General features: G+C 48.7%; 90 protein-coding genes and 1 tRNA gene (1 of these 91 running past the window's edge). 56 read left to right on the forward strand and 35 right to left on the reverse strand.

Features of this window, described 5'->3' with window-relative positions; translation table 11 throughout:
• Positions 1–137 precede the first annotated feature (137 nt).
• From HB364_RS10315 to HB364_RS10345, 7 genes are all read left to right on the forward strand, one after another.
• A complete protein-coding gene (locus HB364_RS10315; RefSeq protein ID WP_167287907.1) occupies positions 138–3,470 on the forward strand; it encodes a DUF5107 domain-containing protein in 3,333 nt (1,110 codons plus the stop codon).
• Between the two features lie 181 nt (positions 3,471–3,651).
• Positions 3,652–4,740, forward strand: coding sequence for a hypothetical protein (locus HB364_RS10320; RefSeq protein ID WP_167287908.1), 1,089 nt, complete (start codon positions 3,652–3,654; stop codon positions 4,738–4,740).
• A 19-nt stretch (positions 4,741–4,759) separates the two neighbouring features.
• Entirely contained in the window at positions 4,760–5,848 is a 1,089-nt protein-coding gene (locus tag HB364_RS10325; protein WP_167287909.1) for a hypothetical protein, read from the forward strand.
• A gap of 17 nt (positions 5,849–5,865) precedes the next feature.
• Positions 5,866–9,030, forward strand: a complete 3,165-nt coding sequence (locus HB364_RS10330; protein ID WP_167287910.1) for a SusC/RagA family TonB-linked outer membrane protein — start codon at positions 5,866–5,868, stop codon at positions 9,028–9,030.
• A 96-nt stretch (positions 9,031–9,126) separates the two neighbouring features.
• Positions 9,127–10,716 carry a RagB/SusD family nutrient uptake outer membrane protein gene (locus HB364_RS10335; RefSeq protein ID WP_167287911.1) on the forward strand — a complete coding sequence of 530 codons (1,590 nt, stop codon included), beginning with the start codon at positions 9,127–9,129 and terminating at the stop codon, positions 10,714–10,716.
• Positions 10,717–10,848: 132 nt separating this feature from the next.
• The gene (locus tag HB364_RS10340) at positions 10,849–12,528 is read left to right on the forward strand and encodes a glycoside hydrolase (protein ID WP_208419929.1); all 1,680 of its coding nucleotides are present in this window, start codon (positions 10,849–10,851) and stop codon (positions 12,526–12,528) included.
• Positions 12,529–12,537: 9 nt separating this feature from the next.
• On the forward strand, positions 12,538–15,357 hold the full coding sequence (locus HB364_RS10345) for a sugar-binding domain-containing protein (protein WP_167287912.1): 2,820 nt from the start codon (positions 12,538–12,540) through the stop codon (positions 15,355–15,357).
• Between the two features lie 83 nt (positions 15,358–15,440).
• Here HB364_RS10345 and HB364_RS10350 read toward each other — a convergent pair whose 3' ends face one another.
• The 5 genes from HB364_RS10350 to HB364_RS10370 form a co-directional block, all read right to left on the reverse strand.
• Positions 15,441–17,294, reverse strand: a complete 1,854-nt coding sequence (locus HB364_RS10350; RefSeq protein WP_167287913.1) for a glycoside hydrolase family 35 protein — start codon at positions 17,292–17,294, stop codon at positions 15,441–15,443.
• Between the two features lie 30 nt (positions 17,295–17,324).
• Positions 17,325–18,803, reverse strand: a complete 1,479-nt coding sequence (locus HB364_RS10355; RefSeq protein ID WP_167287914.1) for an RICIN domain-containing protein — start codon at positions 18,801–18,803, stop codon at positions 17,325–17,327.
• Between the two features lie 46 nt (positions 18,804–18,849).
• Complete coding sequence (locus HB364_RS10360; protein WP_167287915.1) at positions 18,850–20,547, reverse strand: RagB/SusD family nutrient uptake outer membrane protein; 1,698 nt, start codon at positions 20,545–20,547, stop codon at positions 18,850–18,852.
• Positions 20,548–20,564: 17 nt separating this feature from the next.
• Positions 20,565–23,687 carry a SusC/RagA family TonB-linked outer membrane protein gene (locus tag HB364_RS10365; protein ID WP_167287916.1) on the reverse strand — a complete coding sequence of 1,041 codons (3,123 nt, stop codon included), beginning with the start codon at positions 23,685–23,687 and terminating at the stop codon, positions 20,565–20,567.
• Positions 23,688–23,884: 197 nt separating this feature from the next.
• Positions 23,885–27,961 (reverse strand): hybrid sensor histidine kinase/response regulator transcription factor, encoded by a 4,077-nt coding sequence (locus tag HB364_RS10370; RefSeq protein ID WP_167287917.1) that lies wholly within the window; start codon positions 27,959–27,961, stop codon positions 23,885–23,887.
• Positions 27,962–28,267: 306 nt separating this feature from the next.
• On the opposite strand from HB364_RS10370, the gene HB364_RS10375 reads away from it, so the two are divergent.
• Positions 28,268–30,433 carry a hypothetical protein gene (locus HB364_RS10375; RefSeq protein ID WP_167287918.1) on the forward strand — a complete coding sequence of 722 codons (2,166 nt, stop codon included), beginning with the start codon at positions 28,268–28,270 and terminating at the stop codon, positions 30,431–30,433.
• A 60-nt stretch (positions 30,434–30,493) separates the two neighbouring features.
• Here the strand turns inward: HB364_RS10375 and HB364_RS10380 are convergent, their stop codons facing one another.
• The gene (locus tag HB364_RS10380; RefSeq protein WP_167287919.1) at positions 30,494–31,402 is read right to left on the reverse strand and encodes an AraC family transcriptional regulator; all 909 of its coding nucleotides are present in this window, start codon (positions 31,400–31,402) and stop codon (positions 30,494–30,496) included.
• 154 nt (positions 31,403–31,556) lie between these two features.
• Between HB364_RS10380 and HB364_RS10385 the strand changes: the two genes are divergently transcribed.
• The 5 genes from HB364_RS10385 (at position 31,557) to HB364_RS10405 (ending at position 42,861) form a co-directional block, all read left to right on the forward strand.
• A complete protein-coding gene (locus tag HB364_RS10385; RefSeq protein WP_167287920.1) occupies positions 31,557–34,568 on the forward strand; it encodes a SusC/RagA family TonB-linked outer membrane protein in 3,012 nt (1,003 codons plus the stop codon).
• 19 nt (positions 34,569–34,587) lie between these two features.
• Entirely contained in the window at positions 34,588–36,102 is a 1,515-nt protein-coding gene (locus HB364_RS10390) for a RagB/SusD family nutrient uptake outer membrane protein (RefSeq protein WP_167287921.1), read from the forward strand.
• Between the two features lie 95 nt (positions 36,103–36,197).
• Positions 36,198–38,411, forward strand: a complete 2,214-nt coding sequence (locus tag HB364_RS10395; RefSeq protein ID WP_208419930.1) for an alpha-amylase family protein — start codon at positions 36,198–36,200, stop codon at positions 38,409–38,411.
• A gap of 12 nt (positions 38,412–38,423) precedes the next feature.
• The gene (locus HB364_RS10400; RefSeq protein ID WP_167287922.1) at positions 38,424–41,771 is read left to right on the forward strand and encodes a DUF5107 domain-containing protein; all 3,348 of its coding nucleotides are present in this window, start codon (positions 38,424–38,426) and stop codon (positions 41,769–41,771) included.
• Positions 41,772–41,781: 10 nt separating this feature from the next.
• Positions 41,782–42,861 (forward strand): aldose epimerase family protein, encoded by a 1,080-nt coding sequence (locus HB364_RS10405; protein WP_167287923.1) that lies wholly within the window; start codon positions 41,782–41,784, stop codon positions 42,859–42,861.
• Positions 42,862–42,933: 72 nt separating this feature from the next.
• Here HB364_RS10405 and HB364_RS10410 read toward each other — a convergent pair whose 3' ends face one another.
• The gene (locus tag HB364_RS10410; RefSeq protein WP_167287924.1) at positions 42,934–43,851 is read right to left on the reverse strand and encodes a VOC family protein; all 918 of its coding nucleotides are present in this window, start codon (positions 43,849–43,851) and stop codon (positions 42,934–42,936) included.
• A 189-nt stretch (positions 43,852–44,040) separates the two neighbouring features.
• Here HB364_RS10410 and HB364_RS10415 point away from each other — a divergent pair, with 189 nt between their 5' ends.
• Entirely contained in the window at positions 44,041–46,317 is a 2,277-nt protein-coding gene (locus HB364_RS10415; protein ID WP_167287925.1) for a heavy metal translocating P-type ATPase, read from the forward strand.
• Positions 46,318–46,324: 7 nt separating this feature from the next.
• Here HB364_RS10415 and HB364_RS10420 read toward each other — a convergent pair whose 3' ends face one another.
• Complete coding sequence (locus tag HB364_RS10420) at positions 46,325–46,735, reverse strand: hypothetical protein (RefSeq protein WP_167287926.1); 411 nt, start codon at positions 46,733–46,735, stop codon at positions 46,325–46,327.
• 7 nt (positions 46,736–46,742) lie between these two features.
• The gene (locus HB364_RS10425) at positions 46,743–48,209 is read right to left on the reverse strand and encodes a formylglycine-generating enzyme family protein (RefSeq protein WP_167287927.1); all 1,467 of its coding nucleotides are present in this window, start codon (positions 48,207–48,209) and stop codon (positions 46,743–46,745) included.
• Positions 48,210–48,629: 420 nt separating this feature from the next.
• Here HB364_RS10425 and HB364_RS10430 point away from each other — a divergent pair, with 420 nt between their 5' ends.
• A complete protein-coding gene (locus HB364_RS10430) occupies positions 48,630–49,124 on the forward strand; it encodes a hypothetical protein (RefSeq protein WP_167287928.1) in 495 nt (164 codons plus the stop codon).
• 119 nt (positions 49,125–49,243) lie between these two features.
• On the opposite strand, the gene HB364_RS10435 is transcribed toward HB364_RS10430, so the two are convergent.
• Genes HB364_RS10435 through HB364_RS10445 form a run of 3 tightly spaced genes read right to left on the reverse strand, consistent with a single transcriptional unit; the run spans position 49,244 to position 53,538 of the window.
• Entirely contained in the window at positions 49,244–50,401 is a 1,158-nt protein-coding gene (locus HB364_RS10435) for a trypsin-like serine peptidase (protein ID WP_167287929.1), read from the reverse strand.
• A 6-nt stretch (positions 50,402–50,407) separates the two neighbouring features.
• Positions 50,408–51,094: a collagen binding domain-containing protein gene (locus tag HB364_RS10440; protein ID WP_167287930.1), complete on the reverse strand. Its 687-nt coding sequence runs from the start codon at positions 51,092–51,094 to the stop codon at positions 50,408–50,410.
• A gap of 11 nt (positions 51,095–51,105) precedes the next feature.
• Positions 51,106–53,538, reverse strand: a complete 2,433-nt coding sequence (locus HB364_RS10445) for a hypothetical protein (protein ID WP_167287931.1) — start codon at positions 53,536–53,538, stop codon at positions 51,106–51,108.
• A gap of 110 nt (positions 53,539–53,648) precedes the next feature.
• Between HB364_RS10445 and HB364_RS10450 the strand changes: the two genes are divergently transcribed.
• The gene (locus HB364_RS10450; RefSeq protein WP_167287932.1) at positions 53,649–53,828 is read left to right on the forward strand and encodes a hypothetical protein; all 180 of its coding nucleotides are present in this window, start codon (positions 53,649–53,651) and stop codon (positions 53,826–53,828) included.
• 19 nt (positions 53,829–53,847) lie between these two features.
• Here HB364_RS10450 and HB364_RS10455 read toward each other — a convergent pair whose 3' ends face one another.
• The 3 genes from HB364_RS10455 to HB364_RS10465 all read right to left on the reverse strand — a co-directional run bounded on the left by HB364_RS10455 (position 53,848) and on the right by HB364_RS10465 (position 58,007).
• On the reverse strand, positions 53,848–56,220 hold the full coding sequence (locus tag HB364_RS10455) for an ABC transporter permease (RefSeq protein ID WP_167287933.1): 2,373 nt from the start codon (positions 56,218–56,220) through the stop codon (positions 53,848–53,850).
• Positions 56,221–56,350: 130 nt separating this feature from the next.
• Positions 56,351–57,571, reverse strand: a complete 1,221-nt coding sequence (locus tag HB364_RS10460; RefSeq protein WP_167287934.1) for a hypothetical protein — start codon at positions 57,569–57,571, stop codon at positions 56,351–56,353.
• A gap of 16 nt (positions 57,572–57,587) precedes the next feature.
• The gene (locus HB364_RS10465) at positions 57,588–58,007 is read right to left on the reverse strand and encodes a hypothetical protein (protein ID WP_167287935.1); all 420 of its coding nucleotides are present in this window, start codon (positions 58,005–58,007) and stop codon (positions 57,588–57,590) included.
• 192 nt (positions 58,008–58,199) lie between these two features.
• Here HB364_RS10465 and HB364_RS10470 point away from each other — a divergent pair, with 192 nt between their 5' ends.
• The 5 genes from HB364_RS10470 to HB364_RS10490 all read left to right on the forward strand — a co-directional run bounded on the left by HB364_RS10470 (position 58,200) and on the right by HB364_RS10490 (position 60,783).
• Positions 58,200–58,463, forward strand: a complete 264-nt coding sequence (locus tag HB364_RS10470; protein ID WP_167287936.1) for a hypothetical protein — start codon at positions 58,200–58,202, stop codon at positions 58,461–58,463.
• Positions 58,464–58,508: 45 nt separating this feature from the next.
• Positions 58,509–59,084: a Crp/Fnr family transcriptional regulator gene (locus HB364_RS10475; RefSeq protein WP_167287937.1), complete on the forward strand. Its 576-nt coding sequence runs from the start codon at positions 58,509–58,511 to the stop codon at positions 59,082–59,084.
• 64 nt (positions 59,085–59,148) lie between these two features.
• Complete coding sequence (locus HB364_RS10480) at positions 59,149–59,562, forward strand: SRPBCC family protein (RefSeq protein WP_167287938.1); 414 nt, start codon at positions 59,149–59,151, stop codon at positions 59,560–59,562.
• A gap of 34 nt (positions 59,563–59,596) precedes the next feature.
• Positions 59,597–59,980 carry a nuclear transport factor 2 family protein gene (locus HB364_RS10485; protein WP_167287939.1) on the forward strand — a complete coding sequence of 128 codons (384 nt, stop codon included), beginning with the start codon at positions 59,597–59,599 and terminating at the stop codon, positions 59,978–59,980.
• On the forward strand, positions 59,977–60,783 hold the full coding sequence (locus tag HB364_RS10490; RefSeq protein ID WP_262889774.1) for an NADPH-dependent F420 reductase: 807 nt from the start codon (positions 59,977–59,979) through the stop codon (positions 60,781–60,783). The genes HB364_RS10485 and HB364_RS10490 overlap by 4 nt, the downstream gene beginning before the upstream one ends.
• Positions 60,784–60,864: 81 nt before the next feature.
• Here the strand turns inward: HB364_RS10490 and HB364_RS10495 are convergent.
• The 3 genes from HB364_RS10495 to HB364_RS10505 form a co-directional block, all read right to left on the reverse strand.
• Positions 60,865–60,948, reverse strand: a tRNA-Leu gene (locus HB364_RS10495).
• Positions 60,949–61,027: 79 nt separating this feature from the next.
• Positions 61,028–61,957 (reverse strand): DMT family transporter, encoded by a 930-nt coding sequence (locus tag HB364_RS10500; RefSeq protein WP_167287941.1) that lies wholly within the window; start codon positions 61,955–61,957, stop codon positions 61,028–61,030.
• A gap of 78 nt (positions 61,958–62,035) precedes the next feature.
• Positions 62,036–62,848, reverse strand: a complete 813-nt coding sequence (locus tag HB364_RS10505; protein ID WP_167287942.1) for a 2,3,4,5-tetrahydropyridine-2,6-dicarboxylate N-succinyltransferase — start codon at positions 62,846–62,848, stop codon at positions 62,036–62,038.
• Between the two features lie 102 nt (positions 62,849–62,950).
• Here HB364_RS10505 and HB364_RS10510 point away from each other — a divergent pair, with 102 nt between their 5' ends.
• From HB364_RS10510 to miaA, 5 genes are all read left to right on the forward strand, one after another.
• On the forward strand, positions 62,951–63,517 hold the full coding sequence (locus tag HB364_RS10510) for an L-threonylcarbamoyladenylate synthase (protein WP_167287943.1): 567 nt from the start codon (positions 62,951–62,953) through the stop codon (positions 63,515–63,517).
• Between the two features lie 28 nt (positions 63,518–63,545).
• Positions 63,546–64,538: a glycosyltransferase family 9 protein gene (locus HB364_RS10515; protein ID WP_167287944.1), complete on the forward strand. Its 993-nt coding sequence runs from the start codon at positions 63,546–63,548 to the stop codon at positions 64,536–64,538.
• A 162-nt stretch (positions 64,539–64,700) separates the two neighbouring features.
• Complete coding sequence (locus tag HB364_RS10520) at positions 64,701–66,269, forward strand: CCA tRNA nucleotidyltransferase (protein WP_167287945.1); 1,569 nt, start codon at positions 64,701–64,703, stop codon at positions 66,267–66,269.
• Positions 66,270–66,457: 188 nt separating this feature from the next.
• Positions 66,458–67,030: a plasmid pRiA4b ORF-3 family protein gene (locus tag HB364_RS10525; protein WP_167287946.1), complete on the forward strand. Its 573-nt coding sequence runs from the start codon at positions 66,458–66,460 to the stop codon at positions 67,028–67,030.
• 76 nt (positions 67,031–67,106) lie between these two features.
• Positions 67,107–68,015 carry a tRNA (adenosine(37)-N6)-dimethylallyltransferase MiaA gene (gene miaA, locus HB364_RS10530; RefSeq protein ID WP_167287947.1) on the forward strand — a complete coding sequence of 303 codons (909 nt, stop codon included), beginning with the start codon at positions 67,107–67,109 and terminating at the stop codon, positions 68,013–68,015.
• Between the two features lie 369 nt (positions 68,016–68,384).
• Here miaA and HB364_RS10535 read toward each other — a convergent pair whose 3' ends face one another.
• Both HB364_RS10535 and HB364_RS10540 read right to left on the reverse strand, forming a co-directional pair.
• The gene (locus HB364_RS10535; protein WP_167287948.1) at positions 68,385–69,968 is read right to left on the reverse strand and encodes an OmpP1/FadL family transporter; all 1,584 of its coding nucleotides are present in this window, start codon (positions 69,966–69,968) and stop codon (positions 68,385–68,387) included.
• 96 nt (positions 69,969–70,064) lie between these two features.
• Positions 70,065–70,850 (reverse strand): hypothetical protein, encoded by a 786-nt coding sequence (locus HB364_RS10540; protein ID WP_167287790.1) that lies wholly within the window; start codon positions 70,848–70,850, stop codon positions 70,065–70,067.
• Positions 70,851–71,277: 427 nt separating this feature from the next.
• On the opposite strand from HB364_RS10540, the gene HB364_RS10545 reads away from it, so the two are divergent.
• The 6 genes from HB364_RS10545 to HB364_RS10570 all read left to right on the forward strand — a co-directional run bounded on the left by HB364_RS10545 (position 71,278) and on the right by HB364_RS10570 (position 77,389).
• On the forward strand, positions 71,278–72,387 hold the full coding sequence (locus HB364_RS10545; protein ID WP_167287949.1) for a Re/Si-specific NAD(P)(+) transhydrogenase subunit alpha: 1,110 nt from the start codon (positions 71,278–71,280) through the stop codon (positions 72,385–72,387).
• Positions 72,388–72,409: 22 nt separating this feature from the next.
• Entirely contained in the window at positions 72,410–72,721 is a 312-nt protein-coding gene (locus HB364_RS10550) for an NAD(P) transhydrogenase subunit alpha (protein ID WP_167287950.1), read from the forward strand.
• 9 nt (positions 72,722–72,730) lie between these two features.
• Positions 72,731–74,248 (forward strand): NAD(P)(+) transhydrogenase (Re/Si-specific) subunit beta, encoded by a 1,518-nt coding sequence (locus HB364_RS10555; protein ID WP_167287951.1) that lies wholly within the window; start codon positions 72,731–72,733, stop codon positions 74,246–74,248.
• A 39-nt stretch (positions 74,249–74,287) separates the two neighbouring features.
• Positions 74,288–74,818, forward strand: a complete 531-nt coding sequence (locus HB364_RS10560; RefSeq protein WP_167287952.1) for a hypothetical protein — start codon at positions 74,288–74,290, stop codon at positions 74,816–74,818.
• A gap of 71 nt (positions 74,819–74,889) precedes the next feature.
• Positions 74,890–76,260, forward strand: a complete 1,371-nt coding sequence (locus tag HB364_RS10565) for a methyltransferase RsmF C-terminal domain-like protein (RefSeq protein ID WP_167287953.1) — start codon at positions 74,890–74,892, stop codon at positions 76,258–76,260.
• A gap of 40 nt (positions 76,261–76,300) precedes the next feature.
• Positions 76,301–77,389: a LysM peptidoglycan-binding domain-containing protein gene (locus HB364_RS10570; RefSeq protein WP_167287954.1), complete on the forward strand. Its 1,089-nt coding sequence runs from the start codon at positions 76,301–76,303 to the stop codon at positions 77,387–77,389.
• A gap of 1 nt (position 77,390) precedes the next feature.
• Here HB364_RS10570 and HB364_RS10575 read toward each other — a convergent pair whose 3' ends face one another.
• Entirely contained in the window at positions 77,391–78,392 is a 1,002-nt protein-coding gene (locus HB364_RS10575; RefSeq protein WP_246228466.1) for a methionyl-tRNA formyltransferase, read from the reverse strand.
• Between the two features lie 256 nt (positions 78,393–78,648).
• Entirely contained in the window at positions 78,649–79,965 is a 1,317-nt protein-coding gene (locus HB364_RS10580) for an exo-beta-N-acetylmuramidase NamZ family protein (protein ID WP_167287955.1), read from the reverse strand.
• A 301-nt stretch (positions 79,966–80,266) separates the two neighbouring features.
• On the opposite strand from HB364_RS10580, the gene HB364_RS10585 reads away from it, so the two are divergent.
• Positions 80,267–80,722: an FKBP-type peptidyl-prolyl cis-trans isomerase gene (locus HB364_RS10585; protein ID WP_167287956.1), complete on the forward strand. Its 456-nt coding sequence runs from the start codon at positions 80,267–80,269 to the stop codon at positions 80,720–80,722.
• Between the two features lie 92 nt (positions 80,723–80,814).
• Positions 80,815–81,417, forward strand: a complete 603-nt coding sequence (locus HB364_RS10590; protein WP_167287957.1) for a hypothetical protein — start codon at positions 80,815–80,817, stop codon at positions 81,415–81,417.
• A gap of 57 nt (positions 81,418–81,474) precedes the next feature.
• On the opposite strand, the gene HB364_RS10595 is transcribed toward HB364_RS10590, so the two are convergent.
• Positions 81,475–82,341, reverse strand: a complete 867-nt coding sequence (locus tag HB364_RS10595; RefSeq protein ID WP_167287958.1) for a CPBP family intramembrane glutamic endopeptidase — start codon at positions 82,339–82,341, stop codon at positions 81,475–81,477.
• Positions 82,342–82,371: 30 nt separating this feature from the next.
• Here HB364_RS10595 and pepT point away from each other — a divergent pair, with 30 nt between their 5' ends.
• The 3 genes from pepT (at position 82,372) to HB364_RS10610 (ending at position 86,936) form a co-directional block, all read left to right on the forward strand.
• Complete coding sequence (pepT, locus tag HB364_RS10600) at positions 82,372–83,619, forward strand: peptidase T (protein ID WP_167287959.1); 1,248 nt, start codon at positions 82,372–82,374, stop codon at positions 83,617–83,619.
• 221 nt (positions 83,620–83,840) lie between these two features.
• Complete coding sequence (locus HB364_RS10605; protein ID WP_167287960.1) at positions 83,841–84,980, forward strand: OmpA family protein; 1,140 nt, start codon at positions 83,841–83,843, stop codon at positions 84,978–84,980.
• A gap of 102 nt (positions 84,981–85,082) precedes the next feature.
• On the forward strand, positions 85,083–86,936 hold the full coding sequence (locus HB364_RS10610) for a metallophosphoesterase family protein (protein WP_167287961.1): 1,854 nt from the start codon (positions 85,083–85,085) through the stop codon (positions 86,934–86,936).
• A gap of 59 nt (positions 86,937–86,995) precedes the next feature.
• Here HB364_RS10610 and HB364_RS10615 read toward each other — a convergent pair whose 3' ends face one another.
• The gene (locus HB364_RS10615; RefSeq protein WP_167287962.1) at positions 86,996–87,973 is read right to left on the reverse strand and encodes a YpdA family putative bacillithiol disulfide reductase; all 978 of its coding nucleotides are present in this window, start codon (positions 87,971–87,973) and stop codon (positions 86,996–86,998) included.
• Positions 87,974–88,121: 148 nt separating this feature from the next.
• On the opposite strand from HB364_RS10615, the gene HB364_RS10620 reads away from it, so the two are divergent.
• The 3 genes from HB364_RS10620 to HB364_RS10630 all read left to right on the forward strand — a co-directional run bounded on the left by HB364_RS10620 (position 88,122) and on the right by HB364_RS10630 (position 90,432).
• Positions 88,122–89,048: an SPFH domain-containing protein gene (locus tag HB364_RS10620; RefSeq protein ID WP_167287963.1), complete on the forward strand. Its 927-nt coding sequence runs from the start codon at positions 88,122–88,124 to the stop codon at positions 89,046–89,048.
• A gap of 167 nt (positions 89,049–89,215) precedes the next feature.
• Complete coding sequence (locus HB364_RS10625) at positions 89,216–89,926, forward strand: MotA/TolQ/ExbB proton channel family protein (RefSeq protein WP_167287964.1); 711 nt, start codon at positions 89,216–89,218, stop codon at positions 89,924–89,926.
• Between the two features lie 107 nt (positions 89,927–90,033).
• Positions 90,034–90,432, forward strand: a complete 399-nt coding sequence (locus HB364_RS10630; protein WP_167287965.1) for an ExbD/TolR family protein — start codon at positions 90,034–90,036, stop codon at positions 90,430–90,432.
• Positions 90,433–90,577: 145 nt separating this feature from the next.
• On the opposite strand, the gene HB364_RS10635 is transcribed toward HB364_RS10630, so the two are convergent.
• Positions 90,578–91,942: an FAD-binding oxidoreductase gene (locus HB364_RS10635; RefSeq protein WP_167287966.1), complete on the reverse strand. Its 1,365-nt coding sequence runs from the start codon at positions 91,940–91,942 to the stop codon at positions 90,578–90,580.
• 232 nt (positions 91,943–92,174) lie between these two features.
• A complete protein-coding gene (gene prmC, locus HB364_RS10640) occupies positions 92,175–93,077 on the reverse strand; it encodes a peptide chain release factor N(5)-glutamine methyltransferase (RefSeq protein ID WP_167287967.1) in 903 nt (300 codons plus the stop codon).
• Between the two features lie 188 nt (positions 93,078–93,265).
• On the opposite strand from prmC, the gene ribD reads away from it, so the two are divergent.
• Complete coding sequence (gene ribD / locus HB364_RS10645) at positions 93,266–94,309, forward strand: bifunctional diaminohydroxyphosphoribosylaminopyrimidine deaminase/5-amino-6-(5-phosphoribosylamino)uracil reductase RibD (protein ID WP_246228467.1); 1,044 nt, start codon at positions 93,266–93,268, stop codon at positions 94,307–94,309.
• A gap of 112 nt (positions 94,310–94,421) precedes the next feature.
• Positions 94,422–95,036, forward strand: a complete 615-nt coding sequence (locus HB364_RS10650) for an IMPACT family protein (protein ID WP_246228468.1) — start codon at positions 94,422–94,424, stop codon at positions 95,034–95,036.
• 102 nt (positions 95,037–95,138) lie between these two features.
• Here HB364_RS10650 and HB364_RS10655 read toward each other — a convergent pair whose 3' ends face one another.
• The gene (locus HB364_RS10655; protein WP_167287968.1) at positions 95,139–96,032 is read right to left on the reverse strand and encodes a 3-hydroxyacyl-CoA dehydrogenase family protein; all 894 of its coding nucleotides are present in this window, start codon (positions 96,030–96,032) and stop codon (positions 95,139–95,141) included.
• 201 nt (positions 96,033–96,233) lie between these two features.
• Between HB364_RS10655 and HB364_RS10660 the strand changes: the two genes are divergently transcribed.
• The 3 genes from HB364_RS10660 (at position 96,234) to HB364_RS10670 (ending at position 97,704) form a co-directional block, all read left to right on the forward strand.
• Complete coding sequence (locus HB364_RS10660) at positions 96,234–96,590, forward strand: hypothetical protein (protein WP_167287969.1); 357 nt, start codon at positions 96,234–96,236, stop codon at positions 96,588–96,590.
• A 139-nt stretch (positions 96,591–96,729) separates the two neighbouring features.
• Positions 96,730–97,065 (forward strand): bacillithiol system redox-active protein YtxJ, encoded by a 336-nt coding sequence (ytxJ, locus tag HB364_RS10665; RefSeq protein WP_167287970.1) that lies wholly within the window; start codon positions 96,730–96,732, stop codon positions 97,063–97,065.
• A gap of 126 nt (positions 97,066–97,191) precedes the next feature.
• Positions 97,192–97,704 (forward strand): metallophosphoesterase, encoded by a 513-nt coding sequence (locus tag HB364_RS10670; RefSeq protein WP_167287971.1) that lies wholly within the window; start codon positions 97,192–97,194, stop codon positions 97,702–97,704.
• A gap of 4 nt (positions 97,705–97,708) precedes the next feature.
• On the opposite strand, the gene HB364_RS10675 is transcribed toward HB364_RS10670, so the two are convergent.
• The 3 genes from HB364_RS10675 to HB364_RS10685 all read right to left on the reverse strand — a co-directional run bounded on the left by HB364_RS10675 (position 97,709) and on the right by HB364_RS10685 (position 101,489).
• Positions 97,709–98,710, reverse strand: a complete 1,002-nt coding sequence (locus HB364_RS10675) for a virulence RhuM family protein (RefSeq protein WP_208419931.1) — start codon at positions 98,708–98,710, stop codon at positions 97,709–97,711.
• A gap of 489 nt (positions 98,711–99,199) precedes the next feature.
• Entirely contained in the window at positions 99,200–100,342 is a 1,143-nt protein-coding gene (locus HB364_RS10680) for a serine hydrolase domain-containing protein (RefSeq protein WP_167287972.1), read from the reverse strand.
• A gap of 505 nt (positions 100,343–100,847) precedes the next feature.
• Positions 100,848–101,489 carry a carboxypeptidase-like regulatory domain-containing protein gene (locus HB364_RS10685; protein WP_167287973.1) on the reverse strand — a complete coding sequence of 214 codons (642 nt, stop codon included), beginning with the start codon at positions 101,487–101,489 and terminating at the stop codon, positions 100,848–100,850.
• Between the two features lie 103 nt (positions 101,490–101,592).
• Between HB364_RS10685 and HB364_RS10690 the strand changes: the two genes are divergently transcribed.
• The 7 genes from HB364_RS10690 (at position 101,593) to pyrF (ending at position 107,744) form a co-directional block, all read left to right on the forward strand.
• A complete protein-coding gene (locus HB364_RS10690; protein ID WP_167287974.1) occupies positions 101,593–102,693 on the forward strand; it encodes an Mrp/NBP35 family ATP-binding protein in 1,101 nt (366 codons plus the stop codon).
• 139 nt (positions 102,694–102,832) lie between these two features.
• Entirely contained in the window at positions 102,833–103,012 is a 180-nt protein-coding gene (locus HB364_RS10695; RefSeq protein WP_167287791.1) for a hypothetical protein, read from the forward strand.
• A gap of 103 nt (positions 103,013–103,115) precedes the next feature.
• Positions 103,116–103,751: an FMN-binding negative transcriptional regulator gene (locus HB364_RS10700; protein WP_167287975.1), complete on the forward strand. Its 636-nt coding sequence runs from the start codon at positions 103,116–103,118 to the stop codon at positions 103,749–103,751.
• Between the two features lie 36 nt (positions 103,752–103,787).
• Positions 103,788–104,729, forward strand: coding sequence for a glycerophosphodiester phosphodiesterase (locus HB364_RS10705; RefSeq protein ID WP_167287976.1), 942 nt, complete (start codon positions 103,788–103,790; stop codon positions 104,727–104,729).
• Between the two features lie 48 nt (positions 104,730–104,777).
• On the forward strand, positions 104,778–105,563 hold the full coding sequence (locus tag HB364_RS10710; protein WP_167287977.1) for an SDR family oxidoreductase: 786 nt from the start codon (positions 104,778–104,780) through the stop codon (positions 105,561–105,563).
• A gap of 27 nt (positions 105,564–105,590) precedes the next feature.
• A complete protein-coding gene (gene kynU, locus HB364_RS10715) occupies positions 105,591–106,874 on the forward strand; it encodes a kynureninase (RefSeq protein ID WP_167287978.1) in 1,284 nt (427 codons plus the stop codon).
• A 66-nt stretch (positions 106,875–106,940) separates the two neighbouring features.
• Entirely contained in the window at positions 106,941–107,744 is an 804-nt protein-coding gene (gene pyrF, locus HB364_RS10720) for an orotidine-5'-phosphate decarboxylase (RefSeq protein ID WP_167287979.1), read from the forward strand.
• A gap of 6 nt (positions 107,745–107,750) precedes the next feature.
• Here the strand turns inward: pyrF and HB364_RS10725 are convergent, their stop codons facing one another.
• The 4 genes from HB364_RS10725 to HB364_RS10740 form a co-directional block, all read right to left on the reverse strand.
• Positions 107,751–108,098, reverse strand: a complete 348-nt coding sequence (locus tag HB364_RS10725; protein WP_167287980.1) for an MmcQ/YjbR family DNA-binding protein — start codon at positions 108,096–108,098, stop codon at positions 107,751–107,753.
• A 280-nt stretch (positions 108,099–108,378) separates the two neighbouring features.
• Positions 108,379–109,365: a DUF4097 family beta strand repeat-containing protein gene (locus HB364_RS10730; RefSeq protein ID WP_167287981.1), complete on the reverse strand. Its 987-nt coding sequence runs from the start codon at positions 109,363–109,365 to the stop codon at positions 108,379–108,381.
• Positions 109,340–109,948 carry a hypothetical protein gene (locus HB364_RS10735; protein WP_167287982.1) on the reverse strand — a complete coding sequence of 203 codons (609 nt, stop codon included), beginning with the start codon at positions 109,946–109,948 and terminating at the stop codon, positions 109,340–109,342. The genes HB364_RS10730 and HB364_RS10735 overlap by 26 nt, the downstream gene beginning before the upstream one ends.
• Positions 109,945–110,511 (reverse strand): RNA polymerase sigma factor, encoded by a 567-nt coding sequence (locus HB364_RS10740; RefSeq protein ID WP_167287983.1) that lies wholly within the window; start codon positions 110,509–110,511, stop codon positions 109,945–109,947. Before HB364_RS10740 ends, HB364_RS10735 begins: the two co-directional genes overlap by 4 nt.
• A gap of 243 nt (positions 110,512–110,754) precedes the next feature.
• Here HB364_RS10740 and HB364_RS10745 point away from each other — a divergent pair, with 243 nt between their 5' ends.
• The 3 genes from HB364_RS10745 (at position 110,755) to HB364_RS10755 (ending at position 112,887) form a co-directional block, all read left to right on the forward strand.
• Positions 110,755–111,936 carry an acyl-CoA dehydrogenase family protein gene (locus HB364_RS10745; protein ID WP_167287984.1) on the forward strand — a complete coding sequence of 394 codons (1,182 nt, stop codon included), beginning with the start codon at positions 110,755–110,757 and terminating at the stop codon, positions 111,934–111,936.
• 62 nt (positions 111,937–111,998) lie between these two features.
• On the forward strand, positions 111,999–112,508 hold the full coding sequence (locus HB364_RS10750) for a shikimate kinase (RefSeq protein ID WP_167287985.1): 510 nt from the start codon (positions 111,999–112,001) through the stop codon (positions 112,506–112,508).
• Entirely contained in the window at positions 112,501–112,887 is a 387-nt protein-coding gene (locus HB364_RS10755; RefSeq protein ID WP_167287986.1) for a DUF423 domain-containing protein, read from the forward strand. The genes HB364_RS10750 and HB364_RS10755 overlap by 8 nt, the downstream gene beginning before the upstream one ends.
• A 29-nt stretch (positions 112,888–112,916) precedes the next feature.
• Here the strand turns inward: HB364_RS10755 and HB364_RS10760 are convergent, their stop codons facing one another.
• Positions 112,917–114,824 carry a sensor histidine kinase gene (locus HB364_RS10760; RefSeq protein ID WP_167287987.1) on the reverse strand — a complete coding sequence of 636 codons (1,908 nt, stop codon included), beginning with the start codon at positions 114,822–114,824 and terminating at the stop codon, positions 112,917–112,919.
• A 157-nt stretch (positions 114,825–114,981) separates the two neighbouring features.
• On the opposite strand from HB364_RS10760, the gene HB364_RS10765 reads away from it, so the two are divergent.
• A protein-coding gene (locus tag HB364_RS10765; RefSeq protein WP_167287988.1) for an FtsK/SpoIIIE family DNA translocase crosses the window boundary here: on the forward strand, positions 114,982–115,343 show its 5' portion. Its footprint extends 2,185 nt past the window's final position; 362 of the gene's 2,547 nt are visible here — the first part of the coding sequence; the start codon lies at positions 114,982–114,984; its stop codon lies off the right edge, out of view.

The raw sequence follows: 115,343 nt of genomic DNA on the forward strand, positions 1-115,343 counted from the left end.
GGGCTAAGCAGCAGGGTATTCCCTGCTCCGTAGGAGCAAAAGCTTTGTAGAAACGATCGTTGTATCGTAATGGGCGGACCCGTCAGGGGACGCACCAAAAGATTTCGACAAACATTCAATAAGCAAATCAGCATATAATGGAGGTTAAAGCGTGGAAGGAATTGGTTACCATTCCCACTTACAAGATTGGTGATCCCGATAAGAATCCTATGTTCCTGGAAAAAAGAGTGTACCAGGGTAGCAGCGGTGTGGTGTACCCCCATCCGGTTATTGATAAGGTATTTGATGAAAAAGAAGAAAAAGAATGGACAGCCCTGTATATCGAAAATGAATACCTGAAGGTGATGATCCTGCCGGAACTGGGCGGACGTATTCAAATGGCTTATGATAAAACCAACGATTACCATTTTATTTATTATAACAGTGTGATCAAACCGGCACTGGTAGGATTGACCGGCCCCTGGATCAGTGGCGGTATTGAATTTAACTGGCCACAGCACCACCGCCCCTCCACTTTTGATGCTACGGATTATACCATTGAAGAAAATGCAGATGGTAGTAAAACGGTATGGGTGAATGAATACGAGATCATGTTCCGCACTAAATGTGCTTTAGGTTTCACACTGTATCCGGGTAGGGCTTATATTGAACTGCATGCGAAGCTATATAACCGTACGCCTTTCCCGCAAACGTTTTTGTGGTGGGCCAATCCTGCAGTAGCGGTGGATGAGCATTACCAAAGCGTTTTCCCGCCCGATGTGCAGGCGGTGTATGACCATGGCAAAAGGGATGTGAGCGCTTTCCCCATCGCCACCGGCACTTATTATAAAGTAGATTATTCGCCCGGCACCGATATATCGAGGTATAGCAATATTCCCGTACCTACTTCCTATATGGCGGTGAACAGCGCTTTCAATTTTGTAGGAGGGTATCATCACCGGAAGAAAGCCGGTATGATGCACGTGGCCGATCATACTATTAGTCCGGGTAAGAAACAATGGACCTGGGGATCGGGTGATTTTGGTAAAGCATGGGACCGGCAGTTAACAGATAACGACGGACCTTATATTGAGCTGATGTGTGGCGTGTATACTGATAATCAGCCCGACTTTAGCTGGATCATGGCCAATGAGGCCCGGGAGTTCAGGCAATACTTCATGCCTTACAAGGAAATTGGCTATGTAAAGAATGCTTCCATGGAGGCGATGGTGAACCTGGAGATCAATGATGATAAGGCAGAGATAGGTGTATATGTTACCCAACAACGCGCAGTTACCATCGTATTGCTGAAGCAGCAGGAGATCATCTACAGGAAGGCCCTGCAGTTGTCGCCGGCAATAACTTTTTCAGAAAGCGTACAGTTGTCATCACCGGTACATCGCCCGGAAGATTATAGTATTGAAATACTGGACGCGCAGGGTAATATACTGGTGAGCTACCGGCCTGTGACCAAGAAAGGAGATGCGGTACCCGAACCTGCGAAACCCATGCTGATGCCGGGCGAGCTGGCTACTGCTGAAGAACTGTACCTGGCAGGACTTCACCTGGAGCAATACCGTCATGCTACTTATGTGGCCGAAGATTATTATACAGAAGCCATCCGCAGAGACCCTTCTGATATCCGGAATAACAATGCACTGGGGCTTTTATACCTGCGGAGGGGTGAATACAAAAAGTGTGAACTGTTCTTCAGGAAAGCCGTTGAAAAACTCAACAAGTATAATCCCAATCCCTATGAGGCAGAACCGTTGTACAACCTGGGCCTTTCTTTAAAGTACCAGGGGCGCTATGATGAAGCCAGTGTGGCCTTCCATAAAAGCGCCTGGAGCGCTGCCATGCAGGACAATGCGTACCTGCAACTGGCCTATATTGAATGCAGGCGGCTCAACTGGCATAATGCGCTGTTGCTGGTGGAAAAATCCCTGGTACGCAATAGCCATAGCGGAAAAGCCAGGAACCTGAAGACAATTATTCTCCGCCAACTGAAAGATTATGAGGGGGCGGCTCAATGGATCAATGCGTCGCTGCAGATAGATCATTTTGATTTTGGCAGCCGGTATGAACTGCACAGGATATGGCTGGAAAAAGGAGATGCCAGTGAAGCAACCAGGGTATTGAATACACTCAAAACATTGATGCGCGATTCAGGCCATAACTATATTGAAATAGCTATTGATTATGCCAATGCCGGCGCGTATGCAGATGCTTACCAATTGTTGTTGCCTGCCGGTGCCGCCAAAAAAGACCCGCTGGTATTTTATTACCTGAGCTGCTATGCTGCCCAGCATGGCAATCATACAGCAGCCAAAGACTGGTTATTCGATGCTTTTGAATGCTCGCCCGATAAGGTGTTTCCCAACAGGCTGGAAGATATTGAAGTGCTGGAAAAAGCAGTGGCCATGAATCCCGGCGATTATAAGGCACTGTATTACCTGGGCAATTTTTATTACGCTAAGCGCCGGTATGCGGATGCGGGCGACTGCTGGAAAAAGTCAATCGCTGTGTATGATGGTTTTGCTACCACGCACAGGAATATGGGTGTTGCTTATTACAATAAGTTTAATAAGATAGAAAAAGCGCTTGCTTCCTACGAGAGGGCTTTTGCCTGCGACCCGACCGATGCGCGGGTGCTGTTTGAACTGGACCAATTGTACAAGCGGTTCAACAGAGCGCCACAGGACCGGTTGGCATTTTTGAAGTCCTATGAATCACTGATTGAAGAGCGGGATGACCTGTATACTGAATATGTGCTGTTGCATGTGATCACAGGTCAATATGAACCCGCCAGGCAATTACTGGCTGCCAGGAATTTCCATCCCTGGGAGGGTGGGGAAGGCAAAACATCCGGATTGCACCTGCATATACAGGTGGAGCTGGCCAGGCAGGCTATGCAGCAAAACCGGTTTAAAGAGGCGCTTGCTTTATTACAGGAAGCAAAACATTATCCCGACCGGTTAGGGGAGGGGAAGTTATATGGTGCCCAGGAAAATGATATCCACTATTGGATGGGGTGTAGCTATGAAAAACTGAATGAGCCCGGGCTGGCCCGGGAATACTGGACAAAAGCTTCCGTTGGGTTAGCGGTACCTGCCCAGGCCATTTTCTATAATGACCAGCAGCCGGATAAGATATTTTACCAGGGACTGGCCTTATTGAAACTGGGTAAAAAAGAAGAAGCGCATACAAGGTTTCAAAACCTAATCCGCTATGGCGCGGAGAACACCGGTAAGGATATCAGGATGGACTATTTTGCCGTATCCCTTCCTGATCTTACCATTTTTGATGATGACCTGAGCAGGCGCAATAACATTCACTGTCATTTTCTGCAGGGCCTGGGCTACCTCGGTTTGCAGGAGTGGGATCAGGCTGATCATCATTTTACAAAAGCCGCTGAGCTTGATGTTGCGCACCTGGGTATTACGCTACACCGGGCTATGCTGGAGGCGCAACGGAAAGAAATTGCTGTATAACGGATTGCTTCGCTAACGATTGCCTTATCCGCTGAAATAGTTCACTCGCTCGCCTCTGGCGAGTGAGGGTATTTGCAAGCCTCCGGCTTGTTGTAGCAAGCCGGAGGCTTGCAAATACCCGTCCCCAGCGGGACGCTGGCGACTGTGATTTACAACGATTGCTCACATTTATAATGCCGATATGAAAAAGTTAACAAAACAACTGATCCCCGTATTATGCTTTTCCCTGCTTTGGGTACAGTGCAAAAAGGATGAAGAGGGGGCTCCGGTCTATACCCCGCCGGCCCAATCCATCACCTTCAGTGAGGTAGCTGATTTCGTAATTGACAGTACCGGAAAGACCATCACCGCCAGCGCGAAGATCACGGCTGCCAATGACCTGCAAAAAGTAGAGGTCACTTACCAGCCCTGGAACATTGCGAAAACCATTACCAGTTTTAGTAATCCCAAAGCCTACACGCTGAGCGAGCCCATCGCTATACCTGCCAATGCCGGGCTGAAGATCCATTCCATTGTTATTAAAGCGACCGACAAGAGCGGGGCTTCCAACTTCACGGAAATAAAGGTGGGACTGCAGGACCTGAATTATAACAAACTGTATATGGCGGATGTAACAGAGGCCGCTTCGCTGGATGCCGACCTGTTTGGTGTACCCATGGTGATGGATAAAACAGGGTCGCATACTTACCAGTTGGTATACTATGCCAGGACCGATAATGTAAAGGTGCGGTTCATTCCCAATAAAACAACTTTTACACCGGTAGCCATTGGTATGGATCCCAACAATGCGCAGAAGCTCATTACCACCAGCAGCCAGTCATTACCTATTCAACTGGGCGCAAAAGGATATTACAGGATTACGGTCAATACCCTGCTGTTAACGTACAAGGTGGAGAATGTCAGTCCATCGGCTACTGCCACCAGCCAGGTAGCGATTGTAGGGCGGGGATTTTATGATTACCCGGCTATGAATTGGCAGAATACATTGCCTGATATTATCCTGATGGACAAAGATCCGGCCAACAAGTACCTCTTCACCAAACTGGTAAAACTGGGAACGCCGCCGGGACAAACTTATACCACCGCACAATTCATCCTGACCACCAATAATGGCTGGACCAATTTCTGGCGCTTTGATGATGGTCTAAGCCCGGAGCTGGCTGTTTATAATGGCGGTGTGAATACGGATATCCCCATTACCACTAACCCGGTTACCTACCTGCTGGTATTTGATACCTATACCAACAGGGTTCAGGCCATCAAACAATAACGATTCAAATACTGCACATATGAAAAATAGCCTACTTTCTCTTTTTATAGCCGGCCTGCTGCTGATAGTGATTGGCTGCAGGAAAGACGGTGAAAAATTGCCCGATGCGCCCAACCCGCCCAATATCACACTGGCCAATGATATTGTGATCACCTCCCTGGGCGAAGAGTTTTACCTGGAGGCTGATCTGGCCGATTCTGTAGGTCTCAAATCTTTCACGTTACGGTATGACGACTGGTACCTGTATAATACAGTTCCTTTGAAGGACAGCATTTACCCTAAAAAATACCATGTGCGGTACAAGTTCCGCATGCCGGATACCGCCGCCAATAAAATACACAGCATTGTACTCACGGCTACCAATGTGGGGAGCAAGGAAACATCTGCCCAGTTTAAAATACTATTGAATGCCGATTTCCCAAAGATGTACCTCATAGATGATCCCAACCCTTCCAAACTCACCAACGACCTCTTTGGCGTACCCCTGCTGATCAAGAAAACAGCTTCTTATACTTATGAAGCTACCTATTATGCCAGTGCGCCCAACGCGAAAGTATGGTTCATCCCGGGCAAGACGGCCCTCAAGCCGATCATGTATGGTATTGATCCTGCCAACAACACAAAACTTACCGGTGATTATGCCAAAGCACAACCTATTGTTTTACCCGGTACCGGTTACTATAAGATCAACCTGCACACATTAAACCTTACCTATTCAGTAACGCCATTGCCTGCACCTAACCCGGCGAACGCTTTTGCTGAGGTAGCCATTGCGGGACAAGGGTTTTATGACCATCCCGATATGCTGTGGCAAAATGTGATGCCCAACCTTATCCTGCTGGATAAAGATCCTGTTAACCCTTACCTGTTTACCAAAACAGTAAAACTGGGTGTGCCTCCCGGTCAAACCTATACCGAGGCCTCGTTCATTTTCACCACCAATAACGGCTGGACCAATTTCTGGCGTTTCGACATTGGCAAAGAACCGGAAGCTACTGTGCCCAACGGTGGAAACAACGGAGGCGGCTTTCCTATTTCAGGTACGCCTGTTACGTACAAAGTAACCTTTGATACGTATTTGAACAGGGCAAAGTTTGAAAGGCAATAACATTCAAAAAGTCAATTATGAAAATTACAATAAGGTTTGCTGTTTGTGTAGGGGTGCTGTTGCTGGCGTTTGCGGCGCCTTGCTTTTCACAAATCACCAGCAAGGGTATTGTGAAAGCAGCAGATGGAACGGCACTGTCGGGCGCTACGGTTGCTGAAAAGAACGGGAAGGCGGTCACCACTACCAACCAGGATGGCTATTTCTCGTTCAAAGTGGCCAGTGGCGCCATACTGGTGGTATCCAATATAGGTTATGAAACCAAAGAAGTAGCTGCTGCTGCGAATGTGGAGGTAATGCTTACGCCGCAGTCTACCAACCTGGCCGATGTGGAAGTGATCGTTGATAAAGGATATGGTAAAAGCAAGCGCATAGCCGTTTCCTCTTCCATCGCTTCGGTGCGTGGCAAGGATATTCAAAACCAGCCTGCCTATAACCTGGGTACCCTGCTGCAGGGCAAGGCCACGGGTGTGCAGGTGACCAATACCAGCAATGGATATCCTAAAATACTAGTGCGTGGATTTACTACCCTCAATACCAATACCGATCCGTTGGTGATCATGGACGGGATCAACCTGGGCCGGGCCAATTTAAACCTGGTGAATGTAAATGATATTGAAACCATTGATATCTTAAAGGATGGCGCCGCTGCGGCCATCTATGGAAGCGACGCTTCGGGCGGTGTAATTGTGATCACGACCAAAAGAGGGAAGGCCGGCAGAACCCAAACGGATATGAATGTGAACTACGGAACAGAGTTCTACGACAACCCGGGTATGGCCGATGCCCATGAATACATCGAGATACAAAAAAGACGTTTCACCAATTATACGGTACCGGCCTGGGCGCAAAATACCAACTGGTGGAAAACGGTTGTAAAGCCTACTAACATTATCAATGCCAACGTGAGCATGAGTGGCGGCAGTGAAAAATTAACTTCTTATGGTAGTGTAGGCTATTACAGAACAGAAGGTCCTTATTATTATGGTTTTTCACAAAGGGCCACGGCCAGGGTGAATATTGATTTTAAGCCCAACAGGTTTATTAAAGCAGGCACCAGTCTGTACCCACGATGGGAGAACTGGCAAAACTCAGGCCTCGGCGACCTTATGGCGGCTATGCGCACCGAGCCTACCTTGCCCATCTTTGTAAGCAGGCCCGGACAAAATGAGTACAGTCAGTATTCCGCTTCCTTTATTGAAAGGAATGCCAATCCTGTGGCAGTGCTTGCCAGGTCCAGGCACAACTGGAATTATTTTATTGGCCTCATAGGAGATGTGCATGTTGATATTTCTCCTGTTAAAAACCTCACCTTGCGCAGCCAGGTGGGCGTGAATACCGGCAATACCTTCTCCCGGTCTTACTCACCGCCATTTTATAACAATGCCAATGGCGCGCGCGACCAGAATTATGACAGCGTAACTTCCAAGCCCGATCAAACGAAGGACAATTATATGTATGCCTCACGGGCTTATTCATCGGGCAGGTACAATGTTGACTGGCGGCTCACCAACTCGGCCAACTATTTTTACAGCATAGGCGCTGAGCACAAGTTTAATTTGTTGGTGGGCATGGAGTCGAGGAAAGAAAGCGGCGCCAATAATGGAACGGGCAGGGCTTATATCCCTGTTGACCAGCCGGGCCTATGGAATCCCAGCAATGCCGGTACACCCATTTTGTCTACTTCTCCCAACAATTTTATCAGTGGCGATGGCAGCCGGTACCGGGAAACATGGCTGTCTTATTTTGGCAGGCTTAACTATGAATACGACAGCAAGTACTTTATTGAATTGTCGGTAAGAAGGGATGGCTCATCCAGGTTCCCGGTTAATAACAAGTATGGCACTTTCCCTTCTGTTTCGGGATCGTGGATCGTGTCCAATGAAAAATTTGCACAAGGGCTGAAAGGGCTTTCATTCCTGAAAATACGGGGTGGTTTTGGTTCAGTGGGTAATGCTTCTTTCAATGATCCTTCCGTGGGCCTCGATCTGTTAAGCACAAGAATTGTAAGTTATGGCGGGCCCAATAACTATTATGTTATTGGCGGAGCGCCTTCCAGCATATTAGCGCTGGCAAGGCCTGGTAATCCCAACCTGATCTGGGAAACCACACAGGATATTAACGGGGCTATTGAATCTTATTGGTTAAAGAACAGGCTGTATGTAAACCTCGAAGTATATAACCGCAAATCAAAGGACGTATTGTTCTTTGACGATGCAGGCCGTCCCGACCTCGGCATCCGCAGTGGTTCCTGGTACAACCTCGGTACGATGGAAGTGCGAGGCATAGAGTCCACCATCGGTTACAAAGAAAAATTAAGGAACGGACTTACCTATGATGTGAGCGTAGGCCTTTCCAGGAACCGCGTATACCTGAATGAACTGGGTACCAACAAAGTGCCGATACTTGCTACGTCGCAAGGCGCTTACCGCGTAGGTGAGGACCTTGGTGGCACGCTTATCAAAGTAGAAAAGAATGGCGGCCTGCTGGGCAACTTCTATGGTTATGATGTACTGGGTGTGTTCCAGAACTGGTTTGAGATCAATGCACATACGGATAAGAATGGAAACAAGATCCAGCCCAATGCCATACCCGGCGACTTTAAGTTTGCCGACCTGAATAAAGATGGTATGATCAATGAAAAAGATAAAACCATCATGGGCAATGCCTATCCCAAACTTGAATTAAGTGTGAACCTGCGGGTAGAGTATAAAGGCTTCGACCTGGCTGTTACCGGTTACGGACGTTTTGGGCACAAGGTATTTTGGGTGGCCAAGAAATGGTTTGAAATGGGTGCGCTTGGTTCCAATGTGTTCAAAGGGTCTTTGAATAAAGCATGGAACGGAGAAGGGTCTACCAATGCATATCCCAGGTTTGTCAATGATGCGCAGGATGCCAATAATAATTTGAAATCATCCAACTCCTGGTTCATTGAGAAAGGTGATTATTTCCGGCTGAATAATGTTCAACTGGGGTATACTTTGAACAGCAGGTTATCGGAAAAGCTGCACATCAACCGGCTGCGGGTGTATGTAAACCTGCAGAATATTGCCACGTTTACCAGCTACAAAGGGCTGAATCCTGAAATATTCAATACCGATTTTGGTTTGCTGGCTCCTGGCTTCGACCTGTCGCAGTCACCCACCAGGAAGGCGGCCACATTTGGCATAGCAATAGGGTTGTAAAATCAGATTAAGGTGGGCCGCCCTGCGGGGCTGCCTTTGCTGCGCGGCAGGGCGACTCACCTTAAATAATTATTCAATTTATTAAAAGCGTTTGTCATGAATACAATAAACAGGGCCGTAACAACAGGGTTATCCCTGCTCCTGGTTATACTAACGGGATGTAGCAAGAGCTTCCTGGATAAAGAATTGATTGGTGTAAACCCGCAGACCGGTTCGATGGAGAACCCCGAGAATGCCAGGGCCGCCGTCAATGCCTGTTATGCGTACGTGAATGGTGGCGACTGGAACCAGGGCCTGTTCCCGCGGTTGCTGATGGAGTCCAGTACCGATAATGGCTGGGGCGCCAATGATTACCAGGACAGACCGGCCGAGCTGGGCGTTTGTGATTTTACCGGTGTGAGCCCTAATAATTCTTACATTGATTATTTCTATAAGAATATGCATGAGGGTATCCGTAACTGTAATTACGTGATCACCAACCTGGCGGAAGTGAAAACCCTTTCTGAGCAATTGAAGAACCGGTACATTGCAGAGGCCAAGTTCCTGCGCGCCTATTTCTATTTTGAACTGGTGAAGGATTTTGGGGGTGATGTAATGCACAACAGTTTTGACCCGGCGGATGCCACGTTGTTCCTGGCCAAATCGCCACCCGCTGAGATTTACAAACAGATCTATAAAGACCTGGAGGAAGCGATACCCGTATTGCCCGCGAAAGATGAATATGGCCCTGCCGATATTGGCCGGGCTACCAAAGGCGCCGCTATGGGATACCTGGCGAAAGCTTATTTATTCAATGGTGATTATGCCAATGCAGCCGCTACTGCGCAAACGATTATCAGCTCCAATAAATATGTTTTGGAAACTACTTTCAGCAAGATATTTGAACCGGAGAACATCAATGGCACGGAAAGCCTTTTTGAGGTGAATTATAAAAATGCCGTAGGCTTTGGCAACGGGCCCATCCCGGCTGAAGTAACAGGTGCGGCTACGGTGGATGGTGGCTGGGGCTGGTTTGGACTGACCAGCGATCTGGAGAATGCTTATATAGCAGAAGGGGATAACGTGCGCAGGAAGGCTACGATCAACAAGGCCGGGGAAGTGGTAGACAATGAAACGCCTTCCCGCATTTTTCCTTCCCATCTGATCAGCGGCAAGCCGGCACATACTTCTTTCCGTTATTACAGGAAATTCTACATCCCCCTGAACAAGCGGGTGGGTTCGCCCTGGCAGTTCAACGATATCAAAATGCGGTTTGCCGAAATATTGTTGATCCATGCAGAAGCGGCTGCTTTCAATAACAAGGAGGCAGACGCGCTTACTTCTTTGAACAAGGTGCGTGCCAGGGTAGGACTGGCCGACAAAACAGGCTTATCAGGCGATGCCCTGAAGCTGGCCATCTGGAATGAACGGCGGCTGGAGCTGGCTGGTGAAGGTACTTTCCGGTGGGATGATATCCGGCGCATCACGATCAATGGCAAAAAACTGATCGCGCTCCTGATGGGACCCAATGGCACTTTTGTTAAATACAATACTACCCTCAGTACCGATCCTATTGAAAAAGCCGGTCACCGGGAAGCCATCAATAAAGGCTATTATTTTAAAGAAGGCGTTCATGAGCTGTGGCCTTTCCCGGCCAGCGCCATTAATGCCAACAGCGCCCTGGTGCAGAACCCGGGGTATAATTGATCCACTCGCTCGCCTCCGGCGAGTGAGGGTATTTGCAAGCGGCTGGCTTGCTACAACAAGCCGGAGGCTTGTAAATAAATCTCACCAGCGGGACGCTGGCGAGTGAAAACAAAAACCTTAAACGTTACACACGTGAAAACCAGATTCCATTTTTATATGATGATCAATTTGATTGTAGTGATAGGTCTGCTGGCTTGTAATAAATACGGCCCGCCTACACCGCCTCCGGCACCTGTGGATCCCTGTATGTATAATGGTGTGGATACCTGTGCTGCCAATACCTCGTTGAATGCCACCATTAACCTCACCGCCGAGAAGCAGACCATCCATAGTTTCGGCGCTTCGGATTGCTGGGGGGTGAAGTTCATTGGGAAGAACTGGCCACTGGATAAACGCAACCAGATTGCCGACCTGTTGTTCAGCAAGGATATGGATGGTAATGGTAATCCTAAAGGGATCGGTCTTTCGATGTGGCGCATCAATGTGGGGGCAGGCAGTTATGAACAGGGTTCTGCCAGCAAGATCACTTCAGAGTGGAGAAGGGAAGAATGTTTCCAGGATGCTGGAGGTGTGTATGACTGGAACAAACAAGCCGGTAACCGCTGGTTTGCCCAGGCGGCCAAAACAAGGGGCGTAGAGAACTTCCTGTTATTCTCTATTGCGCCACCTGTACAGATGGCTAAAAATGGCCTGGCCTTTGGCGATGGCGGCGCCGAGTTGGGAAAGCTGAACCTGAAGGCTGATAAGTATGATGACCTGGCCGATTTCCTCACAGAGGTGGCTAAGAATTATACGCAGGCCGGTATTCCTGTTAAATACATCAGTCCGTTCAATGAACCACAATGGGATTGGATTGCCAAGAATGGTTCGGAGGCGAGCCAGGAAGGTTCGTCTGCCACCAATACCGAAGCCCTGCAACTCATCAGGGAACTAAATACCCAAATCACCAATAAAGGGCTTACCCAAAAGCTCGCTGTTGGTGAAGTGGCGGCACATAATTACGCTTATGGCCCTGTATCCAATAATACCGGCCGCAGTGATGTGATCAATTATTTCTGGAATGCTGCAAGCGCCGGGTATATTGGCTCCTTGCCTTCAGTAGAGAAGATCATCAGCAGCCACAGTTATTTTTCACAGCCGGATATTACTTCGCTGATCTCCAACCGGGTGAGCCTGGCCAATAAAGTATCGGCCATCGGGCAGGGATTGAACTATTGGCAATCGGAGTATTGTATCCTCAGCGGTGAAGACAATATTGCGGGGGGCGGCAGGGACCTGGGCATGACGGCTGCCTTATACATTGCGCGGGTCATTCATACCGACCTGGCCATCGGCAATGCCAGCTCCTGGCAGTGGTGGCTGGGCATCAGTCCTTCGGATTACAAAGACGGACTGGTATATGTAGCCGACCTGAATGGCAATATGGGTGAGCTGACGGCCACCAAAACAGATGGCCTCATTTATAGATCCAAAATGCTGTGGGCGCTGGGTAACTATTCAAGATTTATCCGTCCGGGTATGATCAGGGTGGATGCTACGCTGGATGGCATGACCAGTCCGCAGACAGCCGCTACCAAACTGATGATCTCTGCGTATAAGAATCCTGCTACCAAAGAAGCCGTGATCGTAGTGATCAACATGACCAATAAAGATGAAAACATCAAACTCAGCGGGTTGAGCTTTGCCAATGCCGCACTGAAAACTTACACTACTTCCGATAATAAGGAATTACAGTACAGTGAGTCCAATGCTGGTGACAAAATAAAGGTTGGCGCAAGATCCGTTACTACTTTTGTGGGTACTTATAAATAGGCGATTAGTATGAAGAACCTTCTTGTTATTGTATTCAATTCCCCGCAGTGTCTCCCGGAGAGCTTGTCCCGCACCAGCGGGAGGACGCTGCGGCTAAAGAAGAACATTTTTGTTATTGTACTAGGTTGTTTAAGTGTGTATGCGGCACCCGCACAGGAATTATCCCTGCAAGGCAAATGGACCGTAAGCCTGGACTCCTCCAATGGCGTAGCGCATGCTATCAGTTTGCCAGGCACGCTCGACGATGCGGGTATCGGTACAAAGAATACCGTACAACCGGGGTTGGACATTGCCGCCCTGGCCCACCTGGCACGTAAAGTGGAATTCATCGGCAAGGCTTTTTATACACGGGCGTTTACCATCCCTGCCAACTGGCAATCGAAGCAGGTAACCTTAACCCTTGGCCGCGTGTTGTGGAAATCAACCGTGTGGATTGACGGAAAGCCTGTATCCGAAAGCGGGGAAAGCCTGGTGACCGCACACCAGTATGATATTACCCCTTACATTACGCCCGGCAAAAAGCAAACCATTACCATTTGTGTTGACAACGCCAACATCTACCCGGGGATCAATGTATACGCCAAACAATATCCTGCCAAAGAAAGCAGTGAAATGGCGCATGCCTATACCAACCATACCCAGATCAAGTGGAATGGCATCATTGGCAGTATCTCGCTGACAGCAAGACCAACCGTTTCTCTTGATAATATAAGGGTGTTGCCAAATCTACAAGGCAAAGAACTGGATATTCAGTACGAGGTGAATAATCCTGCCGGTACTGCTTTCGATATAAGATCGTACGTACTTGATACAAAAACAGGTAAGCGTTGGCCGGCCGGGTTTACAAAAACCGGTCAAACAAGCAGGGAACTGATGGCCAGTATTCCCTTTGCCAAAGAGGTAGTATACTGGAACGAGTTTTCTCCGCAATTGTACCAATTGGTGACCATTGTACAATCCACTTCTGGTAGGGATACTGTTAAAACCAGTTTTGGTATCAGGGAGTTTACAACAAAGACAGGCGACTTGTACCTCAACGATAACAAGATCTTTATTCGTGGCAACCTGGAATGTATCATATTCCCCCTGAAAGGGTATCCGCCTATGCAGTTACCCGAATGGAAGGCGCTGTTCAACACGGCCAAAGCTTATGGATTGAATTCGTTCAGGTTTCATAGCTGGTGTCCACCGGCAACTGCTTTTAAAGCTGCCGATGAACTAGGCTTCTATTTGCAGGTGGAACTGCCGCATTGGAACCTGAAAGTTGGCGGCGATACGGCTTCTTTCCATTTTCTTGAACGCGAAGCTCACCGTATACTCGATATGTATGGTAACCATCCCTCTTTCCTGTTTTTCAGCATGGGTAATGAACTGGAAGGGGATTTCGGTAAGTTGAATAACCTGGTAGCGGAACTAAAGAAGAAAGATAACCGGCACCTGTACAGCACCACCACATTTACTTTTCAAAAAGAGATTACCGGCCTGCCACAACCACAGGATGATTACTACGTAACCCAATGGACCCAAAAAGGCTGGGTAAGAGGGCAGGGTGTCTTCAACGATGAGCCACCTAATTTTTCTAAAGATTATACGGGTTCTACTGAGGGACTGGAAGTGCCTCTTATTTCCCATGAGATCGGCCAGTATTCTGTGTTTCCCGATATGAATGAGATTGCCAAATACAAGGGCAACCTGGTGCCGCAGAATTTTATTGGTGTGCGGGATGATATGGCCAAAAAGGGATTGCTGCACCTGGCTCCTGCTTACCTGAAAGCCACCGGCAAGTTTGCCACGCTATTGTATAAAGAAGAGATAGAACGGGCTTATAAAACAAAAGGGTTCGACGGATTCCAGTTGTTACAACTGCAGGATTTTCCCGGGCAGGGCACAGCACTGGTGGGCCTGTTGAATGCATTTTGGGAAAGCAAGGGCGCTGTGACTGCAAAAGAGTTCCACCAATATTGCAGTGAGCTTACCCCTTTGCTTCGCTTTCCGAAGGCAGTATACACCAATGAAGAAACGTTTAAAGCCGGCATGGAGCTGGCTAATTTTTACAAGCCGTTGAATAAGGCAGAGCTGCTGTGGAAGATAAGCGATGGCCAGGGAAAGGTGTTGAAAGCAGGAACTGCGGGCGTAAAAGATTACCCGGTAGGAAATTGTTTAGCGGCAGGTGAGATAAACTTTGACCTTCAGCGTATTACTGCAGCTACCAGGCTAACGATTGAGCTGACGGTAAAGGGTACCCCCTATCGCAATGCCTGGAATGTATGGGTGTATCCTGCCGGTTTGAAAGATAACAGTAAGGAGGTGATGGTTACGGCCTCTGTGCAGGAGGCATTGCAGGCGTTGGAAAACGGACGCAAGGTACTGCTGTGTCCTTTACCCGATACCTTGCATGGCATAAAGGGAAAGTTCGTGCCTGTATTCTGGAGCCCCGTGCATTTCCCCAATCAGCCCGGCACCATGGGATTGCTCATCAATAATAACCACAAAGCACTGGCTGGTTTCCCTACTGCTGATCATAGCGACTGGCAATGGTGGGACCTGACCATACGCAGTAAAACCCTGGTAGCGGATGGCTTGCCGGAGCAGGCGATCATTGTGCGGGTGATAGACAATTTTGTACGCAATCAAAACCTCACCAACCTGTTTGAGGCAAAGGTGGGTAAAGGCAGTTTGGTCTTTTGCAGTATGGATATTACTACCGGTCTGGACAACCGGCCGGGCGCCAGGCAACTACGGTATAGCCTGCTGCAGTATATGAACAATCCTGCGTTCAAGCCTTCTGTTGTATTGCAGCCGGTGGATGTGCAGAAGTATTTTAAATAGACCGTTGACATATAAAAGGCTGTCCCGTATCAGGGGACAGCCTCTATGGTTAGTAACGCCTTTCCTTATAATTACTGCCAGTCTTATTGCGCGCTTGGATTCAACTCATCAAGAATAGGTTTGTCAAGACTCTTCAATTCTCTTTGTTCCGGTTTCAATAACTCCAGTACTACCACTTCGTTCTTTCCTTTTTTGAGCCACTCAACAGGCACATACAAGGTTTGCTGCGGTCCTATAGACCAATAGCGGCCCAGGTGGTGGCCATTGATCCATACACAGCCTTTGCCCCAGTTGCGCATGTCTAGGTAGGTATCGCCTGTTTCCTTCAGTTCAAAAACAGCCTTCTGCAGCACAGGCTCATTGGCTGCCGGTGATCTCTTTACAGTAACCGGCAGATTTGTTTTGTCAAATGGTAATGAATACTGTTGCCAGCCTTTCCATTCCTTACCCTTGAACAGCACTTTTTCTGTAATGCCTTTTTTATTCTTTAAGAGGTTCGGGCCAAAGTTGATGCGTCCCATATTCTCCACCAATATATCAATAGTTACCAGGCCCGGTGGCAGGTCAATCAATAAGCTATCCTGTTTCAAACGCCTGTCCAATACACCAACTCTTTTGCCATTGATAAATACAATGCCATAATCGCGCAGCTCTTTAATAGACAACATACCCGATTGTCCGCCGGTTTGTTTCGTGCGGTACAGTACATAGCCATAAGCCTGCTGTAATGTTTCAAAAGTAAGCGGCGCCACAGATTTTTTAGGAACAGGTAATACAGAGAAAAGACCGGTTGGCTTCGTAAATGCAATGGTAGGTAATACGATAGCAGGTTTCGCTGCAGGTACTTCCGGTAATGACTGTCCGGCAGGCAGGTTTCTTTGAATAGCTTCGCGGAACAACATGAACTTGGGCGTTGCATTGCCGGCCTCATCCAGGGGGGCATCATAGTCGTAGCTGCTGATCTGGGGTTCATAGAACCCGGTGTCATAGCAATTGGCGCCGTTCATGAAGCCGCGTGTAGTTCCTCCATGGAACATATACATATTGATGGAAATGCCGGCTGCCAGTACGGTATCCAGTCTGCTGGCATAATTCTTCGCAGGTACCGTATGGTGTTTGGTGCCCCACCAGTCGAACCAGGCAGGATACCATTCCGCTACATAGAAAGGCCCTTTCCCATCATGGTATTTCCTGACCAACGTTTTCACCCTTTCCGGATCATCAATGCCATTCACTGAAGGCAGCAATCCCGGCAAATACCCCTTTGCTACATCTTTGGCTGGATCACAGGTATATAAATGACAATCCAACCCTGCCTCGATAAACATTTTTCTGTTCAGTTCCAGGTATTCCTTGTCGGACCCATAAGAACCGTATTCATTTTCAATCTGCACCATCAGGATATTGCCACCACGGGTAACAAGGTAGGGCGATAACTGCTTGCCCACTGCCATGATATATTTCTTATATTCCTTTATGTATTGCGGTTCCTTGCTGCGCACTACCAGGCCCTTCTCATTCTGCAGCCAGTAGGGATAGCCGCCAAACTCCCATTCTGCACACACATAGGGGCTGGGCCTTAGTATCACCCATAAGCCTTCTTCCTGGGCTGTTTTTACAAAAGCAGCAATATCATTATTGCCCGAAAAATCAAACTTGTCTTTTTGCGGTTCATGCAGGTTCCAGAATACATAGGTGCCAATGGTATTAATGCCCATAGCCTTGGCCATTTTCATCCGTTGCCGCCAGGCCTCCCTGGGTATGCGTGGGTAATGGATCTCGGCAGAGATCATCTGGAAAGGCTTCCCATCGAGCAAAAAATGTTCGCTGTCATAGCCGAAACTGTGTTTGCTCTGTGCCGGTGTTAACAAGGGGGCCAATAGTAACAAAGCGATTACTGCCCGATGATTAACTGTTTTTTTGAATAGGTACTTCATGAATGTAATCATCCTGTCGGTATGTTAGAGTTATAATTGAACGATCTGCCATTGTTGATTGCGCCCGCCATTCCAGGGCCATTGTATTATGCCTGCACCATTGGAGCCGGAAGCTCCGTTCACGTCCAGCGACTGCCCGCTGTTCCGGTTGATCACTTCGTAATAGCCAAACCCCATGTCCAGTATTTTCCATTGCTGGTTATTACCGCTCACATAATCCCATTGCACAATGCCGGTTCCTCCCGTAGTGGAACTACCGTTCACATCCAGTGCTTTATTACTGTTGCGGTTAATAATACTAAAATACCCATTGCCAAGGTCCGTGATCTTCCATTGCTGGTTATTACCACCCCAATAGTCCCACTGAATGATAGTACCGCCATTGGCGGTAGAAGAACCGTTTACATCCAGCGATTTATTGCTTTGGCGACCTATAATTTTATACCAGGCGCTGCTGTTAAAACTACCGGCAGGAATGGTGATGCTGGTATTGCCCCAGGCATACTGCAGGCGCGAAAGGCCGGAAGTATTATTGGTGGTTAGCGTCGTTCCGCTGAGCGTGAGTAAGCTGTAGCTGTCGCCATTGCGCAATCCCGGCCAGTACACACAACCGATGGATCTTGCCAGCACCCGGTTGGTGATGCCCTGGAAATAAGCTATTTCTCTGTCCGAACCAGCCGCATTGATATAGTTTTTCCCATTGGTCATAGGTATACCAAATTCTGTTACGATGGTCCGTTCCGGATAGGCGATGGATTCAATGGCCGCTTCCCAGTCGGCAACCGTTGTTTTGTTGTTATCAAACCAGGTATAGTTGTGGTAAGACAAGAGGCAACTGCTCAACCGGCTGTCTGCACCCACTGCATTCACATCCTGTGCATAGCCGGCGCCATCCAGTAATATGCGGCCACGCGGTACAGCAGGATAATTGCTGAGCCAGTTGGCGTACAGGTTATTCAGGTCGGTAGTGTTGTATCCGTGCGGCTCATTGAATACTTCAAAATAAACACGGCTATTACTGCTGTATTTATTCACAACCGCCTGCCACATGTTCCAGAATTGCGTGGTATTATCTACCAGGCCGTCTTTCGAACTGTTGCCTTCCCAGTAGGCAAGGATCACGTTCATGCCTTTATTCGTGATGGTATCAATGGCCCCTGTATAAGCATTCCACCAGGATTGCAATACCGTGGGCGGGTTAATGGGAAGACGTACCGTATTGGCGCCTCTTTGCTGGAAGGCGTTGATGATATTACCGGCCTTCGATTTTACAGCAGCATAATTGTCCGTGGAATTTAGCCCGCTGATCACTACCCAGCCATCTTCAAAATTATCATCGGGATCGGCCCAGTTCAACCCTTTGAAAGCTGCTGTGCCCGAAACAGCAGTAGGTGTTTCGGGCACAGTAGCGGGTGGCGGATTGTTATCGGCTGGTACTGTTTCTTCAGTATTCTTTGTGCATCCTGCTACCAGGAGCAAGACAATAGCATACCAGCATGCATGTTTCATTGCAATCTTTTTAGGATGGTTTATTATATGATAATGCAGGGATGGATCAATAATCAGGATTTTGTTCCAGCTTATTGTTGGAGGATAATATCTCCGCCCTTGGTATCGGCAGCCAGTAATGTTTGGTTAGAAAACTGCGGCCGTCCAGTGCTACTTTGGGCGTATAGGTATAACCTGTAGCTGTTTTGGTAATGATGATGCCTCCTGCCGGTTTATTCTCGGTAACATCTGCAATCTTCCATCTTCTTACATCATAGAAGCGGTGTTCTTCAAAAGCGAGTTCCACCCTTCTTTCGTACCGTATCGCATCACGTAAACCGGTCTGTGACACACCTGCGGCTATCTGCGGCATAGCTACTCCTGTTCTTGCACGCACCTGGTTAAGGGCGCCACGGGCTGAGAATGTAGAACCGGACGGAATCACATCAGGGCCGTAAGCTTCATTCGCTGCTTCTGCAAAGTTCAACAGTATTTCAGCATACCGCACATAGATCCATGGCTGAAAGCCTGCATTGCCCCAGGGGTTTTGCAAAGGATAGCTATCATTCATGAATTTCTTGAGGTAATAGCCTGTTTTGGAAGTGTTCCAGTTTTCAGGACCATCCTTACTGTCTTTACCACCGGGCGTGAATGTTTCAAGTGTAGCGCCCCGGTAGCTGGACCCATTGTACAGGATGGTGGCATAAAAGCGGGGGTCCCTGTTGGCATAAGGGTTGGCAGGGTCATAACCTGAAGTAGGATCTGTAATGGATTTGCCATCCATCATTTGGTAATCATCCACCAGGTTTTGCAGGGGCAGGTTGCCGCCCCAGCCACCATAGCCATTGGGACCATTGGCAATTTCAAGGTGGGTATGATTGGCATTCTTGGTGTACAGGCGTGCAAAGATGATCTCTGGATTGCTGTTTGATAAGAACAGGTTGGCATAACCACTCTGGGAAATGCTGTATTTGTTCAGGCTGATCACATCCTGCGCAGCGGTAGCTGCTGCTGCCCAGGTGCCCACATTGTACAGCGGACTGGCTGCATACAATAGTAACCGTGCTTTCAGCGCCAGCGCTGCTCCTTTGGTAGCCCGGCCCAGCGGCCAACTGTCACTATTATCAGCGGGTAATCCTACTGCGGCTTCATCCAGTTGGGCCACGGCATAATCAATACTTTCTTTCAGGGAGGCACGTTGGAATAAGGATTCATCCTGTAAGTTATCATTCAGTGCATACACCTTATCGCCCATCAGCACCGCACGACCGTAATTCCTGATGATGTCGTGGTAACGGAATGCACGGATGAACTGCAACTCGGCCTTTAACCGCGTTTTGCGTCCATCGCTCATCCCCAGGCTGTCTATATTGTTCAGGGCAAGGTTGCATTCCCGGATGCTGCGGTAGCTGCGTGGCCAGATGGTGCCTGCCATGCCCAGGTTTTCCGGGGCCAGCAATCCCCGCTGAATGGTCCAGGTATTGTCATCATTGTTATAGATCGACTCATCGGTGATAGAGCTCCACATGCTGTATTCAAATCCTCTTCCAAAGCCCGGATCGGTGCCGTCGCCTTCCTTGTCCTGCAGGCGTGCGCCAATATACCGGTTCACCACAAATGCTTCAAATACTACCGAGTCGGCAAATACAGCTACCTCCGAATACTTATCCGTAGGACTGATATCCAGGAAGTTTTTTTTGCAGGAGACCATACTGGTCGCTACTGCTATTGTATAAATGATAGGGAGAATATGTTTGCTTTTCATTGTTTGCTTTTTTAGAATTAGAACCGCACGTTTACGCCTACATTAATGATCCGTTGCTGTGGGTAGAATTGGCCGCTGCCGCTACTTCCTTCCGGATCATAATCTTTCACTTTGGTAATGGTGAACAGGTTGAAGCCATTGACATACACCCGTGCTGATTGCATGCCTGCACGGGAAAGCAGATTTCCGGTCAGGTTATAACCCAGTTCCATGCTTTTGAGGCGCAGGAAAGAAGCGTCGTTCAGCCAGAATGTACTGGGGTACTGTGCGCCATTCACAGAAGCAGAAGTGCGGGTATCCACCCGGGGATAAGTACCGTTGGGATTGGTGGGGCTCCAGCGGTTATCGGCCCAACTGCTGTAGAAATTACCTACTGTGCCCGATTCCGGCAATACATATTGGCTCACCTGTGCCTGGCCCGAGAACACAAGGGACAGATCAAAGTTTTCATAATCCAGCGAGAATACAGCTCCATACATGATTTGCGGAATATTGCCATACTTTGTTCTCACCTGGTCGTCGGCTGTGATCTTTCCATCATTGTTATAGTCCAGGAGAATGAGATCGCCGGGCTGTGCATTATTCAGGTGCGGTGTTTTGTCAATTTCTTCCTGCGTGTGATAAACACCCAGGGCTTTATAGAGCAGGTAAGTGTTCAGCGGATGATCGGTTTGCCGTTGATAGGCCAGTGCGCCTGCTGCTTCATCTATGAAAACAATATTGCTCTTGGCATAGGTGAAGTTGCCGGTAACGCCATAATGCAGTTTCCTTTTCCGGTTATTATAACCCACCGTTGCTTCAAATCCTTTATTATCCACTTTACCGATATTCTCTGAAGGCACCAGCGGATCGGCTGAGAACGGATTCACAATACCTGATACAAAAGGAATGGAGGCATTCCGGGTGGCCAGGATGTTGGAACGCTTTTGACTGAAATAGATAAATTCAAAGGAGATATCCTTTAAGAGGGTACCTTCTATACCGATATCCATTTTACGGGCATCTTCCCAGTGGATATTGGGGTTGGCCAGCTTGGTAAGGTCCAGGCCCGGTACGATCACTGGTCCGTTGCTGGTTTGCACCACCACCTGGTTTTTCAGGGAGTAGTTGGTAAAGTACTGGAACAAGCCCACATTGTCATTACCCAGGGCGCCATAAGAAGCGCGCAGTTTCAGGTCATTGACAAAGGATACATCGCTGAACCAGGATTCCCGGGAGATGCGCCAGCCGGCAGCTACAGAAGGGAAATACCCATACTGGTTGCCATCGGGGAAAGTAGAGGAACCATCAATACGCATTTGCAGATCGGCAAAGTATTTCTCATTGAAGTCATAAGACAATTTACCAAAATAGCTTTTACGGGTAAAGCTGTAGCTGCTGCCATAGTTGTCACGGTCGGTAGCAGCCGTTCCGCCTTGTGATAGCTCCGGCGTTAATGTGCTCAGGAAGTTGATCCGGGAAGCGCCAAAAGTCTCCCGTTTCATTTCGCTTTGCTCATAGCCAACAAAAAAGTTGAAGTTATGATCTCCAAAATTCCTTTGGTAGTTCACCTTGATGTTATAGGTTGACTGCGACATGTTCTGCTGACTTTCATTTAAAGAAGCCGCATTGTTGTTGCCACCAACGATCCTTGAAGTGTAAGTGTTGCTGGCCTTATTATAAGTATATAACTGGTAAGGCGTGCTGAAGGCTTTCCCGAATGACCATGATTTGTCAAAAGCGGCAAATCCATCAATGGACAATCCTTTTACGGCTGCAATATTGTAGCTGCCTTTGAGGATGCCATTGAATACCTGGGTGGGGTTCTTATTGATGCCGCCAATGCTGGTGGCCATCATTACCGGATTATTGCCTTCAATACCGGCAGAAGGCAATCCGTTGGGATAGCGTGCCGGAATAGTAGAGTAAGCCCTGTAAATAGAGCGGAAGATATCGCCTGCACCGCTGATGGGGAACTGGCGGCTCTCTTCACGGCCCTGCAGGTACAATCCTACTTTCAGGTCTTTGGTAATATTCGCGTCAATGTTAGAGCGGAAATTATATTGTTTGTATTTGGTAGCACCGTTCCTGTACAGGCCATCCTGGTAAATGGAACCGGCGGAAACATAATACTTCACATTGTCCGATCCTCCCGATATAGAAATATTGGCCTGGTTCTGCAGCGCTGTTTTCTTCAGCGTTTCTTCTGTCCAGTCGGTATTGGGATAGTTCAGCGGATCGCTGCCATTGGCAAATTTGGTGATCTCTTCAGCCGAATATTGCTGGTTCATACCACCGGCCTTGTTGTTATAGTAGGCAATTTCATTGGCAATGGTGGCATAGGTAGCCGCATCTGCCATCTTGGGCAACCGGGTGGGAGAGGAGAAACCCTGGTTAAAGCTCGCGCTGATCACTGGCTTACCGGTTTTACCGCGTTTGGTGGTTACGAGGATAACCCCGTTGGCGGCACGGCTTCCGTAGATCGCTGCTGAGGCATCTTTTAATACAGAGATGCTCTCGATATCATTGGGGTTCAGTCTTTCCAACCCGCCTATTTGTCCAGGTACCCCATCCACTACGATCAACACATCATTATTGCCCGTAGTAGCCAGGCCGCGGATGGTGAAGGAGGAGCCATCATAGCCCGGTTCACCGCTGCGGTTGTTGATCACAATGCCTGAAAAACGGCCGGCGAGTGAATTGGAAAGGTTAGTTTGTGGGCTTTTGACCAGGTCGGCTCCTTTTACAACCGATACTGATCCGGTTAAAGTGGCCTTCTTCTGGGTATTGTAACCCACCACTACCACTTCACCGAGGCTGCCGTTCAGCAACTCCAGTTGTACTGTCAGATTGCCCGAACCATCAACAGCTACTTCTCTGGTAGTATAGTTTACGTGGGTAAATACCAGGGTGGCATTTTCAGCGGCTGCAATAGTGAATGCTCCCTGTTCATTGGTGGTGGTCACTGTGTTGGTTCCTTTTACCATAACGGTAACCCCGGCTACCGGTGCACCTCCTGACTGCACAACACCCCGTACAGGCGTTTGGGCAGAAACAGAAAAGCTGATAAAATAAAGGAAACAGGAGAGAAACAGTTGTAGGGTCCTGTGGAGGCTGGGAAATGCGCCCGCACAATGAGGACTTGGCAGAGATCGTCTCATAATAACAAGCAAGTTTAAAATTTAAAAAGTCGAAGTGCCGGAATACAGGGTGTCAGTAGTACCGCCTGTTGGCAAGGCTAAGGTAGAATCGAAGGGTACCTGTGTATGGTGGAGAAACGGCTAAAAAGAGGGGGGTAAATTGCTTTTCTATAAATTGTCCCCCATGCGCATAATTGATTATCAATGAAGTGATGCAATCAGTCTTCTTCTGTTTTCAGCAGACTGAGATCGCCATTGAACGACTGCCGGTATTTTTTGATGTAGTCGGATGGGGTCATACCGAATAGTTTGACAAACTGCTCGCGGAAATAACGCGCGTCGCCAATACCCACCTGGAACGCTGCCTGGTTTACATTCAACTGTTCTTTGATCATCAGCACGGCTGCCCGGCGTAAACGGATGGACCGGACGAACGCGTTGAGTGACTGGCCGGAAATATGTTTTACTTTATTGTATAGTGCCGACCGGCTCATACCCATGAGTTTGGAGAACTGTTGGATGGTGAAGTGTTCTGCGTCCATATTTTCCTCCACTACCTGTATGCACTTTTTCAGGAAGTCCCGGTACTCAGCCGGTACCTTGATGGCAGATTCCTGTAAGGTGATGCTGTCAAAGAAATACCGCTGCAGCAGGTTCCGGTTTTTAAGGATGGTGCCCACCCTTGCCTGCAGCAATTGGGTATCAAAAGGCTTGGTGATATAATCGTCGGCCCCTCCTTCAATACCTTTCAGTTGGGTATCGGTAGAAGAAGCGGCGGTGAGCAAAATAACAGGGATATGCCCCAGGACTTCCGACCGTTTTATTTTACGGCAAAGCTCCAACCCATCGAGGCCGTCCATATTAATATCACTGATGATGATATCGGGCAGGTGTTGGGTAGCCATCTCCAACCCTTTCAACCCGTTTTCGGCAGTGAACAAAACATACTGCTCGCGGAAAATATGCTCCAGGTAATTCCTGATCTCCGGGTTGTCGTCCACCACCAGGATAGTTTTCTTGTCGGTGATCAGTTCTTCGGCATGCCGCCCCTGCGTGGCGCGTATAGAAACCTTTTGATCCGTAGTCGGGAGTGCTTCTTCTTCGATCAGCTCTTCCAGCAGTTGGTGGGAAGCGCCGGCTTCTTCGGTCGTGTAGTCTGCCGGCAGGTGAGCCATGCCTTTCTGCAACGTAATTGTAAAGGTGGTGCCCTTTTGAGGCGCGCTTTTTACGGCAATGGCGCCTTGGTGGCTTTCTATAAAATGTTTGGCCAGGTAGAGTCCTATGCCAAACCCCGTTTTGGGGGCGCGGACAGCCTGCTGGAATTTTTCAAAGATCCGGTGGATATCCGCCTGATCAATGCCACAGCCGGTATCGCTGATACGGGCCACCACTGTTTCCGCTGTTTCTTCTACATGGCATTCAATGGCGCCTCCGTCGGGCGTAAACTTAAAAGCGTTGGAGAGGAGGTTGAATAAAACGATCTCCAGCTTTTCATGGTCCGCATAGATCTCCACCGGCTCAGCAGGCGCGGTAAAATCATAATGGATATTCTTGGCCTTCGCCTGTTGCACAAAGCATTGGAACACTTCATGGCAGAGATGAACGATATCTACCTGGGAAATCTTCAGGGTGTCGGCCCCGCTATCCGCTTTCCGGAACAGCAGCAACTGGTCCACCAGGCTTAGCAGCCGCCGGGCATTGCGGTACACGATGTTCAGTCCACGCTCATCCTGTGCTGTATTCTTTTGCTGTACAATTTCTTTCAGTGGGTTAATGATCAGCGACAGCGGCGCCCTGAACTCATGGGATATATGGGTGAAGAACGACAACTTCTTTTCAGTCAGCTCTTTGTCTTTTTCATTTTCCAGGTGCGCCAGTTTTATCTCATACCGCAAACGCTCCTGCCGTTTGGTGTACCGGAGGTACAGGTAGATCATCAGCACGACACCTATTATATATAAGGTGTAAGCCCACCAGGTGCGGTACCAGGGAGGCAGCACAATAATATTCAATAACAGTTGAGGTTCACTCCATTTGCCATCGGGGTTTTTTACTTTCACATGGAAGGTATAATGTCCTTCCTGCAGCCGCGAGTAGTTGGCAGCACGGATATTGTTCACATAATTCCAGCTCTTGTCCCATCCCTCCAGGTAATAAGCATAGCTGATCTTATCGGCGCCGGTATAAGCGAGGGCCAGGAAATCCAGGGATAATACCGCCCTGTTGTAGGGCATCTTTACTTCCCGGATGGTTTCCAGCGTACGGCTGGTAATATATTGTGCGGAGGCGGCTGCCGGTTTGCCATCAATGGACAAGCCGGTTAAAAAAATAGCAGGCATCATAGCCACGTCCTGCACACTGTCGGGATAGAAAATATTGAATCCCTTGATACCTCCGAAAGCAAATTCTCCGCTGGAAAGAACGGAAGCTGCGTTGAAGCTGAACTGATTGCTCTGCAGGCCATCCAACTGGGAGAAATTGCGGCAGGTCCTGTTTTGCACGTTGAATTTCGAGAGGCCGTTGAAAGTGCTTAACCAGAGATGACCGCTATTGTCTTCCAGCATGCGCAAAATGGTATTGTTGGGCAGTCCTTCATTGGTGCTGAAGCGTTGATATTTCCCGGTTTTCCGGTCAAACAACAGCAATCCTCCTTCCTGTGTGCCTACCCAGAAATTACCGAAGCGGTCTTCATGAAGGCTGCGGATGGTATAACCAATAGGGTATATACGGTGTTGCCGGCCGTTGCGGCCAATACGGATCAGTGATGTATAATTGCCGCCCCACAGATCGCCATTTTTATCTTCCGCCAAGCATTGAAGGTTCTGGATCTGCGCGTCATACAGTTCAAATGAATTATTGGAAGGGTTGAACAGGTACAAGGAGCCGTCGTTGGTAGTGCTGGCCCACAGGTTTTTCCGCGAGTCCTCGTACAGCAGCCATACATTGTTTTCTGCCGACCGTGTGACGGGATTGTAGCAGGTATAATGCTCAAAGCTGTTGGTAGCCGGGTTAAAGCGGTTGACACCTCCGAACCAGGTGGATATCCAGGTACGGTTGTTGGCATCACGAACAATGCTGGTTATAAAATTGCTGCTGATGGTACGGTCATCGCCCTGCTCATGTCTGAAACTGGTAAACGTATTGCTATGCCGGTTCCAGTACCGCAAGCCGGCGCCATCGGTACCTATCCAGAGATTGTGTTGGGCATCTTCACAAAAAGAAAAAATGAAATTACTGGCAGGGCTTTCGGGTCCCTGATGGCTAAAAGTTACCTGGCGGAAAGCACTGCCGCTGGCTTCTATGATATTGATGCCACCCCGCAAGGTGCCGATCCATTTCCTGGCTTCCTTGTCCTCATAAATGGAATATACCGCATTACTATTTACCAGCGAATGCCCGTCGCGGCCGGTAAAAGGCCTTGGCACGGAGGCGCCTTTTTCCTGGATAAACAGGCCGCTTCCATCGGTGGCGATCCATAGAACACCGTTTTTATCTTCGCAGATATTCACCACTTTACTGGACCGGGTAATATAGTTATCAGAATACCTGTTTTGTTGTGCATCGTAAACAAAGAGGCCCTTTTCATTCCCCAGCCATAGCTTTCCATCTTTGGACATCCTCAGGCAATTGGCCTGCTGTATGTTTTTGTTCACCAGTTGCAGGCTTCGATGGGTGGTGTTGTACAGGAATAAACCTATCTGCTGTACAAATACCCAGATGGAAGAAGCGTCCTGGTTGGTTTCAATGGCGGTTACGTCGTAACTATCCCTGTTGGAGTACCATTCAGGCAACAATATTTGGGTGCCGGTACGTGCATTGTGCTCAAATAACAATAGCCCCGTATGGTTGGTGCCCACCAATACATTGCCATTCCTGATGGATTTAATGACGTGCACATTGTCCCGCAAAGGGTTGGGGGTGGCTTCGCTTACAGGCAGATAGGAAAGGGTGGTAAAAGCCGATTTTACAGGGTCGAATATACAGGCACCCTTCTGGCCGCCGACCCAGAGATTGTGTTGTTCATCGCTTTCAATGGAATACACGCTGTTGGTGATCAGCGATTGGGGGTCGCCAATCCTGTTGCGGTATATGGTGAAGTTGTAACCATCATAGCGGTTCAGTCCGTCATAAGTGCCAAACCACATAAAGCCGCGGTAATCCTGGTAAATGCAGGTCACTGCATTGTTGCTCAGACCGTCTTCAATGCCCAGGGAGCGTATAGGTAAGCCATTGGCAGAAGCAATGACTGCTGTCAGCAAAAAGGCTGTGAGGGAGAGAAATTTCCTATATGGCATCGTCTGATTTTAACTGATCGCAGCACAAAACGGAGAACGGGCATAAATCAGACATTTAAATTAAGCCTTTTTTGTTATATGACTGTCTGCACGCGGGTTTCAGACGGAGTTTTTGACGAAACCGGTTTCGCTAATGCTGCATTTGTTTTTCTGTACTGGAGAATTATGTAGCACTAAGTGAAGGACACATTATTAATTGTTTTACTGATCACCCACGAAAGGATTTTGCCTGGATCAATAAACCGTTTCAACTGTATTATTTATATTAGCCGGTTGATATTTAATCCCTAAACGAACCCCCATTCTATGAAAGCAAGCAAGCATCTTATCCCGGCCTCCTTCATCTTCCTTTTTTTATTGTTAAGTAACCCGCTGCTGGCCAATATAAAACCGCCGGCGTCTTCCTGCGCAACCCTTACAGAACGGAAGCAGGGTGGGGCGGATACTGTAACAGAAAATAATACAGCGCCGGTTGTAACAGCCACGGGTGGTACCCTGGCCTGTGGCAGCCCTGTTATTCTCCATGCTATATCTTCTGATAGCGGTTCACTTTTTAGTTGGGCAGGACCGGATGGTTTCACATCAACCTTGCAAAATCCTGCCGTTACTACGGCCGGTACTTATACTGTAACTGTAACCAACCCTGCAAACGGGTATAGTACAACGTACCCGGTAACGGTAACAGCAGGCTCGGCTGCCAGTACCATCTGGCTGCAGGAATTTACCTGCTCAAATGGTACTACCAGTGGCAATGCACCCAATGCCTGGACATCCAGCACTCCTTCGGGGAATTTTGCGGTGAAGAACTATGAATTTTATGTAAACCATATTGAACCCGGTAATGTTGAAGGACTTTGGAAATCTGAAACGTTCAGTATTGCCGGTAAAGCCAATGTCACGATATCTGTAGCTGTGCGTAGCGCAGCTACAAACGGCGATGCATTGGACAACAGTGGTTCCGGTATAGACTATGTGCGCCTGTATTACAAATTGAATAACGGTGCGGAAGTCTTGTTCAAAGAATACCTTGGTACCATCAATAATAACAACGCTACTTTTTCAATTGGTTCTGTTTCATCCTTAAGCGGATCAACGTTACAGATCATCATCAGGGCAAGGACCACTTCGTATTATGAACATTATTATTTCGATAATGTAATGGCAACTGCTGAATCGGCTGCTCCTGCCATTACAACTGCTGTAACCGGCGCCATTACCTGTACCGGTTCAGCGCAATTGTTGACTACTGTAACAAATGGTACTGCTTCTTCTTATGCCTGGACAGGCCCCAACGGATTTACAGCAGCTATTCAAAATCCGGTAGTGAGCGCGGGCGGCCAATATACAGTTACGGCAACTTTACCTGGCGGGTGTATATTGTCAGTTCCTGTGGCAGTGGCTGAAAATAAAACAACACCCAATGCAGCAATCACTGCATCCGGCAACAAGCTCAGTTGTATCGATACCAGTATCAGTTTAGCTGCTACTGCTGCTGCTGGTATAAACTATACCTGGACAGGGACAAACGGTTATACTGCTACAGGAGCTGACGTTGCTATAATTGCACCGGGGGAATATACACTTACGGTTACTGATACAGCCAATGGTTGCAGCGCATCTTCCGGTATTATTATTACACAGGACATAGAACAGCCTGTTGGTATTTCTGCATTTAATTCTGACAAGCTTACCTGTTTTATTTCCTCTTCAACGCTGACGGGTAATGCTTCTACACCAGGTGCAACGTTCTTATGGACAGGGCCAGGCGGGTTTACTGCAACTACACGTATTAGCCGCGCTTCTTTACCGGGTACTTATTACCTGAAGGTCACCAACCCTGGCAGTGGTTGTTCTAGAACCGTTCATATCATTGTTGAACAGGATACTACACCGCCTGCAGATATATCCATCAGTAATAACGGCCCGTTAACATGTGATCTTTTCGAGGTGACATTGACAGGCAGTACGTCTTCCCAGGGTGTTGGTTACACCTGGAGATCCGCTGATGGCGAGTATATTTCCACATCACCGGAAGCATTTGTTACTGCTCCGGGCACTTATAACCTAACAGTTACAAACTATGCAGGTAATGGTTGCTCGGCTACTGTTACAACAACCGTAACGCAGGACCTGACTGGTTGTGATGGCAGCGATAGTAAGAAGATTAAGTCGCCTGCCGTAACATCAATAGATGGAGATAAGCCATTTACATCTTTTGAACATACAGCCTATCCTAATCCATTCAGCGATCGTGTGACTATTGCATTCAGGTCGCCCGGAAATGATTTCGTAACAGTAGCGATCTTTAGTGGTGCGGCTGTGCAGGAGAAAGTACTTTTTAACAAAAAAGTAAAGGCAGGTGAGACTTACCAACTAACGTTGAATGCCGGAAACCTGCCGGCGGGTATACACTATTGCCTGATAAAGGTGAACGGTAAAACTTATACCAGTAAACTGCTGCTGTTAAAATAAACGCAGTCTGGTTCGTGACATAAAAAAGCGCCTTGTAAATAATTGTTTGCAAGGCGCTTTTTATCGTCCTGAAGCTGTCTTATTGCGGTTGCGGTATTCAGAAGGCGCCATGCCCATGAAACGGGAAAATATCCGGGAGAAATAATATTGGTCGGAGAAGCCCAGTTCATCTGCGATCTCCTTAATAGCTTTTGCAGTAAACGCCAATGCCTGGCAGGCATGCTGGATCTTTAAATGATTAAAATATTCAACCGGTGAAAAACCGGTACGTATCCTGAACAGGGAAGAAAAATGAGATACCGATAAATGAGAGAATGCCGCGAACTCATTCAGTGAAATATTGCGGTTGATATTTTTCTGCATCATCTCAATGGTGAGCGTGATAGGGTCCTTCGTTTGGCTATTGCCTGCCTGGTTGTACTTTTCCTCGTACAGCAGGGATGAAAGAAAATGATAAAAGATCATGTTTACATACCGCAGGTTATCGGCGCTGTATCCTTTCTCCAGGTTAAAACATATTTCTTCAAATAGTTTAATGCGGTTCTCATTATAAGAAAGATACGGCAGGTAATTCTGTGAGTTATTGGTAATAAGATTCACTACATAAGTGGCAATATCGCCTTTAAAATGTACCCAGTAAATCGTCCATGGATCATCTTCCAGGGCGCCGTATTTATGCGGCGTACGGGCCGGTATCACTACAAAGTGAGAAGGTGAAATGTCTATTTTCTTTTTATTGATCGTTACCCATCCCCGTCCTTCCACACAATAAATAATGATGTGCTGGGTTACCCCATGCGGCCTTTCCATGTAGTGCTGGTGGGCCTTTGGATAGTATCCGATATCTGTAATATAGATCTGCCGTGTGATAGGGTCTTTCATCAGGAAGCCTGAATCTATTTTTTGAGGCAGTACGATCAGCTTTTGTCCTTCAAAGCCTTCTCTTTTCCTGGATGGTTGCCGGGGCATATACCTGGTTTTTAAAATGACCGTATAAAAGTCCATCTTTTTCAGAAGAATACCTATTCCCGGACAGGAATAGGAATACGAATTTTGAGGAGAACTTCAGAACGGCCATCCCTTATCATGGCGTAACCATCTAAATAAGCCAAAAACGATTGCAATGAAAAAGGTAACGCTCCTTGTATTCTCATTCCTTTTACTATTCATGAGCATCCGGGCACAAACACGGGTGCTGAAAGGCAAAGTAGCCGATGCGGAAACCCGGGCGCCCCTGGCCAATGTATCTGTCAGTACCATTGGCGATGCTACGCCACGTGCAACAGGCGCCGACGGTCAATTTACCCTCACCGTGCAGGGAAAGGTCATACTGGTGATCAGTCATGTGGGCTACAAAACCCAAAGCCTGAATGTAGCTGCATCCGATACAGCTATTGAAGTGCTGCTGCAGAAAACGACGGAGGCATTGGGTGAGGTAGTGGTGATCGGTTACGGAAAGCAACAAAAGAAAGACATCACCAGCGCTATTTCCAGTATATCGGGAAAAGAGCTGAAAGAACTGCCGGTCACCAATGTGAACCAGGCGTTACAGGGTCGCATACCCGGTATGCAGGTGGTCACTGCCGGCCATCAGCCCGGTGCAGGCACCAATGTGCGTATAAGAGGTATCAACACCATTACCCAAGGCACCGGGCCAATATATGTGGTGGATGGGGTAATAGTAACGTACGACCTGCGCGAGATCAATCCCAACGATATTGAATCTATTGATGTGTTGAAAGATGCCTCCGCTGCGGCCATCTATGGCTCCCGTGCTTCGGAAGGAGTGGTGATCATTACTACAAAGCGCGCGAACAGCGGCCGCACAGCGGTCAATTATGATGCTTACTACGGTGTGCAGAAAATGATCAAAACGTATGACTTTGTAGATAACATCAATGATTATGTAGGCCTGCGCCGCAAGGGATTGAGTGATGAAGACCCGGTGGCCTGGCCAGATGGGCCTGGTATTGATACCCTGTTATTCAATGGCGATGAACGGCGCAATATGGCCCAGGGCAGGTGGACCGATTGGGTGGGAGCGATTACCCAAACAGCCCCGCAGCAAAGCCATACCATCAGCCTCTCGAACGGTTTTGGCAAAAATAAATTCTACCTCAGTGGCAACTATCTTAACCAGGATGGTATTATCAGAGGGTCCAACTTCATACGCTATTCGTTAAAGGCGAATATGGAATCGGAGATCAGCGCCAAACTGAAAGTAGGTGTTAATACCAATTTTTCGCACATCATCAATGATGTGGTGAGCAATGAAGCGTTTTACAATGCTGTAACCATCAGTCCGCTGATGTCAATCTATGATTCGCTGGGCAATCCTTCTGCCAATATCGATCCCTCCAGCGGTAATCTTTTATTTAATAACCCGGTAACACTTACCCGGTCGCCCATACACAACGTGGATGATCGCTTCCTGGGCAACATCTTTGGTGAGTACAGGATCATCAAGGGGCTTACCTTCCGTACCAGCTTTGGGATAGATGTATACAAGAACCAGCGTTTTGAATATTACCCGCGTACCACCAGCGCAGGCTTTGCCAAAAAAGGCGTGGCCAAAATACAAAACTTCGGATGGCGGGATTACCTGTGGGAGAACACCCTGGCGTATAATTATGCCCCTTCGGCAGATCATGTATTTGATTTCCTGGCCGGCGCTACTTACCAGCGAAGAAGGCAGGAATGGAATTATGAGGAGGGATCGGGATTTCCTACCGATGAGCTTACGTATAAGAATATGGGATTGGCCAGCAACCGCGATGTGATTGCCAGTGATTATTTCAACTGGTCGGTAGCTTCCCTGCTGGGCCGCGTGATCTATAAGTTTAAAGACCGGTACATTATTAACGGAACAATACGTCGCGATGGCTCGTCCAGGTTTGGCGCCGACAACCGCTATGGTTACTTCCCTTCTGTGAGTGCGGCCTGGCGACTGATAGATGAACCTTTTATCGGACTGAAAACACGGTCGGTCATCAACGATGCCAAGCTACGCGTGGGTTATGGCGTAGTAGGCAACCAGGAAATACCAATACCCGCCATCTTTACGCAAATGAGCCCCGGCGCTTATCCTTATAATGGCAATACCCAGACATCGGGCTTTCAACTGAGCACCAGCACCCAGGGCAATCCCGCCTTAAAATGGGAAAGCCAGCACCAGGTGAATGCGGGTTTCGACCTGGCCCTGTACAGTTCCCGTGTACGGCTCACAGTTGATTATTACAATAAGAATATCCGTGACCTGCTGATGAATAATCCATTGGCGCCCTCACAGGGTTTTGACAGCAAGTGGATCAATATATCTGAGATGAACACCCGTGGTATTGATATTGGCCTGAAAGTACATATTATCAAGACAACCAACTTCGACTGGCAGATGGACATCAACTGGTCGAAGTTCAGGTCGAAGATCACCAGCCTGTTGCCAGGCGTGGATTCTTTAAGCCCCTGGTTGAAAGTAGGAGAAGCGCCCAACAGCCTTATTGTTGATTATGTATATGATGGGCTCTACCAGGCAGGAGATGATTTTTCCCTGAATCCCGATGCAAGACCGGGCGATGTGCGGGTAAAGGACCTGGACAAGAATGGCTCCATCAATCAGTATGACCGCACCATTATCGGGCGTACGGTTCCCAAAGGATGGGGCGGCATCTGGACCTATGTGCGGTATAAGCAATTTTCCATGACAGCATTTGCGAACTATACATACGGTCACATGATTGCCAATAAAGCATACCAGGATTATTTGTATTACTCCAGCAAAACAGCTACACGTACCATAAAAGAGGGATTGAATTACTGGACACCTGAGAACACAAATACAGATGTGCCGCGGCCCAACCAGTTTGGCCGTTCCCTGCGGGCGTTGCAGTCGGGCACTTCCAGTTTTATGGTGCAAAAGGGCGATTTTATACGGATCAGGAATATCACCGTGGCTTACGATGTGCCATCGGCATTGCTGTCAAAAGCCAGGATCAATTCGTTGCGGGTATATGTACAGGCGGTGGAACCTTTCCTGTTCACCGGGTACAAGGGTATAGATCCTGAGATCGGCGTGGGACAATATGATGTATATCCACGCTACCGCACCTTCTTATTTGGCTTACAATTAAGTTTATAACCTGTTAAATAATAGAATCATGCTTGCCAATATGAATAATAGCAAACAACGATTAATGCTCGCCGTGCTGTTTGTAGCAGGACTGGCGGCCGGATGCAGCAGGAAACTGGATATTACACCTGAAACTTTTTTATCGCCCGAAGAGCTGTACAAGGATGAGCAGGGCGCTGTGGCCGGTGTTACAGGTCTTTACCGGAAGATGATGGAGTTCAACAACGGGGATTACTACTTCGTAGGCATTGTAGGGACCGACGAAGGGAAAACCTCCTCTTTCGTGCCTACCTGGGGCGGCTACTGGCAGCACTATGATGGCATCAACAGCTACAACAGCCTGATGAGCGCGCAGAACCAGTTGGTGCAGGGTACCTGGAACTCATTATATAAGGGGATCATCAACGCCAATACGGCTATCAAATATATTCCAGCTTCCAGCGCACCGCAAAAGGTCAAGGACCGGCTGATAGGAGAGGCAAAGTTCCTGCGGGCGGTATTTTATTTTAAGCTGGTGCAGTTCTTTGGCGGCGTGCCGCTCCCTACAGAGGTGACAGATGCGGTGGCCGATGCCAATGGCGGCAAGCCGCGCAGCAGTGAAGAAGAAGTATATGCATTGATTATTGAGGATCTCAATTTTTCCACTACCCACCTCGACAGCAAAGGCGTGGCAGAAGTGGGCCGGGTAAATAAAGAGGCCGCGCAGGCATTGCTGGGCAAGGTATACCTTACGAAAAAGGATTATCCCAATGCCAAAACCACACTGCAGCCACTGATGACGGCTACCAGTGTGGCGCTGATGAGCAATTATGCCGACCTGTTTAAAGAAACCAATGAAAACAATATTGAATCACTGTTTGAAATACAGTACACCAATGAGAACGGCAATACCAATGCACAGGCCAATACATTGGGTGGCTGGCATATTTCCAATATCGATTCCGGTGGCGGTGGCCATGTGGTGATCCCCACGGATTATTACAGCAACAGTTTTGAAGATGGCGATGCCAGGAAAGACGCCTCTATCCGCTACAAGTTTTATGATGCCAATGGCAATGTGGTAGACTACTGGTGGTGGGCCGATGTGACGAAGCCGCATGTGAAGAAATATGATATTACGGATGGTAAGTCACTGAACGGCGGGTTGTCGTCACGCAACCTCTATTATTTGCGGTATGCCGATGCCATACTGATGTATGCCGAAGTATTGAATGAACAGAATGGAACAGCGGAAGCGCTTACCTATCTGAATAAGATCCGTAACCGGGCGAAGCTGCCCAACTGGGAAACCGTCTTGGGCCATGCGCCCTCCCAACAGGAAATGCGGGATGAACTGTTGAAGGAGCGCATGCGGGAGCTGGGCTTTGAAGGCTGGCGCTGGTGCGATCTTAAAAGGACCGGTAAGCTGATCACACAAACGAAAGCTTACAATCCAGATGCCGCGTCGTATATATCCAACAAGAACTTGTTATTCCCTATATCATCACGGGAATTTGAACTGAACCGTTCCCTGAAACCCAGCGATCAGAATCCGGGATTTTAGAAACGGGCAAGTGGTAAATGGCAAGTGGCAAGTGGGAGCTACCGCGTCAGTCACTCGCTACTCGCCACTGGCTACTCGCTATTAAAAAGATTACATTGAATAGGACTTTAATTTTTATCCTGTATTCCATCATTGTCCCAACAATCGCCAGCTCCCAGCAAACGCAGGTAACCGGCGATAGCCTGGTGGTGCGTAATCCCTATGTAAGTGTTGTGGCCAATCTCCACACCGGTAAGGTCCACTACCGGTTTGCGGCCGGCGCACAATTTGAAAATACGACCGCGTATGTAGAAGATGTAAAAGCAGGTTATTTCATGTCCACTGCTTTTGCCCGGCATAGCTTTACCACCGATCCTGTCAATGACCCGCTGGGGAAAGGTATTTGTATTAACCTGGTACATGAAGAGGCTGGCAAGCCCATTCGGCTAATACAATATATTACCATCTATGAAACACAACCATTCCTGTTATTGACCGCAGAAGCATCGGCAAAAGAGCAGGAAGGGATGGTGGAAACCAGGAATATCTCTCCGCTGACCGTGTTACCGGCGCAGGAAGGCAGTATTGTATTACCGGGCAGGGGCGCCCTCTTTACGGATTACCCGTTTGATAACGACAACTGGGTAGATGTACTATCACGCCGCTGGCCGGCCGGTAATAAAGGCATTGATGGTATCAGTTATGAACTGGCGTCGGCGTATGATGAAAACACCCGCAACGGGTTTGCCATGGGCAGCCTGGTACATGATTTCTGGAAAACCGGGATACGGTATGCAACCGGAACAACGGTCAACAGGATAGATTCGCTTATCGTGTATGGCGGCGCTGCTACCAGGGATAATCCCGCGCTGCCCGACTCGTATGGCGGTAAAGACGGCACGCATGACTACAGGGCGCATGGCACACAAGCAGGCAATTCGGTGTATGCGCCCCTCCTATATTTGTCGGCTTCAGCAGATGTACGGAATGACTTGACAGGATTTGGGAATACGGTGCAGCAAGTATCCGGCCGCCTCACCTGGAAGAAGCCAGCCCCCTTTTACTGGAACAGCTTTGGCGTGGAAGGGGTATTGGGGTATGAAAAAGTGATGATGCCGGCAGATGTGGCAAAGGTCTCCGATTTCATTCATTCGCTGGACAACTTCAATAGAACCACGCAACCTGTTTTAAGCATTGACTCTTACGACCAGGGCATTTACAGTACCGAAGTATTGAAATCGGTAAGCCGCTATGGCAAAAAGAAAGGGCAGCAAATGGGTTTTTATTTCATCCCCTTTGCCTTGTGGACATGGAAGAATAATATCAGTGGAGCAAAGCTGACCAATACCGACCATCCGTTGAGTGAAGTAATACTACTGGATGATCAGCACCATTATATCCCGTATAAAGATGGTGAATGGGGCGCTTTTCCCATTGACCCCACCCATCCTTACACCAGGGATTATATTATCGGACAACTGAAAAAAGCAAAGGCTATCGATGCGGCTTTCATCAAGATAGACTTCTTATCGGCCGGCGCACTTGAATCGGCCAGGCGTTACAATCGGGCTATCCGTTCGGGCATACAGGCGTATGATTACGGCATGAAAATGCTGAAACACCTGGTGGATTCCATCATGGGGCCTGATGTTTTTATTACACAGGCCATATCTCCAATGTTCCCGCACCAGTATGCGCACACCAGGTTCTTGTCTACCGATGTGTATTCGCACCTGCGCAATGACCAGCCGGGATTTCCGCACTATGGCAGCACGGCTGCCTCCATGATCAGCGCCACACATTTCTGGTGGACGCAGGGCAGCCTCTGGCCCTATACCAATATGGATGTGGTGGTCATGAAGAACTTCCAGAAGAACAAAGACCTCCCCGAACAGGAAGTGAAAGTGCGCCTGCTCTCCATGATAGCGCTGGGGAGCATACTGGGCGATGGCAGTGATTTCAGGAATAAGGAAGCGGCAGAAAGGGCCAGGAAGTATTTAAACAATGCAGCCCTATGTGATCTCTTCAGCCGACCGAAAGCTTATACACCACTGCGTTTTCCGGTAGGGAATGAGCAGTCGCAACAGCTAAGCTTTTACCTGCCCGGCGATACCACCCTGGTGGCGGCGTTCAACTTCGACAGGGAGCGGCCGTTCACTGAAACGTTTCAACAGGCCATGCTGAAATGGCCCAACAGGGAATACAGCCTGCAGGACCTGTTAACAGGAAAGGAGATCGGAAAGATCAGCAAAGGGCAGACCTCCTTTACGTTGGAGGTAGCGGTGAAAGATGCTGTAATCATTAAACTCATTCCACGAGATAACCAATAAATCACAAATGCTATGAGCGTAAAAGCCTGGATTGAAAAAATAACCATACCTACCTACCGGATTGGTGAGCCTGAAAAGAACCCGATGTTTTTGGAAAAACGGGTGTACCAGGGCAGTAGCGGCGTAGTATACCCACACCCGGTGATTGAGAAAATTGCCGATGAGAAACAGGACCAGGAGTACACTGCGGTGTACCTCGAAAATGAATACCTGCTCATTATGGTATTGCCCGAATTGGGAGGGCGTATACAACGGGCGTATGACAAAGTGCGCAAGCGCGATTTTGTGTATTATAACCAGACAATAAAACCAGCACTGGTAGGATTGGCGGGCCCCTGGATATCAGGCGGCATTGAATTCAACTGGCCGCAACACCACCGGCCCAGCACCTTCAGTCCGGTAGATTATACAATAGAAGAACAGGAAGACGGCAGCAAGACCGTGTGGGTCAATGAAACGGAACTGATGTTCCGTACCAAAGGTATGGCTGGCTTTACCCTGTACCCCGGCAAAGCCTACCTTGAAATAAAGGGCCGGTTGTTTAACCGCTCGCCATTTACACAAACATTCCTGTGGTGGGCCAACCCCGCCGTGAAAGTGAATGAGCACTATCAATCCGTTTTTCCGCCGGATGTATATGCCGTGTTTGATCATGGAAAGCGGGATGTGTCCGACTTCCCCATTGCTACGGGCACTTATTATAAAGTGAACTATGCGCCGGGCACCGACATCTCTAAATACAGCACCATTCCTGTACCCACTTCCTATATGGCTATCCGTTCGGGCTATGATTTCATGGGCTGCTACGAGCACGATATCCAGGCGGGTATGCTGCACGTGGCCGATCACCATGTATCACCGGGCAAAAAACAATGGACCTGGGGCAACGGTGATTTTGGTTATGCGTGGGACCGTAACCTGACCGATGAAGATGGACCCTATATTGAATTGATGACAGGCGTGTTTACGGATAACCAGCCCGACTTTAGCTGGCTGCAGCCCAATGAAGTAAAAAGCTTTGAGCAATACTTCATGCCTTACACCCTGGTGGGAGCGGTGAAGAATGCCACGAAGGAAGCCATGCTCAATTTGGAAGTAGCCGGCAATACCTTGCATATAAAAGTATATGCCACGGCCCTGTATAAAAATGCAAAGGTTACCTTATGGCAGAATGGCAAGGAAGTAAAAACCTATACAGCCACCATCTCGCCCGAACAGGTGTTTACAGAAAGTTATACAACGGGTTCACCGGTTGAAATAGCTGGGTGGAAACTGTCGGTGACTGATAACAATGGCCATGAATTGGTAAGCTGGCAATCCGAAGCAATAGCGGAAAAGAAGGAAATACCTGCTGCGGCAACAGCGGCAAAGCTGCCGGCGGAAATAGAACAGGTGGAAGAACTCTTTTTGAATGGCTTGCACCTGGAGCAGTACCGGCATGCCACCTTTAACCCGGTAGACTATTACGAAGAAGCATTGAGAAGAAGTCCGGGCGATGTACGTTGTAACAATGCCATGGGGTTATTGTTGTTGCGCCGCGGACAATTCAGCAAGGCCGAACCTTATTTCAGAAAAGCGATCGCCACCTTAACTACCCGGAATCCCAATCCTTATGATGGGGAACCGTATTACAACCTGGGCTGGTCATTACTGATGCAGGACCGGCTGAGTGATGCGTATGAAGCCTTCTATAAAGCTACCTGGAATGATGCCTGGCAACACAGCGGGTTCCTGATGCTGGCGCGGATTGCAGCGAAGCAACAGCGGTATGAAAGCGCGTTGGCACACATCAATAAAGCATTGATCAGGAATTACCACAGCCATACGGCCCGGCACATAAAAGCAGCTTTGTTGCGGAAGCTGAACAGACCACAGGAAGCCTTGCAGCTCATGGAGGAATCTATTGCGATTGATCCGTTTAATACCGGTTGCTGGTTCGAGTGCCACCTGATCCATAAACAACTGGGCGATCAGGCAGCAGCCACAAATGCCTTGCAACAGGTACAACGCCTGATGCGGAACGACAGGAACAATTACCTGGAGCTGTCGCTCGATTATGCGCATACGGGACTATATGCCGAGGCAGGCGAGTTACTCTCCCTGTTCATCAACAACAATGGTGCGGTGTCGCCCCTGGTGTATTATTACAAAGGATGGTATGCTTTGCAGGACAAGTTACCCGCCATAGCAGCCGGGCATTTTGCCACAGCCGGCCGGCAAAACCCGGATGGCTGCTTCCCCAATAAAATAGAAGAGGTGTTGATCTTGCAGGCTGCTTTGACCGTGAACCCCGCAGATGCAGTGGCAGCCTATGCACTGGGCAATTTTTGGTACGACAAACGGCAGTACGCAGAAGCAGTGCAATGCTGGGAACAATCCGCTGTGGCTAACAATACCTTCCCCACTGTTTACCGCAACCTGTCACTGGCTTATTACAACAAGCTGCACGATAAACAGCAGGCATTGGCTTTGCTGGAAAAGGCGTTTGCCTTCGATACTACCGATGCCCGTGTACTGATGGAGCTGGACCAGTTGTACAAAATCATGGGTTATTCATTGGAGGAGCGGCTGGCATTGCTCGATCAATATCCTCACCTCGTGGAGCAAAGGGATGATCTCTACCTCGAAAAAATAACCCTGCACAACAGCAAAGGCGAATTTGAAAAAGCAAAAGCCTTACTGGCATCACGCCGCTTCCATCCCTGGGAAGGAGGTGAAGGAAAAGTAGTGGGACAGTTTTTATTGTGCCATATCGAGCTGGCCAAGCAGGCCTTGCTGCGGGGAGATTACCGGGAGGCTATCGCACTATTGAGCGCTTTGGAACAATACCCTGAGAACCTGGGAGAAGGAAAACTATACGGCTTCCCCGAAAATGATATTCATTACCTGCTGGGTTGCGCGTATGAAGGATTACAGGACGACGCCAAAGCGGCAGCCTCTTTTAAACAGGCAACGGTGGGCGTTAGTGAGCCGGTACAGGCTATTTATTACAACGATCCCCAGCCTGATAAAATCGTGTACCAGGCACTGGCCTGGAGAAAACTGGGAGAGCCCGCAAAGGCCGATGCCATCTTCAACAAGTTTATCGCTTTTGGCGAACAGCATATCAATGACAGCATCCGTATTGACTACTTTGCTGTTTCCCTCCCGGATATGCTGGTGTTTGATATAGATATTAACCGGCGTAATAAGATACACTGTATATACCTGGTAGCCCTCGGTCACCTCGGATTGGGAAATGAAACAAAAGCGTTGACTTTACTACAGGAAGTACTGACCATGGAGATCAATCACCAGGGAGCAGCCACGCATTTGAAAATGGCCCCGTTCTTTGCCGGTAGTGTAGCGGTGACGGGATAAAACAGGAAACATGCAAATTGTAAGATCAGCAGGGTTGAAGGCAACCGTATCGTCGCATACAGACAAGGCCCATGAAACCATCCAATACATCGTGTTAAACAATGGCCACATTACTGTGGAACTGACCAATATCGGCTGTGCCATTACCGCTATCCGGACACCTGATAGGAACAATATAAAAAAGAACATCGTAGCAGGTTTTAACAACCCGGAACTGTACAAAATAAATAAGGATTACCTGGGTTGTGTGGTAGGCCGCTATGCCAACCGCATCAGCCATGGAACATTTGTGCTGGAAGGAAAGCGTTACCAGCTTAGCATCAACAATGCGCCCAATCACCTGCACGGCGGCTGGCAGGGGTTTAGCCACCGGTTATGGAAGCTGGAAGCGCTCATTGAACAGGAAGAGGTATGCGGTGCTGTGTTTTCTTACTACAGTCCTGATGGAGAGGAAGGATATCCGGGCAACCTGTCTGTGCAGGTAAAATATATATTGGACAGCAACAACAGGCTAAGCATTTTTTATAAAGCGGCTACTGATAAAAGCACGCCTGTAAACCTTACCAATCACAGCTATTTTAATCTTACCGGTTTTGAACAGCCGACAGTACTGGACCATTACCTGCAGGTGCATGGAGACCATTACCTGGAGAAGTCGGCCAGCAATACGGCTGCCGGTACAATGGCAGCGGTATCGGGTACTGCTTTGGATTTTACGAGGCCTAAGCGGATTGGCCAGGATATTGCCGGCTCTGCAGCAGATAAAGGATACGACCATAGTTTTGTATTGAACCACCATGCACCCGGGCGCCTCGCCAAAGCAGCGGTGCTGAGTGAGGAAACAACAGGGCGTGTGCTCACGGTATATACCGATAAGCCGGCCATCCAGGTATATACGGCCAACTATTGGGATGGAACGGTCGGCGGCGAGCAGGGATGCCCGTATCTGCAATACGGAGGCGTGGCGCTGGAAACACAGCTTTACCCCGATAGTGTTAATCAGCCACATTTTCCGGATACCATCCTGCGTCCGGGCGAAGAATATGCTTCCACTACGGTGTTTGAATTTGGCGTGGCAGCAAGCAAATAAGTGGGTACAGTTTCCCCATAAAAAGAGGCCGTCTCCACGGAGACAGCCTCTTGCCAATAACTGTCCATCTAATTATTTACCTGCAAAAGCGTCTTCCAGCTTTTGCAGATCAAACTTTTTCATTTTCAGGAAGGCATTGGTCACCCGTGCCGTTTTCTCCTTGTCGGGGCTTTTCAGCATTTGCGCCAACTGTATGGGCTCTACCTGCCAGGATACGCCAAACTTGTCTTTCAGCCATCCGCAGGGACCACCCTGGCCGCCGTCTTCGGTTAGTTTATTCCAGTAATAATCAATTTCCGACTGGGTCTTGCAGGGAACAACGAAGGATACCCCATCATTAAAAGAAAAGGAATGGTCCATCGTACTGTCCATGGCCATGAACTCCTGCCCGGCCAGGTTAAACTGCGCATGCTTCACCATGCCTTCCGGTTCATTTTCGCCCGGGCCATTTTTAAGGATGCCCTGGATGGCGGAGCCTTCGAACACAGAAGTATAGAAACGTACTGCTTCTTCCGCACGGCCGGCCTGCTCTTTTACATACATCAGGGATGGCGTGATCCTTTGACCGTTGGTATCTTTTATATTCCCCTGCGAAATTTGCCAGGAAACACCGAAACGGTCCTGCACAAAGCCATATTTTTCACTCCAGTCATACTTGTCCAGCGCCATCATTACCATACCACCTTCTGAAAGCTTTCCCCAGAGCGCATCTGTTTCTGCGGCTGTTTCACAAACCACGAAAAAAGAGATGGAAGGATTGATCTTGAAATACGGCCCGCCATTCAATCCCATGAATTTAACGCCACTTAACCGGAACTCTACCGTCATGACCGATCCTTCCGGCCGTTGATGGATCTCGTATCCTGCGGCGCCATACCGCGTGGTATAGTCAATGCTGGAATCCGGGAAAACCGACGTATAGAACCGGGCAGCTTCTTCTGCCTGGTCATCAAACCAGAGACAATTGGTAAACGGTTGTTGAATAGTCATAACGGTTATTTTAAGTGGTCAATTAAGAAGTATAAAAGTAGGATAGCCTGTTAACATCGCCGGTGGTCAAATGCGCCTTTTTAAGAGGCAGATTGCGACGGGGGCTAAAGTCAGAATTATATAACATTCGCTGCTTATAGTGTAACAATCAGGCAGTCAGGTGGTGGTAGCTTTGTAAAAAAGGAAACCATGTCAACAGTTAACGTACCTTATCATAAACGAACCAAGTCCGATAGCAGCAGCACGACTATTGTTAAAGAATCCTATCCCGTATTGGAAATGACCTGCGCTGCCTGTGCTGTCAGTGTGGAGTCTATGCTCCAATCAGTAGCCGGTGTACGGAATGCAGGCGTAAACTTTGCGAACCAGACAGCCTGGGTGGAATATGAACAGGGCAAGGTTTCTCCCGAAACCCTGCGCGATACGGTCCGCTCCATCGGATATGACCTCGTTATAGAAAAGGAGAACCAGGCACAGGTGCAGGAGGAAGCGCAGCAGAAACATTACCAACAGATAAAGAAACGGACGATAGGGGCTTCCATTCTTTCGCTGCCCATTGTCATCATCGGCATGTTTTTCATGGATATGCCTTATGCCAACTGGATCATGCTGGTACTGGCAACACCCGTGGTATTTATTATGGGCCGTAGCTTTTTCATCAATGCCTTTAAACAGGCCAGGCACCGGAAGGCAAACATGGATACACTGGTGGCCCTCAGTACCGGTATGGCCTGGTTGTTCAGTGCATTCAATACCGTGTATCCTCAGTTCTGGCACCAGCGTGGTTTGCATGCGCATGTTTATTTTGAAGCAGCAGCCGTTGTCATTGCTTTTATTTCGCTGGGCAAACTGTTGGAAGAAAAAGCGAAATCCAACACTTCTTCTGCCATCAAAAAACTGATCGGGCTGCAACCTAAAACAGTGGTACGCGTGGATGCCGCCGGTAATACCATTGAAATACCTATAGTACAAGTGAAAGCCGGGGATATATTACTGGTGAAGCCGGGCGATAAAATACCGGTGGATGGTTCGCTGGTGCAGGGAGACTCCTATGTAGATGAAAGTACGATCACCGGTGAACCGGTACCCGTGGCCAAAAAAGAAAATGACAAAGTGTATGCCGGTACTATTAACCAGAAGGGTAGCTTCCGGTTCCGGGCCGATAAAGTAGGGGCGGATACGCTCCTGGCGCAGATCATCAAAATGGTGCAGGAAGCACAGGGCAGCAAAGCGCCTGTACAAAAGCTGGCCGATAAAGTGGCCGGTATCTTTGTGCCCGTTGTCATCAGTATTGCTATACTCACTTTTGCCGCCTGGATGGTGCTGGGAGGCAACAATGCCTTTACGCATGCCTTGATGACCTCGGTAACCGTATTGGCCATCGCCTGTCCCTGTGCGTTGGGACTGGCTACACCCACCGCCATCATGGTAGGCATTGGAAAAGGAGCAGAGAACAACATCCTCATTAAAGATGCTGAAAGCCTGGAACTGGCCCATCAAGTGAATGCCATCATCCTCGATAAAACGGGCACCATTACAGAAGGGAAACCGGTGGTAACAGACCTGCTATGGGATATCCCCAAAGAAGAACAGGAAGGGCAGCAAGCCATCTTAGTTGCCCTGGAACAACGCTCTGAACATCCATTGGCGGAAGCGGTGGTGAGTTACCTGCAAAACAGTATGCCTAGTGTTGCCACGCTTCAATCCTTTGAAAGCATAACCGGTAAGGGGGTAGTGGGTATGATGGCAGGAAAAACTTACCTGGTGGGTAACCGTCAATTAATAGCGGAGTACAACATCCCCATTGATCAGGATATGGCTGTCCAGGCAGCCGCTTTACAGTCAGCCGCCAAAACAGTGGTCTACTTTGCGGGTAATGGCCGGTTATTGGCCATCATCGCTATTGCCGATAAAATAAAGGAATCATCCAAGGCTGCTATAGCCACCTTGCAGCGGAATGGAATGGAAGTACACATGCTCACCGGTGATAATACCCATACTGCAGCAGCCGTGGCCGCAAACGTGGGTATCCCATCTTATCACGCAGAAGTAACGCCTGCTTTCAAAGCAGACTTCGTCAAACAACTGCAAAGCCAGGGGAAGGTCGTTGCGATGGTAGGCGATGGTATCAATGACTCCCAGGCATTGGCGCAGGCCGATGTGAGCATTGCCATGGGCAAGGGATCAGACATAGCGATGGATGTAGCTAAGATAACTTTGATCACCTCCGATCTTAACAGTATACCCAGGGCGCTCAACCTTTCCCGTAAAACAGTACGCACCATCCGGCAAAACCTCTTTTGGGCTTTCATCTATAACATCATCGGTATCCCCATTGCTGCCGGCGTCCTGTTCCCGTTCAATGGATTCCTGTTGGATCCGATGATAGCCGGCGCCACCATGGCCCTGAGTTCAGTCAGCGTGGTTGGCAACAGCCTGCGGCTGAAGGCGGCAAGGATAGCGTGAGCTATCCTCATTTATTCACAATTACCAACCTCAACCGCTCAGACTGTCTGCCTGTATACACGAAATAAATCCTATGGATAGTGCCAGGTCTCGTATTCGTTAACAGCGTGTCCCCGCACGATGAATGCGCAGCATTATAACCGCCACCATTTCCGCCAGCGTACATCGTACAGGTAGTTGCCGGCGTCTTGTTAACGGCCGCTCCACCTGCCACGCCACCGGAGTATAGGGTACAAGCAGTTGCGGGAGTTTTGTTAGTGGTCGCTCCACTTGCCACGCCGCCGGCATACGGGGTGCAGCTAATAGCGCCCGTTGCATTTCCGGTATATCCTGAACCACCGCCGCCTGTAAAAGGCGCCTGACCGTAGCCCATATGCGCTACCAGGCAAACTATCAAAAGTAAGATCACTCTTTTCATACAATTGTTATTGTCGTCTTGATACACCACGTCCACTGAATGAGTGGCTACGGCCTTTGCCATCGGGTGAGGGCACCGATGTATTGATAATATGGGCGTTTCTGTCCGATGTACGCAAGAATATTCCACTAAACTGGCTCGACCAGGCGCCGCCGCGGGCAGTAAAGGTGTAGTACTGGGTATTGATATCGCCCGGTGTTTGGCCCGGCCAGCCGGCATTGGCATAACCTGCATTGGGTGTTATGGAAAGTTCACCGTCCCCATGACTACCATTGAATGAAGGCCCTTTCCCAAACATCGAACTGTCTGCGTTATAGCAAAGTTCCAGTACATTCCCGCTCATTTCCATGACTCCGTAATAAGCGGCGCCTGCCTCTACTCTTGAGGTACTCGCTTTTGCTGCAAAACCACAACGAAGAGGTCCTCTTGGTCCGGATATATTATAAAGTGCTGGCCCCGTTCCCGGAGCAATATAATTGCTGATCGTTTCGTTGGGCATCCCGTCTGTACCAGTCGTGATCGTATCGGCATTCGTAATGCCACTGGTACCCCAGGCAAATTCAGCGGCTACCGGTGTATTCGCTCCCCGGCAAATCTTTTCAAATTCCAGCTCAGTCATTGGACTGAGCGCTGCCCAATCCAGGTAAGCTATCAGGTCTTCAATCCCTACCCAGTTGCAGGCCCTGTCCGGCGCCGACGCCACCATCGCTGGCCACGTGCCTGAAATGGTATACCGTGACAGGCCAATATGTGCCGCGTCATAGCGGTTCAGGAAAGCATCATTTGAAATGGCATTCAGGAAGTCAGCATACTGACCCTGCGATAGCTCGTACTTCATACAATAGAAAGCATTGTACCCTTTCGGATAAGCGTCAGGTAGGGTAAAAGATCCACTTGTATTGGACGTGCTCCATAAATTCGAACCGGAATTACTCATTGTAATGGCTCCTTCACTGGTGATGAGGTAAGGGTCATCGGTCGTGCCTGTCTTGAAGCGGTAAGTGGAAACGCCATCTCCGAGGTAGAAGGCGCCCTCATTGATATACACCATTTCAATACCGAATACCTTGTATTCGTAATCCCCTGCCGGTGGAGCATCCAGTTTCAATTGTATACTCACGCTGTCGATGCTGCCGGTACCGGTTGTTGACCGGTAGATCATGACCCCTTTTTTATCCGCATAGGCATCCACAAAGAGGGGAGTGCCGGCGCTATGTGCGGAATCCTGGTCACCCAGATTGGCATGGAGCCACTGGACGGCCGAACAGTCACGCCGTTTTACAAACAGCCATACGGCGTCGCGGTTACCGGGGCTACCGGTTATCCGCCAGCTATTTTCCCAGCTAATGGTAAAATGGAGGAAGTGGTCGGAGCCTGCAACGGTTTCTGTGACCGGTCCGATGCGTAGGTTATTGGCCGCAGCGGGAAAAGAGAGGGCAAGCAGGTAATAACAAATAAGGTAGTATTGGCGCATATCAGATAAGGTTTATGATAACTGATTGCTGAAAATAGGTATTACGAAAACGGTGGCCAACCGTTTTTTAACCCATAATGTTAAGTTAACGCAGGTGCCATAAAATAGGGGATTCACCGTTGAACTTTGGTACATCTCATTCCAAATCAGTTGCTTGTATCCTGTCAGGGTTATTTAATCCTTCTTCCATCCTTGTACCATCTATGTGTTGAGTGCGCTTTAACCTATAAGGATAGTACAAGGATGGAGCAAGGATGGAGCCACCATGAGCGGTCCTTTTTTGGGCAAAATGGCGACACTTCGTATGATAATTTTCGTTAATTTCATAGAAAAGCCGCCATGGCCTGGTTTGATACCATACCACCGTTTACGGGCACCTGTGGCCCAGTGTGCATCTACAAGATGTATGGGCGTTATTTTATGCGTACACGAAGCTCACTAACGGGCGAGCGCGTGAAGAAGGACCCGGCCTTCCGGAAAACGATGCAATTTGCCGGCTTGCTGGCGAAAGCTTCGCGCATCGGTTCGGCGGTATATGCGCTGGTGCCTGCCGACAGGAAACAACATAGCCTTTACCGCAAACTAACGGGCGAAGCTATGACGTGGCTGAAGTACCAGTGGAAAGAAACTGATATTATTGAATACCTTACTAAGCAATATGCCGGCCAGGAGAAGCCGGTCTCTGAACCCCGCGTTACTGTGCTGCGCACAAATTACCACCCGCCACGTCCCGGCCTACGCAGCACCCTCCCGGACGTGGTAAAGACAACGCCCGTCAAACGGCTCTCCCGCCACCTGCGCGCCTGGCGGCAGCAGGACAAGGAATTCCGACGGCAGTATAATCAGACTTTTAGGGAGTATGTGTGGGGGGAGGGGATAAAGGAGGCCGGGAAGAGTCTTATCGACTCGTGTTAATGAAGTTGACAACTACCTTTATCATCATTTCTTTTTCTGCTGGTTTCGATTCTGCAATCATTACCAACTGTGCAAAATTTGCACATTGCTTTCCCGCGTCAATTGACTTGAGCCTTAAACTATCTAATAATTGTCGAAACCTGACGGATCGCCTGAATCGAGCTACAAAAGTTGTATCCTCCACCTTCGTCGCATGCACCATCGCTGTGCACACCGACTATCACTCCTGTTCGACGATCGATAACGGGGGCCCCTGAAGAACCAGAATGGGTATCAATATTACCGTAACGAATATGGCTGCCATCTACTAATTGTACCTGTCCGCACCCGATTTTCTTTTCCTCGCCCCTCGCATGCTGAATGATGCAAATGGCATCTCCGCGAAATACCGGGTAGTTACGGGGAGCAGGATTCAATGGTTGGAAACGAATACCCGGCAACTCCCCATTCCGGGGAAGCAATCGCAAAATGGCATAATCCACTCCATCAAACCTTATTTCTTTGATCTCTGCAATGCGGTAAGATGCCGTGTCGCTTCTTATTTGATCGGAATTGGCCTGCCATTGATAATTGAAGGTGACATGCATGAACCGAATGGATTGCTCCGGAGTAATCGGTAATTCATTTTTATGTGGGATGGTAAAATTAGCAGGGTTACTATTGAAACAATGGGCGGCGGTAAGAAAAAGATCTTTGGCGATCAGGCACCCGCTACCCCATCCCCGTCCTTTTACATCGCCCTCAATATCCTTTGGTCCGCTGAAAGCGTTACCAAAGGAACTGTCCCAACATAGGAGACCGATAGCCGGTATTTTCCCCTGTGTAAAATTGACGTCAAAAGCTCCCTGACCCGTAAATCGCTCTACATCCACCAGGTTGTCGTCCATGCCGCATTGTGACCGGAGAAATGCATGATCATTGAGTACTCTTTCCTGTTGTCTTACTTCGAGCAATCTTTCCATTCTTGTTTTGGGTGGCAGCACCGTATCGCTTTGTAAAGCGTTATAGGCGCTATCCAGTCGTTCCTTTCGCTCTAAATAAGACTCGATGGTCAGGGGCGCCTTCCTTAAGCTATCTTCATGTTCAATGGGCAGCGGAAGGCGTTTGATGGAAAGATCAGCAAAAGTCATCGCCACATATTCTTTACCTTTTTCCGGCGGAGTGGTTTCTTCTGTCGTTTTGCCGGAATCTACGCTGCATGATGAAAGACTGAAGATAAACAGGATGAGGCAGCCAGATAATATATTGTTAGCAAGTGTAAGCTTGTTTTTGTTCATGCATTGTTATTTTAGGTAAAGCTTTATATGGTTAAACCCTGTTTCCTTCTTGATTTCGATCGAGTCTTTGATGGAGATATCGATCTGGCCGGTTTTTAATGTGGCATTTAAATAATACCAGCCTGGTGCCAACCGAGTTGTATAGGCTCTGCCATGGCTATCCGTGGTCAACGTTTTGAAGCTGCCTTCACATTGGTTCTTTTGGGCCAGTAAACGACTGCTGAACAGGCAAACGGTGGCTTGGAAAAGAGCGCCTTTTGTAGCATCATCGAAAGCCTGTACAGACAGCACATTATATTTATTGGCCACGGGATATAATACCAGTTTCTGCGGCGTGGTAACTTTAGCAGGGTTAATGGGTTCATCTACTGCAAAAGTGATATCTCCACTGTCCAGGCTGGATTGAAGACGGTAATCCAGACCTGTCAGATTGGTAAAGGAAAAATTACCATAGTTGTCTGCAGTACTGCTATAAAGAAAATTCAATGAATTTGGACTATTCGAGTCTGTTATTCGGATGGAGCCTTTTGCATACACCTTTTCCCCATCCATGCTTCTGAGCGTGTCATTGATGAACAAGGTGCCGCTTACTTTTTTGTCATCATATAGATCGCCCTTTTCTGAGTCGCCGCAGTGCAATGACAATAGAGTTGTATTGATCAGTACGCCTATCGCAATTCGTATACTTAACATGTGCTTATAGTTTATTGGAAAAGAGATTTGATTATTCCTGTAAGAACAACAGGGTCTAATGTAATGCCGTAATAAAGACCAGAGACTTTATAGTCGCTCGACTTCGATACTACTTCATTGTTCTGTATATTGTAGTATTTATTCCGGTAGAAATGGAACCCGGTTGAAAGGTGCAGACCAGGCACCACATCATAACCAATGCCCAGGTACATATTGGCCAGCGGATCAGTCGCTTCGAACCCTGCAAAAATGCTGAACCTTTTCAGGGGGTAATCAGGAACGATCTTTCCATCTGCCTCAAATGCTTTTGCCGGGAATACTTTTACGCCTACAACAAATTTGGCCCTTGTATCGGTGGTAGTGAGCTTAAACTGGCCGCTATCCGTCTTCAGGTCAACCTGGGGCGCCCGTTTATCATTGAAGAATACTCCTGCACCTATGGAGATCAGTTTGGTTCTGCCCACACTGAACCGGTCGGCATTGACCTGTTTGGTTTTGTAGGTATAGGTGTAGTCGTTGGTGTACGGGATATTGCCTGTCCTGGCCTTCACAGCATAGGTATAGAAATTTGCATCGGGTGCGTCGGAAACTGTGATAACACCTGGTGTTGGAAGTGCTGTATAATTCTGCAACAGTTTCTCAAGTAGTTCAAACCGCCAGAGGGCTACTTTCACCTGTTTCAGCAATTCCAGGCAGTCGCCCGCGACGCTTTCTTGCGTACTGGATATGGGTACCTTAGTTCGGGAAGCTGTCAACTCCTTTAAGAAACTAACGGCGCTACCAAGGGGCGACAGGCCGGAAATAGCGCTGCCAAGTCCAGAGGTAGCTTCGAGCAAAGTGCGGGTAAAAGTAGATGTGTCGTTGAATGGAGAGAATGTCTCAGCAATCGTCAGAACGCCGGTGGTATCTTTTTCTTTCGCATTATAGAACCCATGATAGATTATGCGATCGTCGGGTATGGCGAGCTGTTCATCAAGATCCCGTTCAAACCTATTGGCCGCATCGTGATAAAGCACGTATCGTTTCCGGTTGCTGGTATATAAAGGCAGGGTCAGGTCGTGCAAGAGCTTACCGGTAGCAATTCCTTCCTTGTACTTTTTCTCGTTTTGGGCTGGCTGGTCGAGCAAATTGGTTAATACCTTCAGGTTACTGTCAACCGTTTTTTCTGCCGTCTGCAGCATATAAAGTGTGTCGAGGGATTTAATGGAGCAACTGGTACATTTTTTCAGGCTAGCTATCTTTTCTTTGATTTCCTTTAAGCTGTCTATCAGCGCCTGCTTTTTTCCAAGCGTATCGATGCCGGGAAAGCGTGCAGGTTCGGTGAATGAAAAGTAATTCAGTTTAAACTCACCACCACTATACCATAGCCATTGTGTTAGCCAGCGCCCGATCGGGTTGGAAAAACACCAAACCGTGTCGAATACTTTTAGGCTATCCCTGATTTTCTTTAGGCTATCTATTTTGGCTTGATCACAAATACCCTTGCAATCTACACAGGTTAATAAGGGGGTGATATTTTTCCGGGTAGTTTTTACAATGCCAGTCAGCATTTGCAAATAGTCGGCATCAAGTGTTGAAACGGTATTATTGTACCAATCTATGACGCCCTTTTGATAGAGGTTTTGTGATTTTATCTGGATATTAAAGGACGAGTTCTCCGGAACGGTTAGCTCTTTTTCATATGTTATTTCACCTTTATGGTAGGTTAACGGCAGGTTTACTTTATTTGCTGTCAGGTTGGCGCCAAGCAAAATGGTTTTGGGTGCCAGCAGAGAATCTCCGGTTCCCTTGAACGCTGTGAGATAGGTATTTTTTTTCAACAGGCTGTCGCGGAAACGCAGGGTGGTATCATCGGGTTGGAATGCGCCTAGTTGACTTTTGAACTCACACAATAAAATACGGATCAGAGTTTCTTTTTGTTCAATTTCAAATAATTTAGTTTTCCAGTATTTCAATTGCTCAATTCTATTACGGGCAGAATCACAAACGCAGGCGTTTCCGCAGTCGTTGATTACTGGGATCTTGTCTGGTTTCAGGTTATTATTGGCTTTGAGAAAATCATCAATTGTACTTTGTTTAAGACAGTTGTCAGCAAGGAACTTTTCCCAAATCTTGCAAACCGATTCTTTCTCCTTCCACATTGTACCCGAAAAGAATTGGTAGTGCGCGAGGAGCTGCTTCAGGGCTTCCAATTTCTCAGCGGTAGTGCCATTTTGCGAGGCGACGGTCTGCAGATAAGTAAACCTTTGTTGCAGGCCGGCCCATTGTTCATGCATGGCTGTGGTGTCGGCCGACACTTTTATTGTAAGGGTGGAACCTTGCTTTATTTTGGGATCGGGCCCATGGCTTAGACGGCCGCTTTTCTCAAAGTTAAGATCCTGCGCATCTGCTAGTAGAGACAGGACTGAACAGACGAGGAAAAATAAAATAGAACGGGAGTACATAAGTAAGTTGTTTGGCTATTGTGGATAGTATAAATGCAAAATTGTAATGTCATGAAGGAATTTTTTACGTGAAAAAAACGGTATTTATTTACGTATAAAAACAAACGGTTTTGAAGGCCCTTTTGACATGGATCAATGTCAAATATGCTGCAGGCAATATGCTGGCCGGCTACGGGAACCTGCCAGATGAAAAAGGAAGAAAGAAAATGGCCAGCTTTGTCGAAGGCCTAAAGCCTGCGTATAACGCAAAAGATCAAGGCAATGGAAGTGACAAAAAAGCCTGCGGCTGAAAGCGGCCGGGTATAACGACTATTCAGTTCTTAAGCTCTTTACCGGATTTTGAAGTCCTGCCCGGATGGCCTGGAAGCTGACTGTGAGGATGGTGATGAATAGTGCACCTGCCCCGGCCGCTGCAAAGATCCACCAGGATAGGCTGGCCCTGTATTCATAATTTTGTAACCAGTTATGCATAAAATACCAGGCAACAGGTACAGCGATCAGAAAAGATAACATCACCAGGAAGATGAATTCTTTTGACAGCAATTTCCACACATTGAATACAGAAGCGCCCAACACCTTTCTCACGCCGATCTCGCGGGTGCGTTGTTCGGCCGTAAAAGAAGCCATGCCAAACAAGCCAAGGCAACTGATAAAGATCGCAAGAATAGAAAAGAAGCCGGCGAGTTGACCGATCAGCTCTTCATGGGAAAACTTCCTTTGATAGGCTGCATCTACAAACTTATAGTCGAACGGGCCGGCAGGATTATGCTTTTTGAAAACAGGTGCTACTTTGCTTAAAGACTCCCGGATATTCCCTTGTTGTGACAACTTTAGGTTCATAACGTTCAGGCCCCTGCTTCCCAATACAAATACGGTTGGCTTTACCGGGCTGAAAGGTGATTCCCGGATCATATCACCAATGACGCCGATTACCTGGTAATTACGGCCACTTAACGTGATCGTTTGGTCAAGGGGTTGTTTAAAGGCCATGAGTTTTACGGCCGCCTCGTTAATAATGATCGAACCCGAATCCGTTTTGAAAGTACGGGAGAAATCACGGCCTTCCTTTAATTGCCAGCCAATGGTTTTGCCATAATCATGTGTTATCTTATTCGACATCACCAACGGACGTATATCCGGTGCTTTACCTTGCCACCTGATATCGGTAGTGCCACCGCCTTGTTCTGTTACCGGGTCCGATGAAGCGGCAAATCCTTCCACAGCTCCTGTTTGCAGCAAGTCAGTTTGTAAGGCTTCAAAATGTTCGGAGAGCTCAGGCGTATTCATCTTGATTTCGATCAGGCTGTTACGGCTGTATCCTGCCGGGCGGTCCCTGGCATATTGTACCTGGCGGAAAACGATGGCAGTGGCAATGATCAGTATAATGGAAACACTAAACTGCACCACTACAAGTACCCTTCGGGGTAAGGCGGCATAGCGTCCGGCTTTAAAAGTCCCTTTTAGTACCCTGATCGGATTAAAAGAGGAAAGATAAAGGGATGGATAACTTCCTGCCATCAATCCGGTAATGAAACAAACACTGAGGGCGCATAACCAGAATGGCGCCTGATACCAGGGTATATGCATGCTTTTACCGGTTATATTATTGAAAACAGGTAAGCTCAATTGTACCAGCACAATGGAAAAAACAAAGGCAATAAAAGCAATGAGTAATGATTCACTCAAAAATTGAAGAATAAGTTGACGGCGTGCTGAACCGATTGCTTTGCGAATGCCAACTTCCCGTGCCCTGCGTTCGGACCGGGCCGTACTCAGGTTCATGAAATTAATACAGGCGAGCAACAGCACGAAAACACCGATGATCCCAAAAAGCCATACAAATTGGATTAAACCGCCTGTATTGACGCCATCCTTAAAATCTGAATAGAGATGCCAGCGGCTCATGGGGTGAAGAAAGAAGGCAGGTTTATAGGCAGGCGGATCATCCTTTTTCATACGGATATCTTTGATCTTGGCGGAGACCTGTTTGAAATCCGCGCCTTCTTTTAGCTGTACATAGATCTGCCAGGAATTATTATCCCATTCAGTTTTAGAATCCATGACCCACTTTTCACTGGATGCATACAAGTCCCAGGTACCCAGGAATGACACATCCCTGAATGCACTGTTCGCTGGAAAATCCTGATACACACCGGTTACCTTTACACTATACTTATTGTTAATTGTGATAAGCTGGTTAATCGGATCCTGCTCTCCAAAAAGATGCTTTGCTAGCGTAGCTGATAAAAAGATAGCATGCATATCTTTTAAGCCTTGTATCGAACCTGACTGCATAGGCAGTGATAACATCGTTGCAAAATCAGGCTCCACATACTGACCGGTCTCCGTAAATTTTTTATCTCCTGCAGCAAGTATATCACTGCTTCCTTTCGACAGGCTGACATGTTCAAAATCGGGATAGCTGTTGCGAAGTTCGGCCGCCAGTGGAATGGGCATTACATTGTAAGAGGATTTCTCAGCGCCAAATTGTACAAACTGCCACACCTGGCCGATCCGGTCATAATTTTTGTGCGACCGGTTAAAGGAAAGTTCGTCGTGGATCCATAAACCAATCAATATAGACACCGCCATCCCGATTGCCAACCCGCCAATATTAATAAAAGAGTAACCCTTGTTCCGGAAAAGGTTCCGGTAGGCGACTTTGAAGAAATTCCGGAGCATACTGTTAGTTTGTAAGGAACTAACAAATAGAAAGCCTGAAATTAGGTGGTTGATTTACAGGGAGATGGCAGTAGGCTAACCTGCAAAATGTTCGTTTTTGATACAGTGAATGTCCGGTTTTTCTTTTTTATTATTGGCTGTTGGAGGAGCTGGATGGTTTTTTGTTGAATGCGCTGCCGAGGGTAGTAAAGTTGGCCCTTACGTTCAGGAAGCCAAATACATTGCCCGATTTTGGATCGTATTTGATCTCCAGCGGTATCCAGATATCATCAAATACACGGATACGCAAAGTGCCATTGACGGTGATGCTGTCTTTTCGTTCACTGGCATACGGCTTGTTCAGATGTGTATAACCTCCCGATAATTTGAATTCGGCCCAGGAATGTTGGGTGCGTCTGTTTTTCAGCACCAGGTTCAATCCGGGCTCAAACGTAAAGGCCTGGCGCTTCAGGTCTCTGCCCGTCGTGAGGGTATCATCCAAAAACTGGTACGCCGCTTTGAGGTTCAACTCAAATTCGCACCTCCTGTTTTGCGCTTTTTCGCGGTTGGTGATGCCCTTTAGCAGGTTGGTGGAGAGCACTACGTTGGAGAACATGAACTCATCTTTATACGTGGTATCGCTGATGCTGGCCGTCCACAGCAACCGGTTCTGGAAATCGTTTTTAACGCTGTCGTAGTTTTGCTTGATATAAGTGCGCAGCGATGCTTTGGGATTTTTGTTAATAACTTCCAGCAAATGGACTGTTCCGATCGCTTTTGCGCTGTCTTTGATCACTTGCTGCAATTCCTTGTCCAGGCTATCAAACCTCGCTGTGCTGTCTTTGAAAAAATTCGTTATCTGCGTACTGAACTTATTTTGCTTTTCCCGATCCGTTATAGTGGATACGTAGAGGCCAAGGCTACTTAAAAGTGCACCAGCTTCGTTGTTGGCTTTAGAAACCTCTGTCAGAAAATATTGGGAAATAGTGACGTCCCGCCTGTTGATGATGGCATAGGTAATGCCCGATGAGAAACCATTGAACTTATAGGAAGAGTCGAGTTTGGCGGAAAAGGAAAAGTTGAGGTTCCGCAAGGCGGTATATTTGGTGTAATTGGTATCTATCAGCAGATTGGGATTGGCCCTGGCCATGATGGCAAAGGGGTTGGAAGTGAACTGTAGATCCTTATTCTTGCTGGTAAACCGGTCAAAGGCCAGTTGAAAGAAGCTTTTAAACACGTCCTTATAATTACCCGTGCTCAGGGAATCTGCGGTAATGGTATAGGGCTTTTTTTTGTCGGATTGAGCAATTGTAGTGACTGTTATTCCTATGAAAAGAAACAGCAGTACGGGTAGTTTGAGCATTTTAGTCATGGTTCAATGAATTCGATTATTGAATAACATACAAGCCGTGTATCGGTCCTTCCGGTCTTGGATCGGGTGTTGCAGGAATGGTAGGCACAGAGATGGTAATGACTGCGGCATGAATAGGGGGAGGAGGGTTACCTGTGGCATTGCCATTCAGTGTGATCACGTCGCCCTGTTGTACGTCTGAAAAGAATATATTGGCGGAACTGCTGATGCTTTGCAGGTTGATCAATACGCCTCTCCTGATCAAAGAAGCTGTCATTTGTCCGATACCTCCGTTAAAGGTAACATTGATGGTAGCGGGCATGGAGCCTGCTGTTACTTCGGCCACCAGTGGAATGGAAGGTGGGATCCCGGCAGTTGTTGTAGCGGGAACAGCCGCTTTCTTAAGTGCTGTTTTTTTGGCTGCTTTCTTTTTGGCTGCCTTTTTCTTTGTGGGCATGGTATGTTTTATTTGGTGTACCCAAAATTACCCGCCTGTACTTCCCTCACACCCCGTTAAAACACCCATTATCAGCAGATAAAAACACTTGTATGATCAGCATGGATAGGATACCTGGCAGCTTTTTCGGGTGAGTGTTGAAGCAATTTTCATAATAGCTAACTTAGCGTCATCAAGTATAAAACTGGTACGATGGTCTTATTGCATTTGGAATTTACCGGGAATGGTCAACCCTGCTCAGCGGATGTGGAATTGGAAGGCATTGCCGATTCCTGGGATGCGCATGCGAAAATAAGCGGCCATCCCCATATTCACGAATTGCATGTAAAATGCTGGTTGGGTTCATTCCTGAAGCCGGTATTTGCCTCCCGGGAAGAAGCCATGTTCTTCGAACCGTTGCTGGAAGCCATAGACGAACAGGCCAAACAACAACTGCCTCCTGAGTTTACCGGCTAAGACCGCTGCTACCAATGTAAATAAAAGACGAAATACTTAATTGTTATGACAACTAACCTAAAAAAATTTATTAGCAGATTTGTTACCCTTTCAGATGATGAATTGGATGAGATCGCCGGTAAGTTTAAACGAAAGGTGGTTAAAAAGAATGGTTATGTATTGCGGCAGGGCGATACCTGCAAAGATTTTGTATTTGTTGACAAAGGCTGTCTGCGTTTATATTATGTGAAAGATGGTATTGAAGTATCCGTGTGGTTTGCTTTTCAGCCTTCATCCGCCATTGAAGTGTATAGCTTTATCAGCGAAAAACCTTCAGACTATTTTATGCAGGCAATAGAAGACAGCCAGGTGTTGGTTCTTCCCAAGACAGAACTAAAGAAAATCTATCAATCTCACCCCAAGATGCAGGAGATGATGAGAAATTTTTGGGAAGCTGTGCTTCTTGACCTGATCAGCCGGTTTACAGCATTGGAAACAGATACTGCAGAGAAACGTTACAGGGACCTGTTAAATAACACCGACTATTTGGAAACGCTGCCACAAAAATACCTCGCTTCTTTTATTGGCGTTACGCCCACCTCGCTTAGCCGGATCAGGAAAAGAATCCGCAAAGATCATTAGTTGTCCTGGGGCAACTTTTTTTTAAAAAATGGGTTTAAATTTTGTATTCATAAAAATACAAGCTATGAATGCAGATATTAGAATTAATGTAGTGATAAAAGCTACTCCCGAAAAAGTTTATAAAGCTGTTACAACGCAGGAAGGGATAGAAAGCTGGTGGTGTAAACATACCACAGCCAAACCTGAAGTGGAATTTGTGAACATCTTTATTTTTGGAAAATTCCGGAACGAAATGGAAGTTACTAAGCTTGTCCCCAACAAAAGAGTAGAATGGAAATGCATCAACTCGATTGAAGAATGGATTGGCACCGTCATTTCTTTCGATATGGAAGAAAAAGAAGGAACTACCCTTTTACGCTTTGCACAATCCGGTTGGAGAGCAGCTACGGATACTTTTGCAGGTTGCACTTATGACTGGGCTTTATTTATGAAGAGCCTGAAATCCTTTTGTGAAACAGGAACCGGAACACCTTCTTAAAAAAGATAATTTATTAATCTACAAAAACAGAACAATGACAAAAACAACAAGCAATAAAGTAATGACAACCCAGGAGGTTGCAGCACGATTCAATGAACTTGCTCAGCAAGAAAAATGGTTTGAGATCCAGGATGAGTTTTTTGCAGACAATGTAAGAAGCATAGACCCCCAGAATTCACCGTATTTCGGTTATGCCGAAGGTAAATCTGCTGTTCGCAAAAAGGGCGAGGACTTTGTAAAACGCATAGAAGCGGTTCATAGGGTTTATACAAGCGAGCCTCTGGTAAGCGGTAATCATTTTGCATTAGGAAGAGAAAAAGATATCACGGTGCAGGGGCACGGGAGAATACAAATCAATCAGATAATGCTGTATGAAGTAAAAGACGGTCAAATTGTATTAGAGCAATTCTTTTATTGACCAGATCTGCGACTCGCGAAGAGTTCGCTGAACAAAAGAAACAATCAAATAAAATGAAAATAGGAATTATTGGCGCCGGAGAGATGGGAGGTACTTTGATACGACAATACTCAAAGGCAGGTCACCGTGTAAAAATGGCTAATTCCGGTGAAACCGAAAAACTTAAAAGTTTAGCTGTAGAAACAGGAGCTTCAGCAGTTAAATTAGCAGAGGTTGTTACTGATGTTGATGTAATTGTTATAGCTATTCCATTGATTGGAATACCTAAATTGCCAGCAAGTCTATTTAAAAATACCTCAACTAACACTACCATTATTGATACTTGTAACTATTATCCCATAAGAGATGGTATAATTGAAGATATTGAGAATGGAATGCCCGAAAGTGTTTGGGTGACGAATCAACTTCAACGGCCTGTTATAAAGGCTTACAATAGTATTCTTTATCGTTCTCTGGTTAATTCGGGTCTTACCAAAGGTATTGTATCGCGTTTAGCACTTCCTATTGCCGGAGATGATAAACAATCAAAAGATTTGGTATCTATTCTCGTTGATAATAGTGGATTTGATTCTTTAGACTATGGATCCCTTCAAGATTCATGGAGACAGCAGCCAGGAAGTCCTGCGTATTGTACTGACTTAACTTTGACTCAACTGCAAAAATCCATTAAAAAGGCAAGGAAAGAATTATTACCTGAAAGACGTGAACTCGGGTTGAAATTTATTTTGACGCATGATCCGGAACTGTGGATGGATAACGTGAACCATAATAGAAAAATCTATGAAAGTGATTTAGATGCCTAAATCGGGGATTCAAAAAGAAAAAACTGACCCAAACTAAAAAAGGCTTCAAGTCCAATGACTTAAAGCCTTTTTTAGTTTTCGTGCCCAGGACTGGATTCGAACCAGCACACCCTTGCGAGCGCTGCGACCTGAACACAGTGCGTCTACCAATTTCGCCACCTGGGCAGGTGAGATTCTGAAACCAGAAATCTTGTGTTCGGGGGTGCAAATATAGGACAAATCACAATTGCACAAAAGAGATTTTTTAATTGGTGGCAGCCTCCCTTTTCCAGCCTATCAGCAATACCCCAATGATTACCAGTACAGTGCCCGCAATTTGTTCCAGGAAAATGTGTTCTCCCAATACAAAATGCGCCTGCAGGATCGTGGATACAGGCCCGATGCTGGAAATAATGGCCACATTATTCGAGCCTATCTTCTTCATGCCATACGAGATCAGGAAAGAGGGGATTACCGTTGCTACCACAGCCAGTAGCAGACCATACCACCACAGCCCCGAACTTTCCTGTAAAGCCTTGAAACTGCCGGCAAACAGGAAATGAATAAAAATGCCGCCCGTAGCGGCCAGCATGGCATAAGCCGTGAACTTGGCGGCGCCTATCTTGGGAATAATATACCCGCTGCCGGCTATATAAACAGAATAAGTAATGGCGCAGAGGAAAATCAACAGACTGCCATAAAAAAAGTTAGGGTTATGGGTATCTACCCGCAGCTCCCCAAAATAGGCCAGCCCGATGCCCGCATAAGTGAGCGTCAGCGCTATTTGCTGTACACGCCGCACGGGTTGCTTAAACACGAATGCATTGATGAGCACAGCAAAAGTGGGGTAGAGGAACAGGATCAGCCGCTCCAGCCCTGCAGAAATATATTGTAGTCCCACGAAATCAAACAAACTGCTCAGGTAATAACCAAAAATGCCCAGCACCAGCACGATCAACCACTGCCGCCGGGTAAGCGGCGTGGCGCCAGGCTGTTTAGTCACCACCCAGGCGGCGCCCACATAAAAGGGCAGGGAAAACACCATGCGCAGGGTGAGCAACGTTAAAGCATCTACGGCAACATGGGCAAAAGCCAGCTTCACAATAATGGCCTTGGTGGAGAACATAATGGCCCCCAGCAAAGTGATCGCAAATCCTGCCCACGTAATCGTATTATTTTTTTTAAGCTCGTTCATCAAAATAAAAGCCCTGGCAGCAAGCAGCAACACCCGCGGCCAGGGCTATAGGAGATAATTTATTAAAACCTGAACAACTTACACACTCACATTAAAATCCCTGAGCGCATCATTCAGGCTGGTCTTCAGGTCAGTGCTGGCCTTGCGTTGCCCGATGATCAGGGCGCAGCCCACCTGGTATTCGCCGGCCGGGAATTTCTTGGTATAAGAACCTGGTATTACCACACTGCGGGCGGGTACACGGCCCTTGTATTCCACCGGCTCAGGACCGCTCACATCAATGATCTTCGTGCTCTTGGTCAGCACCACATTGGCGCCCAGCACGGCTTCTTTTTCAACGATCACACCCTCTACTACAATACAGCGGCTGCCAATGAAGCAACCATCTTCAATGATCACCGGCGATGCCTGTAAAGGTTCCAGTACGCCGCCAATACCTACGCCGCCACTCAGGTGCACGCCCTTGCCGATCTGCGCGCAACTGCCCACCGTAGCCCAGGTATCCACCATGGTGCCCTCATCTACATAAGCGCCGATATTTACATACGAAGGCATCAGCACCACATTCCTGGCAATATAAGCGCCGTGACGGGCAATCGCGTGCGGCACGGCACGGACGCCCAGGTCTTTATAATTACTTTTCAGCAGCATTTTGTCATAGAACTCAAAAGGACCTACTGTCCAGGTCTGCATCTGCTGGATGCCAAAATACAACAGGATAGCCTGCTTTACCCACTCGTTCACCGTCCAGCCCTGCTCACCGGGAGATGCTACACGTAACAGACCCTTGTCCACTTCGGCAATGACCGATCTTACCGCTTCACTATATTTATTCTCTTTTAACAATTCCCGGTTATTCCAGGCTTCTGTGATCAGTTGTTGTAATTCCATGAAAAGAAATTTTTGCGAATTTAGGATATGACAGCCAAATTTACCGGAAGAATGACAGAGGGAGGGTTTTGTGTATTATCAGCACACCAATACATTTGCAGCATGGATTTTAATACCGATGTGGAAAACAGCCTGGCAGCATTGCAGGCAGGCGGGATCATACTCTATCCTACCGATACCATCTGGGGCATCGGTTGCGATGCCACCAATGCGGCTGCAGTGCGCAAGATCTATGAGCTCAAGAAAAGGCCGGCGGAAAAAAGCATGATCGTACTGCTGGCCGATGAGCGTGACCTGTTGCAATATGTAGCCAATCCCGACCTGGCCATCTTTGATTACCTTGATACCGTGACCAAACCCACCACCGTTATCTATGAGGGCGCCATCGGCCTGGCCGATAACCTAGTGAACGAGGATGGTTCCATCGCTATCCGGATCGTGCAGGAAACCTTTTGCAGGCACCTCATCAAGCGTTTTCGCAAGCCCATTGTATCTACTTCTGCCAACTTCAGCAATGAACCGGCCCCCCGTACCTTTGCAGAGATACCGGAAGCGATCAGGCAACAGGTGGATTATGTGGTGCAATACCGGCAAAATGATGCTACTATTGCAGCGCCATCTGCTGTAGTGCGATGGGAGCGGGGACAGGTAACAGTGATCAGGCCGTAATTCTAAATGCTAAATCCAAAATCGAACAGTGCAATTCCTCGTCATACAAACCGCTTTTATTGGTGATGTGGTGCTGGCAACAGGCATCATTGAAAAACTGCACCGCCATTTCCCCGATGCGCAGATCGACTTCATGGTGCGCAAAGGCAACGAAGGATTGCTAAAAAACCATCCTTTCCTGCGCGAAGTGCTGGTATGGAACAAACAGCAGGATAAAATGAAGAACCTGCTGAAGCTGCTGCGCTATGTACGCGCCCGGCAATACGATAAAGTCATCAACGTACAACGTTTTGCCGCTACCGGCCTGCTTACTACCTTTTCCGGGGCTAAGGAAACCATTGGTTTTGATAAAAACCCTTTCAGCCGGTTCTTTACGAAGAAAATAAAGCACATCATCAGCGATGGTCTTACCACCCGGCATGAAGTGGAGCGGAATAATGAGCTCATCAAAGAATTTACCGGCGATGACATCATGAAGCCCCGCTTATATCCTTCAGCAGCCGATGAAGCAGCGGTAAAGCCCTACCAGCAGGCTCCCTACATCACCATTTCACCTGCTTCAGTATGGTTTACCAAGCAATACCCGGCCGATAAATGGATACTTTTTCTGAACCGCCTCACACCTTCCTGGCACGTATACCTGCTGGGAGGGCCCGGTGATGCGGAAATAGCGGAAACCATTCAGCAGGGTGCGCCACACCTGACCATTACCAACCTCTGCGGCAAATTGAACTTCCTGCAGTCCACCGCCCTCATGAAAGGGGCGGTGATGAATTATGTAAATGATTCGGCGCCCATGCACTTTGCCTCTGCCGTCAATGCGCCGGTTACGGCTGTATACTGTTCCACTTTACCCTCTTTTGGTTTCGGGCCTTTGTCCGATAAACGGTTCATTGTAGAAGTAGAGGAACCGCTTCCCTGCCGTCCCTGCGGGTTACATGGCCGCAAAGCCTGTCCGTTGGGACATTTTAAATGTGCGTATAACATTAAAGAAGAGCAATTATTGGCTTCACTAAAATAATTTTGCGTTTCGTGTTTTGGGTTTCGCGTTCTTCAAGTGTAACGTATTGACTAATTGCAAAGAGCGTTTTTTAATTTATTATGTCGTATAATACGCGGCAGCAACCCGAAACCCGAAACCCGAAACACAAAACACAAAACCCGAAACGCTTATTTTTGCCCAATGGATATCCGGTGTACCGAAAAAGAAGGCTTTGTTTTCAACAAGATCGCACATGCTGCGGCCGATCTGGGCGTGGAAGCCTGGATCATCGGCGGATTTGTGCGGGACAAACTCATTGGGCGCAATACCAAGGATGCTGATATCGTATGCGTAGGCGATGGTATTGAACTGGCCCACCGCGTGGCCGACCGTTTCAATCCCCGCCCGCATGTTGCTTTCTTTAAAACCTTCGGCACCGCACAGATCAAATTAAAGGACTTCTATCAAAAAGAAGAAAAGGAATCATCTTCAGAAGAAGAATCATCTTCCGAAGACGAATCTGCTCCCCTCTCCTTTAGGAGAGAGCCTGCTCCGCCACAGCGGGAGGCTGGGGGAGAGGCGGGGGAGGCCGGCGAAGCCAGCGCTGCTTTCGAGATCGAATTCGTAGGCGCCCGCAAAGAAAGCTACCGTTACCACAGCCGCAATCCCGAAGTATTGCCGGGTACCATCAAAGACGACCAGGACCGGCGTGATTTTACCATCAATGCAATGGCCATCAGCCTCAATAAGGCCGACTATGGCAGGCTGGTAGATCCTTTTAATGGTGTGAAAGACCTGGAGAATAAGCTCATTCGCACACCACTCGATCCTGCGCAAACCTTCAGTGATGATCCCTTGCGCATGATGCGTGCCATTCGTTTTGCAGCACAACTTGGGTTCTCTATCCATCCGCCTGTTTTCCAGGCCATCAAAGACAATGTGGAGCGTATCCGCATCATTTCACAGGAGCGCATTACGGAAGAGTTGAATAAAATATTAGTAAGCGATAAACCCTCCGTGGGGTTCGATCTCTTATATAAAAGCGGCCTCCTGCACATTATTTTCCCCCAAATGGTCGACCTCGCAGGGGCCGAATATGTTGATGGACTGGGACATAAGGATAATTTTTACCACACGCTGCAGGTGGTGGACAATATAAGCCGCCATACGGGCGATCTCTGGCTGCGCTGGGCAGCCTTATTGCATGATATTGGTAAGCCACCTACCAAAAAATTTGAAACGGGGCATGGGTGGACCTTTCACGGCCATGAAGTTGTAGGAGGGCGGATGGTACCGAAAATATTTGCCCGCCTCAAACTGCCGCAGAATGAAAAAATGCGTTTTGTGCGCAAGCTGGTCGAATTGCATTTACGTCCTATTAGCCTCACTAAAGAAGATATTACGGATTCTGCTATCCGCAGACTCCTATTTGATGCCGGTGATGACATGGAGGCGCTTATGCTGCTGTGCAGTGCCGACATTACCTCAAAAAACAAGCTGAAAGTAAAACGCTACCTCGAAAATTTCGAAATGGTGAAAGAAAGGCTGCGGGAAGTAGAGGAAAAAGACCGTATCCGCAACTGGCAGCCTCCCATTACTGGTGAAATGATCATGGAAATATTTAACCTTACACCTTGTAAACAGGTGGGCGACATTAAAAATGCGATCCGGGAAGCCATTTTGGATGGAAAAATTGACAACAATTATGATGCCGCGTACGATTTTATGATGAAAACGGCGCAGGATATGGGGCTTAAACCTCTCGTATAAATACCATGTGTAAAACTGTTTGCTGGTATGATAGTTGTGCGACAAAAAGATATTAGCGGAATTATATTACTTTTGGAATAATAAACAGCGCAAATTCGTCCCCGGAAAACTGCTGGCAGGTACAATAGCAAAAGCATCATTCACCTGCTGTAAGAACCAGAAACCAAAAACCAGAAACAAGCAATCTTATGGCTGTATTAAAATTCAGGATATACTTTGAAGAAGACGATAGTATTTATCGTGATGTGGCTGTAAAACATACGCAAACCTTCTTACAGCTACACCAGATAATCCTAAAGGCATACGAATTCGACAGCAAGCACCAGGCTACCTTCTACCGCAGCAATGATAACTGGCAGCGGGGAAGGGAGATCAGCTTTGCCAAATACGATAAGCCTTATAAAGTAGCCCCCCTCCTGATGGAGGAAACCCCCATCGGATCAGAGATCCGCGATCCCAACCAGAAATTCATCTACAACTACGATTTTGTAAAAGGATGGAGTTTTATGGTAGAGCTCATCAACGTGTCGAAAGAAGAGAACGCAAAACTGGATTATCCCGCGGTGGTAAAAACTGAAGGTATCGCGCCTTCCCAATATGGTACCAAAGGACTGGTAGGTGATAAACTCACAGAAGTAGAAGAAAAATATGACCTGAAAGCCGGCGCAGAAGGCTTCGGTACAGAAGGCGATGAGGAGGATGAAGGACTGGAACTGGGCGAAGAAGCAGAAGAGGAAGGCGGCAAAGAAGAGGAAATATAAATCAATCCCGGAAATAATAGAGGAGGTGATGTCCATTGACAGGGAGATCACCTCTTTTTTTGTTAACAACAAATGCATGCAGCAAACCTGTATCGTTATTGTAGGCCCTACCGCTGTAGGTAAAACCGCCCTGGCCATCCGGGTGGCGGAACAGTTTGGTACAGCCATCATCTCTGCCGATTCCCGTCAATGTTTCCGCGAAATGACCATCGGGGTGGCAAAACCATCTGCAGCAGAACTGGCGCAGGTAAAACATTACTTTATCAATTCCCACTCCGTGCAGGACGACGTGAATGCGGCGGTGTTTGAACAATACGCGCTGCAGTCCGTTAAAGAAATATATGCCCAACAGCCCATAGCGGTCATGACAGGTGGCACGGGTCTTTACATAAAAGCTTTTTGCGAAGGCCTGGATGATATACCACCTGTATCGCCGGCAATAAGGGAGCGGATCACGGAACAATACCAGCAGCACGGCCTTTCCTGGCTGCAGCAGCAGGTGGCAGCGCAGGACCCCGCTTATTATAATACCGGCGAAATACACAACCCGCAACGGCTTATAAGGGCCCTGGAAGTAAAACAGGCTACCGGCCAGTCAATACGGCAATACCAGCAGGGAAAAAAAGGGGTAAGACCGTTCCGGATTGTTAAAATTGGATTGGAATTACCCCGGGAAGATTTGTACCGGAACATCAACCAGCGGGTGGATATCATGATGCAGCAGGGATTATTGGAAGAAGTACGATCATTGCTTCCCTTCCGCCACCTGAATGCACTGCAAACAGTGGGATACAATGAGTTGTTTAATTACCTGGATGGAAATGACACGCTCAGCGGGGCCATAGAGGCAATAAAAAGGAATACACGGCAATACGCCAAAAGACAAATGACCTGGTTTCGCAAAAGCGTTGATGTACAATGGTTTTCTCCCCACAACGATGCCGTCCTACTCGATTATTGCCGGGCCGCCATGACCGGCCCATAAAACAGGATAAATTCCCTAAGGGTATTTTACCGGCCCTAAGGTGTAATACTTAGTTGAACATAAATTTTGTTAATATTATAGGTAGATAGGGAATTGGATGTGAAAATATTCTAATAAGATATACGATTTTTGTAATGCCAAACAACCAGCCGGGAGCGAATCCCGGCAATCCGTAGAGATCCCCTGTGAGGACTTTTAAAGTGAAGGGTTAAGGTTTTTAAAAGAACCTTGAAAACAAACCCCGCCTTTTCAGGCGGGGTTTACTAGTATTAACTCAAAAAAGTTTCAGTAATGCTGTTCCTTTGATGCTTCACGTTTGTATTGCAGGCTTCACTTCCCACTCGCCATTTACCACTCGCCACTCGCTTCTTACAACTTAATCCCAAACGTCACCATCACATTGCCACTGTTATCCTTAATTGTAGCATATGTATTAGCCCGTGGCGCATCTACACGGTAGGGGAAATGAACATCCTTATTAAGACTGTGCACATAAGTAACATCAATAAAAATACCCTTGTCCCGGTAGCCCAGGCCACCGCTTACATTCATCTTATGGGCCTTCAGTTCCTTATCTTCATAAGGATTGCCATAATACGCAAAGCCAAGGCGTGTCATGATCGTATTGAACTTCAGCTCACCACCCACCCGGAAATTGAAAGCACCTTTATAAGATTGTTTCACGGCTTCCGTTACCTGCTTGAAATATTCTCCTTCGCCATTATCTTCTGCTTCCTTGAATTTCGAACTGCCATAAGTCACATACTCAATATCGGCAGAAATAAAACCCCGTTGACGGGAAATATCCTCCACTTCATTCAGTACATAAGAACCGCTTACCATAAACTTCCAGGGTGATACCAGGTCATACTTGAACGTAGGGTCCTCGCCGTTTTGCAAAGTGGTTGACGTAATACTGTCCACCGGGAAATCCGGGTCAAATGAAGTTTCCAGGTCGGTCACCATCTTGGAGGTCATCTTTTCTTTCAAAGCATACAGGCTTGGACTGTGTGCTGCAAACCCAATGCGTAACCTTTCCACCGGTTTAAAGATCACACCCAGCTTGGCGTTAAAGCCCACGCCTTTGGAAGTAAACTCTTCTGTGTATTTGGAGTAGGAAAATTCATTCTGGTCATTATTCGTGGGGTCCGATTCCCGGAACATACTGTTGCGCTGGAAATTCACAATAGGAATACCTACGCTGCCGCCGATATACAGCTTATCGTCCATATTAGCGGCAAAGCCGAGCGCGATCTCAGTGATGCCTCCCTTGGTAGTGCTCTGGAATTCCTGGTTCACGGTGCCAATATCTTCTGCCCGCGAAAAAACAGTACCCTGGCCACCGGGACCAGGTTCCACATCCACCAGGTAAGTATACAGGGCCATCCGGGTAAGGAGCGACAAACTGTAATCATTAATACCGTTTTGGATGATCTGCTCATCCGTCAAAGAAGGATTATTGTCCCGCTGGTTGGCGTAATAATTGAAAAAATCATTGGCCAGCGGCTCGGTAAAGGAGCTGTAATCGTTTGTGCCTTTATAATAAGTGCTGCCGGCAAAATTGGCGGTCCGGTTCACACCAATACTGAAGGCCTTGCTGGTCCACCGGCTGTACTTATCGCCATAGCCAAATACAAGGCCCGAGGCACCCAGGTTAAAGCGGGTGAGGCGGTCGGCAGTAGCATTGGTTTCCCGGAAACTGCCTTTGCTGCCGGCCAGCGTAAGGCCGGGGCTCAATACAAGCTCACTGGTTTTATAAAAGCCAAGTCCGGCAGGGTTTACCCACAGGTTCGTGATCTCTCCGCCCAGCGATCCCATAGCGCCGCCAATGGCCTGGCTGCGGGCCGAGCCCGATGGAACGTTCCAGCTCATACGCAGGGCGTCTTCCGGTATCTGGGCTACTGCCTGCTGTCCGGCAAACAATACAGCGATCAGGTAAAATTTTCTGTTCATGTGTTTGAATTCAAAATGATCGGGGAGTACAAAAAAAGAGGAATCAAAATTCAAGACATCTTAAATCCTGGTTCCTCTCATAATTATTTAATACAGTTAGTTGCCACGGCTTGGCCTGCTCACGCCGCCGCCACCGCTACTGCTGCTTCCGCTGCTGCTGCTTGATGAAGAGCTGCTGCTGGAAGAGGAAGAAGAAGGTGTATAGCTGCGGGAAGACGAAGACTCGGAAGGAGTATATGTCCGCGTTGGCCTGCTGTCCGAAGAAGACGGGTTGTAATAACTATTCCGGCTGCTGCTGTTGTTGTCATTGGAAAATACCTTCCGGATGCTGCTGCCCAGGCTGCTGTTGGTGGTATTGCGGTTATTATAACTGGGAGCGCCATACCGCAGTCCCGTTTTGGAAGCACTGAGCGGTCTGTTGGCATTATTGTAATTGGTATTCGTGTACCGGTCAAGGCTGAACTTACGCACAGCAGTATAGGCCGGCTGATTTACCTTCGGATTTACAATAATAATTCCACCGCAGTAAGGATTGTAATAGCTGTTCCAGCGGTACATGCTATTCCAATAATTGTTAAAATAGTAGGGATTATAAGAATAGCTGTTAAAAGCCCAGCTATTGTAATTCCAGTCATAATCGTCAAAGGCGCTCCAGCGGTAACGGTCACGTACACGCATCCGTAGCCAGCGGTCGTCATAAGAAGAGTATTCGTCCGCGCGGTAATAGCCGTCCCGCTTCTTTTCAGTTTCCACATAAGCGGCGCCTTCGCGGGCTGGTGAGTAATACACATCATCAGGCGTTTTCGTTTGCCCTGATCTGTATACGGAGCAACTGGTAAACGCAGTTACTGCTATGGCAGTGAAAAGTAAAAGTCGGGACATGGCGGGTTCTGATTTTAAAGTTTTAGGATCAGGTTGCTGACTGGGCAATCTTTCAAAATAAAATTACAATAAAAAGGCGGCCTTTGCTATTAAAAAATGCAGGCAGAATGTTAAAGTTGACCGTGAAAATCAGCTACAAAGCCCCGTTTTTGACCGATAACGGGCACTTCCGCACCGACCACCCCAAAAGCCGCCAGCCAACAACCAACAGCTAATAGCTAACAACTAACCTCCCCGCCTTTCCGCCTTCCTCCAAAGGAATTCTGTGGACCGACAACCAGGCAGCCAGAAGCTAACCGCTGACACCTCCTTATCCAGCCAATCCTTTCAATCCTACAAATCCAGGTTCCGACACAATAAAATACTCATCAACACTTTACATACCCGAAGCCAAATTTTCCTTACCTTGAATCTACAATCAATGGGTATGACGATCGGAATTTTGAAAGAATCATCAGCCGAGACACGCGTATCCCTGCTACCTGAAGCGGTAGCTACGCTCACCAAAAAGAACATTGCAGTATGGGTAGAGCAGGGGGCAGGGGAGAAAGCCTGGAGCAACGATCAGGAATATGCCAAAGCAGGAGCCCAGATCAAAACCCGGCAGGAGGTATTGAAGTCCTCCGATATTATCCTCTCCATCCACCAGTTCCCGGAAACAGAATCGCTCGCTGCGAAGATCCTCCTCGGAGTATACCAACCGCTGTCGCATCCCGGACTCATGCAGGACTGGGCCAAACAGGGCATCACTTCTTTCAGCCTCGACATGCTGCCCCGTACCACCCGTGCGCAGAGTATGGACGTCCTCAGCTCCCAGGCCAACATAGCAGGCTATAAGGCGGTATTGCTGGCTGCTAATAACTACGGGCGTTACTTTCCCATGTTCATGACGGCTGCCGGCAGCATTGCACCGGCTAAAATATTGATCCTCGGTGCCGGGGTGGCCGGTTTGCAGGCCATTGCCACTGCCCGGAGATTGGGCGCAGTAGTGGAGGTCTTTGATACCCGGCCCGCCGTGAAGGAAGAAGTAATGAGCCTCGGCGCCAAATTTGTGGAAGTGGAAGGCGCTGCCGATGCTTCCAAAGCCGGTGGCTATGCAGTAGAGCAAACAGAAGAATACCAACAGCGGCAGCAACAAAAAATTGCCGAAAGCACAGCCAAAGCAGATATCATCATCACAACAGCGCAGATACCCGGTAAAAAAGCGCCCATACTCATCACAGAAACCATGCTCGGCAACATGCGTCATGGTTCAGTGATCATTGACCTCGCAGCCGCCACCGGGGGCAACACGCCTTTTACAAAGAACAATGAAACGGTAACCATTAATGGTGTGCGCATCATGGGCGACAGCAACCTGCCCGCCACCATGCCGGCAGATGCCAGCAAGCTCTATGGTAAAAACATCCTGAACTTTTTACAGTTGATCATTAACAAGGAAAGCGCCATTCACCTCAATTGGGAAGATGACCTGGTAAAGGGCGCTTGTATCACACACAACGGGGCAGTGACGCACGAGCGGGTAAAGAATGCATAGTCTACATTAAAATTCTTAATACATGGAAGCAGTTTTAAAATGGCTATCCGACAACCAGCAGATCATCTACATCGTCATCCTCATGATCTTTGTAGGTATTGAGGTCATTGGCCGTGTGCCCAGTGTGCTGCACACGCCCTTAATGAGTGGCGCCAATGCCATACACGGGGTGGTCATCATCGGGGCCATCATCGTCATGGGAAAAGCGGAGGGGGATAACTATATGGCGCTCATACTCGGCTTCCTCGCCGTGGTATTGGGTACGCTCAACGTGGTAGGCGGCTTTGTGGTAACCGACCGGATGTTAGAGATGTTTAAATCGAAGAAAAAGTAACACCAACCTATGGAATTCAGTATACTCACGCTTTGTTACCTGATCGGCTCTGTAACATTCATCATTGGTCTTAAAATGCTGTCCAATCCGGCCACGGCCCGCAGGGGCAACCTGGTGGCCGCCGCTGGTATGACGGTAGCGATCATAGGCACCATCTTCCTGTACCGGGATGATGAATCGGGTGAAAAACTGCACAACTATATTTGGATATTCAGCGGGCTTGTCATTGGTGGTATCATAGGCACCCTGGCCGCGAAAAAAGTGAAAATGACGGCCATGCCCGAAATGGTGAGCCTCTTCAATGGTATGGGCGGCGCCTGCGCGGCACTCATCTCCATCATTGAATTCGGGCATTATGCGGCCAATGGTTTTAAGAATACCATTCATCTTGAACTGGGAGAGCAGACGGATGATGCCATCCTGTCGCTGGGCGTGCAAACCGGTGTACTCATTACTATCTTCGCCGGGCTCATCATTGGTTCTGTTTCCTTTGCCGGCAGTATGATCGCCTGGGGCAAACTCAATGGTAAGGTCAAAGACTTTGCTTTCAAAGGACAGCACATTGTCAACCAGGTCATCCTCGTAACCATCCTCGGCTTATCTGTTTTCCTCATCTATAAGATCAGGGCCAGTGTAGGGGCTATGGACGACGCGCCGCAGGTGGCATTGAACATCGCTTACATCTCCTGGCTCTTCTATGGAGTACTGGCATTATCGCTCATCTACGGCGTATTCTTTGTAATGCCCATTGGCGGGGCTGATATGCCGGTGGTCATCTCCCTGCTCAACTCCTTTACCGGTGTGGCCGCTGCCTGCGGCGGTTTCCTCTATGACAACAAAGTAATGCTCACCGGTGGTATCCTCGTAGGCGCTGCCGGTACGCTGCTCACTATACTTATGTGTAAGGCCATGAACCGTTCCCTGCTCAATGTGCTCATCGGTTCATTTGGCGGCGGCAATAACGGCGGTGGTGGTGGCGCCAAAAAAGACCAGGGCGCTTACAAAGAAATATCCATCAGTGATACGGCCGTTATCATGACCTATGCTCACAAAGTCATGATCGTGCCGGGTTATGGTCTCGCGGTGGCGCAGGCGCAGCATGCCTGCCATGAACTGGAAAAACTGCTGGAAGGGAAAGGGGTGGATGTTAAATACGCCATACACCCGGTGGCAGGCCGCATGCCCGGCCACATGAACGTGCTGCTGGCAGAAGCGGATGTGAACTACGACAAACTGCTCGAAATGGAGCAGGCCAATGAAGAATTTGCCACTACCGATGTGGTGCTGGTGCTGGGAGCGAATGATGTGGTCAACCCCGCTGCCAAAACCGATACCGCTTCTCCCATCTATGGCATGCCCATCCTCGATGTGGAGCTGGCCAAAAACGTCATCGTCAACAAGCGCAGCATGAAGCCTGGTTATGCCGGCATTGAAAACGATCTTTTCTTCCAGCCCAAGACCTCCATGCTCTTTGGCGACGCCAAAAAAGTATTGCAGGATTTGATTGCGGAGATCAAGAACCTGTAACACCAACCAATAAGAACCCCATAACCTCAATATCCCGTTTTGGCAACTAACAAAACTTATACAACCCCTGTATGGTGGATAGCCATCATTATTGTTATAAAAATAGGACTAACAGCTTTATTTATCATGGGAATACAGCGGGTACAGGCAATGAATGACGACTATCGAAATGCACAAATCGACAGGATTGTCATCAATCAACTCATTACCCAGGGCGTTTACATCGTCATATTATTGGCCGAAGTAATTACCTACTGGAAAATCCGTGAGCGGATCATCAAAAAGGGCCTCGTATGGGGACATATAATGGGATTGCTGACAGCATTTGTTATACTGCCGGTTGCTTTCATGCTTTACACCGCCTGGCTGACTATGAACAGCGGTGGGGGCGACGCTGGCAATAAACTGCGTATTGCTGGTACTTTCCAGACAGTGATGATATGGTCTGCATTAATAATTGGCCATACATGCTTTGTAATGGTATTGATCGATGCCTTTAAAAAGCACCCCGAGCCTGAACTGGAACAACCCGCACCCGATAGCCCGGATATCCTGAATGATTACGCGTAATCCCAGGTGCCTCACTGCCCGGGAAGCAATTACTTTTTCAGCCGTACATTTGCCGGATTAATCAATAGCATTTGAACTTACCACCCGCATTACTAAATTCCCTCGAAGGGATTAAGGGATACAACCGCGCATCGTTCGAAGCCGTGCACCATTCCGGTGAACAGGTCACCTCTATCCGCTTTAACCCTCAAAGGCCCCACTCGCCACTCACCATTCACTACTCGCCGATTCCCTGGACCTCCCATGGCTACTACCTTTCCGAACGCCCTTCCTTCACCTTCGATCCTGCCTTCCACGGCGGATTATACTACGTGCAGGAAGCTTCCAGCATGTTCCTCGAACAGGCGCTGAAACAGACCACTGATCTGTCTAAAGATATGCGTGTGCTCGATCTCTGCGCAGCGCCGGGTGGTAAATCCACGCTCATCCAGTCGCTCATCACGCCCAATAGCTTGCTGGTAAGTAATGATGTCATCAAATCAAGGGCGGCCATCCTCGAAGAGAACCTGACCAAGTGGGGCGCCGCCAACGTCATCGTTACCAACAATGATCCCGCCCATTTCGCCAAACTGGAGAACTTTTTTGATGTCCTCGTCATTGATGCGCCCTGCAGTGGCAGCGGCTTATTCCGGCGCGATGAAGAGGCCATTGCCGAGTGGAGCGAACAAAACGTACAGCTTTGCTGCCAGCGCCAGCAGCGCATACTGGCCGATAGCTTTGGCGCACTCAAAGAAGGCGGCGTGCTCATCTATTCCACCTGTTCTTATTCAAGAGAAGAAGATGAAGCGATAGTAGACTGGTTGCTGCAGGAATTTGACCTCGAAAGCCTGCCCCTGCAAACACAACCGGATTGGGGCATTATAGAAACCACCAGTGAAAAAGGAAAGGGATATGGTTATCGTTTCTTCCCCGATAAAGTGAAGGGAGAGGGGCTTTTCCTCGCCTGCTTGCGCAAACAGACCGGCACGGGCACAACGGTGCGTGCACCTAAAAAATCAAAATGGCAAAAACTGTCCAAAACAGAAGCAGCCATCATCCAACCCTGGCTCAAAAAAGAGGCGCCCGTACAACTATGGAAGCAGGGTGATATGATCATTGCCTTTCCAACTGCCCTGGAGGAAGAGCTGTTCATCCTGTCCGACCACCTTTACCTGCGCAAAGCCGGTATAATAATTGGTAAAATAGCAGGGAATACCCTGGTACCCGATCATGCCCTGGCGCTCAGCAACCTCCTGTCGGAAAATATTGTTGCGGTATCGTTAAAAAAAGAAGCCGCATTACAATATTTGCGGAGGGAAGAAGTTAAAATAACAACCGCTCATACAGGCTGGACATTGGTATACTATGAAGGAATTGCCTTGGGTTGGATCAAAGTTTTACACAATCGTATCAACAACTACTATCCGTCGGCATGGCGTATATTGAAAAGTAGTAACAATTGAAAATATTCCACATCTTTGCACCGTGATGAAATTCATGTCTATGTTGAAAATCAAAGTATTACTTCTTGTATTCGTATTCCTGGCAGGCACGGTAAGCGCACAACAGCTCAAAGTGCAGGGTGTATCGCCCGCGCTCTACCTCACGCACACCGTGGCAGCCAAAGAAACCTGGTATAGTATAGGTCGTTTATACAATGTAAGTCCTAAAGAAATTGCACCGCTCAACAACAGCAGTATAGACAAGCCCCTGGCGATCGGGCAGGCATTAAAAATACCGCTCACCACCAACCTGTCGGTAGATGGAACAAAAGCGGCTGATGAAGTATTTGTACCGCTGTACCATACTGTACAGGAAAAAGAATGGTTATACCGCATCAGCCAGAATCACCACAAAGTGCCGGTGGCCAACCTGGAAAAATGGAACAACATCACCAACGACCAGTTAAAGCCCGGCATGAACCTCATTGTAGGTTACCTGAAAGTAAAGCAGGGCCAGAGCGCACTGGCTGCTTCCGGTACCAATAAAATCGTGGCAGTAACGGCAGCGCCGCCGGTGGCCAAAACTGAACCGGTAAAAGAAGAACCGAAAAAAGAAACACCGGTTACCGTGTCCAATCCTGCTGCAACCACCACCAATCCGCCGGCATCGGCCACGAAGGAACCCACTGCCGGTACAGTCAAAACAGAAGAGCCTAAAACGGGGGCTGTTACGCCGGTAAAGCCTGCCACAACGCCGGCCACTACACCGGCGGCTACTACCACTACAACAACGCCTGCTGCTACTACCTCAACAACCAATAACAACCCACCCGCGAATACCAACTTCAAAGGAGGCTATTTCAGGTCGCAGTATGGAGAGTCGGGTAAAAACACGGCGGGCAATGCCGGTATCTTCAGGAGTACCAGTGGTTGGAAAGATGGTAAATACTATGCGCTCATGAACAATGTGCCTGTGGGTACCATCATCAAAATTACCTTTACCACTACGCAGAAGACCATTTATGCCAAAGTGCTGGGCCAGTTGCCGGAAATGAAAGAAAGCATCGGCCTCATGGTCCGCCTCAGCGACGCCGCCGCTTCTGAACTCGGCGCCGAGAACGCCAAATTTTATGTAGATGTGAAATACTAAACTAAAACCTGTATCCTCTGAGGAACTCCTCAATCGTCATCCTTTTCTTCCCCTCCAATTGTAGATCCAGCACATGGATATAACCATCTGCACAGGCAAACTTCAGGTACGTCTTCCCGTTCGTATCCGCTGTGCCGATAGGAATAGTAGGGGGCGCGATCTCTTTCTTAGAGTGGTATATCTTCAACACCTTATCCTGCAGGTACGTAAATGCACCAGGGTAAGGCGATAGTCCGCGGATAAGATTATGTATTTCAAAGGACGTCTTATGCCAGTCTATCTTACACGTCTCCGTAAAGATCTTCGGTGCATGTTTAAGAATAGTTGTTGCTTCATCGCCGCTTGTCCGGTTGTCGGTATCAATGATCGGCTTCGGTGTTCCGGCTTCAGACTTCAGGATTCCTGCCTGCGGTTGCTCCTCAATCGTCCCTGTCACCAGTCCTTCTACGGTTTTCACCAGCAACTTGGCGCCTACTTCTTTCATATAATCGTGTACATCGCCGGCGGTGTCATCTTCCCCGATGGCAAAACTGTTCTGTAATAAAATATTGCCCGTGTCTATTTCATGTTGCAGCTTGAAAGTGGTAACACCGGTTTCTATTTCTCCGTTGATCACGGCCCAGTTGATGGGCGCGGCGCCACGGTATTGGGGCAGCAAAGAGCCATGCAGGTTGATCGTGCCCAGGGGGGGCATATTCCATACCACTTCAGGCAGCATCCGGAAGGCGACGACCACCTGCAGGTCGGCCCGCAGGGACTGCAGGGCTTCCAGGAAAGCAGGGTCTTTCAGCTTCACCGGTTGCAGCAGGTGCAGGCCATTGGTCGCAGCATATTGCTTGACGGCACTTTCATTCAGTTTCATGCCCCGTCCGGCCGGTTTGTCCGGCGCCGTTACCACGCCTACAATGCGCGCACCCGCTTTCACCAACGCATCCAGCGAAGCTACCGCAAACTCCGGCGTACCCATAAATACGATCCTTGTATCCTTTAGCTGATCATTCATCATCATTACTATTATTGCATTAATCTGTTAATGGACATCCGTTAATCTACAGTAACCTTACTTTCCCCGCAGTGTCTCCCGAAGGGGACGCTGCGGCTTAAAAAAACGCCTCTCTCGCCTTTGTCATTTCGAACCCGCCATATGTCCCTGCCTTATCAGCAAGCAATGCGGGTGAGAAATCTGCCTGCGAGGCAAACGCTTCGACGCAAACGCAAACCGAAGCAAACGCCCTCGTTGCCTCAATGCCTTGTTGCCTTTATTCAAAATCCTCATAAATCAAATACTTCTTCCTGATCTCCTTAAACGCCTGCAACCCCGGCTCCCAACTCTGGCGTATCGCTTCTTCAGATTTCCCCTCCTTCACCTGTCGCATCAGCAGATCATTCCCCGCCAGCTTATTGAAAAAATTATGCTGAAGGAAGAAAGAATCTTTGCGCGGGAATAGTTTATAAGCTTCCAGCAGGTACTTGATCTGTACCCGGTTATTCACCCTGGCCAGTACTTCCGCGGGCTGACCGCTCAGGTCCCAGCCATAACAAACCTGGTCCTTCAGCTTGGGATGCGTAGCGCCCGGCTTACTGAGCGGAGTAAACGAAACAAGATGCTTGGGCAGGGAAGGGTGGCCAAACAACTGGAAAGGCTTCTCCGTTCCCCGGCCTTCACTCAGCACAGTGCCTTCAAAAAAACAGGTGGAGGGATACCAGTAAATAGATTGAATATTGGGCAGGTTGGGAGAGGGCTTTACCGGCAACACATACTTACTGGTGTGGGTATAATGACTGCAGGGAATAATTGTCAGGGAAAATGTTTTAGCGCTGGTAGGTGCCCGCCTTCTTTCCATGGCTGCCCGTTCGGGGGAGGAGGGGATATTGATCGGGGCGGTAACAGGTTTGCTCAGCCATTGTTCGCCGGCCAGCATATAGGCATACTCCCCGATCGTCATACCATATACAATAGGCACAGGCTGCATGCCTACAAACGACCGGAAAGCAGTATCCAGTACCGGGCCATCTACATAAAACCCATTGGGATTGGGACGGTCAAGTACAATAAGCGGCTTATTGTTTTCAATAGCCGCCTCCATATACTCCTGCAGGGAAGAAATATAAGTATAAAAGCGGGTGCCCACATCCTGGATATCAAACAGCAGGATATCGGCGTGCTGAAGATCATCGGCCGAAGGGCGGTGCTTACTGCCATACAGCGATACCACCGGGATACCGGTCTGCGCATCTGTATAATTGCCTACTTTTTCACCCGCGTCAGCGGTGCCCCGGAAACCATGTTCAGGGCCAAAGATCACCGTGATAGTAACACCCTTTTCTTTTAGTACGTCAACGATATTCCGGTTACCAATAACAGAGGTATGATTGGCAAAAACAGCCACGCGTTTCCCTTGCAGCCGGGGCAGGTATTGGTCCAGTCTTTCCGCACCCGTGATAATGCCCGATGCCAGCCTCAGATTGCTGTCCCCGGACTTCCGACCTCGGACTTCCGACTTCAGACTTCGCACTTGAGTAACAGCGCCAAGACCCAGCGCACTTACCATCAAAAGGAGAAGAATTCGACCCATAGTCTTAAGTAATTGAAATTCAAAGATAGCTATTGTTACCCTTGCAAGACGCTGCCTGCCACATCCCCGTTGCCTCATGCTTGCAACCGGGTATCCGCCGGCCTATTTATAACCTAAAATTAATCCGGTTGTATAAATCGCGGCAGCAACCCGGAACTCCCAACCCGAAACCCGAAATTCCATGCTGGTCTGGTTTTTTTCCCGTTACTTTGCCCGGAGTGACCGGTCTTTTTTCTTGTCGTGCCTGATTAGAAACGAGGTGGTGACTGCCGTTTTAAAACATTCTAAAAACAATTTTCTGATGCAACAAGCAAAAGCGGGTGATACTGTAAAAGTGCACTATCATGGCCGGTTAACTGATGGAACTACTTTCGACTCTTCTGAAGGTCGTGAGCCCCTCGAATTTGAAGTAGGAAGTGGTGCGGTGATTGCGGGGTTCGACAATGGCGTAACTGGTATGTCAGTAGGTGAAAAAAGGACCATCCAGATACCGGTTGAGCAGGCCTATGGCCCTAAGGACCCCGGCATGCTGGTAGAGTTCCCCAAAAGCAACTTCCCGGAAGACATGGCCCCCGAGCTGGGCATGCGCCTCAACATGACCAATGGTTCCGGACAAGTAATCCCCGTTGTGATCACCGACGTAAAGGAAGACACAGTCATCCTCGACGCCAACCATCCCCTGGCCGGTGAAGACCTCATTTTCGACATCGAACTCGTATCCATCGGTGGCGGTGCTTCCCGCATCATAATGCCTTGATTTTCTGTGCAGGAAACTGCATTTTATCATAGTAAAAGCCCGGTATGAACTTACCGGGCTTTTTTATATTTTGGCCCCAAAGTTTATACCCTATGAAACGCATGTACGCCACTATCCTTGTATTCTTTTTTGTAGTAAGTGCGCAGTTCACCAGCGCCCAGGAATCCGATTCGGCCATTGCCGCCCGCAATGCGCTCCAGTATGCAGATAAAATCGTGAAGGCTAATTTTTACCAGGATTGGAAGAGCTACCTCGACCTCTCCTGCTATTCCGCCATAAAATACTACGGCGGCCCCGAACAGTTTAAGGAACATATAGTGATGATCTACTTCCGCAATGAGCCCAAACTGGAAGAGAAACCCGAAACCCTGCGTATGCTCGAGTTAAGGAATGACTTTGACCAATGGCAATGTGTGATAGAAAAAGTGCGCAATACCTTTCTCAACGACAAAAAGGCCATTGTCTATACCTACCTCATAGGACAGTCGCTCGATGCCGGTGTTACCTGGAAATTCATTGATGTCAGCCACAATAAGGTGGAAAACGTAGTACCTATCCTGCCTACTGTTTTTACAGACCTGACCATACCGCCAGGCAAGACAGTTTTCCCGGATGAGGTAGCCGCACAGGCCGCTGCCGAAGAAGAAGCTGCCGCCAAAGCGCCCGTCAAAAAGAAAGCTACCAAAAAACGCTAATCAACCTCTTTATCATAGTAGTAGTTAGATGGTCGGTCCCGCTTCGGCGGGGCTTTTTTATTTCTTGTCCCACCACCTTCTATACCCACCAAACACCAGGCCCAGCACCAGCAACCCCGTCGCCACCACCGATCCCTCAAACCCAAATGCCCCGCCGGTAAGCAGCTCATCCCCCTTACGCTCCATATGCCAGATGCTTTCCAGGCCAAACCCGCTTACCTCATAGCCCAATACCGCTCCCTGGAAAAAATTCCAGCTAAAATGAAAAAACAGGGAAAACCACAGGTTACGTGTATAAATATAATTAATGCCCAGCAGCAGGCCGCCCGCCAGTAAATTCACCAGGGCAATGGGATGCAGGTGGGCATTACCCAGGTGGGTAAGGGTAAACAGCAATGCCGAGGCCCCCAGCGCCGGCCATTTGTCCAGCGACGACAACAAATTATTCAATATATATCCCCGGAATACCAGTTCCTCACTCAGGGCCGTAAACAGGAACAACACCAGCCCGGTGGCAATGGCGCCTGCATCCAGGCGGGTGTCTGTCCAACTAATAGCGTGCAGGGAGAACAGGACCAGGGAGCCTATGCCCAGCAATACAGGCCCCAGCAGGAAACCCGCCCAGGCGTCGCGCTGATGGCCTTTCCAGGCAAATCCCATACTAAAAACCGGCTGCCGGTCTATAAAACGGCGGAACAGCAGCGTGGTGGCGATAGCGAGTACCCCGCTTACCACCAGCACCAGGGCATTCAAAGTGGGATCATGGATGATCGTTTCCACAGGAGTGCCTGCGTTGCGCAAGGCCCACACAGCGCCGGCGATAGCGCCGGTAAGAAAATAAATACCGATATACACGATAAAAAGAACGAGTGCGCGTACCCAGCCTTGTTGAATAACGGGCGGGGGGGTATTGGTGAATGCCATAATAATATATCTTGCCAAAAATACAATGGCATGTTCGATAATTACCAGTTTACTGTCCGGGAAAAATTTATAAGCTACGTGCAGATAGATACGCAGAGCGATCCCCAGTCCAAAACCTTCCCTTCTACCGAAAAACAAAAAACACTGGGCCGCTTGCTGGTGCAGGAACTGCAGCAGATGGGCCTGGCCGATGCCCACCTCGATGAACAGGGTTATGTATATGCCACCATCCCCGCCAATACCGGTAAACAGGTGCCGGTGATCTGTTTCTGTGCGCACATGGATACAGCGCCCGATTGCACCGGCACAGGGGTGAAGCCCATCATACACCACAACTATGATGGCGGCGATATCGTACTGCCCGATGATCCCACGCAGGTCATTTCACCAGCCGATCATCCTTACCTGCGTAAAAAAACAGGAGAGGATATTATTACTGCTTCCGGCACTACCTTGCTGGGTGCGGATGACAAGGCCGGCGTAGCAGTCATCATGGACATGGCCAATTACCTGTTAACCCATCCGGAACTCAAGCATGGTACCATCAAAATACTATTTACGCCCGATGAGGAAGTAGGGCGTGGAGTGGATAGGATAGACCTCCAAAAACTGGGGGCCGACTTCGGCTATACCCTTGATGGCGGTGAGCGTGGATCATTTGAAGACGAGACCTTTTCGGCCGATGCGGTCACCATCACCTTCCATGGCATCAGCGCCCATCCCGGTTATGCCAAAGACAAACTCGTCAATGCCATCAAAGTGGCGTCTTACTTTATTGATCTGCTGCCCAAAGATGCCTGGTCGCCCGAAACCACGGAAGACCGCTATGGTTTTGTGCACCCCGTACACATCCAGGGCATTGCAGAAAAAGTAACGGTGGAATTCATCATCCGCGACTTCTATACCCATAAACTGGTCGCCTATGAAAACTCCCTGCGCGATGAACTGGAATATGCCTTAAAGAAATTCCCCGGCGCCAAAGCCGACTTCGTCGTGAAAGAGCAGTACCGCAACATGAAAGAAGTGCTCGACAATCATCCGCAGGTATCGGAATACGCAAAAGAAGCCATTACGAGGGCCGGCGTAGCCGTCATTGAAATGAGCGCCCGCGGCGGCACGGATGGCTCAAGACTTTCCTTTATGGGCCTGCCCTGTCCCAACCTCTTTACCGGCGAAATGGCCTTCCACGGCAAGCATGAATACGTAAGTGTGCAGGACATGCAAAAGAGCGTTGAAACAATAATTCACCTCGCAGCTATCTGGGAAGAAAAGGCGTAAATTACAGTCCAACCCAACCTTTTATCCTTTCAGCCCGTCAGTAAAAGTGCTGGTGCCTGAAAACGTTTAATTTCCCCGCAGTCTCCCGTAGAGCTTGTCCCGCGATAGCGGGAGGACGCTGCGGCCTCAGTAACGTTACACCCTTCGTTGTCGTTTCGAACGCAGCGCAGCGGAGTGAGAAATCTGGTATCGAAGCAAACGTACCCGCAACTACCCGCATCATGCGAAACGCCATACTCCTCATATTAACCCTTTCTTCCTGGTGCGCCTCCGCCCAAAACCTCATTCCCAACGGCGGCTTCGAGGACGAGAACATCTGTGTGGAGTACAACCAGAACTGTGCGCCTGAAGCCTGGATCGCCAATTCCCTTTGGGCCAACTATTACTACTACACCCCCGGCAAGGCCTATGACGGATCACACTTTGTCGGTCTCTCTGCAGGCGATGCTTACCAGAAAGCTGCACACAACTTCATCCGCACGCGTTTACTCTGCGGATTGCAGGCAGGCCACCAATACCAGTTGGAATTTTGGGTGCGTTCACGGCACGATATACTCGACAGCATAGGCGTCTACTTCAGCCCGGGCGATTTCTTATTTGAGAAGCGCGACTTCAAGCAACTACAACCCCAGCTATGGGCCACCAATACGCTCGATACCTTATACCAGGACCCCAATCGCTGGCAAAAAGTGCGGCTCATCTATACCGCCGCCGGCAATGAAGGCTACATCACCATTGGCAGCTTTAATCGCAAGGAGTATACATTCAGGGGATTGCCGGATTTCAAGCGGGAATACTACTTCTTCCTCGATGCCGTATCGCTCATTCCGCTGGATAAAAAAGAGCAGCTATGTCCGCAGGCGGACAGTATAAAAAAAGACATCTATATCGAAAACCCGCGCCATGACTTCCTCAAGCGCCTGGTATACATCAATTCCCGTAATCCGCCGGCGGTGAAGCCATTACCCAAGACCGTTACCGTCGCACGGGTCATGCCTCCCCCGCAGCACATAGATACCCTCATCATACCGGATATCTTCTTCAATACGGCCAGTTACCAGTTATCGCCCAAAAGCTATGGCCTGCTGGATAGCTTTACCAACAAGCTCCGCACCTTCACCATTGATTCGGTTGTCATTGAAGGGCATACCGACAGTGTGGGCACACTCACATACAACGAAGCCTTATCCCGCAACCGTGCCAATGCTGTCAAAGGATACATTGCCGGCAAACTACCACCCAACAAAACCACCTTCACCAGCCGTGGCTTTGCCTTCTTCAAACCCGTCCGCAGCAACCGCACGCCCGCCGGCCGCCAGCAAAACAGAAGAGTAGAGATCTATGTATACCGGAAAGTATAACCCATAACGGATACCAGGGCTGATCGCCGGGAACAAAATATATTTCCACTTATTGGGGGAATGAGCTAATTTATTGCCTATAACTGCCAAAACGCTTACTGTATGCGGATAGCTCATATTACAGACCTCCATTATTCTACAGAGAAAAGCACCTATGATTATAGGAAATTGCTCACTGCGCTCATGGAAAGCCTGCAGCAGGAGCATGCAGAAAAAAAGATCGATCTGGTATTCATCACCGGAGATCTCCTGGATAAAGCAGGAAAGGTTTTTGGCGCAGAAGATGGGTATAAAATACTGGAAGAAAAAATATTGAATAAATTAATGGCTGATCTGGGATTGAGCCGCGGCCGGATCATAATAATCCCGGGTAATCATGATGTGAAAATGGGTGACGATGAGCAACTCAACCTGCTGCAGGGATTTCGTAGTAATACCGACGTAAAAAGTATCAACATCATTGCCGACCGCTATAGTTGCCTGTTGGATACTGAAGAAAAAGGAAAAAAACTATTTCCCAACCTGGAGGCCTATAAAAACTTTGAAAAAAGATTTTATAAAGACTTCCCGGGTAAAAATGGGTTGGAAAGAAAACTCATCACGGGCATGGAGAGCTGTTTTGTATTGGATTTCAACGGTGCAAAGATCGGAATAGGTGCTTTTAACAGCGCCTGGTCATGCCACCCGGAGTTGGACAGGGAAATAAAACCGGGTGAGGACGCTTCCAGGGAAAGATGGAAGCACATTACTTTCGGGACCCATCAGATCCAGCGTGCAACAGATTTCTTTAATGATGAAACGGATTTCAACATTGCTTTGATCCATCATCCTGTTACACCGGAATTTTATGGAGCTGCCGAGGAAATAGAGATCGCCAGGGAACTAAGCAGGAACAGATTCTTTATGCTTTTTTGTGGACATACCCACCGGATCAGGGATAGGCGTATTTCAACACAGGGATATGATCATTACCTCATCACTACCCGTTCTACCTTCAACGATCCGGAGATCAAGCAGGAAGAATACAAATCGGGTTTTTCGTTGGTCGATATCACCTGGTCTTCGGATACGCATATCAATATAACCAGGCACTATAAAAAATACTTTCGCTTTCCGGGTAAGTTTGGATTTGACCAGGAGGAATCATATGATGGGAAAAGCACCCAGGAATTAAACACCAAAGACATCGGTAAAACATTTATTGAATACTTAAAGAAAGAAGATCCGTTATATGATCCTAAGCGCAAAGTGTTATTTGACACCATCAATGGGGCTACCCGGCAATACCTGAATAGCCAGAACTCCTATGTTACGGATCTTGCACTAAAAAAATTGATTGATAAGCTGTTGCCTGCTACCAACCGTTCTTTCCACATCAGACAGCATTTTAAATTGAACATAACCATTGAATACATAGATGATGAATACTATTCCCTGGTAGATGGCCAAAGCTATACCATTGTGCCGAATGGAAATGACCCTGTTATGTTCCATACCTATACCTATGTAGATCTGGATGCCAATAAAAAAGATAAAAGTAAAGTAGAGATCAGGAGCCTGGTCATCGACGGGGAAGAATACAGGGATAAATACAGCAAAGTACCTCACGATTCGTCAGGAGAGGATATTCCATTGTACCGGGATACCTATACCTTTGATAAAACACTGGAAGGAAAAAATAAATATGAAGTAAGCAGGGAATTACATGCTGTCAATTCCTTAAAGCTGAACAAAGCCTGGAAGATCGAAGTGGTAAATATCTACTATGATTATGAGATCACCATTTCCAATCCGGGTAAAAAGTACCTGGTGGAAGTGTTCAATATCGAAAGCGGGAAGAATGCTTCCAACCTCGACGATGATGGGAATATTAATGATAAACCGATCATAATCAAAGAGAAAGAGGGTATTCTGACGCCTGGCGACACGATTTTGATTGTCGTTAATTTATACTAACTTTACATTAAATCACAGATTATGAAACACATCACTTGTGTAGGAGGTTCCGGGAAGTTTTAATGGACCTCCTTTTTTTCTACAATTGCCTGCACAATCTTCTCCGCATGCTCCCTCGAGTTTTCAATAAACCACACATGCGTATTCATTCCCCCACATACTACCCCCGCTAAATACACATTAGGCAGGTTTGACTCCATCGTATCGGGATTATACGTAGGTTGAAGCAGTGCATCATCCGACAACTGAATACCCACCCGGCGCAGGAAATCAAAATTGGGTTGATAACCCGTCAGCGCAATCACATAATCATTGGCAATCGTCACCACACCATCAGGAGTATCAATATCCACCTCTTGTTCCCGGATAGCCTTCAACGTAGCATTGAAATATGCCTTAATGCTGCCTTCCTTAATGCGGTTCTCCATATCGGGCTTTACCCAGTACTTCACACGGTCACCGATCTTCTCTTTGCGTACCACCATTGTTACTTCCGCACCTTTACGCCAGGTTTCCAGGGCTGCATCCACAGCCGAATTGCTGGCGCCCACCACGATCACCTTTTGCAGGGCATAAAAATGCCCTTCCTTATAATAGTGTACAACCTTGGGCAATTCTTCACCGGGTACATTCAACCGGATGGGTATATCATAAAAGCCTGTAGCAATAATAATATGGCTGGCGGTATACGAAGCGTGTGAAGTATGTACGGTGTATTGATCACCTGTTCTTGTAATATCCTTCACGCCTTCCTGCAGGTGAATGTGCAGGTGGTTCGATAGCGTTACCCGCCGGTAATACTCCAGTGCTTCGGGCCGGGTAGGCTTTACATTATTCGATACGAAAGGAATGCCCCCGATCTCCAGCCTTTCCGAAGTAGAGAAAAAAGTCATATTCAGGGGGTAATTGAACAAAGAATTGGTCAGACAACCCTTTTCAAGAATAAGATAATCCAGTCCCGCTTTCTTAGCGGCCAGTCCACAGGCAATCCCGATAGGGCCGCCACCGACAATGATCAATGTATAATGTTGGGTCATATTTCAATAAGAAAGCGGCAAAGTTAAACGATAATCATCGCTTTTACCTCAGTCGCCAGCCTCCGGCTGGTGACGCCTATTTCAAAGCCTCCGGCTTTGCTACTGCACTTTTCCCAAAAAGCAGTACTTTCAGCAAAATATTCAATCTATGGAACTCTTGCAATCCTATTGGTGGATAATTCTCGTCATACTCATCCTCTTTGCAGGACTCAAAACCATCAACCAGGGTTTTGTGGGCGTGGTGACCATGTTTGGTAAATACCAGCGTGTAGTGCGTCCCGGCCTCAACCTGCTCATCCCTTTCCTGGAGCGGATAGCCAAACGCGTAAGTATACAGAACCGTTCCGTAGAAATGGAGTTCCAGGCAGTAACAGCCGACCAGGCCAACGTATACTTCAAAAGCATGCTGCTCTATGCAGTGCAGAATGCAGATGAGGAAACAATCAAAAAAGTCGCTTTTAAATTCCTCAGTGAGCGCGATCTCATGCAGGCGCTTACCCGCACCATTGAAGGTACCATCCGTTCCTTTGTGGCCACCAAAAGGCAGGCAGAAATATTGGCCCTGCGCAAGGACCTCGTAGAATATGTGAAAGAGCAGATCGATCAATTACTGGAAACCTGGGGTTATCACCTGCTCGACCTGCAGATCAATGACATCACCTTCGACCAGGCCATCATGGACTCCATGAGCAGGGTAGTGGCCAGCAACAACCTCAAAGCGGCAGCCGAAAATGAAGGCCAGGCCCTTTTGATCACCAAGACCAAATCGGCAGAAGCGGAAGGCAATGCCATCAAAATTGCGGCAGAAGCAGAACGCCAGGCAGCCCAACTGCGCGGACAGGGCGTGGCCCTCTTCCGTGAAGAAGTGGCCAAAGGGATGAGTCATGCGGCCGAACAAATGAAGCAGGCCAACCTCGATACCAATGTCATCTTATTCAGTATGTGGACCGAAGCCGTGAAAAACTTTGCCGAATACGGCAAAGGCAACGTCATCTTTCTCGATGGCAGCCCCGATGGCATGGAAAACACCTTACGGCAGATCCAGGCCATGATGATCAAGAAAGCAGGAACGTAAAACCCGGGCGCTCTGCGGGACTTGCAGTCCCGCAGCACTATTACAGGGCCTTTGGCCCTATCGAAGTAAGTGATACCCCTTTATTCACAATCTTTTAAGAAATATTAACGGCTTAAAAACGTTTTAGGCACACATTTGATACATTTACACCATTAAAACAATACTGGATGAATTGGTTTTTTCTTCAGGTTACCAATCCCGCTACTTCTGCAGCCGACTCTATAAGACAAGTGATGGGTAGTACTGCTTCTTCCGCGCCCTCCATGAATGTCATGGACATGCTGGCGCATGGCGGCCCGCTCATGATCCCCTTGGGTATCTTACTGGTATTGGCGGTCTTCTTCTTCTTTGAGCGCCTCATCGCCATCCGCAAGGCCAGCAACATTGATCCCAACTTCATGAACATCATCCGCGATAACGTGTTCAGTGGCAACGTGTCTGCTGCACGCAGCCTGGCCAAAAATACCACTAATCCGGTAGCCCGGATGATTGATAAAGGGTTGCAGCGCATTGGCAAGCCCATCGACGCCATTGAAAAGAGCATGGAAAATGTGGGCAAACTGGAGATCTACAAAATGGAGCGCAACCTCTCCATGCTTTCACTGGTATACGGTATTGCGCCGATGTTCGGGTTCCTCGGTACCATCTTCGGGATGCTGCAATTGTTCTACAACATCAATGCTTCCGGCGACTTCACCCCGGCCCAGATCGCAGGCGGTATCTATACCAAAATGATCACCTCGGCCAGTGGACTCATCATCGGCCTGCTGGCTTATGTAGGTTACAACTTTCTCAATGCGCAGATCGACAAAAATGTGAACAGGATGGAAGTAGCAAGCGCCGAATTCATTGACATCCTCCAGGAACCAACGCGCTAATGGCTGACCTCGGACTTCTGACTTCAGACCTCCGGCTTCAGGTTCTAAACATTGAACAGGAAACTAACAATAGCACCCGGTGCTCTATATAGAAAAACATTCTGATCATGAATTTAAGAAACAGGTTAAGATCACATCCGGAGTTACATGCAGGAGCCTTGAATGACATCCTGTTCATCCTCCTGTTCTTCTTCCTGATCGTTTCCACCATTGCCAATCCCAACATTGTAAAAGTCAACAATCCGCGGGGCACAAAAGATACCAAGGCCAAGCAGCATATTACCGTATCTATCGACAATACCCAGCAATTCTACATCGGTACCAAAAGAATTGACCCTCTTGTATTTGATACCTTGCTGCGGGCAGAGATCGCCAAATTCAAATTGTCCGTTGATACACCCGTAGTAGTCGTCAATGCCGATACCACCGCCTACTGGGGCGAGATCTTCCGCATCATGCGCGTCTCCAAAAGCGTCGGCGCCAAAGTCGTAGCAAATGTGAAATAACGACTGATAACATTCCTTTCTTTGGTTGTCATTTCGAACCCGCCATATGCACCCTGCTTCATCAGCAAGCCAAGCGGGTGAGAAATCTGCTTGCGACGCAAAAGCATCAAAGCAAACCTCTGCCTGGCGCAAGTATGCAGCCTGGCTAAGCGTGCAGGGTACTTGTGCCAATTAATCCCAGCCGCCTCCCAATATTCGAACTAAACTTCCCTTCAGGATCATACTTCCGCTTTACCGCCACCCACTCCTCATACTGTGGATACATCGCCTTAAACATCGTTTCCGTCAGCAACGCATCCTTGCCCAGGTAAAGGCGGCCACCAGCCGCGAGCACCTTCGCATCCAGTTTAGGCGTAAACGCAAACAATGCTTTACTAACCGGAAAATCAATCGCCAGCGTATATCCTTTAAATGGGAAGGAGAGGATACCCTGTCCTTCGCCCATACGTTTAAACACATTCAGGAAAGGTGTGCAGCCGCTCTGCGCGATCATTGTCAGGATCTCGGCCAGGTGCTGACGGCCATTCGTTTCGGGTATTACAAACTGGTATTGTACAAATCCGCGCTTGCCATAACCCCGGTTCCAGTGATGGATGGCATCGAGCGGGAAGAAAAACTTTTCATAATGGATAAATGTCTTTGAAGAGTTCTGCACAAAAGCGATCACCCGGTTCAGCACCCGCACCGTAACATTATTGAGGGTAAATGAAGGCAGGAAAAAAGGTACCGTCAGCTTGCTGTTCTTGTGCAGCTTCAGCGGTTCTTTACGGAGGGAAGGAGGCAGGTCGGCAAGTTGAGCTGCATTGCCCAGTGTCAGTACGCCGCTGCCCAGCTTGGGACCTTTCGCCAGGGCATCTATCCAGGCTACAGAATAATTATAGTCGGCATCATAACTGTCCAGCGCTTCCAGCATATGATCAAGGTCCCTGATCTTAATAGACTGTTGTTTGAAATACGTCGTCTCTACCTTGCGCAATTGCAACCGGGCGGTAAGGATCACGCCCAGCAGGCCCAGTCCGCCGAAATTCGCCTGAAACAGATCGGCATGTTCGGTACGGGAAGCGGTGAGCACACGGCCATCAGCCAGCAGGATCGTGAAAGAGAGCACGCAATTGGCAAAAGAGCCATCAATATGATGCGCCTTGCCATGGATATCATTGGCAATAGCGCCACCGATCGTTACGAACTTGGTACCGGGACAAATCATGGGCAGCCATCCCCGCGGCGCGAACACGGTAATAATCTCTTCCAGGCTCACCCCTGCCTCGCATTCCAGTATTCCTTCGGCCGCATCCCAGGCCAGGAAACGGTTCAGCTTCGTGCAATCGCCCACATAACAATGGTCATTTACTGCCTGATCGCCATAACTCCGGCCCAGCCCGCGCGCGATCAGCGTGCCCCGTTCCAGGGCGCCGGCCACATCACCGGCATCACGCACCGGCAACACATACGATTCCGATACCGGGTAATTGCCCCATCCCGCCAGCTTTTCCTGCTTGTACAATGACATGAGCGATGGAATTAGATAGGGAATATATCACTTCTTACGCAGATTTCACCGCCCTTACCATGCGGTCTTTCCCCTGCAGGTCTTTTTTCAACACCACATCGGTAAATCCGCTCCCGGCAAAAAGGGCGGTGGTGGCAGGGCCCAGGTCTTCATGGATTGTATTCCCCGCAGTGTCTCTCCTGCAGAGCCTTGTGCATGGCGGAGGACGCTGCGGCAATGAATATATCACTTCTTACGCAGATTTCACCGCCCTTACCATGCGGTCTTTCCCCTGCAGGTCTTTTTTCAACACCACATCGGTAAATCCGCTCCCGGAAAAAAGGGCGGTGGTAGCGGGGCCCAGGTCTTCGTGTATCTCCACATAGATCTTCCCGCCGGGCCGCAAATGCCGGCCGGCAAAATGGGCGATCGTCCGGTAAAACAACAGGGGATCATCATCTTCCACAAACAGTGCGAGGTGCGGTTCATGCTGCAACACATTTTCCCGCATCGTGGCTTTATCTTTTGCAGGTATATAGGGAGGATTGCTCACAATAACATCTACTTCCGGCAGGGAAGGCCAGTTAGCAGGCTGCAGCATATCCACGTGAATAAATTGTACAACAGTGCCAAGGGCTTGTGCGTTTTTCTGCGCCACCTGCAACGCACCGGCACTTACATCACAGGCATACACGGCAGCAGCAGGCAACTGGTGCTTTAGCGCAATGGGAATACATCCGCTGCCGGTACCAATATCCAGGATACGAAAATCCGGTTTCCAATTTTCGGCTTCCGGCTTCAGACCTCCGACTTCCGACTTCCGGCTTCTGACTTCTTCCACCACCCACTCCACCAACTCCTCAGTCTCCGGCCGCGGTATCAGCACCTGCTCGTCCACATATAAATGCAGTCCATAAAACCAGGCTTCGTTCAGCACATACTGAACGGGCTTGTGCGTGAGCAGCGAGGCAGTATAGCTGGTGAGCTGGGAAACTTGTGTAGCAGAAAGGAGTGTTGCTTTGTGAATGATCCGGTCAATCTTCTTCAGCCCGGTCAGGTGTTCCATCACCCAATCGGCAATATTAGCCGCTTCGCGGTCTTCGTAAACAGGGGTCAGTTGCACAGCCAAATACTGCCTGGCATCATGAATCGTCATGCTGTAAAATTACGGGTTTCGTGTTTCGTGTTCCGGGTTGCTGCCGCACAAGTAGCTACCCGTCCAAAGGTTACCGCTTTCGGTCCTTTGCATTTTAGCGGCAAGCTACGCCTAAACGACCCGAAACGCTACACCCGGAACCCGAAACCATCGTATCTTTGCGGCTTCTTGATTAAGATCATTCACCTTTGACAGTACACGAAACATACCTGCATCGCTGCCTGGAGCTGGCCCGGCAGGCCGCCGGCTACACAGCGCCCAATCCCATGGTGGGGGCGGTGCTGGTATATGATGGACAGATCATCGGCGAAGGCTTCCACCGCCAATATGGTGGGCCGCATGCCGAAGTCAACTGTATTGATTCCGTGAAAGACACCGATCGCCACCTGATCGCATCATCTACGATGTACGTATCACTGGAGCCTTGTGCCCATTTTGGAAAGACGCCCCCTTGCGCCGATCTCATCATCCGGCATAAAATACCGCAGGTCGTTATCGGTTGCCGCGATCCCTTTGCGCAGGTAGATGGAAAAGGGATCGAAAAATTGGAAGCCGCTGGTACTAAGGTCACTGTGGGCGTCCTGGAACAAGCTGCCACGGAGCTGAACAAACGTTTTTTCACCTTTCACCGGCAGCACCGGCCTTACATCATACTCAAATGGGCGCAAACAGCCAATGGCTGCATCGGCAATCAAGATCATGCGCGTTTACACATCAGTGGTGCAGGAACGAACCGCCTGGTGCACCGGTGGCGCAGTGAGGAGGCGGCCATCCTGGTGGGCACCAATACGGCCCTCTTTGATGATCCACAGCTCAATACCCGGTTATGGAGCGGGCCGGATCCGGTGCGGTTGGTAGTGGACATGGATCTGCGACTGCCTTCCTCGCTCAAACTGTTCGATAAAACAGTGCGTACCATCGTATTCAATACCCGGCAGCACGAAGAACAGGGTAACCTGCTCTACTACCAGGTCACCAAAGACGTCAGCCTCGTGCACCAGATCGCCAATGCCTTGTACCAGCAGAAAATATTGAGCGTACTCGTTGAAGGCGGCGCGCGCTTACTGCAATCATTCATTGATGAAGGCTATTGGGATGAAGCCCGCATCATTACCAATGAGGAATTATTTGTGGAAGGCGGTATCGCCGCACCGGTATTGGGCGCGGCAAGGGTAGTGGAGCAACAGCAATTAGGAACAGACACCATAAGAACAGTGAAGCCCGAAGTCTGAAGTCAGAAATCTGAAATCGGTAATCGGAAGTTCGGATATAGTGCAGGAAGCTTGCCGCAGCAAGAACTTCAGACCTCCGACCTCCGACTTCAAACTTCAAAAACAACCAACAATGATTAGTATGCAGGATCAGGACTTCTATTACACCGTGGAAAAATCCGGCACCGCAGAATTCAAAGACAGGGGCAGTAAATTCATCGCCTTTGCCTTTCCGATCAATACCGTGGAAGAATTTAAGCAGCGACTGGAAGAAGTGAAGAAAGAACACCCGAAAGCCACCCACCATTGCTTTGCTTACCGCATTGGCACCGATAAAAACACCTTCCGCGTCAGCGACGACGGCGAGCCTTCCGGCACAGCCGGCAAGCCCATCCTCGGACAAATAGACAGCAAAGAGCTCACCAACATATTGATTGTTGTAGTTCGTTACTTCGGCGGTACCCTGCTGGGCGTACCCGGCCTCATCAATGCGTACAAAAGCGCTGCTGCTATGGTATTGCAGTTAATGCCGGCCACCCAACGTTTCATCGAAGTGCCTTATGCCATTCACTTCGACTATTCCCAAATGAATGACATCATGATGATCGTAAAGCAACTAAACTGCACCGTCCTCGAACAGGACCTCGGCCTCTTCTGCCACCTGAAGATCGGCATCTCCAAAGCCCGCCTGCAGGAAGCACTATACAGGCTGAATGATATAAGAAACATAGAAGTAAAGAAAGCCTGAAATCTGAAGTCAGAGATCAGAAGTCAGTATACAGCGCAGGAAGCCCGCCACAGCAAGCTCTTCAGACCTCAGACTTCAGACCTCAGACCTCCTGCCTCACAATCATTTGAAGCGATCACTAACTATTAAGTCTTTATTCCCTGCCGTATACTTATAAAACCCTTCCCCGCTCTTCGCGCCCAAATACCCCGCAGTCACCATATTCGTCAGCAGCGGACAAGGCGCATACTTCGGGTTACCGAAACCTTCATACAACACATTCAGGATAGAATAACAAACATCCAGCCCGATAAAATCGGCCAGTTGCAGCGGTCCCATGGGGTGGGCCATGCCCAGCTTCATCACGGTGTCGATTGCTTCCACACCGGCCACGCCTTCATACAAGCTGTAAATCGCTTCATTGATCATGGGCATCAGGATGCGGTTGGCAATAAAGCCGGGATAATCATTCACCACGCAGGGCACCTTACCCAGTTGTTGACTGAGCGATACAATCTTTTCCGTTACCTCTTTGTCCGTAGCATAACCATTAATAATCTCTACCAGCTTCATCACCGGTACGGGGTTCATGAAGTGCATGCCAATCACCTGGGCAGGTCGTTTGGTAGCGGCAGCGATCTTCGTGATCGAAATAGAAGAAGTATTCGTGGCCAGGATGGCGCCGGCGGGCGCTGTCTCATCCAATTGGCGGAATATCTTTAGTTTGAGGTCAACATTTTCGGTGGCGGCTTCTATCACCAGTTGCGCGGGCTGAACACCTGCGGCCAGGTCGGTAACGGTAATAATATTGGCCAGGGTAGCCGCTTTCTGCGCTTCCGTGATCGTGGCCTTGGCTACCTGCCGGTCCAGGTTCTTGCTGATCGTCTGCAGCGCCTTCTCCAGTTGGGCCGCGTTAACATCTATAAGCTTTACATTAAATCCACTTTGCGCAAACACGTGGGCGATGCCATTGCCCATAGTGCCCGCACCGATAACTGCAATGTGTTGAAGTGACATGACAAACGTTTGGTTTTAATTACGCAGCGTCCCTTCTGGAAGGCGCTGCCTAGAATACAACAAGCCGGGCAAATGTAGCAGATTAGCCGTAAATTATACATACCCGCCCCCGCATGACCAAAATCAGTCCCCCAGCCAACCGCCGTCACCTTCCAGGCAACCTCTTTGTCCCACCTTTACCGGGTAATAAAACACAAGATTATGTCCACTATAGTTCATCCTTCCGTACCGCAAACCTATTCGCCCGTACAGCAAAATACTTCTGTCCTCAGCCGCTTCTTTGCCTGGGCAAAAGGCCAGGAAGAGCGCCGTTTCATGTGGCTGGCCCTGGCCATCGGCGGCCATGGTTGTGTACTAACCCCTTTAACTATATTATTGATTGTAGCCCTAACCGGTATGAACCTGGCCTTGTTCATGACAGCCCTCTTTGCCATGGCGATAGCGCTCATCGTCAACCTGGCGGCCATGCCTACAAAAATCACCATTCCGGTATTATTTGTCAGTGTGCTGGTAGACTTGGGGGTGATTGCCACAGCGGCAGGAATGGCCCTAAACTAGTCCGTTCTTTTTTCATAATAACAGGTGCTGGCCCTTACCGGATGATTGTGCCGGTGAGGGCTTTTTTACTGCCCTGGTTCGTGTCCCACGAACCAGCATGGCGCACAAACCATTCGGCCTTATTGCGTATCTTTGCCCCATGCATCAATGGAATACCCTAACTGAAAAAGAAGCTTTCTATACCCTTGTAGAAGACTCAGCCGAAAAACCGCAGATCATATTCAAAGACAGCACCACCTGCGGCATCAGCGCCCACGCAAAGTATAAGCTGCAGAGCGGATTTGAACAAATTGCCGGAAAAGCCGCCTTCCATTACCTGGACTTACAGGCGTTCCGCCCCATCTCCAACCTCATTGCACAGGAACTGAAAGTCACCCACCAGTCGCCGCAGATCATTGTACTGAAAGATAAAAAGGTAGTCTATACTACTTCGCACCATGCTATTGATCCCGGCGCTATAGCGCGGCATTTGTAATCAGTCGCCAGCCTCTGGCTGGTGACGCCTATTGGTGAGCCTCCGGCTCACAGCAGCAGCACCATCAGCAGCAAGGATGAATAGGTATTCTAACAGGATGATCATACATTTGATTCCATACATCGTATGACCATCCAATACTGCTCCGACCTCCACCTGGAACTACCCGACAATACAAAATGGCTAAAAGCAAATCCCATTGTTCCTGCTGCAGACATCCTCATATTAGTAGGTGATATCATTCCTTTTGTAACAATGGAGCAACGTGCGGATTTCTTCTCCTCCCTGTCCGATCACTTTCAGGCTACCTATTGGTTGCCCGGCAACCATGAATATTACGGCGGTGACGTCATGCAGCGCAGTGGCAGCTTACGCGAAAACATCCGTAGCAATGTCTACCTACTTAATAACCATGTAGAGCAATTGGTGGGCTGCACCCTCATTTTCTCCCCCTTATGGTCTCATATTAGCCCGGCGGCGGAGTGGGATATTGCCCGCGCAGTAACCGATTATAGGTCCATTACCCAGGGTGGTGAGCGGTTCCTCCCCCTGCATAGCAATCGTCTTCATCGGGATTATTGGGCGTTTGTACAATCAGCCATTGTGGATGCTGTCAATTCCCGGTTTGGTTTCGGTTGAGTAATTATTGTGGTTTTCGTTTCGATGCAACTTTTTTATTCAGTTCTTCCAGGTCTTGCAAATCGTCTTGCGCAGCTTCGTATGCTTTTCGCTTTTTGTCAAAAATTGCATAAACCTCCTGTACTTTGTCTTCCATTTGTGCATTGCTGATGCTTCCCGGATTACGCAATACCTGCCGTTCATTGAACTCAAGTATTCTATCTACATTTTCCTTCCAGAAGCCAATGGTCAGGTTATTGCGGTTCTTCGCTCTCAGTTCGGCAGTTTCCAAAAATATCACGACAAGGCGATTTAAAGTATCGATTTCATCTTCAGTAAGGTAGTTCTTGGCAATGAATATGTCCTGTTTGCGCACAATGCTGCCTTTCCAGGAAGTAAGTGCCATATTCGGTTTGTCTGCATCAGCCCTGGTGACAATAATTTCAGCGGCTGTTTTCCCGGTAACGGCATACAGCAGCTTGTTTTGAGTTTCGGCAAAGAACATCTGGGTGGCTTTGTCAGTAGGGTCATAGTCGCTGCTCAGGGCAAACAAGTCTCTCACTTTTTGATAGAACCGTTTTTCAGAAGCCCGGATATCCCGTATCCGTTCCAGCAATTCATCAAAATAGTCCGGGCGGCCATCCGGATTTTTCAGACGTTCATCATCCATCACAAACCCCTTGATCATGTATTCCCGCAGGTTTTGATTGGCCCAAATACGGAATTGGGTCCCCCGTTTGCTCCTTACCCGGAAGCCAATGGCCAGTATCATGGCCAGCGAGTAAAAAGTAACTGTATATTGCTTGCCATCAGCGGCAGTACTTAAATATTCCTTAATAACTGAATTTTCTCGTAACTCATTTTCTTTCAGTATATTAGATATGTGTGTGCTGATGTTCGGCACAGAGGTGTCAAAAAGTTCTGCTAACTGGTTTTGATTCATCCATACATTGCCATCTCTGGCATAAAGCGCTACCGATGCTTTCCCGTCCGAAGTGTTATAAATAATGATTTCCTGCTTCTCCATAATGCAATCTGTTTTCAACTGGTCTTTTCTGATATATCGGGTAAAATTACTAATTAAATTAGTTTTTAGCTGATTGCTGACTTATTATTTGCCTACAGGAAATACCAGGACATTCATAAAATCGTGGAAGTGTTTAAACGATACAGTGAGTCAAATAAGACATACAAAAAAGGACATTTGTGCACGTTTAGACCAAAAACGGACATCCACATTGGGTAATGTTGATCCTATACATTACGTTTGTCGGGTTACGCTATGATGACAGGAAGACAGAAAAGCAAAGAGAAAGGACTGCAGACATACAGGATTTGTCAGGATTGGCAAGCCGGGAAGGGAGAAGCAGGGTAGGACAAAGCCGTACCAAAGGTACGCCAAAGCTATACCAAAGCCCACCCAAAGGTATAGTAAGAGTATTCAAATAGCGTACTAGGGTAAAAGGAGCGGTTTTCACCAAAAACAGCAGGGCAGCTGGCGCCCCTGCATCATCCATCAATCCTTCCGGATCAAATGCGTATATAAACACTGTACGATTGCGTTCAATCCGCGGGAACCACTGGCATCAGAACCATTCGTGATGGCCACAATGCCAAACTTTTCTTTGGGCTCAAAGAACATCGTACTGTACAAGCCATAAGCCGCACCGGTATGCCCCTTCATCACCTTACCCTTGATCAGTGAATCCCACGTCACAATAGCCAGGCCATATCCCTCCTTCTCAGAGATCCTCGATTGCATCAGCCGCGCACTTTTCTTCTTGATGATCCTTTTCCCATGGTACCGCCCAAGGTTCATGTGCATCATCATATAGTGGGCAAGGTCAGTGGCGCTTATTTTCATACCACCTGTAGGGGAGAAGAGCGGAGCACTATAGCCCATGGTATATTGAGCGATCTCTGCACTGCGGGGTGCATACGCAGCGGGGGAGGGGATAAATCTGCCCGAATCTGCCCGGTATTCATAAATCGTGGCAAAGCGCGAGGTATCCAGCGAATCCACACAATAACCGCCATACAGGCCAAGCGGATCGAGGATATGATGTTTTACATACTGATCAAACCGCTCACCCGATACGCGCTCCAGGATCGTACCCGCCAGGTTAAAATTCAGGTTGCAATACCGGTAGGCCGTTCCCGGTTCATAATCACTGAAGCATTTTGCCCAGTTGCGATTCTTGCCGGGGTTGATCACATGCAGGGTAGAATAACCCTGACTATCATTGAGACCCGAACGATGCGACAGCAGCATGCGCAGGGTGATCACTGTTGCGGGAAACTGCGGGTGCCGCACGCTAAACCCGAGCAGGTCACTCACATCATCATCCAGGGATAGCTTCCTGGCTTCCACCAGTTGCATGATAGAAGTAGCCGTAAACGATTTGGAGATGGAGGCGATGCGGAACAGGCAGGAATCATTAAGCGGGGTATTGGTTTCGATATCCTTAAAACCAAAGGAATGCGTGTAAATGATCCGGTTGTCTTTAACAACAGCCACGGCAAGGCCCGCCATTTTCGACTCCTGCATCAATTCCTGGATGCGGGCTTCCGCTTTTTCCGGCTGCCCCATACCATGCAGGAAAGTGCAGGCAACGAAAATAACGGTATGAAATAGGGCAAAATAAGCAGTCCGTGACATGGGGCAATAGAATGGTTGAAGACGGAAGCTATTGAAAAATAACCGGTATCACAAATCCGCAGACGGACCCCTCTGCGGGCAACGCCCGTCTCTTTCCATTTTTGATCATTTTTTTCATTTTACTACATAACTACCACCCGCATTTGGAAACCATCCGTTTGGGTAGGTATGTTTGTGTCGTGATATTACAACGGGCAGTAAGGGAGCAACAAAAGAAGAAGCAAAAAGAAGCCAGGAAACAGTACGTATAACTATAGATCAGCTAAAGATACTCTATAGATACTCTATACCTGGACTATGGGAACTCTATACCTAAGCTATACCTACGCTATACCTAAGCTATAGTTTGCCCATTTCACGAAAATCAGCGGTTTTAGCCAAAAACAGCAGGGCTGCTGGCGCCCGGCACGCAGGTAAAAAAAACTGCCGGTATTAGCCGGCAGCTTTAATATCGTTTTTGGGAAAATAACCGCACTATGCGACCATTCTGAATGCTGTATTCTCTCTACTTACTATTCTTAAAATCTCCCCGCTTCCACGCCTTAATAAACTCCGCCCAGGCCATGGGGTTGAAAATATTCTGCGGAGGCGTCTGGCCATAATAAGTAGCCCGGCGGGCATTATTATTCAGCAGGAGGTTGCTGTTTTCGCCGCCATCCCGCGGAAGGGTGCGGGCCAATACACGTCGCTTGGATTCATCATTATTCTTGCGGGCCGTTTCCAGGGCATCATCCGGCACGGGGACATTCACGAAATCCCGGTCAAACTGCTCCTTCGTAGGCCGCGGCTTAATGATCGTCGCCGGCAGGTATTCCGCATCCGTCACCATCAACTGGATCAGGCTGTAATGATTGCCTTCCAGGTCGCGGGGGATCTCCGCCAGTTTGGGCTTATAACCGATAGAAGTGAATTCGATCACATCGCCTTTTTGCACCACGATCGAGAACACACCCTGTTCATTCGTCTGCGTACCACGGCGCTCGCCTTTGATCGTAACACTCACAGAGGGAATCGCCTTCAGGCTGTCTGCTGTCATCACCACACCATACAACTGGATCACGGAATCCTTCAACTTTTCAAATTGGGCATCGGCCAGGAACGGAAAGGTCACGGCAAACAAAACGGCGAGTAGTAAATGTCTCTTCATGCGGTTCAAATATACAGGTTATGCCTAAATACGTTCAACAAAATCACCCGGTTATTGGTTAATTTTGCACCAATACGATCCATTTTAACAAAACTATTAGATGATGACCCCCGACAAAGTTTTAGAGGCGTTGAGTAACGTGCAGGAACCAGATCTTGGAAAAGACATTGTGACACTTAACATGGTGAAAGACATTGTCATCGAAGGCAACTACGTATCCTTCACCGTCGTGCTCACCACACCGGCCTGTCCCATGAAAGACATGATCCGCATGGCCTGTGTAAACGCCATTAAACTCTTATTAAACAAGGAGGCCACTGTAAAGGTCAACTTCACTTCCCATACCACCACCAACCGCAAGGATACCCGCGCAGTACTCCCCAACGTCAACAACATCATTGCCGTCGTGAGCGGCAAGGGCGGCGTGGGCAAAAGCACTGTGGCTGCCAACCTGGCGCTGGCCTTTGCAAAGAAAGGGGCCCGGGTGGGACTCATGGATGCCGATATCTACGGCCCCAGCGTGCCCATTATGTTTGGCGTGCGCGGCGAGCGGCCCATGATGAGGCAGGTGGAAGGCCAGGAAAAAGGCATGATCGTGCCCCTGGAGCGCTATGGCATCAAGCTCATGAGCATTGGCAATTTGGTCGATGAAAAGAATGCGGTCGTCTGGCGCGGGCCCATGGCCAGCAGTGCCATCCGCCAGTTTGTGACCGATGTTTTCTGGGACGAGCTCGATTACCTCTTTATTGATATGCCCCCCGGTACCGGCGATATCCACCTTACCCTCCTGCAAACGGCCCCCGTTACGGGCATCGTGGTCGTGACCACCCCCCAGGACGTGGCCCTGGCCGATGCTAAAAAGGCCATTGCCATGTTTGGCCAGGCCCAGATCAAAGTGCCCCTCATCGGGTTGGTGGAAAACATGAGCTACTTCGTACCGGCCGAGCTGCCCAATAACAAATACTACATCTTCGGCAAGGAAGGTGGTAAAAAGCTGGCCGAAGAGTACGAGATCCCCTTCCTGGGCCAGATTCCCCTGGTGCAAAGCATCCGCGAAGGTGGCGACATTGGCATTCCCGCCATGGTGGGCGACGATCCCATCACCAAACAGGCCTTCGAAGAATTCGCCGCCAACACCATCCGCAGCATCTCCATGCGCAATGCCAGCATGAGCGGTCAAAAAGTTGCCGAAATAATTGAATAACAACCTCTTTTCATTTCGCTATGCGGGGCTTGCAGCCCCGCATTTTTATTATATGGCTTTCAGCCATGCGGCTTGCAGAACTCCCTCATTATATTACCTTTGTACAACACTAAAATTTTATATCCTTAAAAATCACCACATGAAACTCAAAACCTGTTGTTTACTGCTCCTCGGCTTTACGGTAATAGCTACTCCTGCCTGTACCCGTAAAACCGTCATCGTCAAATCCTCCAAACCCCTCCCGCCCGGCCAGGCCAAAAAACTCACCGGCGCCAAGTCCGCCAAACAATACGCCCCCGGCCAACAAAAGAAACAATAAGCAGAATGAGTGGCGAGGAATCCCGCCTGCATCTTATCACCCCAAAACATCGTTTCACGCAAAACCCCACTTTCACAACAGGCGATTTTTTTACCTTCGCCCCATGTACCATTTACCTTATTTCAAAGAACCCGACTTCGCCAAGATCAAAGCCTTCCTGCACGCCCACCCCTTCGTCATGCTCTCTGGAGTCGACGCACAGAACAAACCTGTCGCCACCCAGGTGCCCCTGCTCATCAGCGAGAAGAACGGCCAGCTCACCTTCCGCGGCCACCTCATGCGGCAAACCGATCACCACAAAGCCTTTATACAAAATCCCCACGTACTGGCCCTCTTCACCGGCCCGCACACCTATGTCAGCGCCAGTTGGTATGCCAACCCCCAACAGGGATCTACCTGGAACTACATGAGCGTCCACGCCAAAGGCGAATTGAAATTCCTGGAAGAAGCCGCCCTGCTGGACATATTGCGCGACCTCACTACCCATTTTGAAGGCGGCCCCAATACGCCCGGTGGCTTCGACACACTGCCCCGGGAATACATACAACGGCTCGTCAAGGCCATTGTGGGATTTGAGATCACGGTGACGGACATAGACAATGTTTTCAAGCTCAGCCAGAACCGCGACGAAGCCAGTTACCACCGCATTATAGACAAATTGAAGCAGGGAACGGCTGACGCACAATACATTGCCCGGGAGATGGAAGAGCGGACATCACAATTATTTAAACACGCCTAGGGGTTTATATTTAGAAGAATTATGTAATCTTGTGATATGAAAGGGATCAAGGAAACCGTAGAATTAGTTTTAATACTTGGATTAGTGGTCGCCTGTCACGCCACCCGGAAAAACGACAAAGCAGCGGATAACAGCAATAACCAGCCATTGAGCAAAACAGCCACCTTACCGGCCTTCGACAAAGAAGGGCACCGCGGTTGCCGCGGCCTCATGCCGGAAAACACCATCCCCGCCATGCTGAAGGCCGTTGACCTCGGCGTCACCACCCTCGAAATGGACGCCGTTATCACTAAAGACGGGCAGGTCATCCTCTCCCATGAACCTTTCTTCAGTGCTGCCATTGCCACAAAGCCCGACGGCACACGCGTCACTGCCGCCGAAGAGCGCGGCCTCAACATCTACCAGATGACCTTTGCCGAAACGCAGCGGTATGATGTAGGCATGGCCGTCAATCCCGGCTTTAAAGAACAGCAGAAACTGGCAGTCACCAAGCCCTTGTTAAGTGCAGTCGTTGATTCGGTGGAAGCATACACCAAAAAGAAAAACGGCACGCCCGTCTTTTACAACATCGAGACCAAGTGCAATCCCAAAACCGACAACCAATACCACCCCGCGCCCGAAGAATTTGTGGAGAAACTCATGGCCGTCATCTCGTCAAAGCACATCGAAGACCGCGTCATCATCCAGTCTTTCGACTTCCGCACCCTGCAGATCATACACACCAAATATCCCGCTATCAAAACAGCCGCCCTCGTGGCCGACAACCGCGGTCTCGAAGAACACCTCAAACAACTCGGATTTACCCCCACCATCTACAGTCCGCTTTACACCCTCGTAAAACCGGAGCTCGTAGAGCAATGCCACCAAAAACAGATCAAGATCCTTCCCTGGACCGTCAACGACAAACCCACCATCGAAAAACTCAAATCTCTCGGCGTCGACGGCATCATCTCCGACTACCCCAACCTGTTTAATTAGTGCCCAACACCCACTCTTCCTTACCTTTGCCCGTCTCAAACCAACACTATGAACACTTCCCTCCAAGGCAAAACCGCCGTCATTGGCGGCAGTACCCAGGGCATTGGCCTGGCCATCGCCCAGGAACTGGCCACTATGGGCGCTACCTGCATCCTGTTAGCCCGCAATCAGCAGGCGCTGCAGGAGATCACGGCCGCATTGCCCGTACCGTACCAGCAGCAACATAGTTATAAAGTGGCCGACTTCGCCCACCCCGATCAGGTGCGGCAGGCCATCACAGCTATAGTAGCCGCTACACCTGTGCACATCTTAATAAACAATACCGGTGGTCCGCCGCCCGGGCCCATCGCGGAGGCGGCCGAAGATGCCTTCCTGACGGCCTTCAACCAGCACATCATCTGCAACCAGATATTGGTAAAAGCGGTCATACCCGGCATGAAGGAAGCTGCTTATGGCCGTATCATCAACATCATTTCTACGTCGGTGCGCATACCCAACAAAAACCTTGGTGTGTCCAATACCATTCGCGGGGCTACGGCTTCCTGGGCCAAGACCCTATCCAATGAGCTGGCGGCTTTTGGTATTACGGTCAACAACATCCTGCCGGGTTATACCAAAACCCAGCGACTGGACAGCCTCATACAGAACAATGCGTCACGGCGCAAGGTCGATCCCAAAGTCATTGAACAGGAAATGCTGAATGAAATACCGGCGAAGCGTTTTGGCGAGGCCGCCGAACTGGCAGCCGTTGCCGCCTTCCTCGCATCGCCCGCCGCCGGCTACGTCAACGGCGTCAGCATCCCCGTCGACGGCGGTAAAACCGGCGTGATATAATCTAGAAAAGAACAGAAGCAAACGCCCATGACATTTGAAAACAGTCTAACCCACGCCCAACAACTCGATCAGCAGGATCCGCTGGCCCCATTCCGCCAGCAATTCATCATCCCGGAACACAACAACAACAAACAACTCTACTTCCTCGGCAACTCTCTCGGGCTCCAACCGCGGCGCACGCAAGTTCACCTGCAGGAAGTCCTCAACCAATGGGCGCAATACGGCGTCGAAAGCTGGTTCATGGGCGAAAAGCCCTGGCTGCAATACCATGATACGCTTACAACTCCGCTGGCCAACATCGTAGGCGCGTTGCCGCATGAAGTCGTGGTCATGAACCAACTTACGGTCAACCTGCACTTACTGATGGTCTCCTTCTATCGGCCGCAGGGAAAGCGCAACAAGATCATTTGCGAAGCCAAAGCCTTCCCCAGTGATCAATACATGTTCGAGACCCATGTAAAACACCTGGGCTTCAATCCGGAGGAGGTCATCATAGAAATCGGCCCGCGCGCAGAAGAGCATACCATCCGCACGGAAGACATACTACAGGCCATCGAACAACACAAAGACGAACTGGCCCTGGTACTATGGGGCGGCATCAACTACTATACCGGCCAGGTCTTCGACATGGCCGCCATCACCAAAGCGGGCCAGGCGGCAGGCGCCAAAGTAGGATTTGATCTGGCGCATGCAGCGGGCAACATACCGGTGCAGTTGCACCAATGGAATGTAGATTTTGCTTGCTGGTGCAGTTACAAATACCTCAACAGCGGCCCCGGTGCGATCGGCGGCGCCTACATCCATGAGCGTTACCACAATGACAATTCCCTGCAACGTTTGGCCGGCTGGTGGGGATACGACAAAGCCACGCGCTTTCTCATGCAAAAAGGTTTTGTGCCGGTAGCTTCAGCAGAAGGATGGCAGTTGAGCACACCTTCGCCCTTGCTCTATGCAGCCCACAAAGCCGCATTGGAAATAGTGGAGGAAGCGGGATGGGACAACATACAGGCCAAAAGAAAAAAGCTCAGCAACTGGCTATGGTTCCTGTTGGAAGAAGTGAATACCACTACCGCTGAACCGGTCATTGAATTCATCACACCGCGAGAGGAAGCAGAGCGCGGTTCCCAGGTCTCCATGCTCATGTTGCGCGATGGCAAAAAGATCTTCGACGAGCTCACCAAGGCCGGCATCATCGTCGACTGGCGCGAGCCCAACGTCATCCGCCTCGCCCCCGTACCATTGTACAACACCTATCAGGAAGTCTGGCACTTTGCAGATACATTGCTGGATATTTTGAAAAACAAAGTATAAACGATACTGGCGCAAGTAGGCAGCCTGGCTATGAGCTCAGCGTACTTGTGCCACAAACAACAACAAATGACACGCGAACAACTCATTCACCAAATCAAAACAAAGCAATCTTACCTCTGCGTAGGCCTCGACACCGACATCACCAAAATCCCCAAACACCTCTTATCCAAGCCCGAACCCATCTTCGAATTCAACAGGCGCATCATTGACGCTACCAAAGACTACTGCGTCAGCTACAAGATCAACACCGCTTTCTATGAAGCACTGGGATTAATAGGCTGGGAGGCCATGGAAAGGACCGTGGATTACATCCCGTCCTCCCACTTCAAAATTGCCGATGCCAAGCGCGGCGATATCGGCAATACCTCTTCACAATATGCCAAAGCATTCTTTGAGACCATGGACTTCGATGCCATCACCGTGGCGCCCTACATGGGAGCCGATAGCGTCAAGCCTTTTCTGGAATACAAAGACAAGTGGACCATCCTGCTCGGACTCACTTCCAACAGCGGCGCCGCCGACTTCGAACTGCAGCCCGCAGGGGAGGGGTTACTCTATCAAAAAGTACTGACCACGGCGGCACAGTGGGGCAATCCCGGCAATCTTATGTATGTAGTGGGTGCTACACAGAGCGACTGGTTTGCGGACATCCGCAAAATAACCCCCGATCACTTCTACCTCGTGCCCGGCGTAGGCGCCCAGGGCGGCAGCCTCAAAGAGATCTCTGAAAAGGCCATGAACAAGGATGTAGGCATTCTCGTCAATGCCAGCCGCGCCATCATCTATGCATCTAATGGAGAAGACTTTGCCACAAAAGCCAAAGAAGTGGCGAAGGAATACCAGCAGGAAATGGCGGGTTATCTCAAATAACAATCCTTAAATACCCAGTTGCTTTTTCGTTTTGGCGGGCAGTTTTGCAGCTACCAGGGTATAGGCCTGTTTAGCAAAATATTCCCATTCCTTTTTGGAAAGCCGGTTGATATCGTCCACATACACCCATTTATGACGGGCCAGGTAGGGCGCCGGTTTGAACCCTGCGCGGCTGCTCACTTCGTCAAACTCCTCATCCGATACCTTAAAAGAAGCAGTAGGCGGCACCATATCAGGCGCAGTAATAATGAACATCTTATCACCTACATTAAAACAAAGGTGATCTTCCCATTTAATATCTTCCGTTACGGCTGGAAATTGCTTGCAGATCGACTGGATACCTTCAATCGTCATGACAGGGTATTTAAACTTATGATCGGTTCTTCAGTCGCCAGCCTCTGGCTGGTGACGGGTATTTCAAAGCCTCTGGCTTTGCTACCTACCACACCTCCGGCTTGCCCGGCACAAACGCAAAGATAGCAGTTGCCCAAAACAAAAACGGGGCCGCATCCGTTACCGGAGCACCCCGCTTGTTGAGAGTCTCGACTCTGCTGACTGCAAAAGTTGAGTTATAGACCTGTTAGTTATAGCACTTGTCGAAGCAAACGCACTGCCGACTGCCGGTGTCCTCACCTCAAATACTCTTCGTCTTCTTCTTATCCTTCTTATTATCATCATTCACATCAAACGCAATATTATGCCCGATCGTCACATCTCCGAAGCTGGTCTTCACCCGCACATTCGAGCCGCCGCCACCAGCTTTGCCCGAATACCTGAAATCAAACTTGGGCCCATGGTCTTCATCATCCCCTTCCTTCTTGATCGCAAAGCTCGTCTTATTCTTCACCTCACAAAAACTCGTGCTGATGTCGAAATTGGCGGATAGGCCGGTATTCACATCCAGGAAAAGCTGGGTGAAACTATTCTTCACATCCAGGTTCTTTACATCATTTTCCACGCCCACCTTAATACTGCTGTGTTCAAAATTGGCTTTCACTTCACCCGACAGCTTATTAATAAGGCCCCGCGAGAACTTGATCGTCACATCACCATTGTCCATGCTGCCGATATTGGCTTTGCCAAACTCTACCTGTACCTTGGCATAACCGGTCAGGTTACCGGTGGTCAGACTGCCAAACTTGCTTTCAAGGCTTACTTTCCCTTTATAATCACCGATTGTCATAGGGCCGAATTCATTACCGGCATCCAGTACATTATTGGCCGGCAGATACACGGTGTAGTCAATATCAAAACTTTGCTTTTCCCCCTTGCCGCGGTGTTGGTTATTATTCCCGATCTTCGTTTTGAACCAAACGCCGTTGCCTCCCTTACCATCCTGTATCTCGATAATATCGAGGATCTGCTGTGCACGTTCATCAGTGCCTGCTTCGGCAGTGATCACTACATCAACCTTCACCTCATTCTTATCCCACGTATTGATCTTCATCTCGCCAAACTGGTTACGCAGGGAGATCTTGTCACTACTGCTCACGGAATAAGATTTCGAATACGTCTTCTTCTTTTCTACCATCGGGTCTTCGCCGGCCAGCACTTGCTGGGTGCCGAATGAGAGGGCAGTGATCAATAAACTCGTGCTATATGCTCTTAGAATTGCTTTCATCGCTTCCTGATTTAGATTTTTTGATTTGTTGGATCACCTGTAGCTGTTGGTTCAGCAATTCGGTCTGCAGCCGCAAATTCTGAATCATCGCCTCCAGTAACTGTTCCCTGTTCGGGTTCGTAGGCAGCTCTTGCTGTAAACTTTTATAAGCACTGTCCAGCCTCGTAATATCCGTAAGGAACTGTTTATATAATGCAGGGTTATCCTTCTCAATTTGTTTTAGCTCATGTTGCTTCAGCTCGATCAACTGGGTAAAATGATACACCTCTTTGGCATAAGTAGAGTCGATATCCTTCAGCAACACATCGCCGGAGGCCTGGTTTTGCTTGCCGGGCTGCTGTTGCGCAACTTGCGGATCATTACCTTTTTGCGGGTTAAACAGGTGGAATACACCATACCCGGCCAATACAAGGATAGCGGCAGCGGCACTCCAGCGCAGGATCTTCATCGTGACCGTTCTTCCCTTTTGTTGGGAAGCGGGGCGCAGTTCCTGCTCCAGCTTGCTCCAGATCTGCGGGGCCGGTTCATCCGCATCAAACTCATCCCGGTGATTACGCATAAATTCTTCAAAACGGGTACTCATGACAATCCTCCTTGTTTTATAATAGAGAGTAGTTTTTGTTTCGCTCTTACATATTGGGTGCGTACCGTGTTGTGCGATATGCTCAATATGCCTGCTATCTCTTCATGGTCATAGCCTTCCAGCAGGTAAAGGCTCAGCACCGTCCGGTAGCCATCCGGTAGCTTCTGTATCGCGCGCTTCACTTCGGTTACCTGGTATTGCATCTCCTCTTCGTTCACGGTTTCCTCCTGCGCCAGGGCATACACGGCATCTTCATTGTGCTCATTGATCTCCACAAAATGCGCCCGCCTTTTGCGCAGCGTATTGATCGACTTATTGATCACGATCTTCTTCAACCAGGCCCCGAACGTGGAGCGGTAATGAAAATCGTGCAGTGAACGGAAGGCGTCCAGGAAAGCTTCCTGCAGTACGTCTTCTGCATCTGCGGAATTATTCACGATCCGCAGGCTCGTGTTGTACATGGCTTTGGAATATCGTTGGTACAACTGTTGATAAGCCGGGGAATCCCCTCGTTTACAACGTTCTACCAATTCATCCCGGATGGTGGTTGCAGTCAGCTCCAAAATGAATGTTTTAAATATTGTTCATAATAAGAGACAGGTGGATGAAACACATGTTGCATATCCATTAAAAAAATCTTGTTCCCAGCCTCCCAATGCAGGAAATTGCAGGTTGTTACGCGGTTACACCCAAAGAACCCGGAACCCCGAACGCGAAACCCGGAACTTTAAAGTTCTGCTATTCAAAGACTAACACCTGATAGCTATTTTTTCCTACATTGCAGCATATTGTCAAAATCAGCTACTATGGCCGCCAAAACCGATCAGTTTGTAAGCCCCGACTACTTTGTCCTGGATGAACTATTGACGGAAGAACAAAAACTTATCCGTGAATCTGTCCGAAACTATGTCAAAAAAGAGATATCGCCCATCATTGAAGACTATGCCCAGCGGGCCGAATTCCCGGAGCATATCGTAAAACAATTGGGCGAGCTGGGCTGCTTTGGTCCCACCATCCCGGTGGAATATGGGGGCGGCGGACTGGATTACATCAGTTACGGCCTCATGATGCAGGAATTGGAAAGAGGGGATAGTGGAGTACGCTCCACAGCTTCTGTGCAGGGCTCCCTCGTCATGTTCCCCATCTATGAATACGGCAGTGAAGAACAACGGCATAAATACCTGCCCAAACTGGCCAGCGGCGAATGGCTGGGCTGCTTTGGGCTCACCGAGCCCGACCATGGGTCCAACCCGGCCGGCATGCTCACCAACATCAAAGATGCCGGCGATCACGTCATCCTCAATGGCGCCAAAATGTGGATCAGCAATGCGCCTTTTTCCCAGGTGGCAGTTGTTTGGGCCAAAGATGAACAAGGCGACATTCGCGGTGTTATAGTAGAGCGCGGCATGAAAGGGTTCTCCACGCCCACCACGCACGGCAAATGGAGCCTGCGGGCCTCGGCCACGGGCGAGTTGGTGTTCGACAATGTACAGGTACCCAAAGAAAATATCCTGAACATAAAAGGACTGAAAGGTCCGCTGAGTTGTTTGACAAGGGCCCGTTATGGCATTGCCTGGGGATCGGTAGGCGCGGCGATGGATTGTTACGATACAGCCCTGCGTTATTCGCTGGAGCGGGTACAGTTCGACCGTCCCATTGGTGGTTTCCAGTTGCAGCAGAAAAAACTGGCGGAAATGATCACGGAGATCACCAAAGCGCAGTTGCTCAACTGGCGGCTGGGCGTATTAATGAATGAGCACAAGGCCACACCGCAGCAGGTGAGCATGGCCAAGCGCAATGGATGTGAAATTGCAGCCGACATTGCTCGCGATGCCCGGCAGATGCTGGGTGGTATGGGCATCACCGGCGAATACGCCATCATGCGCCACATGATGAACATCGAAAGCGTCATCACCTACGAAGGCACCCACGACATCCATTTGCTCATCACCGGCATGGACGTAACAGGACTGAATGCCTTTAAATAAATAACAGATCTTTAATTCCCCGCAGTGTCTCCCGCAGGGACGCTGCGGAAAAAAGATAATAAATGAGAATCATCCTCATAGGTTTCATGGGCTCCGGCAAAACGCACTGGGGATTGCAGGTGGCACACCGCCTTCAACTGCCTTTCTTCGACCTCGATGAAGAAGTCGTAAAAGCAGAAGACAAAACCGTGGCAGATATCTTTGCAGATTCCGGGGAGGAATACTTTCGGCAATTGGAAAAACAAACCATGGAAAAACTCGTGGAAGACAACGAATCCCTGGTGCTCTCCTGTGGTGGCGGTACGCCCTGTTTCTTCAACAACATTGACTTCATGAAAAAAGTGGGCATCGTCGTATGGCTCAATACCCATGTGGATGTCATACTCCAGCGCCTGCTCAAAGAAAAAGCAAAACGGCCGCTTATCAAAGACATTGATGATGAAGGATTGCGTACCTACATCATCCGCAAACTCAATGAGCGGCGGATGTACTACGAGCAGGCCGATGTGGTCCTCGATAAAGAAGATGCCATCTCCATGAATGATTTTATCCAAACTGTTTTACATGCATAAAGCTTTTCTGCAAACGGCCGCCTTGCTGGGCGCCCTCTCCGTAGCCCTCGGCGCCTTCGGCGCACATGGATTGAAAAAATGGGTGCCCGTTGAAACCATCAGTACCTTCGAAACAGGTGTACGGTACCAGTTCTACCACGTATTTGCTTTATTGGCGGTAGCCATCTTATTTGAGAAATTCCCCGGCGACTGGATGCGTTGGGCCGGCATCCTCTTCATCATTGGTATTGTTTTATTCTCCGGTTCCTTATACATCTTAACCGCTTTGAAAGCCACCAACACCGTTGGCCTCAGCGGCATCGGCGCCATTACTCCTTTCGGCGGCTTATTCCTCATCGCCGGCTGGATTGCCATGTTCGTCGCCATCCTGAAGAAGTGAGTAGTGAGTAATAAGCAGTGAGTAATTGCTCATAGTGGCGCCTCAAACGTCAACACACACTTCCCATCCCCTTCTACATGAAACGCGCCCCCTATACTCTCCATGCGTCTCCGCATATTATTAAGCCCATTCCCAAACCGGCGCAACTGCTCCGTATTAATCCCCACGCCATTATCCGTAACGCGGATGATCAGCATACTATCTTTAGCAATAATATCTATTTGCAAATGCGTCGCCTGTGAATGCTTCATCGCATTATTCAAGGCCTCCTTCACGCTCAGGAAAATATTCCGGCGTTTCTCGCCGCTGATATCAGCTTGTGGTATCACGGCCGGCAGGCGCACCGTACAATCAATAGGCGTGCTGTCGAAATACTCGATCGCATGCGCCCGGATATAAGCGATCAGGCTCTCCACCGTATCATTCGAGCTCTTCATCGTCCAGATGATTGTATTCATCTTACCCAGCAGCTCATTGGCGCTGTTCGATATCTTTTCCAGTTCGGGGATCGATTGATGCTTCATCTTCGTCTTCAGGATCTCGCTCATCAGGCGGATGGCGGTAACGCCTGAGCCCAGTTCATCGTGCATATCGGCCGAAATACGGTCCCGCTCGCCCTGCATCGCGGTCACCACGGCCATTTGCTTCTCAAACTCCTTCCGTTCATTCTCCAGCTTCAGCCGTTCTCTTTCCTTTACCCGCTCAATAATATCGCGACGGTTCTTCCAGGCAAGGCCCGAAAGGAAAAAAGCGAGCTCCAGTACAAGCCCGATCTCATAATAAAACAGCGCCCGGTTAAAAATGCCCCAGATACCATCGCTGTCTGCGATCTTCCACTTGAAAATAATAAACAGCAGGGAGAGGATCGAGAACACTACCAGCGACAGGTTGCCCAAAGCGAGGTAATTCAGCAGCGTATCTTTCTTCTTAATACTGTACACAATAAACGTGATCCCCACGATAAAGAAGATCAGCTTGATCACGAAATTCTCCATGATGCTCAGGATAACATACTTGTCTGTAAAAAAATAAAGCACGGAGAAAACAATACTGAACAGGAGCAGTACAAACCTCGACCAGCGCAGCAGCTTGTCCAGCCGGGGATGTTGCACCCGGGTATTAATAAACTGCCGGATGAATACCAGGTACGTAAAAACGCTGGCGGTCATAATCATCAGGTCCAGGTACTCTTCATAAAAATAATGAAAGGGTGAGGGCGACAGGTTAAGGAACGATTTCAGGAACAACAGGCTGGTCGTGCACAGCGTGTACAGGGCATAAAAAATAAACTCCTTGCTGCGGTTCTGCAGGTACACGGCCAGCGAATAAAAGATCATCATCAGCAAAATACCACAGGCCACATACGTAATAATATCCAGCAGGGAATCCTTCTCACGGATCGATTCGAGCCATTCCCGCAGGTAATCCTTTTCTATAATACGGGGTATAATATTATTAATATTCGTACGTACAAACTGGAAGCGGCAATAAAATACACTCGTTTCATGCGGCTTCAGTTTAATAAGAAGAGCGCCGGAGAATCGTTGGCTGTGCGAAACACTGTCCGGTACACGCGTAAAATGACCAGCGGGGCTGCCGGGCGATGCCTCGTACAATTGCATATACCGGCAATAAAAGCCCGGCATATAATACACTTCCTTGGCAGTATCGCCACTATTCGTCAAGGTAAACCGCTGGAAAATTTCTTTTTCCATGAAGCTGGCTGGAAGTACTTTACTGAGCGGCCGGTAGGGCAGGAGGGGGATGCGTTCTTCCGGTACCTTTCCCTTGGGTTGTACAGATACGCTGAAAGATTGCACCTCCGACCGGTAAAAACGTATTCTAGTGATATCTATCACCTCACTCGTATCCAATTGACCATAACTGTGCAGGTGGCTGCCAAGAAAAGAAACAAGAAAAAGAGTGAATAGAAGCATACCCACGCGAAGGCGGCGGGTTAGATAGCTGACCCTGAATGGTAGGTGCTCCCGGGATTTCATGTTGTTTGGCCTTCTAAAATACAATATTTACCTGCTTCCCAACGCTTTTATTTGTTTATAGGGCAGTTTTGTTCAACTACTTATCTTTGTAACCATGGCCAATCGCTTAAAATCGGGCAAAAGCAAAACACCTGATAACGACAAACTGAAACCTGAGAAGGAAGAACAGGTGACCGTCAAACAATTGGTAAAAGATGAACGTACCCATAAAATTGCCGGCACACTTTCGCTGCTGGCAAGTCTCTTCCTGTTTATCGCATTTACCTCTTACTTATTTACCTGGAGTGAAGACCAGGATAAAGTATTCCGGGGCGCTTCCATCTTGTGGCCCTCGGCGGGTGTGAAAACCACCAACCTGCTCGGCAACATCGGCGCTTACATCTCCCACCAGTTTTTTTACAACGGGTTCGGGCTCGCTTCCTTTTTATTTTGTACGCTCTTCTTTGTAATGGGGGT

The organism is Paraflavitalea devenefica (assembly GCF_011759375.1).
GTDB classification, from domain to species: Bacteria; Bacteroidota; Bacteroidia; order Chitinophagales; family Chitinophagaceae; genus Paraflavitalea; species Paraflavitalea devenefica.

Excerpts from the sequence above, each read along its gene's own strand:
- HB364_RS10735 (WP_167287982.1), bottom strand. The coding sequence starts at position 109,948 with ATGAGTACCCGTTTTGAAGAATTTATGCGTAATCACCGGGATGAGTTT.
- HB364_RS10535 (WP_167287948.1), bottom strand. The coding sequence starts at position 69,968 with ATGAACAGAAAATTTTACCTGATCGCTGTATTGTTTGCCGGACAGCAG.
- HB364_RS10705 (WP_167287976.1), top strand. The coding sequence starts at position 103,788 with ATGAAAGGGATCAAGGAAACCGTAGAATTAGTTTTAATACTTGGATTA.
- HB364_RS10525 (WP_167287946.1), top strand. The coding sequence starts at position 66,458 with ATGGCTGTATTAAAATTCAGGATATACTTTGAAGAAGACGATAGTATT.
- kynU (WP_167287978.1), top strand. The coding sequence starts at position 105,591 with ATGACATTTGAAAACAGTCTAACCCACGCCCAACAACTCGATCAGCAG.
- HB364_RS10345 (WP_167287912.1), top strand. The coding sequence starts at position 12,538 with ATGAAGAACCTTCTTGTTATTGTATTCAATTCCCCGCAGTGTCTCCCG.
- HB364_RS10570 (WP_167287954.1), top strand. The coding sequence starts at position 76,301 with ATGTTGAAAATCAAAGTATTACTTCTTGTATTCGTATTCCTGGCAGGC.
- HB364_RS10440 (WP_167287930.1), bottom strand. The coding sequence starts at position 51,094 with ATGTTAAGTATACGAATTGCGATAGGCGTACTGATCAATACAACTCTA.
- HB364_RS10725 (WP_167287980.1), bottom strand. The coding sequence starts at position 108,098 with ATGACGATTGAAGGTATCCAGTCGATCTGCAAGCAATTTCCAGCCGTA.
- HB364_RS10695 (WP_167287791.1), top strand. The coding sequence starts at position 102,833 with ATGAAACTCAAAACCTGTTGTTTACTGCTCCTCGGCTTTACGGTAATA.
- prmC (WP_167287967.1), bottom strand. The coding sequence starts at position 93,077 with ATGACGATTCATGATGCCAGGCAGTATTTGGCTGTGCAACTGACCCCT.
- HB364_RS10680 (WP_167287972.1), bottom strand. The coding sequence starts at position 100,342 with ATGTCACGGACTGCTTATTTTGCCCTATTTCATACCGTTATTTTCGTT.
- HB364_RS10745 (WP_167287984.1), top strand. The coding sequence starts at position 110,755 with ATGGCCGCCAAAACCGATCAGTTTGTAAGCCCCGACTACTTTGTCCTG.
- HB364_RS10700 (WP_167287975.1), top strand. The coding sequence starts at position 103,116 with ATGTACCATTTACCTTATTTCAAAGAACCCGACTTCGCCAAGATCAAA.
- HB364_RS10400 (WP_167287922.1), top strand. The coding sequence starts at position 38,424 with ATGAGCGTAAAAGCCTGGATTGAAAAAATAACCATACCTACCTACCGG.
- HB364_RS10650 (WP_246228468.1), top strand. The coding sequence starts at position 94,422 with ATGATTAGTATGCAGGATCAGGACTTCTATTACACCGTGGAAAAATCC.
- HB364_RS10750 (WP_167287985.1), top strand. The coding sequence starts at position 111,999 with ATGAGAATCATCCTCATAGGTTTCATGGGCTCCGGCAAAACGCACTGG.
- HB364_RS10595 (WP_167287958.1), bottom strand. The coding sequence starts at position 82,341 with ATGGCATTCACCAATACCCCCCCGCCCGTTATTCAACAAGGCTGGGTA.
- HB364_RS10580 (WP_167287955.1), bottom strand. The coding sequence starts at position 79,965 with ATGGGTCGAATTCTTCTCCTTTTGATGGTAAGTGCGCTGGGTCTTGGC.
- HB364_RS10675 (WP_208419931.1), bottom strand. The coding sequence starts at position 98,710 with ATGGAGAAGCAGGAAATCATTATTTATAACACTTCGGACGGGAAAGCA.
- HB364_RS10470 (WP_167287936.1), top strand. The coding sequence starts at position 58,200 with ATGGTCTTATTGCATTTGGAATTTACCGGGAATGGTCAACCCTGCTCA.
- HB364_RS10635 (WP_167287966.1), bottom strand. The coding sequence starts at position 91,942 with ATGTCATTGTACAAGCAGGAAAAGCTGGCGGGATGGGGCAATTACCCG.
- HB364_RS10520 (WP_167287945.1), top strand. The coding sequence starts at position 64,701 with ATGGATATCCGGTGTACCGAAAAAGAAGGCTTTGTTTTCAACAAGATC.
- miaA (WP_167287947.1), top strand. The coding sequence starts at position 67,107 with ATGCAGCAAACCTGTATCGTTATTGTAGGCCCTACCGCTGTAGGTAAA.
- HB364_RS10365 (WP_167287916.1), bottom strand. The coding sequence starts at position 23,687 with ATGAGACGATCTCTGCCAAGTCCTCATTGTGCGGGCGCATTTCCCAGC.
- HB364_RS10760 (WP_167287987.1), bottom strand. The coding sequence starts at position 114,824 with ATGCTTCTATTCACTCTTTTTCTTGTTTCTTTTCTTGGCAGCCACCTG.
- HB364_RS10335 (WP_167287911.1), top strand. The coding sequence starts at position 9,127 with ATGAATACAATAAACAGGGCCGTAACAACAGGGTTATCCCTGCTCCTG.
- HB364_RS10660 (WP_167287969.1), top strand. The coding sequence starts at position 96,234 with ATGTCCACTATAGTTCATCCTTCCGTACCGCAAACCTATTCGCCCGTA.
- HB364_RS10415 (WP_167287925.1), top strand. The coding sequence starts at position 44,041 with ATGTCAACAGTTAACGTACCTTATCATAAACGAACCAAGTCCGATAGC.
- HB364_RS10620 (WP_167287963.1), top strand. The coding sequence starts at position 88,122 with ATGGAACTCTTGCAATCCTATTGGTGGATAATTCTCGTCATACTCATC.
- ytxJ (WP_167287970.1), top strand. The coding sequence starts at position 96,730 with ATGCATCAATGGAATACCCTAACTGAAAAAGAAGCTTTCTATACCCTT.
- HB364_RS10485 (WP_167287939.1), top strand. The coding sequence starts at position 59,597 with ATGACAAAAACAACAAGCAATAAAGTAATGACAACCCAGGAGGTTGCA.
- HB364_RS10325 (WP_167287909.1), top strand. The coding sequence starts at position 4,760 with ATGAAAAATAGCCTACTTTCTCTTTTTATAGCCGGCCTGCTGCTGATA.
- HB364_RS10360 (WP_167287915.1), bottom strand. The coding sequence starts at position 20,547 with ATGAAAAGCAAACATATTCTCCCTATCATTTATACAATAGCAGTAGCG.
- HB364_RS10425 (WP_167287927.1), bottom strand. The coding sequence starts at position 48,209 with ATGCGCCAATACTACCTTATTTGTTATTACCTGCTTGCCCTCTCTTTT.
- pepT (WP_167287959.1), top strand. The coding sequence starts at position 82,372 with ATGTTCGATAATTACCAGTTTACTGTCCGGGAAAAATTTATAAGCTAC.
- HB364_RS10655 (WP_167287968.1), bottom strand. The coding sequence starts at position 96,032 with ATGTCACTTCAACACATTGCAGTTATCGGTGCGGGCACTATGGGCAAT.
- HB364_RS10730 (WP_167287981.1), bottom strand. The coding sequence starts at position 109,365 with ATGAAAGCAATTCTAAGAGCATATAGCACGAGTTTATTGATCACTGCC.
- HB364_RS10610 (WP_167287961.1), top strand. The coding sequence starts at position 85,083 with ATGCGGATAGCTCATATTACAGACCTCCATTATTCTACAGAGAAAAGC.
- HB364_RS10505 (WP_167287942.1), bottom strand. The coding sequence starts at position 62,848 with ATGGAATTACAACAACTGATCACAGAAGCCTGGAATAACCGGGAATTG.
- HB364_RS10385 (WP_167287920.1), top strand. The coding sequence starts at position 31,557 with ATGAAAAAGGTAACGCTCCTTGTATTCTCATTCCTTTTACTATTCATG.
- HB364_RS10465 (WP_167287935.1), bottom strand. The coding sequence starts at position 58,007 with ATGCCCACAAAGAAAAAGGCAGCCAAAAAGAAAGCAGCCAAAAAAACA.
- HB364_RS10630 (WP_167287965.1), top strand. The coding sequence starts at position 90,034 with ATGAATTTAAGAAACAGGTTAAGATCACATCCGGAGTTACATGCAGGA.
- HB364_RS10545 (WP_167287949.1), top strand. The coding sequence starts at position 71,278 with ATGACGATCGGAATTTTGAAAGAATCATCAGCCGAGACACGCGTATCC.
- HB364_RS10690 (WP_167287974.1), top strand. The coding sequence starts at position 101,593 with ATGACCCCCGACAAAGTTTTAGAGGCGTTGAGTAACGTGCAGGAACCA.
- HB364_RS10445 (WP_167287931.1), bottom strand. The coding sequence starts at position 53,538 with ATGTACTCCCGTTCTATTTTATTTTTCCTCGTCTGTTCAGTCCTGTCT.
- HB364_RS10320 (WP_167287908.1), top strand. The coding sequence starts at position 3,652 with ATGAAAAAGTTAACAAAACAACTGATCCCCGTATTATGCTTTTCCCTG.
- HB364_RS10500 (WP_167287941.1), bottom strand. The coding sequence starts at position 61,957 with ATGAACGAGCTTAAAAAAAATAATACGATTACGTGGGCAGGATTTGCG.
- HB364_RS10475 (WP_167287937.1), top strand. The coding sequence starts at position 58,509 with ATGACAACTAACCTAAAAAAATTTATTAGCAGATTTGTTACCCTTTCA.
- HB364_RS10555 (WP_167287951.1), top strand. The coding sequence starts at position 72,731 with ATGGAATTCAGTATACTCACGCTTTGTTACCTGATCGGCTCTGTAACA.
- HB364_RS10615 (WP_167287962.1), bottom strand. The coding sequence starts at position 87,973 with ATGACCCAACATTATACATTGATCATTGTCGGTGGCGGCCCTATCGGG.
- HB364_RS10670 (WP_167287971.1), top strand. The coding sequence starts at position 97,192 with ATGACCATCCAATACTGCTCCGACCTCCACCTGGAACTACCCGACAAT.
- HB364_RS10350 (WP_167287913.1), bottom strand. The coding sequence starts at position 17,294 with ATGAAGTACCTATTCAAAAAAACAGTTAATCATCGGGCAGTAATCGCT.
- HB364_RS10420 (WP_167287926.1), bottom strand. The coding sequence starts at position 46,735 with ATGAAAAGAGTGATCTTACTTTTGATAGTTTGCCTGGTAGCGCATATG.
- HB364_RS10380 (WP_167287919.1), bottom strand. The coding sequence starts at position 31,402 with ATGCCCCGGCAACCATCCAGGAAAAGAGAAGGCTTTGAAGGACAAAAG.
- HB364_RS10370 (WP_167287917.1), bottom strand. The coding sequence starts at position 27,961 with ATGCCATATAGGAAATTTCTCTCCCTCACAGCCTTTTTGCTGACAGCA.
- HB364_RS10410 (WP_167287924.1), bottom strand. The coding sequence starts at position 43,851 with ATGACTATTCAACAACCGTTTACCAATTGTCTCTGGTTTGATGACCAG.
- HB364_RS10390 (WP_167287921.1), top strand. The coding sequence starts at position 34,588 with ATGCTTGCCAATATGAATAATAGCAAACAACGATTAATGCTCGCCGTG.
- HB364_RS10755 (WP_167287986.1), top strand. The coding sequence starts at position 112,501 with ATGCATAAAGCTTTTCTGCAAACGGCCGCCTTGCTGGGCGCCCTCTCC.
- pyrF (WP_167287979.1), top strand. The coding sequence starts at position 106,941 with ATGACACGCGAACAACTCATTCACCAAATCAAAACAAAGCAATCTTAC.
- HB364_RS10460 (WP_167287934.1), bottom strand. The coding sequence starts at position 57,571 with ATGACTAAAATGCTCAAACTACCCGTACTGCTGTTTCTTTTCATAGGA.
- HB364_RS10375 (WP_167287918.1), top strand. The coding sequence starts at position 28,268 with ATGAAAGCAAGCAAGCATCTTATCCCGGCCTCCTTCATCTTCCTTTTT.
- HB364_RS10480 (WP_167287938.1), top strand. The coding sequence starts at position 59,149 with ATGAATGCAGATATTAGAATTAATGTAGTGATAAAAGCTACTCCCGAA.
- HB364_RS10685 (WP_167287973.1), bottom strand. The coding sequence starts at position 101,489 with ATGAAGAGACATTTACTACTCGCCGTTTTGTTTGCCGTGACCTTTCCG.
- HB364_RS10540 (WP_167287790.1), bottom strand. The coding sequence starts at position 70,850 with ATGTCCCGACTTTTACTTTTCACTGCCATAGCAGTAACTGCGTTTACC.
- HB364_RS10575 (WP_246228466.1), bottom strand. The coding sequence starts at position 78,392 with ATGAATGATCAGCTAAAGGATACAAGGATCGTATTTATGGGTACGCCG.
- HB364_RS10625 (WP_167287964.1), top strand. The coding sequence starts at position 89,216 with ATGAATTGGTTTTTTCTTCAGGTTACCAATCCCGCTACTTCTGCAGCC.
- HB364_RS10405 (WP_167287923.1), top strand. The coding sequence starts at position 41,782 with ATGCAAATTGTAAGATCAGCAGGGTTGAAGGCAACCGTATCGTCGCAT.
- HB364_RS10435 (WP_167287929.1), bottom strand. The coding sequence starts at position 50,401 with ATGAACAAAAACAAGCTTACACTTGCTAACAATATATTATCTGGCTGC.
- HB364_RS10455 (WP_167287933.1), bottom strand. The coding sequence starts at position 56,220 with ATGCTCCGGAATTTCTTCAAAGTCGCCTACCGGAACCTTTTCCGGAAC.
- HB364_RS10590 (WP_167287957.1), top strand. The coding sequence starts at position 80,815 with ATGAAACGCATGTACGCCACTATCCTTGTATTCTTTTTTGTAGTAAGT.
- HB364_RS10330 (WP_167287910.1), top strand. The coding sequence starts at position 5,866 with ATGAAAATTACAATAAGGTTTGCTGTTTGTGTAGGGGTGCTGTTGCTG.
- HB364_RS10430 (WP_167287928.1), top strand. The coding sequence starts at position 48,630 with ATGCGTACACGAAGCTCACTAACGGGCGAGCGCGTGAAGAAGGACCCG.
- HB364_RS10605 (WP_167287960.1), top strand. The coding sequence starts at position 83,841 with ATGCGAAACGCCATACTCCTCATATTAACCCTTTCTTCCTGGTGCGCC.
- HB364_RS10550 (WP_167287950.1), top strand. The coding sequence starts at position 72,410 with ATGGAAGCAGTTTTAAAATGGCTATCCGACAACCAGCAGATCATCTAC.
- HB364_RS10585 (WP_167287956.1), top strand. The coding sequence starts at position 80,267 with ATGCAACAAGCAAAAGCGGGTGATACTGTAAAAGTGCACTATCATGGC.
- HB364_RS10315 (WP_167287907.1), top strand. The coding sequence starts at position 138 with ATGGAGGTTAAAGCGTGGAAGGAATTGGTTACCATTCCCACTTACAAG.
- HB364_RS10510 (WP_167287943.1), top strand. The coding sequence starts at position 62,951 with ATGGATTTTAATACCGATGTGGAAAACAGCCTGGCAGCATTGCAGGCA.
- HB364_RS10355 (WP_167287914.1), bottom strand. The coding sequence starts at position 18,803 with ATGAAACATGCATGCTGGTATGCTATTGTCTTGCTCCTGGTAGCAGGA.
- HB364_RS10710 (WP_167287977.1), top strand. The coding sequence starts at position 104,778 with ATGAACACTTCCCTCCAAGGCAAAACCGCCGTCATTGGCGGCAGTACC.